Here is a 115,343-nt window from a genome sequence, read left to right as displayed (position 1 = left end):
ATTAATTTAGAAGGAACTTCTTTTTGTACTTTATTGAAAATATGAACTACATCTGGAATTCTTTTTACCTTTCTAAAATTACTAATATGCGTAATAATTTTCTCTCCTTCTTCTGCCATAGCAGTACGTTGGCAATCTGTAAAGGATGGTTTGTATTTTGTTTTGTCTATAAAATTAGGAACTACTTCTATTTCTCCTTTAATATTAAAAAGTTCTAAAGTGCTCTTTTTAAGGTTTTCTGATACAGATGTTACAACATCCGATTTATTAATACTAAAAGTAACAGCTGGCTTGTAAAAAGGGTGTTTACCAACCAAAGTAATATCTGTACCATGTAAGGTTGTAATCATTGGTAAACAAAGTCCTTCTTCTTCTAACATTTTCTTTGCCATATACCCAGCATATGCATGCGGAATAGCATAATGCACATGTAACAACTCTATACCAAAAAGTTTTACAGTATCTACTAATTTACTAGATAATGCTAATTCATAAGGTTGGTATTGGAATAAAGGATATTCTGGAACATTTACCTCATGAAAATGGATATTATTACTTAAAAGCTCTAACCTAACTGGCTGTCTATAGGTTACAAAATGTATTTCATGCCCTCTATTGGCTAATGCTATACCTAATTCTGTTGCTACAACACCACTACCTCCAAAGGTTGGGTAACATACTATTGCTATCTTCATTTTACAAAGCTAGCTATTAATTTATTATAGCATCATAAATTGCCTTCTGAATTCTTGTTCTTAACCCAGATTTAACTAAAAGTGTATTAGATGCTGTTGGATATGTTCTATTGGAAAGAAAAACGTAAACTATTTCTTCTTCGGGGTCTGCCCAAGTATAAGTACCTGTAAAACCACTATGTCCAAAGCTTTTACGAGATACACAACCACAAGTTGGCCCACTCTTTTCCAATTGCGGTTTATCAAACCCTACTCCCCTTCTAACATTTTTGTCACAAAAATAACAAGTGTTAAATTTTTTTACTGTTCTAGAGTCTAAATACCTATCTCCTCCATAATACCCGTTTTGCAAATACATTTGCATAATCTTAGCTACATCATTTGCGTTACTAAAAAGACCAGCATGTCCTCCTACACCTCCTTGCATAGCTGCTCCCATATCATGAACATAACCTTGTACTGTTTGGTATCTGTAATACGTATCTTCCTCTGATGGTACTATTTCTTTCTTAGAATGATTTTTCAATGGATTATAACCAGTTTGAAAAGCTCCAATGGGTTTATATATAAAATCTGATGCCAACTCATCTAAACCTTTACCGTAGGTGTCTTCCACATATTTTTTCATCACATAATAAGAAACATCGCTATAACGGTATCTATTAGACTTTAAATCTTGTCTTCCTATTCTATTATATATTGAATCTTTATATGCATCTGTCAAGTATAAATTATCGGCTACTTTTATAGAAAAACCCGGTAATTTTTGCTCTCTATAAAACTCTTTCGATGGTTTTCTTTTTTTATCTAATGTACTAACATAAAATGCTATCCAAGCTGGCAATCTTCCATAATGAGAAAGTGCTTTTAAAACCGTTACATTTTTAATCTCTGTATCTGCGTAAGCTGGTATTAATTCTTGAAACGTATTATTCAATTTAATTTTACCCTCTTGCTCCATTTTCATTACCATAGGTAATGTAGCTAGTATTTTAGTTACTGAAGCTAAATCATAAATATGATTAGGAGTTATTTTTTCGTTAGATTTATAAGTAGGTTTCCCATACCCTTTATTAAATATAACTTTCCCTTTTCTAGCTATTAAAACTTGAGCACCTGGAAACATTAAAGAATCTAAACCGTTTTGCACTAATTTATCTACTTCTGCTAATTTAGAAGAACTTAGCCCAACTCTTTCTGGAATACTATACCCTAATCTTTTTAAAGACTTTAACTCCACCCCACTATTAACTGGCAATGTAGTGTTTGCAGAAACTGGCAATTTCCCCTTTGCTGCTATAGCTCCAAATAGTACTTGTGCTGTTTTTTCTTGGGCCACTTTACTATTTTGATACCCAACTATAACACCATCTATAAAACTCAAATCTAAATTAAGTAGTGCATATGGTTTTGTAAATACACTTAATATTACATTAGAGCCTCTTTCTTTACTTATCTCTTGAAGAATATTCTTCTCTTTCGTAGTTAGCGAATAAGCTTTCCACGGGGTATCATTACTCCTATGGTGCCCTATAATTACTAAGTTATAAGGTTTTAATTTCTTTTTTAACGTTGCAACATCGTTTCCTTGTATAGGAATAACTTTCGCAAATTTATTAAGCTCGTTTAAAAAAGGTTTATGGTCTGCATCTCCAAACTTTATATAGGCAATTTTCTTGTTTTCGAGTTTTTTTATACCCATTAAATAAAACTTATTCTTTACAACTGTAATGGCATTCTCAATAGCCTCTTCATAAATTAAATCGTCTTCTAATGTATTTAAGTCTTTATATAAATTTTTGGTAACTATTGGTTTGTACTTATGTAAACCAACTTTATATTTTGCTAATAATATTTTCTTTACAGAATATGCCAATCTATTTTCTGAAAATTTCCCTTTATTATATGCTTTAATTAACTTCTCTTTTGCCGCTTGTACTTCTGTAGGCATTAAAAGAATATCATTCCCTGCCATAAATGCCGCTAATTCTACATCTCCTTTTTTTCCTTGCGTAGATACTCCTTTCATATTTAAAGCATCGGTAAAAACCAACCCTTTAAATTTTAATTTCTCTTTTAATATTCCTGTTATAATTTGTTCTGATAAAGAAGAAGGTAAGTTCTTTTTAATTTCTAAACTAGGCACATTTAAGTGCGCAACCATAACACTACTTAATCCTGCTTTTATAAGTTGTTTGTAGGGATATAGTTCTACACTATCTAATCTTTCTTTCGTAAAATTTATGGTAGGTAATGTTAAATGAGAATCTACAGAAGTATCTCCGTGTCCTGGAAAATGTTTGCCGCTTGATAAAACACCTGCACTTTCCATTCCTTGCATAAATGCAACACCTTTTTCCGCTACATTATATTTATCTTCTCCAAAAGAACGATTTCCTATTATAGGGTTTTGAGGATTTGTATTAATGTCTATATCTGGTGCAAAATTAATATGAACACCCATACGCTTTGCGTGCTTCCCAATTTGCTTGCCAACTTTTTCTACTATAGCATTATCTTTAATTGCTCCTAGCGTCATATTCCAAGGGAATGCGTACGTAGAATCTAAACGCATTGCTAAGCCCCATTCTGCATCCATACCAACTAATAATGGTAAATCTGAGTAGGACTGAAATTTATTGGTAAGTTTTGCTTGTTGTACTGGCCCTCCTTTTGAAAAAATAAGGCCTCCAATTTTTTCAGTTTTAATTAAGGATTTTATTTTTTCTATACTTGCTTTATCTTGGTTAGAAGCTACACTAACCATAAAAAGTTGGCCAAGCTTTTCTTCTAATGTCATCTTCTCATAGGTAAGATTTACCCACCTTTGCTGTGCCATACTATCTCTAGACACTAAAGGGTTAGATTGCCCTTGTGCATTTAAGAAATAAAGAAATAAAAGAAAAATGGTTAGATTAAAACGCATATAAAAATCGTGTATGAAAATAACTAAAAAGAATTTACATTATTGCATTTTATTCTTTTTATAAAGTAATTTTAAATAATAAAGCAAGTACTATACCAAAAGAATATTACATAAATCTACTATGCCAACTCTCGGAAGCTGGAACCTCCCAATGTTCTAGGTACTCTCCTTTATTTGCAACTAAATTATTAAACACTATAGTTTTTAAAGAAACAGCTTTATTTTTTGCCATTTTCTTAAAATCTATAAGAGGTTTATATGCTACATATTCTCCTTGTTTATAAGATACATTCATTTTATCTAGTAAAAGCACATCGTACTTTTTCTCTAGTTGCATAATAAAATGTACAGAGGCATCTATAGAGCAACCTGTAGCGGCGTTTAAAGATTGGTCTAATGCTAGAACTATAAATCTATTATACTTAATTTCAAAGCCTGCTTTTAAATCGCTTCCATGTGCTGTCCAATCCGTAATAAAAGTTTTAAAATCTTTATTTATAGCTTCTAATTCTTGTTCCGAAAAAGACCTACTACATTGGTAAATCCATACTCTAGAGGAATTAGGTAATTCTTTAAAATCTACTAGCATTTTTTATTTTAATATTATAGTTCTTCTGCAGTTGCAATTATTTCAGCAATATCCATTACTTTAACTGCATCTTCTTTTTCTTTGTTTTTTACTCCATCTGTCATCATAGTAATACAATAAGGACAGCCTGTTGCTATAATGTTTGGTTTTGTACTAAGTGCATCTTCTGTTCTTAGTACGTTAATATCTTTATCTCCTTTTTCTGGCTCTTTAAACATTTGCGCGCCTCCAGCGCCACAACATAATGCTGTTTGTTTATGCCTTTTCATTTCAATAATATCTGCGTTTGTATTTTTAAGAACTTCTCTTGGCGCAGTATACTCATTATTTGCTCTCCCTAAATAACATGGGTCGTGAAATGTAATGCGTTTTCCTTTATAAAGACTCCCTGTTACATTTAATTTTCCAGAATTGATTAAATCTTGGATAAACTGGGTATGATGTACAACTTCATAATTACCTCCTAAACCTGGATATTCATTCTTTAAACAATTATAAGAATGGGGGTCACAGGTTACTATTTTTTTTATTCCATATCCATTTAAAACTTCAATATTCATTAAAGCTTGCATTTGAAAAAGAAACTCATTTCCTGCTCGTTTAGCGACATCACCAGTGCAACTTTCTTCTGTTCCTAAAACAGCAAAATCTACATTGGCTTTATTTAAAATCTTAACAAAAGCTCTTGTTATCTTCTTTGCTCTATCATCAAAACTACCAGCAGAACCTACCCAAAACAACACTTCTGGTTGTTTGCCTTCTGCCATACATTGCCCCATTGTAGGAACCCTTAGTTTATCATTACTCATAAAATGAATGTTTTATATAAATACTCCAGTTTTCTTTAACACATAATTAAATATACTTAAAGAAAATATTTTTTAATATTTGAACCTTACCTCTTATTATTCATCTACCCAATTTAACCTATCCATTTGGTTATATGGCCAAGGTGCTCCATTATTTTCTATATTAGACATCATATTATTTAATTCTACTGGAGCTGCACTTTGTTCCATTACTAAATAACGACGCATGTCTTGAATAATTGACAATGGACTAATACTTACTGGACATTCTTCTACACATGCATTGCAAGTAGTACATGCCCATAGTTCTTCTTTAGTTATATAATCTCCTAAAAGTTGTTTACCATCCTCTACAAACACTCCTTTATTTGCATCTATATTTTTACCCACTTCTTCTAGACGATCACGAGTATCCATCATAATTTTACGAGGAGATAACTTTTTACCAGTTAAATTTGCAGGACAGGAAGAGGTACACCTACCACACTCTGTACAGGTATAAGCATTTAATAATTGTACCCAATTTAAATCTTTAACATCAGATGCTCCAAATTTCTCTGGAACTGGCGCGTCTTCTGCAGGAGCAGCAAAAGGATCAGCACTTGGATCCATCATTAATTTTACCTCTTTAGTTATAGCTTCCAAATTATTTAATTTTCCTTTTGGCTCTATACTACCATAATACGTATTAGGAAATGCTAGCAATATATGTAAATGCTTAGAGTAGTATAAATAATTTAAAAAGCATAAAATTCCAATTATATGTAACCACCACGTAGTTCTCTCTAATACTATTAGAGATGCAATAGACATATCTGAAAATAAAGATGCTATAAACTGACTTGCAGGAAAATCACCTGCTTTTGTATAATGTGGTGCATCTAATAGTTGAAGTTGGTAGTCTGCAGCATTCATAGTCAAGAACAAAGTCATTAAAACCAATTCTATATATAGTATTATATTTCCATCATTTTTAGGCCAACCCTTCATTTCAGGCTTTATAAAACGTTTTATTCTAATAATATTTCTTCTAATCCAAAAGATAACAACAGCTACAATTACTAATACTGCTAAAATCTCAAAAGAACCTATTAATAGATTGTATATACTTCCTAAGGATGCAAACACTCTATGCGTACCAAAAAGACCATCTATAATTATTTCTAAAACTTCAAGATTAATTATTATAAAACCTACATAAACAATAATATGAAGAAAACCAGCAATAGGCCTTACCACCATTTTGGTTTGACCAAGTGCTATTTTGGCCATATTTTTCCACCGTTGGGGTTTATTATCACTTACGTCTACATCTCTTCCTAGTTTTATATTTCTAGAAAGACGCAATACGTTTTTAGTAAAAAATCCAATTCCCGCAACTAAAACGATTGCGAATAAAATATTTGAAAGATATTCCATAAAAAATGTTAGTTATTCAATATTTTCCGCAGGGTCTTCCTCCGGAACGGTGTATTCTTTTTGTTTTTTTCCAAATACAGATACATTTACATATCGTTTTGGATTTAATCTAAAGTCTTGCAGTAATAAGTCTAATTCTTTAGAAGCACTATTGAGGTTCGTGTACAATTCCTCATTATTCATTAATTTCCCTAAAGTACCATCTCCTCTATCTATTTTTGCCATTAACTTATCTAAATTAGCAACTGTAGATTCTAGATTAGAAAGGGTTCTTCCTAAACCAGCATTATTTATAGAGTCTGTAATACTTGATAGATTAGAGGTGAGAGATTCAAAGTTAGTTAAAGATTCATTTAACTTACCTTCATTATTTTTTAAAATATTATTTAAGACAGATGCACTTCCATTTAAACTAACCATAAGATCACTTAAACCAGCGATAGCAGTTTGTAAATCTTTTTTTGTTTTTTTATCTAAAACTTTATTTACGTTTAACAAAACAGAATCTGCATCTGTTACAGCAGATTCAAACTTTTTAAATAATGGCGTTAATTTTTGCTGTGCAAGTTCTGTTAAACCTGGTCTTGTTTCTGTTGTTAAAGTATCTCCTGTTTTAGCTATAGGGGCATCATCAAAAACTGGAATTATTTGTAACCCTTTACCTCCTATTATTCCTGTATCATAAAGTTCTGCCCTACTATTCCTAGAAAAACTAAAGTCTTTATTAACCGTAAATGTTACTAATAAATTACCCATCCCATCTTTAAATTGAATGTCATTTACTGTTCCTACCGAAAAACCATTAATAGAGACCGGTGTTCCTGGCTGTAAACCCCCTACATGAGGATAAATCGCATACATTTTATTACTATTATCAAAAAGCGGTGTAGATTTTAAATAACTAAATCCCATTATAAATAATAGAATACCTCCAATAACAATTATTCCTGTTTTAATTTCTCTAGATAGTTTCAAGCAAATGTGTTTTGGGTTCCTAACAAAATTAAAAATATTTTTTGATGTTAGCTATTTTTATTCAGATATGTATGCAAGTGCTTTTTCTACAGGAATACGAACTCCGTCTTTATAGGCTACAATATAAGAGCTGGTGTACCCCTTTAAATCTGCATTTTTCTTTAATAATTTTACTTTTTGATAGGATTCTGTATTCCCATACATATATCTAAATAAACTTTTAACAGGTTCTTTAGATAAATCATTTAATCCATTAAAATTTTCTGCTTCTAAAGCTATATTCTTTCCACTGGCTAGTAGTTGCACTTTAAAAATAATATCATAATTCTTTTTAACTACTACTGGTTTAGGAGTTTCTATTTCTTTTTTTACCTCTGGAATTTCTTTTTCTTCTACTTTTGTTCTTACTCCAGATGATGACCTAATAACTTCTTTTGTTGGCTTAACAATCTCTTTTTCTTTTACCTCTGCAACTTCCTCTTTGTTAACAACAATAGGTTCTTTTTTATTTTCTACTTTAGGCACTACCTTTTCTACAACTTTTTTAGGCTCCTCTATTACTTTTTCTTTTTCAATAGGAACAGGAGGATTTTTTATTGGTGTAGAACCAATTGCATTATTTTTTGAAGTTTTAGATGGCACTTGTTCTTTATACTTAATAATTGCAGAAGCTATTGCCGAACCTATTTTAGACTGCCCTTGTTTAGAATTTAAGTAAGCCCCTTCCTCTTTATTAGTTAAAAAACCTGTTTCTACTAAAACACTTGGCATAAAAGTTTGGTGCAACACTATAAAGCCAGCCTGTTTAACTTTACGGTCGTTCCTTTTTAATTTAACAGAGAAATTTTCTTGCATAATTTTTGCTAATGCAATACTCTGGTCTAAAAATTCTTCCTGCATTATAGTTAACCCTATTACAGATTCTGGAGAGTTAATATCGTAATTAGCATATCTAGTCTCGTAATTATCTTCTAAATATATTACGGAGTTTTCCTTTTTAGCTATTTCAAAGTTTTGTTTGTTAGCATGTAGCCCTAAAACAAAAGTTCCTGCACCATGTGCATCAGAAGTATGAGAATCACAGTGTACGGATACAAAGAGGTCCGCATTCGCTTTATTAGCTATCTCTCCACGAACAAATAAATCTATAAAAGTATCATCTTTTCTAGTGTATATTACTTTAATATCTTTATTCTGCTCTAAAATAGCTCCTACCTTTAAAACAATATTTAATGCAATATTTTTCTCTAAATATCCATTTCCTAAATTCCCAGGATCATGCCCACCATGCCCCGCATCTAAAACTATTACAAATGGGTCTTCCTCTTGTAAAACCTCAGTAAATAAGGCATAAGAAGAAAAAGAAAAGCACAGAAAAGCTATTGGTAAAAGAAAAAATAATTTAAATTTCATATTTGTATTCTAATTAATAGTTCCTAATAAGGTTAAATTTATTGTAATACCATACAAAAGGAACAAAAAATATATGTATGTTTGAACTCCAAAAGTCGAGCCAAACCTTTTACAAAAATAGGATATATAGCCTTGCAATCAAATAAACATTATTTACTTTTCTTTTTCTTGCTAGTTGCAAGCCTAGTTTCTTTGCATGCGCAAGAGGACAAAATCATCACTTTACCTATTAAAGCTGAAGCAGATTCTATTATTGCACCACTCTTTCCAATACCAGTTGAAAGAGATAGTATTGAACGAGACTCTATTTTACAAGACAGCCTAAATAAAAAGCCTGCTCTTTTGTTAGATAAGATAACTTACAAAGCAAAGGACTATGTAAAACTTAGCCAAAAAGACCAAAAAATATATTTATATAACGAAGCGGAAATTTATTACCAAGACACAGAACTTAAAGCTGGTGTAATAATAATGGATTATATAAAAAATGAAGTATACGCTGGCCGCTTAAAAGATTCTTTAGGAAACTACACCCAAACTCCATTTTTTAAACAAGGGACTAATGAAGTGGTTCCGGACTCTATTCGGTTTAATTTTGACACTCAAAAAGCACTAATTTGGAATTCTAGAACAGAACAACAAGCCGCTGCTGGTTCATTAGGCAGTGATGCCATGAAAGTTTATGCTAACATTACAAAAAAAGAAAACGATTCGGTTTATTTTCTAAGCGAAGGAAAACTAACCACTTCTGCAGATACCATAAATCCTGATTACTATATTCGCATAAGAAAAGCCAAATTTGTACCAAAGAAAAAAGTAATAGCAGGTTTTAGTAATTTATATATTGCTGATGTTCCTACCCCTATTGCGCTGCCTTTTGCCTACTTTCCATTAACAGTAGGACGATCCGCAGGTATTATGATGCCTACTTTTGGTAGCGACCCAAACACTGGTTATTTTTTACAAGATTTAGGGTATTATGTTCCAATAGGAGAAGTAGCAGACATTACTTTTAACGGTAGTTTTTACACCAATGGAAGTTATGGTATAAGAACCCAATCTGTTTACGCTAAAAGGTACAAATACCGTGGTAATGTAAATATTAGGTATGAAAACCAAGTAACTAGTCAAAAAGGGTTTGATGATTACAGAGTAAATCGGAATTATAACATCCAAATTTCACATTCTCAAGACACAAAATCTAGCCCAAATTCTAGGTTTTCTGCCTCTGTAAACCTCGGTAGTAGTCGTTATTATAGAGAATCTTTACAACAACAAAACTTACCAAATACACAAAATAATAACTTATCGTCCTCTATATCCTATTCTAAAACTTTCCCAGCATACCCTTCTGTAAACATGAGTTTATCGGCCACACATAGTCAAAACACAAACACAGATGTTATTAATATGACATTGCCAACCTTACAAGCAAGTATGGAACGTATATTCCCTTTTGCAAAAAGAGATGGTATAAAAAAAGGGATTATTCAAAATATAAACTTTCAGTACAACCTTAACGCAAGAAATACAATTGTTACAGATGATGAAGGTTTTTTTAAAAGTGAAATGTTTGACAATGCTAAGGTTGGAGCACAACATTCTATCCCAATTAGCACAAACTTTAAAGTTGCAAAATTTTTTAGTGTAAGTCTTGGCGGTAGATATGAAGATGTTTGGGCTCTTAAAACATTAGATAAGAGTTACGATTTTGAAAATGAAGTGGTAGTAACAGACACTATTAGTGGTTTTGACCGCTTTAACAAATACAGTTTAAGTGCCAGTATAGGAACCACGCTTTATGGAACTTTTAATTTTGGAGAAGATAAAAAAATACAAGCTATACGCCATGTTATGCGACCATCTTTAAGTTATGGCTACGCCCCTTCTTTTGAGCAATTTTATGATGAATATATTGGCCCAGATGGTGCAGTACAGTTTACAAGATTTGAAAATTCTCAATTTGGTCGTCCTAGCTTAGGGCAATCTAATAACTTAAGTTTTTCTTTAGCAAATACCTTAGAAGCAAAAGTAACCGATAAAGATTCTACTGCAACCGAAGCTAAGAAAGTACCAATTCTAAGTAATTTTAATATATCAACAGGATATAATTTTGAATCAGATTCCTTAAGATTAAACCCTCTAAGTGTTAATGGAGGAACTAATATACTAGACAACAAAATGTCTATTAACTTTTCTGCAGGTCTTGACCCTTATGCTATTGATAACACCGGAAAACGTTTTAACACCTTTAATATAGATAATGGCGGTAGCTTATTACGTTTAACAAGGGCTAATGTAAATGTATCTTACTCTATTGATAGTAAAACATTTGGAAAGAAAGAAGATGAAGAGGAAGAAGATGAACCAGACCCTTTTGATTATGTAGCATCTAGTGGTGGTAGAACAGATGACCTTTTTGGAAAAGGGGATGATTTTAATGATGATAGATACCGTGAAGATGAGGATGACAAAAGAGATGGCGATGATGTTGACAACCCTATTTTTGGAACAAAAATACCATGGAACTTTCGTTTGGCTTACTCTGCCAATTACGCCAATACAGCAAGACAAAATGAATTTAGCAGTCATTCGTTAATGTTCTCTGGAGATATAGAATTATCCCCAAGATGGAAAGTTGGAGGGTCTTCTGGTTACGATTTTAAAAATAATGGATTTACACTTACACAATTACGATTCGAAAGAGATTTAAAAAGTTTTACTTTACGTTTTAACTGGACTCCATTTGGCCAGTATAAGAGATGGTATTTCTTTATTGGTATAAAAAGTTCTATTCTTAAAGACCTTAAATGGGAAAACAGAAGTCAACGAGTTAGGTAATTACTTAATAACATTTATTATGAAAAAAATAATAACAACTACTAAAGCCCCTGCCCCTATAGGACCATATAACCAAGCAATATTAAGCGGAAACACCTTATATATATCTGGGCAGATACCAATAAATGCTTCTACAGGAAAACTAGTAGAGGGTAATATAAAAGAAGAAACTAAGCAATCTATGGAAAACTTAAAAGCAATTCTGGAAGAAGCAGATATGACTTTTGAGCACGTAGTAAAGTCTTCAATTTTTCTTAGTGATATGAATCAATTTACAGATGTAAATGAAGTATATGGCACTTATTTTAATCCAGAAACAGCACCAGCTAGAGAAACCGTAGAGGTTGCTAACTTACCTAAATTTGTAAACGTAGAAATATCTATGATTGCTGTAAAATAAACTACTTTATAAAGTTTGTCTGTGAAACTCTACCAAACCATCAATAGGTTTTTGACGTATAACACCTACAATTAAATCGTTTCTTTCTAAAACAGTTTTTAATTCTTCTCTTAAAAAGTATGCAACACTACCAACAAAGTTAATTGGTACTTTTGTAGCTAACTCAAATTGCATTATATAGTTATTTATAAATTGCTGAAAGCCTTTATCTATAACTCCTTTACAATATGGATGTTCTTTATTCTCAATTAAAAAACGAGCAAATTTTGCTAAATAAGTATTTGGGTTAGGCTGTTTGTATAAATTATCCTTAATAACATCGGCCTCTAAATCGTATTCTTTACTAAACTTAATTCCTAAATCTGCTGGCATTTTATGAAAATAATAATCTCTTATTAATTTTCTTCCGAAAAAGTTTCCGCTACCATCATCCATAGGAATATACCCAAGCGATGTAACTTTTTGAAACAATTGATGCCCATCAAAATAACTACAATTAGAACCCGTACCCAGAATACAAACTATTCCTTGATCTCCAATTTTTGTTGTAGCATAAATAGCTGCATAGGTATCTTCTTTAACATCAGCTTTTGCATTAGGAAAATAATCTGCAAAAATTTCTTTTAAAAATTTACGCATACGATCTGTACCACACCCTGCTCCATAAAAGAATAGATGAGTTACAACTTCTTTGTTTTTTGAAAGTTCAAAGTTATTTGCTAACCTATCCTCTATAACATCTCTTGTTAAAACTTCCGGACTTAATCCTAAGGTTTGGGTAAAAAAAAGTTTTTCTCCTTTTTCATCTAAAGCTATCCAATCCGATTTTGTAGCTCCACTATCAACAATTAATATCATATTACGAACTTTTAAAACAATCCTAAAAACAAGATATAAACCTTGTTTTTAGGAAAAAATTGTACAAATAATTTATATGCTTATAAACTAGCTACGTGTTGTGCTAAATCTACTAATTTATTAGAATAACCAGCTTCATTATCATACCAAGAAATAATTTTAAAGAAAGTTGAGCTTAACTCAATTCCTGCTCCTGCATCAAAAACACTAGTTTGCGCTTCTCCTACAAAATCTTGAGAAACTACATCTTCTTCAGTATATCCTAAAACACCATTTAAAGCACCTTCAGAAGCAGCCTTAAATACTTTTTTAATTTCTTCGTAAGAAGTTTCTTTTTTAACTCTTACCGTTAAATCTACTACAGAAACATCTGGCGTAGGAACTCTAAAAGCCATACCTGTTAATTTTCCATTTAATTCTGGAATAACTTTACCTACTGCTTTTGCTGCACCTGTAGATGAAGGAATAATGTTTGCCATTGCAGACCTACCTAATCTATAGTTTTTTCTAGAAGGAGAATCTACAACATATTGCGTAGAAGTACTTGCGTGAATAGTAGTCATTAACGCTTCTTCTATACCAAAATTATCATTTAACACTTTAGCTACTGGAGCTAAACAGTTGGTTGTACATGATGCGTTAGACACAATTAAATCTGACGCCTTAGCTTCTGTATGGTTAACTCCCATTACAAACATTGGAGCATCTGCAGAAGGTGCAGAAATAACTACTTTTTTAGCACCACCATCAATATGTAATTGTGCTTTTTCTAAAGTTGTAAAAATACCTGTACACTCAGCAACAACTTCTGCACCAGCGGCATCCCATCCAATACTTTTTGGATCTCTCTCTGCTGTAATTTTTACAGTTTTTCCATTTACAACTAAGTTACCATCTTTTACTTCAACAGTACCATCAAACTTTCCGTGAACAGAATCATACTTTAACAAGTATGCTAAGTGTTCTACATCTAATAAATCGTTTATAGCAACTACATCTACATCTCCTCTTTTTACAGTGGTTCTGAAAACTAATCTACCTATTCTACCGAATCCGTTAATTCCTATTTTTAAATTTGACATGTTTCTACTTTATATTAATTAATTTATGTTGTCATTATATCTGATACTCTAATAAGCTCTTTATCAATTTTAGTATGGCCTTTAATTGCCATTTCTAATGGAGTAAGTATTAGTTGATTGTCTTGAATACCAACCATTAAACTAGTTTTCCCTTCTAACAAAGCCTCTACTGCCTTTACCCCCATTCTACTAGCCAATACTCTATCATAGCAAGAAGGAGAGCCCCCTCTTTGCATGTGTCCTAATACAGAAACACGTACATCATATATTGGTAAATGCTTTTCTACATATTCCTTAAGTTCAAAAACATTTTTACCTGTTTTATCCCCTTCTGCAACTATTACAATACTTGAAGATTTCCCAGACTCTTTACTTCGTTTTAAAGATTCTACTAAACGTTCTAAACCTAAATCTTCTTCTGGAATTAAAATTTCTTCAGCACCTGCACCAACCCCTGCATTTAATGCGATATGACCAACATCTCTTCCCATTACTTCTACAAAGAATAATCGGTTATGAGAACTTGCTGTATCTCTAATTTTATCAATAACCTCTACCACAGTATTTAAAGCGGTATCAAAACCTAACGTAAATGTGGTTCCAAAAATATCATTATCAATAGTACCAGGAATTCCTATTACTGGAAAATCATATTCTTGGTTAAAAACCATAGCTCCTGTAAAACTACCATCACCACCTATAACAACAAAAGCATCAATTCCTTCTGCTTTTAATTGTTTATGTGCTGCACTTCTTCCTTCTTTAGTTCTAAAATCCATGCATCTAGCACTTTTAAGAACTGTACCTCCCTTATTAATAATATTATTTACACTACGAGCATCCATAGGTTTAAAGTCTCCTTCAATCATACCTTGATATCCTCTGTATATTCCTACGCAATTAATTTTATGGTAAGCGCAAGTACGAACAACTGATCGTATTGCTGCGTTCATCCCTGGAGAATCTCCACCAGATGTAAGAACGCCTATTTTTTGAATTTTCGTGCTCATTCTAAACTTATATATACACGAAATTAACAAACTTAATTTAATAAATTAAGGCTTGTAAGCATTAATTTTCAAGAGGATACGGGCTATAACGTTTTCGTATTGAAAATAATTTCTATTCTTAAAAAATATAACTAAAAACGGAAGTTAAATTAACGCAATATTGGATTTTCGGGCGTCTTTTTATAGAATCTTATTAGACTATCATTACCCATAATTGAAGTTGGAGGCACTTCTTTTTCTTCTTTAATATTATCTTTACCTAGAATTTTTCTAATAAGTTCTTTAAAATTGTTAAAGTCTACCTCATAAGATAAACCCACTCCTTGCGTATAGCCTTGGCGATCTGCTAAAAATTCTTGAATTTCATTCTCTCTATTAAAAAACTTAGCACTTAAAGTTCCTTCTTCATTAAGTAATAATTGTATTTCTACATCACCCGCAACTACTGTTTCACTAGAACCACCTACAGGAACTCCAAACTTACCATTAATTAGCACTCGGTCACTAATTTTCGTGGATACTGTTAAGCCTATTCTATCATCTGTTTCTATATCTGCGCTTTTGTCTATAATACCTTGCTCATAGGATAAACCAAGATTAAACTTATCACTATCACCACTTAGAACCTGATTTAATAATCCAGATGCCGATTGTAATAAATTCCCAGTAACTGCTTGTTGGTTAATTCCAGATTGATCATTAACAAAAGAACCTTGCGCTAATAAAAACAAGGCATTTTTTTCTTCTACGGTTGGATCTTGAAGTCTATACTCCAATTCAGATTGAATAATAGAATTTGTACTTGGGAACTCTATTTCAAAATCTATTTTAGGGCTTTCTAATTCTTCAGATAATTTTATAACTACATCTGTAGGTATTCTTCTAGTTGCTGTACCTGCATTATCTAATAAAGGTGCAGGGTTGGCCGTTAAAGAATAAACAGCTTCCATATTTAATTGCGCAGCTAAAGGGTCTCTCTCCCAATTAATTGTTCCTCCTGGTTTTACAATAAATGTTTTGTCTATTATACCCCCAAACTTATAATGGTATTGTCCTGTAACAACAACAAAGTCTCCAAACATTTCAAACTTACCTCTTGTATTAATTTGCATTAATATAGTACCTGCTCCTGTACCTTTTAAAGAACTTTTAGTTTTTTGATCGGTTACAATTTCTACTTCTGCATCTGGAGTTATATCTAAATCAAATTTTAGTTCTAATCCTTGATAATCCTTTAACACCCTTTCATCTGTTGCGTCTCCTGTTTTATTTTTACTAACAAAATTTATAAATGAATAATCTCCTAAGCTAGCAACATCACTTAAAGGAATTTTCAACGAAGTACCTTCCGCTGTAGAACCCAAAACATCAATATTTAATGCTGTAGTTGGCCCATAAATTCGTCCTGTTCCATTTAAATACCCTGTCCCATAAAAGAGCTGATCTTCATCAAATTCTGTATCTAAAATTAAAAAACGATTATTGTTTGTATCCACATCTAAATCTAAAACCCAATTATCAAAATATCTATGTGATATAGTACCGTCTATTGTTGCTTGGGTTTCGGCTTTTATATCGGTTAAATTTATATTTTCAAAATTAAAGGTTTGCTCATACAAACGTACTTTAGAATTTGGTGCAAAGGAATAATCTACATTTAAATAAGAAATACTTATACCAGCATCATCTAAAGACAGTAAGCCATTAATTTCTGGATTATTTGCAGGACCAGTAATACGTGCACTACCATTTAAATTTCCACGTATATTCCCTATAACCCCTTCTCCTAAGGGACTAAAGGGTTGTAATTTAAAATTACCAAAATTAACTAAAAGGTTTGCCTCTGGCATTTTTCCTGTATTTAGGACATTACCAACCACACCTAATTTTTCTATACCATTTTCTGTAAGTTGAGAATTGACTGAAAAATCTGTTAAATCTCTATTGCCAACAATACCTATAGACAGGTCTCCCAGTGGGATTTTATTGATACTAAAATCTGAAATAGTTAAATTAGAAGATGGCAAGTAAATATCATCCTTTTGTAGGATATTTAATATACCATTTACCTGTCCGTTTAATTTAAGACTATCAATAGCTGGTGTTATTTTATCTAAGGAAACTATTTTAAATTGCAATTCTAAGTCTTTGTAAGTTGAATCTGCTAATTGCCCTTTTAAACGTATTTGTTCTTCTTTACTGTTATTCATTACAATTTCTTGAATTGTAATACTATCTAATGTTCTATTAAGAATTACTTTATTTTTAGCATCACCAGCTTTGTTCAAAACCCAAGTATTTCCCTTAAAACTAATGTCTGAAGTTTTTAAACCTATTACAGATTTATTTTCTTTATTAAAAGTATGGTAGAAATTTAAATTATACGTATCGTTGTACTCACTCCCTCCTTTAAATTCTGTTCTAAAGAATAAAGTGTCTTTTAATGTGGTGTTTATTAAATTAAAATCTTTAACATCATAATATGGAGTAGACAAATCGCCAACTGAAACATAGGTATTATATAAAGGGTTTTTATTATCAATTTTTAATTCTATACCATCTGCTTCATTACCAAAGGCCACTATACTTGGTGATTTGAAATTTAATTTTAAATCGCCATCATCTGCATTTATTCTTCCTCTAATAAAAGTATTAGGATCAAACTTTACTTCTGGAAAAAACACATCGACAATCTTGTTATATATTTTAAAGTTAAATGTTAATTTTTGCCCCTTAGAAACCTTAAAAGGCTTATAATTGGTATAAATACTACCCAATGAATTTTGCACTACCCTCCCTAACTCTTTTACTCTAAAATTACCTTTTAAATACCCCGTAATTATATCTGGGGAATTTATAGCAATAGTACGGATGGTATCATTCTCAAAACTGGAAGATATTTTAAAGTCTTCAAAATAATAGGTGTCATTTTTATTTTGAAAATTTGTTTTAGAAAACTTTATATCACCAACTAAATTATCTAAAGTATTTCCCGTAATATCCATATTTACATTTCCTTTAAAAATAGAAATGCTATCGTTAATAAAATTTAGTTTTTTTAGATTAGCATACCCCACAGATGCAATAAAGTTGAAATTATTACGCCCCTCTTCAAAATCTGCTAGCCCTTTAAAGTTAAATTTTAAGTTTTCATCATTGCTAACCAAAGAACCATCAAAAAGTTGCTCTTTTAAAAGCCCTGATACCTTTATATCTTTATACGTATACTTATTAAATTCTATGGAGTAAAGATCCCCTATTACTTCTGTATTTAAATGTTCTTTTACAAACCCTTTCCCCTCTATATTAAAATCCAAATTAGCCTTCCCAACAGTTTCATTTTCTATAAAACCACCTAAATCAAAATCTATTAAAGAAACAAAACCTTTGTAAGTTGCATTATCAATATTATTAATATCTGTTAGCACTACATCTGCATAAGAGCTTCCTATGTTAGTATTTAAATTTATTTTTGCCTCTATTGCAGATTTTTCTACGGTGGTGTTTCCTCTAATAGTAAACTGACCCAATTTTTGGAATGAAGTTGGCAATGTTTTTCCTAAAACATTAGGCATTAAAGCTCTCATTTCATAGTAGCTAGAGGTAATATTTTTAATCTTTGCGACCATTTTAAAAGGGTCTTTTCTTGAAAAAAGATTCTTAAAATTAAAATTACCCCTAATTCCTGTATTATTAGTAGCTAAAAAAAGTTCTTCCGTATTTAAATCGTTTAAAACACCATTAACTGTAGTAGAAAACGTAGCAACTTTACCAGCCCCAAATTCATTGTAAAGTTTATTTATTTCATCTAAAGAAAGCTTAGAATCTATAAAGTCTGCCTCTACTTTTACTTTGTTTAAAAAGTCTGCAAAATCTTCCCGTTCATAATTAAAAACTAATTCCCCTACTAAATTAGAAGCTTCTGTTTTTAAGTTTAAAGAGTCAAAACGCATTTGTTGTTTTGTGTACTTAAAGTCTGTCTCGAGCTTATACACGTCTATCCCTCTACCACTATGCAAAGAAAGATCATGTATTGCCGTACCAACATTAGGCCCTTCAATGCTAAAATCTGACGAAGCAATATTTATTTTTTTAAAATCTAAAAGCTTCTCTTTCTCAAAATTTTCATTAATTAATTTAAAGTCGCTATTTAAAATTTCTACTTCCGATGCAGATAAATAAAATGGCGGAGTGTTGGGATCTTTTTCTTTAGTATCTAGTTTTTTCACAAATACATCTAGATTAGTATCTGTTTGGTCTTTATACGTTTTTAATTTAAAATTAAGGCTATCAATTTTTACAGTACCAAATTCAAACTTCCCGTTTACAAGGTTTTGCACACTTAAAATAGAAGTATTTAAATCTGCAACATAAAAAAGAGTATCTCTTTTATAATCTTCTACATACACTCCTTTTAGTGAGGCTTTCCAAGATATTAAAGAAATTCCTAAACGATCAATATTTATATTAGTTCCATATTTTTTGTTGATAGTTTTTGTTGCATACTCTGCAAAGCGAGTTTGTACAGACGGTAAAGCCAAGATAATGGTACCCAAAACACATGTAACTAAAAGCACAATTAGTATTCGTAACAGTATTTTTCTTAGTTTTTTGATAGTTCTTTATGTTTTACCTTTGTCTTTTCAATTTTTATTCCAAACCCTGTGCAAACTAAAACTATTTACATTCTTGCCATAGAATCTTCTTGTGACGATACTTCTGCTGCTGTTTTATGCAACGATGAAGTATTAAGTAATGTCGTGGCAACCCAAAAAATTCATAAAGAATACGGGGGTGTTGTTCCAGAACTTGCATCTCGCGCACACCAACAAAATATTGTTCCAGTAGTACACCAAGCTTTAGCTAAAGCAAATATCGATAAAAAACAGTTATCCGCCATAGCTTTTACACGCGGACCAGGATTAATGGGCTCTTTATTGGTTGGCACTTCTTTTGCTAAGTCGCTAGCATTAGGTTTAAACATTCCTTTAATTGAAGTTAACCATATGCAAGCCCATTTACTTGCTCATTTTATTGCTGACAAAGACAACACAAAACCAACATTCCCTTTTATTGGATTAACTATTAGTGGTGGGCATACTCAAATTGTATTAGTCAAAGATTACTTTAAAATGGAAGTATTAGGGCAAACACTTGATGATGCTGTTGGTGAAGCTTTTGATAAAAGTGCAAAAATACTAGGTCTACCCTACCCTGGAGGCCCTTTAATTGACAAATATGCTTCGGATGGAAATGCAAAAAAATATGAATTCCCTATTCCAAAAGTAGGCGAATTAGATTTTAGTTTTAGCGGATTAAAAACTAATATTTTATATTTTATACAAAAAGAAGTCAAAAAAGACTCCGAATTTATAACTGATAACTTAGAAGATATCTGTGCTTCTATTCAATATACAATCGTGAAAATATTACTATTAAAACTTAAAAACGCGATTAAGCAAACCGGAATTAAGCAAATTGCTATTGGTGGTGGCGTTTCTGCAAATTCTGGTATACGAAAAGCACTTAAAGACAAGGAAAAAACAAATCAATGGCAAACATACATTCCTAAATTTGAGTATTGCACAGACAATGCTGCGATGATTGGCATTGTTGGCTATCTTAAATACCAAGAAGAGTTGTTTTCTAAACAAGATATTACAGCAAATGCTAGGTATCGTATTTAAAATAAAAAAAATGTCTTTCCAAAAAGAATTAGAAAATAGAATAGATACCGCATTTTCTATTTTTCCAAAAAACATTACAGAAAACTTTTCAAAAAAAAGGATGTTTGGCGGTATTGCCTATTTATTTCATGGAAAAATGACTGTGGGTATTATCAAAGGCAATTTAATGGTTAGGATCCTCTCAGACAAAATAGACCATTACTTAAAACTAGAATACGTTAAACCAATGGATTTCACGAACAAACCAATGAAAGAATTTGTTTATGTTTCTGAAGATGGTTTTACAACAGAAGAAGAATTGCAAAATTGGATAGAATTAGGTTTGGAACATGCCCAATACAAACTTAAAAGTTCATAAATTAGTTTAAAATGTAATAATGCAATTATTTTACAATCCAAATATTGACCGCAGCACAGAAAACTTCACCTTTAGCGAAGAAGAGAGTAAACATATTATAAGAGTTCTTAGAAAAAAAGAGGGGAATATACTTACTATAACTAATGGAAAAGGTCTTTTAGTAACCTCAAAAATTACTATAGCTAACCCCAAAAAATGTACTGCTGTAATACTAACCTCTATAGAAAAAGAACCTAGTACCTCATGGATACATTTAGCTGTAGCACCAACCAAAAACAATGACCGTTTTGAGTGGTTTCTAGAAAAAGCCACAGAGATTGGAATAAATGAGATTACCCCTATTCTATGCGAAAACTCTGAAAGAAAAATTATAAAGCAAGAAAGGATGGAAAAAGTGATACAGTCCGCTATGAAACAATCCTTACAAACTTTTCTACCAAAATTTAATCCAATAATTAGTTATAAAGATTTCTTAAAAAAAGAACACAAGGGTCAATTATTTATTGCACATTGTGAAGAAACCGAAAAAATAGATTTATCAAAAAAGGCTGTTCCGAATAAAAACACAACGGTACTTATTGGACCCGAAGGAGATTTTTCTAGTACCGAAATTAAAACTGCTTTTGAAAATAAATTTTCACCAGTTTCGCTAGGAGAAAACAGACTTAGAACAGAGACTGCAGCAATTGTTGCTTGCACTACTCTATCTATCCTTAATCATGGTTAAAATATTATTTTGCCAAGTAAAAATAATGAGATTTAGATTAATTTCTCCCTAATATTTTTTTAAACATCTTAATTATTACATTTGAGACATCTAATTGTAAGAGACTTATGAAACAACTTACTGTAACGCTATTAATTTTAACTTTTATTTTTTCTACTATTTCTTTTGCTCAAGAAATAGCTATTTTAAAATATAATGGCGGCGGAGATTGGTATAGTAACCCCACAGCCTTACCAAATTTAATTAGTTATTGCAACATCAACTTAAACACAACAATTAAAGACAAACCGCAAGTAGTAGAAGCAGGAAACTCTTCTATATTTCAATATCCATTTATTCATATGACAGGGCATGGAAATGTTTTTTTCTCTCCAAGTGATGCGCAAAATTTACATGATTACTTATTATCTGGTGGTTTTTTACACATTGATGACAATTATGGTATGGAACCTTATTTACGAAAAGAATTAGTGAAAATTTTCCCAGATAAAGAGCTAGAAGAGATTGGAAAAAATCATGAAATATTTAAAGATAAATTTGTTTTTAAAGAAGGGTTACCCAAAATACACGAACACAACAGTAAAAGACCACAAGCATTTGGTTTTTTCCACGAAGCAAGACTTGTATTACTATTTACCTATGAATCAGACTTAGGGGATGGTTGGGAAGACCCATCCGTACACAATGACCCAAAAGAAATAAGGGAAAAGGCATTAAAAATGGGAGCTAACATTATTAATTACGCATTTAAACATTAGTAATATGACATCTAAAACAATAGCCAACGGAATTTTAAGAGCACTAGGCATTAGTATAGGTTTAATACTTCTTGTGTATTTTTTATATAAAATACAATCTGTAATAGCCTATTTAGCCTTTGCTGCAGTAATTGCCCTTATAGGAAGGCCTATAGTTCTCTTTTTAAGACGTAAACTTAAATTCCCTAACACACTAGCAGTAGTACTTTCTATGCTCTTAATGGTAGGAATTTTAGTAGGAATAGTTGCTTTATTTGTCCCACTACTCTCGGAGCAAGGGAAAAATTTATCTTTACTAGACATTGATAAACTTCAAGAGAATGTTAATATTCTTTATAAAGAAATAACAAACTATTTAGGTTTTTCAACCTCTGAAGTAAATGAAGCATTAGAAGATGCTGAAATTGAAAAAAACATTTTAGATGGTTTAAACATTGGTTTTATTCCAGATTTTTTAAACTCTTTTTTAAATATCCTAAGTTCTTTAAGTATTGGTTTATTTTCCGTTTTATTTATATCCTTTTTCTTTTTAAAAGATAGCAAACTTTTCCAAAATGGATTATTAATGTTTGTACCAAACAACAATGAAAAACGAACAGTAAATTCTATAGAAAAAATAAACAATTTATTATCCAGGTACTTTCTTGGCTTATTATTACAAATATTTATTTTGTTTGTTATTTATACCATTGTACTATTGATTGTTGGAATAGAAAATGCGATAGTAATAGCTTTTCTTTGTTCTCTTTTTAACATAATACCATACGTAGGCCCATTAATTGGAGGAGTACTAATGATAGGCTTAACAATGACCAGTAATTTGGGTGCCGATTTTAGTGAGGTAATACTACCAAAATCTGGCTATGTTTTAATAGGTTTAGCTATTGGTCAATTAGTTGATAACTTCTTTTCCCAACCATTTATTTTCTCTAACAGTGTAAAGTCTCATCCGCTAGAAATCTTCTTAGTAATCATTATTGCAGGGCTTCTTTTTGGCGTAGTAGGAATGATTGTAGCAGTACCCGGATATACTGCAATAAAGGTTATTTTAAAAGAATTTTTGTCTGAGAACAAACTCGTAAAGTCATTAACTCAAAATTTATAGCAAAACTTTGAATAAAGACACATTAAAAACTGGAGTTCAGGAATTTATAACTAAAAATATTAATACTGACACCATGTCAGTTCTATTAAAAAAGACACCTTTTACTACCGTTTCTTCTAAAGAGCTTGTAGAACAGATTGAAGCCAAGAAAAAATGCCAAAAAAAACTCCCAAAGTGGTATAATACTCCTAATATATATTACCCAAATAAGCTAAACATTGAACAAACCTCATCCCAAAAAACAGCACAGTACAAAGCCTCTCTTTTAGACAAAAATTCAGTACTAGATATAACTGGAGGTTTTGGCGTGGATAGTTATTATTTTAGTGAGAAAATGAAGGAGGTTTCTCATTGCGAAATCAATGAAAAACTAGCCCAAATTGCTGCGCATAATTTCAATGAATTAGGCGCAAAAAACATTAAAACTTTCCCTTTTGATGGAATAAAATATTTACAAAAAAGCAACCAATTTTATGATTGGATATATATAGACCCTTCTCGAAGAAATGATGCAAAAGGGAAAGTATTTTTACTTTCAGACTGCCTTCCTAATGTTCCTAAAAACATAGAACTTCTTTTTAGTAAAACCAATAATATTGCCATAAAAACATCTCCTCTTTTAGATTTTTCTGTTGGAATATCAGAATTAAAATATGTAAAAGAAATACATGTGGTTGCATTAGAAAATGAGGTAAAAGAGCTTATTTGGATTCTTGAAAAAAATTACTCAGATACTATAAAGGTGCAAACTGTAAATATTGGAAAAAAACATTCAGATTATTTTACTTTTACCCTTAATGAAGAAAAAGACGTATCTACTAATTACGAACTACCTCAGCAATATCTATTTGAGCCCAATTCTGCTATTTTAAAATCTGGTGCTTTTAAAACTTTAGGGGCAAAGCTTAATTTAAATAAACTACATGTAAACTCTCATTTATATACTAGTAAACATATGGAACCTACTTTTCCAGGGCGTATTTTTAAAATTGAAAATTCTATTATTTACAATAAGAAAAACATAAAAGACTTAAAAATTTCTAAAGCCAATATAACTACTAGAAATTTTCCAGAGAAAGTTGCCAATCTTCGTAAAAAGCATAAGATATCTGATGGTGGAACAATTTATTTATTTTTTACTACAGATATAAATAACAACTTAACAGTGCTAATTTGTAGTAAAAACAATTAAAGAGCATTTTACTCGATAATCGAGTTTTAAATACGCCGGTTTGCCACGAGATAAAATTAGTTTCCTAATAAATACCTCGTTAGCTTGCCCTAAGGTAGTTTACTTATCTATACAAAGTAAAATGCCCAACAAATTGTATTTTACTCTTATCATTGGCATTTACTACATACCAATAATCTCCTGTAGGAACTGGAGAACCTTCGTAATTTCCGTCCCACTGTGTTACATTATTTAGTATTGCTACAACACGGCCATATCTATCATAAATCTTAACTTCTATGTTAGGGAAAAATTCTCTATTATTAGGAGACCAAAAATCATTTAAGCCATCACCATCTGGAGTAAACGCATTTGGTATATCTAACATTCCTGTAAACTCAAAAGGTACGGTTACTATTGCAGAGCAACCATTACTATCTACTACCCTAACTTCTACCACAGCACTTTCATTAGTAGTGTACACAGTTTCACTACCATAAGATTCTCCTTGGAAGAAAAACTCATAACCTCCATAACCCCCTTCTGCACTAGCTGTTAACTCATTAGGACCAGTCTTTATAGCCGTAAGTGTTAAAGGGTCATAAGCATCTATAGTAAACTCTACCATATTGGTACAGCCATTTTCATGATAAATATAAACCGTATGGTTCCCTGGTGCTAAATTTCCAAAAACATAATCCGTACCTGCTAAAGCTGTTACAGGATCCGTTGGGTCTACTGGATCTAATGCAAATAATAAATCTGGTATTAAACTTCTTTCTTGCATTTCTATAGTTGTAGTACTATTTGGGAATATACCTTCACAACCATATTCAACAATTGGTTCTGCAGTTAAATCTACACCAATTGTAATGGATATAACTTCTGTAGCTTCACAATCGTTAGCATCTCTAATATACAATGCATAAGAAGCTCCGCCTTCTAAATTTTCAATTATTTGTCCATCATAAGGTGCAAAAACTCCAGTACCTGTTTCATCTACCGGGCTTATTTTTTCTAAATTATATTCATAATATGGTGTTGGGTGCACTAAAACATCATTAAACTGCGTACCTCCTATAATATCAAAAGACAATGTACCATCATTAGCGCCAATACATAACTCAGGTGTTGTAACTATATTGGTAACTTCTAATACATTTGGCTCTTGAACTGTAATAATATCTTTCTCAAAACAACCATTATCATCTTTAATAAGAATTTCATAATCCCCAGCAGCTAACTCATCAAAAACATAAGCATTAGGAGTTACTGGATCACTAAAAAATTCATCGAAATTAGGGCCAATTGCAAATTGCAATAACCCTACTCCACCTGATTGCACTTCTATTCTAATTTCGCCATCTTCCTCTCCAAAACAACTTACAGAAACCGGGTCTGCAGTAAATACTATTGGAGCTGGTCTAACAATTTCAAAAGGACCATCTATAGCCTCACAAGTTAAACCACTTGTAACTCCAACCCAATAATCTGTACCTTCAGGAAGCCCTTCAAAAGTACCATCCGTTTGCGGGCCTCTATATATAGTTGCTGTGCCAAGATTAAAACCATCTGTAGGCTCTCCAATATATAATGTAAACATATTATTACCTACACCTCCGTTTGCAAAAGATTCTATCCTACCATCTAATTCAGATGCACAAGAAATTGGATCCACTGGAGAATTTGGCAAAAGAGTAAGCACAGATGCATCTGTCATAGTTATACCATTAGACCTAACAGCACTACAAGTATTTAGTGCATTCTTTTTTCTAACATCAAATTGATACGATATACCTGCATTACCTGTCACAGTAACCGATGAGCCAACCATATCGGTATACACCCCTACAGCTGTTCCATCTTCTATTTGTAAATACTCATAGACAAAACTAGCATCATAATTTTCTATATCTAATCGCATTTCCCCTGCTCCTCCACAGCCAGGTACCCGTGTTTGTACTAATCTTGGTTCTACTGGTGGTGGTGGATCCACATAATAAGGAACCGTTATAAACAAACAGTTAAAACTAGAGGAAACCTCTATAGCATACCAACCAGCACTAATATAACCGCCACTTGTACCAATAAATGTAGGTGAATTTTGTAATCCACTTGTAGATACAATATTGGTATTATCATTACTACCTAAAAATAATAGCCTATAGTTATACCCTGCTCCAGGGAAACCTCCAGACGCTCCAGCAGTTGCTGAAGTTGCATCACCACTTGTTGGGTCATAAGCTTCTAAGACCGCATTATTTCCTGCAGGACATTGTAGCGCTTGTGGCTCTCTAATACCTGCATCTATCTGAGGTACCGCAGCTAAAGTAATATCAAAATCATTTACACAACCTTCTACATCTCTTATTTCTACCCTATAATCACCGCTAGCTAAGTTTTCAAACTCATTTGTATTAGAATACGCTGCAATTTCGTTAGGATAAGTTGTCCCACCATCCGTACTTTGTAGCAATCTATATTCATAAGCAGAGGTATCCCATCCTCCACTACCAATAGCTTCTATTTTACCTGTATCATCACTACAACTAGTATTTCCTATTTCGTTTGCTGTTACTTGTAAATCTCCATTTGGTGTACGTATGGTTGCTATATTACTATCGCCATCGCAAAAAGGCATTGCAGTAGAAGTAACCTCAACAAAGTAGTTTCCACCAACTAAACCTGAAATTGTTTCTGGATTATTAGCCGTATCCAAACCAGTACCACTTGCTATTACAGTTGTTTTTCCTGGATCATCCCCTCTAAACACTTCATAATCATAAAGACCTATATAATCCGTTACGGTTATAGATAACTCCCCATCATTACCAGGAGTAAAACAACTTATAGGTTTAGCCTCCGCAAGAACAACTGTAGGGCTTATTGGCTCTGCTACTGTATGTACTGGCATTGGATAAAAACAACCGCCATTATTATCTTCAACTTCAAAAATATAGTCGCCTGCCGCTGGTAAAAACACATCTACATAATCATTTCCAGAACTATTAGTTACAGGAGCAACTGCTACGACAGAAGTTGTCCTAACAGTAAAATCTACGGGCCCTGCAGGGTTAGATACTACTTGTATTCTTACTCTTTCTGGATTTGCGCAATTTAATAAATCTCTCTCTATGACAGAAGGAACCACATCTGTTGGTGGGTTAATCGTAATTGTTTGCGAAGTTGCTTGGCAACCGTTACCATCTATAGCATAAATTGTAAAAGTTTGCGGACTACCATTATCTACTACTTCAAAACTAGGAGAAGATTGGTAGTTAGAAAAACCGGTAATACTATATCTATATCCACTACCAATTGTACCAGGATCTATAATTGTAGCTGTTATTATCGCAGAACTAAATCTATTTCCTCCGGATTCACAAACAAAATTTGTTGGAGGTGTATTTATAGTAATAGAAAAATCATCTGGATTGTCAATTACATGCTCCAAAGATGTTATAGAACAACCTCTTGCAGTTACTATTTCTGCTTGATATCTTCCTGCTGATAAATTCCCAAAAGACCCCGTATTATTCCTGTCTTCTTCACTTGCTGTATCTAAATTTGTTAAAATATATTCTATAGGTAAATCTTCTGATGTAAAAGGGAATGCCGCATCATCTGGACCAACTAAAATTTCTATAGTACCATCATTTGCATCATGACAAGTTATATCTGTATGCGTATCTGATGTTATGGCTGGCAATGCTGCTCTATTAAGATTAATATCTGTTACTGTAAACTCACAGAACCCTGTACCGTCATTTACAATTCTATCTGTAACTACAACTTGGTAATTTCCAGGTAAAAGACCTGTAAATACTCTATTATTTATTTGTTGTGGAGCAGAATATGGATTGCCTAAATAATCTATACCAGAAATATCATAACTAAAGTCCCCACTACCACCATTAGTTTGTATTGTTATTACACCATCTGCAGCATTACAAGTAGATTCTGTACTAAAATCTCCAGTAGCTGCTAAAAAATCATAAACTGTAGCTGTGCCTTGCCCTGTACAACCATTAGCATCAATTATATCTACAACATAATCCCCTGGACTACTAACATTATAAGTATACTCCCAAAAACCACCAACAATTGTTGGCAGTCTCTCTACACCTCCTAATGTATACCTTGGAGTATCTATACTACTTGGCATACGTACTAGTATATCAAAAGAAGTAGAAGCTGGATTACATTGATTTTGTACCACAAATGTAGGTGTTGGTAAATTTGGTTCTAATAATATTACTGTAGCAATATCAAAAGACGTACAGCCACCGGCATCTTTTACATATATATCATAATTACCAGCAACTGCGGTAAAAGTAGTTGTCGAAGAGTAATCTCCTGCTAAAGGTTCTGGGTTACCCTGATTAGTAAAAGCATAAGTATATGGACCACCATTACCGCCCCTACCTTGCACTGTAATTTGCCCTAGAGCATTACAATTTGCCGGTTCTTGGGTTAAAATATCTATAGAAGGTAAGTTCTGATCTATTATTACTCCAGCTGCATCGGTACAATTATCAGATAAATTAGTAACTATAACTTGATAATCCCCAGGTAATTCTGGATATGTATCGTTAAAAGGAATAGCTAAAGGAGTAACAGGAGTATGTAATGGAATAGTAGTATTGTCGTCATTATTTAATAACTCTATTAATAAATCATCCCCCAAAGTAAATCCAGTAATACTATATGTTATTTCTCCATTCCTATTTACGTCACACGCTCCAGGAGTAGAACCAGCAGTTATTTCCAATAAGGACCCACCGTCTACAGGTGGTATTTCTTGCTCATAAATACAATTCGTACCAGTGTCTCTTACTTGTACTGTATATGCAACACCATACGTAATACCATCTGTAGCATTATCAAAAGTATGGTCATTTGTAGCAGGAGTATCACTTAAAGTATAAAAAGTAGGTTGGTGTTCTAGTTTTATTAAATAAGAACCTGTACCACCACTAACACTTACTGAGTATGTAAAACTAGTATCATCACAATCTGCTGGAATTGGTGGTGGTATAGGAGTTATTACCACCTCATTACTTGTAATAGTAACTGTATCAATATCTGTACAACCATTTGCATCAATAGTAATTACAGTATAATCTCCTGGAACTAAATCTACATCGAAAATGTCTAATGAATTTGCAGCAAGTCTTGTAACATTATCTTGCCTTGCTACTTCTGTTCCTGTATTATCTTCTACTATAAAACTGAAATTTTCTTGACCATCTGTTACCCCAGAAATTCGTATACCACCGCTTAATACACTAGCCGCACAAGTTGCTGGTATTTCTGTTACTGTAGCATCTGGTGTTGGCGTGGTATCTAAAATTATATCTACAGTTTGATTTACTATACAACCTCTTGCATCTCTAACCGTAAACGGATAGGTTCCTACTGCCAAATTAGAATATACAGTCTGAGCTGTAAAAGGACTACCATTAAAACTAATTACATATGGTGGTACACCACTAGTTGCATCTGGAGTAATAGTTACTGCCCCATTTGCTGTTTGCCCACAGGTAACATCTCTTGTATCTATTGCAGCTGCAGCAATAGGATCAGGAGGATTAACAACTAAAGGTGCAGACTCTACAACACAAGCTGCACTTGTCGTATTCGTATCTGTTATTCTAAATCTATAGGTGCCATCTACTCTCGTATCATAATTAAAAGAATTAGATGTAAATGCTATAGGAGACCCCCAAGTAACACCATCATCTGTACTTACTTCATATTGTGAACCTGGAGTATAACCCCCACTTACATTCACTCGTATTCTACCATCACTTGTTCCACAAGGTATTTCTGTAATTAAACTTGTATTTACTCGTAATTGCTCCTCTATTGTTATATTAATGGCAGCAGTACAATTATTACCATCTACAACCTCTATAGTATAATTACCTGGTGTTAAACCTGTAAATGTATTCCCCTGTAATGTTCCTCCATTTACTCTATATTGGTGTGTTCCTGCACCTGCTGACCCAGCTGTAGAATTAACTACTGCCGTTGCTCCTGTACCTGCAACATAACAAAAATCTGAAGCCGCTGTATCTAGTGTTAAGGTTGGAGCATCAATTTCTGTTAATGCAAAATTAAACGTTACTGTGCAGCCTTCTGCATCTTCTACTTCTAACACATAATTTCCTTCTGCAGTAAGGTTATTAAAAGTTCTTCCAGATTTTGGTCCTTGTACAGCCCCGACTGGAGGGGTTAACGTATATCTAAATGCACCCCAACCACCAGTTGCAGTAGCAGTAACTCTTCCTCGGTTTCCGTTTGCACAGCTCATATCCACAACTGCTCCAGTTAAAGATAAAGGAGCTGCTTCTATAATATCAAAAGAAGCTGTATCTGTACATCCTGTATCTACATCAGTTACAGTAATCGTGTATGTTCCTGGTCCAGACAAAGGTAAATCTACCTCATCATCATTTTGAGGGCCACCTGTATATAGACCACCATTTATATCGTATGTATAATTAGCTCCAAAACCATCTATTAAAAATGTCCCAGTACCATCCGTTGCTCCGTTACAAACACGTAAATCTCCTCCAGATTTTACTCTTGCTCTAATAGAACTAGTTAAAAAAGGACTATACCCTTCTGTATAGGTACACCCATTACTATCTCTTATTTGAAAAATATACGATTGTGTCGCATCTAAACTCACAAATGTATCACTAGCTCCATTATCATCTACTATAGGGCTAATAATTGAATAATTTGCGATTGTTGCTCCGCCTGTACCTAAAGTAGGAATTAATTGTAGGTCTACTGTATTAAGCGTACAGTTACTATTTGTAGCAATAAAATCTATATCTGTTGGTGGATCTACATCTAAAATTGTTATTGGCGTACCTTCTAGCCTACAACCACCACCATCTTCAATCATCGGTGTATAGGTTCCTGCTACTAAATTTGTGTAAGATGTAGTTGTTGTAAAGTTTGTGCCATCAATACTAAAAGTATATCCACTTCCTGAACCACCACTAACTGGGCCAAAATCTATTTGTCCACCAATTGTACCTCCAGAACCATCACAAGTTCTATCTGATATTTTTGTTGCAGAACCTGTTATAACCCCTACACTACTTACTGTAACATCATTTACAGTCCTTGTACATTCAAATCCCCCTTGTTGGTAACGTACTTCTAATTGATCATACAAAGTTCCTCCAGGAGTTGCTGTTACAGAAATTTGATCTGCGGTTACCCAAGTAACACCAGCATCTACACTATAGGTTAAATTATATCCGCGAGCATCCGTTACATTAAAATTAATTTTTGCTCCTCCATTGGTACAAGTACCATCTACACCTGTAGCATTTACATCTGGCGGCAATAAAGATTCTACATTAGAAGACGCCGTAATAGTACAACCATTACTATCTGTAATTAAAAAATCATAACTACCAGGAGAAGTTACTGTATATGTTGTTAATCCCGAATAAGAAGGGCTAGATGGCCCTGCACCATTGACAATAAAAGTATATGGTGGCGCACCTCCAGAAGTATTTACTGTTATATCTACACTTGTTATTGTAGCACAACCAAAACTACTATTTACCTCTGTAGAGGCATCTAATGCTACTAAACCGTTACCTATAACTATTGGGTTTCCAGAAGTATCTACCGTTTGTCTTGGAGGATCTATCCCATTTAAAGGATCTCCGGTACATTGTTGTGTTTCTACTTGTACTGTATAGGTTCCAAAACCAACTGCCGAAAATGTATATGGATTATCCGGTATAAATGCAGTAAATTCTTGAGCCACACCACTATCATTTAATAAAGTGTATTTATATGGGCCAGGCACATTATTTGCTGTAACTGTAATACTACCTGTTTCTCCACTACATTGCGCATCTACAAATGTAGCTTCAATCTCCATATCTAACTGATCTATAGTAATAGGTTCATACGGATATTCACAAGTATTTGGTGTATTCTGTAAACGTGCTTTAACAATATATGTTCCTGGTACTAAGTTATTAAATATTGGACCTTGCCATGGGCCAAAACCACTACCACTATCTATACTAAACTCATATGCACTAGATAAATTTGTGATTTGTATTCTACCATCTACCCCACATATATAATCTTGTTTTACATGAGTTTGGGTAATATTACTTTTCTTAACTTTTATAAAGTATTGTTGCCCATCTGCAATAACCCTATACTCTGCTCCTGTTGTAGAAGAAATTGAGCTAGCATCTAATGTATAGGTTTGGTTTGTTGACACACCGTTATAACAAGAAACTGTTGTATTTGGACAGTCTTCATTTACATCTGGAGCACAAGTTAACTCTTGCCACTGAACAGAAGTATATGGCCCTCCTGACAAACTTATAATTCTATCATCAAAATCTCCACAAAGATTAAAACGCGCAACTGTAAAACCATTATCAGCACAACCAACTTCTGCATCTGCCCCTTGAACAATTGTCATAAACATAGGAGCAATACTAACTTTAGCATCACTTTTAGCTGTACTATTAAAAGATGTTATGGTATTTTTTGTGTTAACAGACTCCGATTTGGGCGCAGTCTCTTTCTTTGAAAAACTTACTTCTTTAAGTAATTCAAAAACTGTTGTATTTGCTACTGCAGTTGAATATATTGCAGAAACAAAAACCAACAGAACAGCATACAAGGTATACTTGGTTTTTTTTGGTAGCATAGGTTAAGTCGTATTTTAAAAAAACAGTTTATGATTTGGGGAACCTAAATGTTTTTTTAGTGTAATTCTTTAAACTTATAATTTCTCTTTAATTTTAAACAAAAAATTTATTGACCATTTTAATATTATTCTAACGTAAGTCCATGAAGAAAAGTATCTACTATTTTTATTTATTCGTTGTAATGCACAATTTATCGATTTCACAAACTCTAGAAAATAAGGTTTCAGAACCAAAAAATGATGTGTTTTCTGCTGTGCTATTGGTCGATGAACTCGAAATTCCATGGGGTTTTACCTTCTTACCAAATGGCGCTATTTTAATTACCGAAAAAAAGGGAGAGTTACTTCTTTTTAAAGACAATAAAAAACAAAAAATAGGCAATATTCCAAAGGTTTACAAAAGAGGACAAGGAGGTCTACTAGATGTTGCTTTACACCCTAAATTTAAAGAAAATGGTTGGATTTATCTATCCTATGCGTCTCCTGAAGGAGAGCAAAAAGGAGGACATACAGCTATACTAAGAGCTAAACTAAAAGACACAATACTTGCAGAAAAAAAAGTGCTTTACAAAGCAACTCCTAACACTACAAAAGGGCAACATTTTGGTTCTAGAATAGTGTTTGACAAGAATAATTATTTATATTTTTCTATTGGAGAACGTGGTGCTAGAGATATAAATCCGCAGGACATAAAACGAGATGGAGGTAAAATCTACAAACTACATGATGATGGACGCATTCCTGAAGATAATCCTTTTGTTGGTGTTGATAGTGCAAAAACCGCAATTTACAGTTATGGACATAGAAATCCCCAAGGGTTAATTCTACATCCAATTACGGGAGAGATATGGAATAATGAACATGGTCCAAGAGGAGGAGACGAAATTAATATAATTAAAAAAGGTGCTAATTATGGTTGGCCATTAACTACCTATGGCATTAATTATAGTGGCACTTCTATAACTGATAAAACTGAGATGAAAGGAATGGAGCAACCTTTATATTATTGGATTCCGTCTATTGCCCCAAGTGGAATGGCATTTATTACATCAGACAAGTATCCAGAATGGAATGGTAATCTTTTAGTAGGTTCTTTAAAATATCAATATTTGGAAAGACTTATTTTAGAAAACAACAAAGTAATCCGTAGAGAAAAGCTTTTACCAGATTTAGGAAAAGTAAGAGCTGTTAAACAAGGACCAGATGGTTATATTTATGTTGCCGTAGAAGGCAAAGGTATTTACAAACTAATTCCAAATTCTAAATAATTTTAAGAATGAAATTTATAATCATCGTTTTTTTATTTTTTATAGCTTCTAATATCTCTTTTTCACAACAAGAATCTACCTTACAAGAAAGCATGTTAAGAGGCGAGGAAATTTATGCCGACTTTTGTGTATCCTGTCATCTAAAAAAAGGAAAAGGTTTTGCTAAAATTTATCCTCCCTTAGCAAAATCGGATTACTTATTAAATAATAGAACTGGAAGCATAAAGGCTATACTATATGGTCTTCAGGGAGAAATTGTAGTGAATGGAAAAACGTACAATAACTCTATGCCTAGTCAAGGTTTAGAACCAGAAGAAGTAGCAGATGTTATGAACTACATATTAAATACATGGGAAAACTCTAGCGATAAAATTGTTACTCCAGAAGAAGTATCTTTAGTTACAGAATAATTTTATTTTTGAGATTCTATTGCTAGTTTAACAGAACCATGTTCTTTTAATAATTTTTCGGCCTTTTCATAACTAATACCTAAACCTTCCATAATATAGCGCGTACCTCTATCTACCAACTTATCATTGGTTAGCTGCATATTCACCATTTTATTTCCTTTTACACGTCCTATACGTATCATTAAGGCTGTGGAAATCATATTTAAAGCCAATTTCTGTGAAGTTCCGCTTTTCATACGAGTACTCCCCGTTACAAATTCTGGCCCTACATTTATTTCAATAGGAATTTCTGAAAGTTGTGCTAAAGGTGAGCCAGGATTATTCGTAATGCCTGCAGTTAACAGCCCCTTTTCATTTGCAGCTTTTATACCTCCTAAAACATAAGGGGTTGTACCAGATGCTGCAATACCAACTACTACATCAATATTAGTAATATTATGCGCCTCTAAGTCTTTCCAAGCTTGGGTAGTAGCATCTTCGGCATTTTCTACCGCTTTACGTATGGCTTTATCTCCTCCTGCTATTAAACCAAGAACTCTTTCATGTGGCATTCCAAAAGTTGGTGGAATTTCTGATGCATCTAAAATTCCCAATCTTCCACTTGTTCCTGCTCCTATATAAAATAGTCTTCCTCCTTTATGAAACCTTTCTTCTAAACCATCTACCAACTTTGTTATTTGAGGTATTACTGCTGCAACTGCATCAGCAATTTTCCTATCCTCTTCATTCATTGCTTTAAGAATTGTAGTAGTGTCCATCAATTCTAAATTATTGTGATTAGACGGCGATTCTGTGATTTTTTTATAGCTCATATTTTTTTATAAGTAACGAATATCGTTATTTCTAGAAGGATATGGAAAATTTTCTTGAGACCATTCTATAAAAATAAAATTTAACCTTAAAAAGGGTTATTTTAGTAAAAAAATTGCCTTTTTCATTTTTCCTATGTCAAAATACTTTTTAGTTTTTCTCCTTACTACTACCCTTTTTTCTTGTAGTTCTTTACAGTCGTATAATAAACATCCAAAAACAGAATTTAGAGGCGTTTGGATTGCCACAGTAGTAAATATAGATTGGCCAAAAAATGGATTAGACACCATAGAAAAACAAAAAAAAGATTACTTAGAAATCTTAGATTTTTACCAAAACCTTAATTTCAATGCTGTGATTGTTCAAATTAGAGCTGCAGGCGATTCTTTCTATGCATCAGACAAAGCACCATGGTCTCGGTATTTAACCGGAAAAGAAGGTAAAGCTCCAGAACAAAATTTTGAAGTATTAGAATGGATGATTTCCGAGGCGCATTCTCGCGGTATGGAATTTCATGCATGGTTAAACCCTTATAGAGCAACATTTGATCTAAAAACAGAAGTTCTTAGTCCTACGCACGATTTTAATACCCATCCAGAATGGATGCTTAAATATGGCAAAAAATATTACTATAATCCCGGATTACCAGAGGTAAGAGAAAAACTAGCTTCTATTATAAAAGAAGTGGTTCATAAGTACGATATTGATGCTATACATTTTGATGATTACTTTTATCCATATAAAATTAAAGATGCTATTTTTGAAGACCAATCTTGTTTTGAATTTTACAAACACCCCAACCAAAGCCTAGAAGATTGGCGTAGAAGCAATATAGATTCTTTAATTAAAAATACGCATCAAACTATAAAAAAAGAAAAACCTTGGGTGCAGTTTGGTGTTAGCCCGTTTGGTGTTTGGAAAAACAATTCTACAGACCCAAAAGGCTCAGATACCAAAGCAGGAGTTACTACCTATGAAGATTTGTATGCAGACCCACTGTTATGGATGCAAAAAGGATGGCTAGATTATGTTATTCCGCAAGTATATTGGAGTATGGATTTGCCTGTAGCATCGCACAATAAAATAGTTAACTGGTGGGCAAAAAATAAAAGCAATAGTAATATTTACATTGGTAATGGTGCCTATAAAATTCGTAACAATAGTGATAAAGCTTGGGAGAATAAAAAAGAACTTCCTAACCAGTTAAAACTAACCAGAAACACAAAAGAAATGGGAGGAAACGCTTTTTTTAGCGCCAAATCCTTAATCCAAAAAAATCCTGATGTTGTAGATTACATTCAAAAAAAATATTATAAAAAGTCTGCATTAAACCCTATTTCTCCTTTAAAGAAAGAAACTATCAAGGAGGTTAAAATTAAGGGCTTAAAAATTACATCAGATACTATTCAATTTTCTATAAATACTACAGCTAAAATTAGATATGCACTTTTTTATAGTTCTGGTAAAAAGCTAAAAGACACCTACCCTATAACTAAATTACTTACAAAAACCAACATTAATAACAAGCATCAATTTATAATTCCTTTAAAAAAATTGAAGAGCAAAAAACAAGTAGCGGTTAGTTTTATTGACTATTACGGGCAAGAAAGTGAACCAATAGTATTAAATTTAAGACCATGATTAAAAAAGATAAAGGAGCTTGGGCATGGGTTCCTGTTTTATATTTTACGCAAGGTCTCCCATATGTAATGGTAGTTACCGTATCTGTAATTATGTATAAAAAACTAGGGGTTAGTAATGCTGATATAGGACTATACACCAGTTGGCTTTATTTACCTTGGGTTCTAAAACCGTTATGGAGTCCTTTTGTTGATTTAAAAAGTACTAAACGAAAATGGTTTTTAGGAATGCAATTCCTAATTGCTTTGGCTCTTTTAGGAGTGGGACTTACATTACCTACCAACATCTTTTTTACAACTACTTTAGCATGTTTTTGGATGGCTGCTTTTGCCTCTGCCACGAACGATATAGCGTCGGACGGATATTATATGTTAGGATTATCCGAGAAAAAACAATCCTTTTTTGTTGGTATGCGAAGTACTTTCTACAGACTAGCAATGGTGACTGGAGAAGGTTTAATTGTTATACTTGCTGGTTATTTAGAAACTAAATACGGTGATAGTACTAAGGCCTGGAGCATTACCATGATTGCTGCTGCTATACTAATGCTAGTTTTAACAATAGCCAACTTTTTCACAGCTCCTAAATACGAGAATGAAGAAAAAAATAGTGCAGACAAACCTCAAAGTTTTGGAGCTATTTTGGGTTCTTTTTTTAAGAAACCAAAAATTGGCATTGCATTAGCTTTTATTTTAACGTACCGCTTAGGAGAATCGCAATTAGTAAAAATGGCTGCTCCTTTTATGTTAGATGAAGTTTCTGAAGGCGGATTAGCTTTCTCTACCGAAAAACTTGGCACTTTGTTTGGCACCGTAGGTGTAATAATGCTTTCTATTGGAGGAATTCTAGGAGGAATTTTAATCTCTAGAGACGGACTAAAAAAATGGATGTTACCCATGTTATTATCTTTAAACATCCCTAATATTTTATATGCAATTTTGGCCGTAACTAAAACCACTAATATTATTGCTGTTACTGCAACAGTAGCTTTTGAGAAATTTGGTTATGGCTTTGGTTTTGCCGCCTTTCTAATGTATCTAATATATATCGCAGAAGGAAAATCTAAAACATCGCATTACGCAATTGCTACAGGTTTTATGGCTTTAGGAATGATGCTTCCTGGAATGATAAGTGGTTTTATGCAAGAATGGTTAGGCTATGGAGGCTTTTTTATCTGGGTAGTTGTTGCAGCCCTCCCTGCTTTAATACTTTTAAAATACATTGAATACCCAGCAGAATATGGTAAAAAATCAAACCAAGAAAATGCATAATATAACTTCCTATACTACAGCATCAGAATCTCTTAGTAAAAGAGAAAAGATTGGTCAGCTTTTTATGCCTGCAGCCTTTATTAATGATACAGAAGAAGAAATTTGTGCTTTAGAAAAACTAATAAAAGAACAAGGAATTGGAGGTTTATGCTTTTTTCACAGTAGAGCCAGCGCAGCGACAAATTTTGAAGGGAAGAAAAAAATAATAGTTAATACTGAAAGTCTTAGTACGCTTAAAAATTTAATACAACGATACCAAAAAGCAGCAAAACAACCTCTTTTAATAAGTATTGATGCCGAATGGGGATTAGCAATGCGTATTGAAAATACGCCACAATACCCCTATGCTATTTGTTTAGGTGCAATGCAAAATGGTTTAGATTTAATAGAACAAGTAGGAAAAAATATTGCGCTAGATTGCAAAAACGCAGGGATTCATTGGAATCTAGCCCCTGTAGTAGATATTAATAATAATCCTAATAATCCCGTTATTGGTTACCGCTCTTTTGGAGAGGATAAGAATAACGTTACCGAAAATGCTATTGCTTTTATTAAGGGAACCAAAGAGGCAGGAATCCTAACAAGCATTAAACATTTTCCTGGACACGGCGATACCGCGACAGACTCACACTTAGATTTACCTTTAATAGATAAAAACATAGATGAATTATGGGATAATGAGTTATATCCTTTTAGAAAAATAGTAGCTTCTGGTGTAGACTCGGTAATGATTGGGCATTTATCTATTCCTGCATTAGCTAATGGAAGTAAAATATCATCTAGCATATCAAAAGATATTATTAAAGGGGTTTTACGAACAGAATTAAGTTTTAAAGGAGTAGTGATTTCTGATGCTTTAAACATGCATGCCGTTTCTAAAAACTATCCTATAAAAGGAGAGTTAGAATGGTTGGCTTTTGATGCTGGAAATGATATTTTATGTTTTGCTGAAAATACAGTTGAAGGAATTGAAACTATTCTAAAAAATGCAAATAATAAAGCTATAGAAGAAAGTTTTAAAAGAATCTGGCTTTTAAAAGAAAAAGCTATAAACCAAATAGATAACCACAAATTACAAGCTGTAGATTACACTACATTACTTACTAAAATTGCAAAAAAAAGTATTACACAAATAGTTGGTAATACCAATAATTTTATGAATGCCCCTTTTGTTGGAATTGATATAAACTTCAAGGAAGAAAACACTTTTTTTACCACCATCAAGAAAGAAAAAGACTTTGATTTTTATAATTTAAGTGATACATCAATCCCAGAAATTAAAGCTAAAATAAAAGACAAAGAGAACATTCTATTATCTATTGAAGCCCCTAAAGTAAAACCGCAAAATAAATTTAATATCCCAAAAGAATACTGGGCTCTTATTGGAGAACTCTTAGAAACTAAAAACGTAATACTCTATATATTTGGCAGCCCTTTTATACTTAATCACCTTAATTATAAAAACACCAAATCTGCTGTGGTTGCTTATCAAGATTTTGAAGAATTTAAAACTGTTGCTGCCAATCATTTTCTAGGTAAAATAAATGCAGAAGGAAAATTACCGGTAACTATTTCTTAATTATTATGAAAAACATGTATAATGTAATAGGATTAATGTCTGGCACCTCTTTAGATGGGCTAGATTTGGCATATTGTCAAATACAAGAAACAGAAGGCTCCTACACATATAATATAAAGCAAACAAAAAGCGTAGACTACACCCCAGAGATGAAGAATAGCTTAAAAAATGCTATTCATTTACCTACCTTAGGATTGCTAGAATTAAATAATACATACGGAACGTGGTTGGGAGAACAAACGAAAATTTTTATTAAAGAAGAAAATTTAGAAGTTGATTTTATTGCCAGCCATGGGCACACCACCCACCACCAACCCAAAAAAGGAGTTACTTTCCAAATAGGTTGCGGACAGCACTTAGCCAATGCTTGCAACCACGTTGTAATTAATGATTTTAGAACGAATGATGTTTCTCTAGGAGGACAAGGAGCGCCTTTGGTTCCTATTGGTGATATGTTTTTTTTTAAAGAGTATGATTTTTGCTTAAATCTTGGCGGCATAAGTAATATATCTTTCCAAAAGGAAGAAAAAAGAATTGCTTACGATATTGGTTTGGCTAACATGATTCTAAATTACATTACACAAAAGATAGATTTAGCCTATGATAAAAATGGAGAATTAGCCCGTTCTGGAGTTATAAATATCCATTTATTAAATGAATTAAACGACTTAGAATTTTACAAGCTTCCTTTCCCTAAATCCATAGGTTATGAATGGTTTTTAAACAAAGTAATTCCTTTAGTAGACCAAACAGAAGATAGCATTCCCAACTTATTACACACGGCTGTTCATCATATATGCCAACAAATAGCCATTCAGATTAAAAATAACATAAAACCAAAAAACAGTAAGCTTCTAGTTACTGGTGGTGGCGCTTTAAATTCTTTTTTAGTAGATACCTTAAAACACAAATTAAACAATATAGCAACAGTAGTTATCCCTTCTAAAACGGTGATAGAATTCAAAGAAGCATTAATTTTTGCATTAATGGGCGTTCTTAGACATGAAAACAAAACAAACGTTCTTAGTTCGGTAACTGGGGCTAAAAAAGATTCTTGTAGTGGTGTAATATACTATCCACAATAAGAAAACCACACTACTCTATTAAATATTCACATATTTATTGATAAAAAACTACCATTAAAATAAATCTATCCTTAAATTGTTACATATTACGTAACAACTTAAATCATGGCTTCTAAAAAAGAAAAAGCTTCTGCTTATTGGAAAGAAAATATAAAATATTTAACAATCTTATTAATTATTTGGTTTTTAGTTTCTTTTGGAGCTGGCATTCTATTTAGAGAAAATCTAAACGAATTTCGCTTAGGCGGTTTTAAATTAGGCTTTTGGTTTGCACAACAAGGGTCTATTTATGTATTTGTAATCTTAATATTCATTTACGTACGATTAATGAATAGGTTAGATAAAAAATACGGCTACGACGAATAAAAACATCTCACTTATAAATAAGAATACTATGAGCGTTCAAGTATGGACATGGATTTTAGTTGGGATAACATTTTCCCTTTATTTTGGAATAGCAATTTGGGCACGAGCTGGCTCTACAAAAGAGTTTTATGTTGCTGGTGGTGGGGTTTCTCCCTTAGCAAATGGTATGGCCACAGCTGCCGATTGGATGAGCGCAGCATCTTTTATTTCCATGGCAGGAATTATATCTTTTGCGGGTTATGATGGTTCTGTTTATCTTATGGGGTGGACCGGAGGTTATGTTCTACTTGCCTTACTCCTTGCCCCTTATCTTAGAAAATTTGGGAAATTTACAGTGCCCGATTTTATTGGAGACCGCTACTATTCTAACACCGCAAGGACCGTTGCTATACTATGTGCACTTATTGTTTCTTTTACCTACGTTGCAGGACAAATGCGAGGTGTTGGCATTGTTTTTTCTCAATTCCTACAGGTAGATATTACACTAGGAGTATTTATTGGTATGGCAGTCGTATTAGTTTTTGCCTTTTTAGGAGGTATGAAAGGAATTACCTATACACAAGTAGCACAATACTGTGTATTAATTTTTGCTTTTATGGTTCCAGCTTTCTTTATTTCTATGCAAATGACAGGAAACCCTATTCCACAATTAGGAATGGGCGGTAAAGTCGAAGGAGGAACATTTTTACTCGATAAATTAGACGCACTACATACACAATTAGGATTTAATGAATATACAGGCGGAACAAAATCTACCTGGGATGTTTTTGCTATTACTTTAGCTTTAATGGCTGGTACAGCAGGATTACCACACGTAATTGTACGTTTCTTTACGGTTCCAAAAGTAAAAGATGCTAGAAAATCTGCAGGGTATGCTTTATTATTAATTGCTATTCTATATACTACAGCTCCAGCAATAGCCGTATTCTCAAGAACCAACTTAATAGAAACTGTTAGTAACAAAGAATACAATACCATTCCCGAATGGTTTAAAAATTGGGAAAACACTGGTTTAATTGCCTGGACGGATAAAAATAAAGATGGAAAAATTCAATATGTAGCAGGTAGTGCTTTATCTAGTAAAAAACCTGAATTCACAAATAAAAGAGGCTCTAATGGGGAACGCTTAATATCTAATGCTAACAACGCTGCAAATGAACTTTATGTGGATCGCGATATTATGGTACTTGCCAACCCCGAAATAGCAAATTTACCTAACTGGGTAATTGCCTTAGTAGCCGCAGGTGGTTTAGCCGCCGCTCTATCTACAGCTGCAGGTTTATTGCTTGTAATATCTACATCAATTTCTCATGATTTAATTAAGAAACAATTAAAACCAGATATTTCTGAAAAAGGAGAATTACTAGCTGCACGTATTGCCATATTAGTAGCAATAATAATTGCTGGAATTTTTGGAATATACCCACCAGGATTTGTCGCCGCCGTTGTTGCCCTTGCATTTGGTTTAGCTGCTGCATCTTTTTTTCCTGCCATTGTATTAGGGATTTTTGATAAACGTATGAATAAAGAAGGTGCTATTGCTGGCATGATTGTAGGAATATCTCTTATGTTATTTTATATGATTAAATACAAAACAGGATTAATTGGTGTTATGGACCCAAGACCTGCCAACGAATGGTGGTTTGGAACCTCTCCTGAAGGTTTCGGAACTGTTGCAATGCTAGTTAATGTTGTTGTTTCTATAATTGTATCTAGAGCTACCCCAGCTCCTCCAGAAAAGGTACAAGAAATTGTAGAAAGCATAAGAATACCAAGCGGTGCAGGAGAAGCTACATCACACTAAAAAATCTAATAGAAATAGAAACAACACTATTATAAGTTGAATTTTCTTGTAGAAATTTCTACTTTAGATACGTTTTGCCTAAATAAATAAAGAATAATGAGTAATTACCATATAAAACATTTAGAAGAGTATTATCAAGTCTATAGAAAATCTGTTAGAAATCCTGAAGCATTTTGGGAAGAAATAGCAGAAGAACATTTTGTTTGGAGAAAAAAATGGGATTCTGTTTTAAATTGGGATTTTAAAAAGCCAGAAGTTAAATGGTTTGAAGGCGCCCAATTAAATATTACAGAAAACTGTATAGATAGGCATTTAACCACTCGTGGAGATAAGACAGCTATTCTTTTTGAGCCAAATAACCCTAAAGAAGAAGCTTTACATATTACATATTCTCAATTACATGAACGAGTGTCCAAAATGGCTAATGTTCTTAAAGAACAAGGAGTAAAAAAAGGAGATCGCGTTTGTATTTATTTACCAATGATTCCAGAATTAGCAGTTGCTGTTTTAGCATGCGCAAGAATAGGTGCAATACATTCGGTTGTATTTGCAGGGTTTTCTTCTAATGCACTTTCTACAAGAATTAACGATTCGGATTGTAAAATTGTACTAACATCTGATGGTTCTTATAGAGGGGCTAAAACTATAGATTTAAAAGGTATTGTAGATAAAGCTTTAGAAGATTCTCCTGGAGTTACTAGCGTTTTAGTAGTTAATCGTATTAATTCTGACATTAATATGAAAGAAGGAAGAGACCAATGGCTGCAACCTTTATTAGATGATGCTTATGGAGATTGTGTTCCTGAAATTATGAATGCAGAAGACCCCTTATTTATATTATATACCTCTGGTTCTACAGGAAAACCAAAAGGTATGGTGCACACTACAGCTGGTTATATGGTATATACAGCGTATACGTTTAAAAACATTTTTCAATATAAAGAAGATGATATTTATTGGTGTACTGCAGACATTGGGTGGATTACTGGTCATTCCTATATCCTTTACGGGCCATTGGCAAATGGTGCTACTACGGTTATGTTTGAAGGTGTACCCTCCTATCCTGATTATGGAAGATTTTGGGAAGTTGTAGAAAAACATAAAGTAAATCAATTCTACACAGCTCCAACTGCTATTAGAGCTTTAGCAAAGGAAAATTTAGAATATGTAGAAAAATATGACTTATCCTCTTTAAAAGTTTTAGGCTCTGTAGGAGAACCTATAAATGAAGAAGCTTGGCATTGGTACAATAACAATGTTGGAAAAAAACAAAGTCCAATCGTAGATACTTGGTGGCAAACAGAGACTGGTGGAATAATGATTTCTCCAATACCTTATGTAACCCCTACTACTCCAACCTTTGCCACACTCCCATTTATTGGTATTCAACCTGCATTAATGGATGAAAACGGCAAAGAAATAAAAGACAACCAAATAGATGGTAGATTGTGTATTAAATTTCCATGGCCTTCTATTGCGAGAACTATATGGGGCAATCATGAGCGGTATAGAGACACTTACTTTTCTGCTTATGAGAATAAATATTTTACTGGCGATGGTGCACATAGAGATGCTGTTGGATATTATAGAATTACCGGCAGAGTAGATGATGTAATCATAGTTTCTGGTCACAACTTAGGTACAGCACCAATTGAAGATGCAATTAATGAACATCCTGCCATTGCAGAGTCTGCTATTGTAGGTTTCCCACATGACGTAAAAGGAAATGCGCTTTACGGTTATGTAATTTTAAAAGAAACCGGAGAAGGTAGAGATAGAGATAACCTTAAAAAAGAAATAAACCAGCAAATCACGGAACATATAGGACCTATTGCAAAATTAGATAAAATACAATTTGTCTCTGGTTTACCTAAAACACGTAGTGGTAAAATTATGCGTCGTATTCTTAGAAAAATTGCTAGTAAAGAAACTAGCAACTTGGGAGATACTAGTACACTATTAAATCCTGAAGTAATAAAAGAAATTATGGAAAATGCATTCTAATACTATCTTGTAATAAAGTATCAAAAGTCAAACATATTCTGTTTGGCTTTTTTTACACAAGTGCAATTCTTTGTTTTCTTCTAATAAGAAGAAAAATAAATAAAGATACAAAACCACAAACAGCTAAGCCTGCAAATAAAGGCCAAACCGTATTCTCTACAAAACTACCAACATATGTTGCTATTGGTATAGATATTATTGTAGAAGTAAAGCCTGTAATTGCAGCTCCTATTCCAGCTATATGCCCAATAGGCTCCATTGCAATAGAGCGTAAATTACCAAACAAAAATCCTAAACTAAAAAATTGAGTAGCCAAAAAAACTATTAAAACAATAACATTAGGATTTGGAGAGTTCCAAAACAAAACTACATATAACAAAGACACTCCAAAGAATAAATAAAGTGCCATAAATGCTAATTTTTGCATTCCAAATTTTAGAACTAAATTTCCATTTAAAAACGTTGCAACACCAATAGAAATAGCTAATCCCGCAAAAATATATGGAAATTCATCTACCAAATCATATTGCGTTTCAAAAACTTGTTGTGCTGCACTTAAATACACTAAAAAAGAACCTGTAATTAAACCAGATATTATAGTAAAAGCAATCGTCTTTTTATACCGAATAAGTTCTTTTAATCCATCAAAAAAAACATTCTTTGTAAAAGGAATTTTATAAACTGGCTTTAAGGTTTCTGGTTGTCTTTTCCAAAACCAAATACATACTATTAAAGAAAAAAATAATTGCACTAAAAAAATTGCTTGCCAACCTAAACTATCTAAAATTGCTTTTCCCATTGCGGGTGCTATTACCGGTATTAGGATAAAAAAAGCGGTTACAAAAGACATGACCTTAGCCATATAATCCCCTTTATATGTATCTCTGATTATAGATATACTTATAGACCTAGCTGCAGACAAACCTACTCCTTGCAAAATTCTCCCAAAAACCATCCAAGACATAGAAGGAGCAAAAACACAAATAAGACTTGCAATAAAAAACACCCCAAAACCAATGTAAATCATAGGTTTTCTACCATAACTATCAGATAAAGGTCCAAAAAATAATTGCCCAACTCCCAAGCCTAAAAAAATCATGGTAATGAGTTTTTGGTTTTCCGTGTCTCCTAAGCTATTAACTGCTAATCCTATATTTGAAAGAGCTGGTAAAATTGCATCTATTGCCAATGCTGTAATAGACATTAACGATGCCATTAAGGCAACAAACTCAAAATTTGGTTTTACATTCTCATTCTCCATGATACAAAGGTACCTATATGTTATATGGCAATTAGATTATTTATCATTAAAAAAACGTATCTGTTAATAGATTTTATCAATACAAAAAGTAAAAAAGAGTTGTTTTTTATTGGTTGTTCATAATTTAAATAATCCCACACATATTTTTTAGTTGCATTAAATAGCAAATACTTATTTTTGTATAAATTGTTATACATGTTAATTATAGGTATTGCTGGAGGAACAGGTTGTGGAAAAACTACCGTTGTTAATCAAATTATGAATGAATTCCCCAAAGAAGAAGTTGGTGTAATTTCTCAGGATTCATACTACAATGATTTATCACATCTAACAATTGAAGAAAGAAAAAAAACAAATTTTGATCATCCATCCGCTATAGATTTTGACTTATTAGTAGAACATTTAGAATTATTAAAATCTGGTCAATCTATAGAACAGCCAGTATATTCTTTTATTGAATGCAATAGAACAAAGGAAACTGTTGCAACGCAACCAAGAAAAGTAGTATTAGTAGAAGGAATTCTAATTTTAACCAACCCTAAAATTAGAGAAATGTTTGATATTAAAATTTATGTACATGCAGATTCTGATGAAAGATTAATTCGTAGATTAAAAAGAGATACCGCAGAAAGAGGTTGGAGCTTAGATGAAACCCTTGATTGCTATCAAAACACTTTAAAACCTATGCATGACCAATTTATAGAACCTACTAAAGAATATGCAGATATTATTATTCCAAATAATAAATATAATACGGTAGCTATAGATATTGTGCGCACTATAATAAATGATAAATTATCCTAAATGGGATTGGCAGATTTAAGAAAAAAGTCTTGGTTTAAAATAATTACTAACGCCTATGTGTTAGTGTTGACTGTTTTTGTTATTTGGATGCTATTTATTGATACCAATTCTCTATTAATTCATTTAGAATTAAAAAATGAAATTAACAAACTAGAAAAACAACAAGAGTTTCTAAAAGAAGAAATTGCAAAAGACAAAGTAATTATTGACAAGCTTTCTGATGCTAAAGAATTGGAAAAATTTGCAAGAGAAGAGTATTATTTAAAAAAGAAAAACGAGGAAATTTACTTAATAGAATATGAGGATAGTCTAAAAACGACAAATAAACTTCCTTAAATATTTTTTCTTTAAAAAAAGACCTAAATCAGAGCTTCATAAACTATTATTTTACAACACTTTAACGCTATTTAACATAATCTCTTACACTTATTCACTTTGTGTTAACAAAATCGTTTCTAGAACACCACAAATAATTGTATTTTTACGCCCTAACTTACTTTACAATGGGCAAGATAATTGCGATAGCAAATCAAAAAGGTGGTGTTGGTAAAACTACAACCACAGTAAACCTTGCAGCTTCGCTAGGAGTACTAGAAAAGAAAGTATTATTAATTGATGCTGACCCCCAAGCAAATGCTACATCTGGACTAGGTATAGATGTAGAAAGTATTGAGCTGGGAACATATCAATTATTAGAACATACAAAAACCGCAGAAGAAACTATTATAGAAACTACATCCCCAAATGTAGATTTAATTCCTTCTCATATAGATTTAGTAGCTATTGAAATTGAGCTAGTAGACAAAGAAGAGAGAGAATACATGATGAAAAAAGCGATTACTAGTCTTAAAGAAAAGTATGATTATATTTTGATAGATTGTGCTCCTTCTTTAGGCTTATTAACACTTAATGCTTTAACATCTGCAGATTCTGTTATAATACCAATTCAATGTGAATATTTTGCATTAGAAGGACTAGGAAAATTACTAAACACCATAAAAAGTGTTCAAAAAATTCATAATCCTGATTTAGACATAGAAGGCATGCTTTTAACTATGTATGATTCTAGGTTACGATTATCTAACCAAGTTGTAGAGGAAGTTCGCAAACATTTTGGCGATATGGTTTTTGAAACTATAATTCAAAGAAATGTACGTCTTAGTGAAGCTCCTAGTTATGGAGAAAGTATTATAAAATATGATGCTAGCAGTAAAGGTGCTGCCAATTATTTAAATATGGCTAACGAAGTAGTAAACAAAAATAAGGAAATTGCGTAATGGCAAAAGCAACAAAAAAACAGGCTCTAGGTAGAGGTTTATCTGCATTATTAAAAGATCCAGAAAACGACATACAATCTGCAACAGATAAAAATGCAGATAAAGTTGTTGGAAATATTGTAGAGCTAGAGTTAGAAAGTATAGAAGTTAACCCTTTTCAGCCTAGGTCTTATTTTAATGATGAAGCTTTAAATGAATTAGCAACTTCCATAAAGGAATTAGGAGTTATACAACCTATAACTGTTCGTAAGTTAGATTTTAATAAATATCAATTAGTCTCTGGAGAAAGAAGGTTTAGAGCTTCTAAACTTATAAATCTCCCAACTATACCTGCATATATTCGTATTGCTAACGATCAAGAATCGTTAGAAATGGCTTTGGTAGAAAATATACAAAGACAAGATTTAGACCCAATAGAAATTGCCTTGTCTTACCAACGTCTTATTGATGAAATAGAACTTACTCAGGAAAAATTAAGTGATCGCGTAGGTAAAAAACGTTCTACAATTGCAAATTACTTAAGACTTTTAAAGTTAGATCCTATTATACAAACTGGTATGAGAGATGGTTTTTTAAGCATGGGTCATGGTAGAACTCTAGTGAACATAGAAAAAACCAAAGATCAAATAGCGCTTTATGAAAAAATTGTTTCTGAAAATTTGTCGGTAAGAGAGACAGAAAAAGCAGTTAAAGAATACCATGAAGCAAAAAAACCAAAAACTACAACAAAACCAAGTACAGAAACCTTAAAAACACCTGAATATATAGCAAAGGGAGTTACAAATTTATCGAACTACTTAGATGTTAAAGTAGACATTAAATCAACCACAGGAAATAAAGGAAAAATTACGATTCCGTATACATCCAAAGAAGATTTTAAACGAATAAAAAAAATAATCCTAGGTGAATAAATACCTAATTACAGCAATTATTCTAATCTTATTTTCTTGTTACACTTTTGCTCAAGAGGACAACAAAAAAATAGATAGCACAAATACACAAACTAATATAGATAGTGTAAAAACTAATCTTAAAGATAAAGGTGTTGTTATTGATTCAAAAAAGATTAAGAAAAAAAGAAACATTAATCCTTTAGCTCCTAGCAAGGCTGCATTTTACTCTGCTGTACTTCCTGGACTAGGACAAATATATAACAAGCGCTATTGGAAAGTTCCTATTGTATATGCTGCTATAGGAACGGGTATATATTCGTATAAATACAACAACGATCTTTATGATCGCTTTAGAGTTGCATTCAAAAGAAGAAAAGCTGGCTTTTTAGATGATGAATTTTATAACCCTAATGGAGAAAACGGAAATACAAATGCAAATTTTTCTGATACTGTATTACAAAATAAACAAGAAGATTTTCAAGAAGCAAGAGACTTGTCCTTAGTAATTACAATTGCTCTTTATATATTAAACATTGTAGATGCTAATGTAGATGCACATTTACAACAATTTAATGTCAGTGATGATCTTAGCGTAGATTTTAAACCTTTTTTAAATGTAGACCCTATTAATAACAATCCTAATTATGGAATGGGACTAACAATTAATTTTTAACTTATGAGAATAGCATTATTTGGATACGGAAGAATGGGTAAAATGATTGAGCAAGCTGCTCTAAATAGAAATCATACCATTGTAGCCAAAATAGATATAGATACTAAAGAAATAGATTTTTCTTCTTTTGATGTTGCCATTGATTTTAGTATGCCTACCGCCGCATATGGTAATATTACAAAATGTCTAGAAAACAATATTCCAATTATTAGTGGAACAACTGGCTGGTTAGAAAATTATGAGAATGCCGTAGCTCTTTGTAAAGAAAAAGAAGGGGCTTTTATTTATGCTTCTAATTTTAGTTTAGGAGTTAATGTTTTTTTTGAGTTAAATGAATATTTAGCCAAAATGATGAAAAGCCTTAAACAATATAATGTGTCTATGGAAGAAATTCATCATACACAAAAGTTAGATGCTCCAAGTGGTACTGCAATTACTTTAGCAGAAGGAGTAATAAACAACTCTGATTACACAAAATGGAAACTAGACGAGTCTGGCACTAACCAAATTCCCATTACTGCTAAAAGAATAGAAGCTGTTCCAGGAACCCATACCGTTTTTTACGATAGTGAAATTGACAGTATAGAAATTAAACACACTGCACATAATAGAGAAGGCTTTGCCTTAGGAGCCGTTATTGCCGCAGAATGGATTATTGGTAAAAAAGGAATTTTTACCATGAAAGATGTGTTAAACCTAGGTTAATGTTTGTAACAGAAATTTCTTTTAGATACTAATACAAAACAAATAAAAATTAGAATGCTTCGCATTACTATTAAAAAATAGCATTATTTATGGATACTACACAGTGGATTATTTTTATACTTATAGTACAAGTTATTCATTTTTTAGGTACTTGGAAACTATATGTTAAAGCTGGAAGAAAAGCATGGGAAGCAGCTATACCTGTTTATAATGCTATTGTATTAATGCAAATAATTAATAGACCAAAATGGTGGACTATACTATTATTTATTCCAATTATTAACTTATTAATGTTTCCTGTTATTTGGATAGAAACCATACGAAGTTTTGGAAGAAATAGTCTTATGGAGTCTTGGTTAGTTGTTCTAACTCTTGGTTTTTACATATACTATGTAAATTATATGCTAGATGTAAAGTATATAGAAGACCGTAGTTTACAGCCAACAACCGCTTTAGGGGAATGGGTTAGTTCTATTGTTTTTGCAATAGTAGCAGCCACTTTAGTACATACTTATTTTATTCAACCCTATGTAATTCCTACAGGTTCTCTAGAAAGAACATTACGTGTAGGCGATTTTCTTTTTGTAAGCAAGTTTCATTATGGAGCAAGAACACCTATGACTACTGTCGCAGCACCAATGGTTCATGACACACTTCCAATAGTTGGCACACGTTCCTATTTAAACAAACCACAGCTCCCATACTTTAGACTTCCTGGTTTCACAAAAGTCAAAAAAAATAATATTGTTGTTTTTAGCTGGCCTGCAGATACGGTTCGTGTTTTCTTTAAAAGAGAAAAAGGGGTTAAAAAACCAATTGATAAAAAATCTAACTATGTAAAGCGCTGTGTTGGTACTCCAGGAGATTCCTTAGAAATTATAGATGGTTATGTTTTTATTAATGGTAAACAACTAAAACTGTCTGATAGAGCTAAACCCCAGTACGACTATATGGTTTATAGTAAAAAGGGAGTTTCATCACGCCTACTAAAAGATATTGGAGTGGTAGATTTAACTAGAAAATATCTTTCAAATCCAATTAACCAAGAACAAGCGCAAATTATTCAGGAATACCTTTTAGGATATAACCAAGCCGAAGATGGCAAACTAGAGTTATACACAAAACATTTAGGCATCCCAACTAAAGTTATTCAAAAAGCAAGGCTCTCTTTAAAAGAAATTACAGAAAGACAACGTTTAGTTTCCTTAACCGATGAAATGGTTTCTAAATTAAAAGCAGACACTTCTATAGATTCTGTTGTAAGGCAAATTGAGCCTAAAAATACTAGGGGTGCTAATATATTTCCTCAAAACCCTAACTACGCCTGGAATAATGATAATTTTGGCCCAATTTACCTTCCTAAAAAAGGAGTTACTGTTCCGTTAAATTTAAACGTACTACCTGTTTACAAAAAAATAATTAAAGATTACGAAGGAAATAAAATAAGTGTTTCAGGAAATCAAATTAGTTTAAATGGCAAAGTAGCTACGACCTATACTTTTAAACAAGATTATTATTGGATGATGGGAGATAATAGAGATCACTCTGAAGACAGCAGAACATGGGGATATGTTCCAGAAAATCACATTGTTGGAACCCCTATTTTCATCTGGATGAGTTTTGACAATTTTACTGATGGTTTTAAAAATTGGAAAATTAGATGGGATCGTGTATTTACAACTGTTAATGGAGATGGTGAGCCAAGGTCTTATTTTAAATTCTTTTTAATTGCTTTAGTAGGGTGGTTTGTATTTGACTTTTTCCGTAAGAAAAGAAAAAACAAATCTTAAAAACCTTGAAACATTTAATACACCCAACATATATTCCCAACATAGTAACTTTTGCTGTTATAGCACAAAAAGAAGTTTATTGGGAATATATGGATAACTACCAGAAACAAACCTATAGAAACAGAGCCTATGTTTCTGCGGATCGTGGTAAACATATTTTAAATATCCCTATAATACATTCCAATAAAGAAAAGGGGAAGCAAAAATATAAAGACATAAAGATTGATAATTCTTATCCTTGGCAAAGGCAACATTGGCGCACCTTAGAAACGGCTTATAGATCCTCTCCTTTTTTTGAATTTTATGAGGATGAAATACAACCATTATATTCCACTAAATTTGAGAGTCTTTTAGTCTATAATCTTAAAACAATTGAAGTTATATGTGAGTGCCTTCAAATTGATATACCTAAAGAAAAAACTACAGAGTATACTTCTAAATTAGAACAAGATATAGACCTTAGGTTTTTGGTAAATGCAAAGAAAGAACCAGATTATACTGCTAAAAAATATATTCAAGTATTTAGTGACCGTAATAATTTTATTCCAAACATTAGCATCCTAGACCTTTTATTTAATGAAGGAACTAATTCTCTTACTTATTTAAAAGACATACAATTAGACTTCTTAAATGTTTAGATTTGTAATACATTATGGCATACATTTTTTAGTGCCTATTATCATAGGCTTACTATTTTACAAAAAAAATAAAACCTTTGCTATTGTTGTTCTTTTATCAGGAATAGTCATTGATGTAGACCATCTTTTTGCAACCCCATTATTTGATTCTATGCGTTGCAGTATTAACTTTCATCCTTTACACACCTATTGGGCCATAACCATATATATAGTAATATTTCTATATAAAAAAACAAGAATATTTGGATTAGCACTTCTTATTCATATACTAGCAGATATAGCAGACTGTTATATGATTACTCTAAACTAAATGAAGCCATTACAGGAAAATGGTCTGAGTATTTTAAATTAAATTTCTTATGAGATCTCACCTTCAACTCTTTATCCGAAAGAATAAAATCTATTCTTAAAGGAAAATGATAAAAATTATACGATCTATCATATCCAGATCCTTTTTCTATAAATGTATCATTCTTATCTCCTTTTAATAACTTATAAATATTAGAATATTGGGTATTATTAAAATCACCACAAATAACTTTTAAATGAGTATTATTTTTTTGGTCTTCAAGAATAAGTTTAGCTTGCTCTTCTTGTTTTGAAAAAGAAGATGCTAATCTAGAATATAATTTATTAGAATTTTCATCTTTAATCATTCTTGGCCTAATATTTAAAGACTGTAAATGTACATTGTATAACCGCATAGTGTCTTCTTTATATAAAATATCAACAAAAATTGCATTATTAGCAGTATTAGGAAAATTGAAATTTCCTTTATTAATTATTTTATATTTAGAATAAATTGCCTGAATAGATTTCCCCTTGCTACCAAACTCAAAATCTACATAACTATATGGGTAAGAGTCCAACTCTCCACTTTTTATTCTTTTATAATCAAACTCTTGAAAACATATAATATCAGGATTTTGTTTATTAATAAAATTAATAATATTTTCCCCGTTATTTTTAATGTTTTTTTTTCCAGATTTTAAGCCTTTAAAACCAAATGTATTATAGGTAAGAATACTCAAATCCTTTTCTAATATTTTTTCTGATGGTTTTCTAAACTGTAGAAAAGACCCTAGAGAAAAATAACCAACTATCAGTACCAAAAAAGAAACAAAAAAAACTCTTTTCCACTGTAATATCCAATATACAAAAAAAGAAAAATTAATTACTACAAGTATTGGTACAGCTATGCTTAAAAAAGAAAAAAAAGAAAAAATACTTACAGAAACATATGGAACAATACACGATAAAAGTAAAAAAACACTAAATATCAAGTTAATAAAATAAATAAGTTTTTGGGATACAGTCAGCTTTTTCACTCTTTAATTTTCTTTACCAGCTTTAAACAAAAAATCTTTTTCTTCTTTAGATAAACTTTCATAACCAGACTTACTAATCTTATCCAAAATACTATCAATTTTACGTTGTTTACTTTCCTTATTATAATCTGTATTTAAAGGAGATTTTTTTGCATTTTTATTTTTATATACTGTCTTTAAAGGAGATTTTTTTTCTCTTTTCTTAAATAGATTTGCAATACCATCTACAATTTTTTCGAAACCTGAACCAATATCATTTCCATTAAGAAGTTGCCTTGCATAAAAATATCCTAAAGCAGCTCCTCCCAAATGTGCTAAATGTCCGCCAATATTACCACTAGTAGGTATTTGAATTAAATCTGTCAAAACAACAAAAGCACCTATATACCAAAGCTTAACATTAATAATAAAAAGTCTAACTTCTTGATTAGGAATATATGCACATATAAAAATCAATATAGCTGTAACCCCCGCCGAGGCTCCAATGAGAGAAGTATTTGCATATATTAAAGTAGGAAAAACATTATAACTTAATAAAAAAATTAATCCACCAGCTATAACTCCTAATAAATAGACATTAAGAAAACGCTTATTCCCAAAAAGGTTAAGAAAAATTCTTCCAGAAAAATATAATAGCATCATATTCCAAAATATGTGCCCTAAACTACCATGAAAAAAAGAATAACTTACAATAGACCATGGCTGTCTTATAAACATGGAAACATCTTTTGGAAGTTCAAACCATGCCATAATACTAAATCCTAAAAGAGCTTTTAAAAGTCCATCTACAATAAAAAAGATAACATTTATTGCAATAAGCTTTTCAGCTATAGAGAGATTAGCGAATTGGTATTTTAAATTTCCTTGTGCCATACACTTAATTCCAACGGTTACCGTTAAACTGGTTTTTTTTCCAATACCACATCATAATAAAACCAAAAAGAGCGCCACCAACGTGTGCAAAATGCGCTATACCTCCTCCTAGTAAAGAAAAACCAGTTACACCAGAGAATAAATCTAAACCAATTAAAACTGGAATAAAATACTTTGCTTTTACAGGGACTGGTATAAACATTAAAAACAATTCACTATTAGGATAAGACATCCCAAAAGCAACTAACACTCCATAAATAGCACCTGAGGCTCCTACTGCAGGGGTATTATATGATCCTAAAAAATTATCTATAGTATTTTTTGATGCTATACTATACCAATCTGTATTGTATTGACCGTTTGCAAGAACTTTTAAAATTTCTGTTTCTGAAATTCCCGAACTTACTAAAGCGTCCATTCCTTGTGTAAAATAAAAATAATTTACACCTGTATGTATAAGTGCTGCTCCTAACCCTGCAGAAAAGTAGAAAAAGAAAAATTTATTTCTGCCCCACATTCTTTCTAAAGGTGTTCCAAAAGCCCATAAAGCATACATATTAAAACCAACATGCATTAAACCTCCATGCATAAACATATGAGACACTAATTGCCATAATTCAAAATTTTCATTTTTAGGAAACCATAAAGAGAACCATTGGTACATTTGATCTCCATATAACTCTGTTGCCACAAAAAACAATATGTTTACTATAAGTAAGTGCTTAATAGCATCTGTTAATCTAGCCATTTATATAAATTTTTTATCAATATCGTTTTCTGTAATAGTAACATACGTTGGTTTATTAAACGGACTTAAGCCAGGTACCTTACAAGCAAATAAATCGTTTACTAAAGCTTGTTGTGAAGTTGCACCTAATACTGTTCCAGTTTTTACACTTAAAGTTTTAGATAGTGTTTTTGCCAAAATATCGGTTTGCGAAAAACTATCGCCAGTAATTTCCATCTGGTAATCTAAAATTAATTGTTCTAAAACCATTTCTACTTCACTTTCTGCTACTTGTAATGGTACACCTGTTATTTCTACAACTTCTTTATCTACTATTTTAAAAGCAAATCCTATACTTATTAACTGCCCTTGTATTTCTTTTAATATAATAACATCTGTAGTAGAAAAGTGTAAGGAAATAGGAAATAACAATTGTTGACTTACCGCTTCCTGAATAGTAATATTTTTTAAGAATTTTTCATAGAGTACTCTTTGGTGCGCTCTACTTTGATCTATAACTACCATACCAGACTTAATAGTGGTTACAATATATTTTCTCCTAAGCTGAAATGTAGTTGAAACAGATTCATCTTCAACCTTTTCTTCTTTAAATATAGACCCAGTAATAACCTCAGACTCAAACTCCATACTTGTAAAAGGAGCACTATCATCTTTTTTTGTTCCTAAACCTTCATATAAATTTTCCCAACCTTTGTTACTTGGCTTAGTATAATTTGCAAATGAAGTTCCTGCTGCATTAGAAGTGCTTTTTGGCTTTTCAACCTCGTTAGCAAAAGGATTAAAAGAAGCATCTACTGTAACTTGCGGTATTTCTGCTTGTTTATTTTTATAAGAATAAGGGGTATCTAAATTAGGGTCTTGTTCAAAATCTATGGCTGGCACAACACTAAATTGCCCTAAGCTATGTTTTATTGTAGAACGTAACAAAGCATATAAAGTATGCTCATCATCAAACTTAACTTCTGTTTTTGTTGGATGAATATTAATGTCTATTGTACCTGGATCCACTTCTAAACATAAAAAATATCCGGGATAGGTATTTGGTTTTATTAGCCCTTCAAAAGCAGCAACTACTGCATGGTGCAGATAAGGGCTTTTTATAAATCTATCATTCACAAAAAAGAACTGTTCTCCTCTACTCTTTTTAGCAAATTCTGGCTTGTTTACAAATCCAGAAATTTTTAAAACTTGGGTTTCTTCATTAACAGGTACTAATTTAGAATTAGCTTTTCCTCCAAATATTTGCACTATTCTTTTTCTAAAATTTACAATAGGCAAATTAAATAACTCACTACCATTATTATAAAAATGAAATGCAATAGTTGGATGTGCTAAAGCTACCCTATGAAACTCATCTGTAATATGTCTAAGTTCTACTTGGTTAGATTTTAAGAAATTTCTACGTGCTGGTATATTAAAAAAAAGGTTCTTAACCAGCATTGAAGTTCCTTTAGGAGTAACCGTAACTTCTTGTGCAATTACTTTACTACCTTCAATTTTTAACTGGGTACCTACTTCATCTAACTCTGTTTTGGTCAAAAGCTCTACATGTGCAATTGCAGCTATAGATGCCAAAGCTTCTCCTCTAAACCCTTTTGTATTTAAGTTAAATAAATCCTCGGCTTTTTGTATTTTAGAAGTTGCATGCCTTTCAAAGCTTAAACGAGCATCTGTGACACTCATTCCTTTACCATTATCTACAACTTGAATAAGATTTTTACCACCGTCTTTTACAATAAGTTTTATTGTTGTAGCTCCCGCATCAATTGCATTTTCTAGTAGTTCTTTTACAACAGAAGCAGGACGTTGTACAACCTCACCTGCAGCAATTTGATTGGCCACATGGTCTGGCAAAAGTTTTATAATATCTGCCATGTTAACTTATAAATATGGATAAATCAAAATCGATAATAAATAGAAATATTAAGATTAAAACAGCAAGGATAATTACCATTCTCTTTTTAAGATTACGATCACCTTCTCTTTTTACATCGTCTAAAACGTTATTAAACTTTCTTTTAAGCCCTCTATTTCTTCCTACAGTAGATCTATACTTATCAAACTTATGTTCAATTTCATAAGGATTACCTTCACCTTTATCGTCATAAAAACGAGGAGAATATCCAAATTTCTTGTTCTTACCTAATTTCGTGATTTTACTAAGCATACCCATTGTATCAAAGTTACTTAAAATCAAAAAAAATGCCGTAATAGGAACCTTAAAATTTGTTAACAGTTTTAAAGTTTTCTACATATAGAAGTTAAAAAAGTATAAAAACTAGGAATACTAGCCTAAAGCAGCCATTTTTATTGCAGCAATTGCAGCCTCTGTACCTTTATTACCATGTTTTCCTCCACTACGATCCATAGCTTGCTGTAAAGTATTGTCTGTTAAAACACAAAAAATAACAGGAGTATCTGTCAAAACATTTAAATCTTTAATGCCTTGAGCGGTTCCGCTACATACAAAATCAAAATGTTTGGTTTCTCCCTGAATTACACTTCCAATTGCAATAACAGCATCTACCTCTTGTGTAGCTATCATTTTTTTGGAACCGTAAATAAGCTCAAAACTACCAGGAACATCCCATTTAACAATATTTTCTTCTATAGCACCACAATCTTTAAGAGCTTCTACTGCTCCTAGATAAAGTCCGCTAGTTATTTCTGTATTCCATTCAGAAACAACAATCCCAAATCGAAAATCTTTCGCATTTGGGATTGTTGTTTTATCGTAAACCGATAAATTTTTATTTGCTGTAGCCATTTTTATTCACTTTTAGCCATTCCAAGAAAGGCATCAATACTACGAGCTTCATCAGAACCAGAAAATTCATCTTTAATTCTTTGAAAGAATTTTGATGCCTTTTCATTTTGGTTTAATTCCAGAGCAGTTACTCCTGCTTTATATAAAAATTTTGGAGCTGTGTATTCATTACCACTATGTGCAACTGCACTTTCATAATATCCTAAAGCATCACTTGCTTGTCCTAATTGCATAAAGGCATCTCCTAAACCTCCTTTTGCTAAGGCTCCTAGAATAGCATCATCAGAAGAAAAATCTTCTAAATACGTAATTGCTTCTTGGTATTTTTGCATATTCATGTAAGACATACCAGCAGAATAATTTGCCAAATTAGCAGCTTTAGTACCGTGATATTCTTCTATTATATTTAAAAAACCATATTTACCATCAGCACCATTTAATGCTAAAGTAAACAATGAATCTTTTGCTGTAGTACTTACTAAAGCTTGATCAAAATGTTGCTGTGGATAATACATTTCATTTGCAGCATCTGCCTCTTTAGGGTTTTGTACAAACTGCATATATCCTAAGTACCCTAAAACAGCTACTGCTACTACACCAATAATACCTAATATGTAATTTTGATTATTAGAAACCCATTCCTCACTTTTAGAAGCACTCTCATCTAAGGTGTTAAATACTTCGGCAGTTGTACTTTCTTGCTCCTCTACCTGTTGTTCTTCTACTTGATTTTTAGGTTTAAATCCTCGTTTTTTATATGTTGCCATCTTAAATTTTATTGATCGCGCAAAAATAAAGTTTTTATTGAAATTCAAGTGGGTATTTATTCGTTATTTTTCGATATTTTGCAGGTTTCTATGAGAATTTAGAATAAAACACCCGAAAATTAAGCATGCATCTACATAAATTATCCTTAATAAATTATAAAAACTTTAGTTCAGAAAATTTTGAATTTGACACTAAAACCAACTGTTTTGTAGGGCATAACGGTGTTGGAAAAACAAATGTTCTAGATGCTATTTACCATTTATCTTTTGGTAAAAGTTACTTTAATCCAATAACTTCTCAGAATATAAAACACAATGAAGACTTTTTTGTTATTGATGGTGTTTTTAAAAAAAATAAAAAAGAAGAACATATTGTTAGCAGTCTAAAAAAAGGAGCAAAAAAAATAATTAAACGCAACGGAAAAGCATATGAACGCTTCTCTGACCATATTGGATTGCTGCCGCTGGTTATTATTTCTCCCTACGATAGAGACTTAATTGCAGAAGGTAGTGTTACTAGAAGAAAATTTATAGATGGTGTTATTTCCCAATCTGACAAAGAATATTTAATTACGTTAATTAAATACAACAAAGTACTTTCGCAACGGAATTCTCTATTAAAATACTTTGCTATTAACCACACTTTTGATGCCACAAACCTAGCTGTATATAATGAACAACTTAATGAATATGGTACATTGCTATTTAAAAAAAGACAAGAATTTCTAGATACTTTTATTCCAATTTTTAAAGAACAGTATAAAGCTATAACTAATAATACGGAAGACGTAACCATATCTTTTGAAAGTAAACTAAAAGACCAAACGCTTTTGCAGTTATTAGAAACTACCGTAGATAAAGACAGAGCGTTACAATATACTAGTAGCGGAATTCACAAAGACGATTTAAGTTTTAAAATTAATGACTACCCTGTAAAAAAATTTGGTAGTCAAGGACAGCAAAAGTCGTTCTTAATTGCTTTAAAATTTGCACAATTCCACTTTATTAAAGAACAATCTAAAACAACTCCTATTTTAGTTTTAGATGATATTTTTGACAAATTAGATGAAAATAGAGTTTCTCATATTATAAGTTTAGTAGATAATGAAAGTTTTGGACAAATTTTTATTAGCGACACCCATGCAGAAAGAACTGAAAATCTGGTAAAAAACATACATCAATCTTATAAAATTTTTAAATTATAAGTATGCTTAAAACTTTAGTTATCCTTTCTAGTCTATGCTTTATAAGCTGCTCCTCAAAAATAGAGAAAGAAGATTTAAAAAACCTAAATGGATATTGGGAAATACAAAAGGTAACTTTTAAGGACGGTACTTCTAAAGAATACAAAATGAGTACTACCTTAGATTATATTCACGTTTTAGATAGCACAGGATATAGAAAAAAAGTACAACCAAAATTTAATGGCACTTACCAAACCTCTAATGATGCCGAAACTTTTAGTATTACAGAGGAGAATGCAAATTTCTTTTTAAATTACTCATCGAATACCGTTAGTAAAAGAAAAGAAAAAGTAGTTACTTTAAATAAGAAAACACTCTCTGTTGTTAACGAAAAAGAAATTATGTATACTTATAAAAAATTCACCCCTATAAATATTACTAAATAATGGCAAAACGCAAGTTTGGTAATTTACCTTTAAATGAAGCTTTACAAGAATTTATTAAAGAAAATAAATTGCAAAGCGGCATGGACAAAGTTAATGTTAAGGAGGCATGGATTAATTTAATGGGAAATGGTGTAAATAATTATACTACCGCAGTAGAATTACGAAACGAAACTTTATTTGTTTCTCTTTCTTCCTCTGTATTAAGGAATGAGTTAAGCCAAGGAAAATCTAAAATTATTACTATGCTAAATGAAGAGTTAGGCAAAGAAGTAGTAAAAAAACTGGTTTTAAGATAAAGAAAAAGCTGCTTATAAAAATAAGCAGCTTTTAAAATAATAAATTTTTATATTTAGTAAATTTCTCTTCCTGAAAAATGGAAACTTCCTTCTATAGCTGCATTTTCATCACTATCAGAACCATGAACAGCATTTTCTCCAATACTAGTTGCAAACATTTTACGAATAGTACCTTCTGCAGCTTCTGCTGGGTTAGTAGCTCCAATTAATGCTCTAAAATCTTCAACCGCATTTTCTTTTTCTAAAATAGCAGATACTATTGGACCTCTAGTCATAAAAGTAACTAAATCTGCAAAAAATGGACGCTCCTTATGTACTGCATAAAAAGCTTCTGCATCTCTTTTGCTTAACTGCGTATATTTCATTGCTACAATTTTAAAACCAGCAGCTGTAATTTTATCTAAAATACCACCAATATGCCCATTTTCAACAGCATCTGGCTTAATCATTGTAAAAGTTCTATTTGTTGTCATGTCTTTAAATTTTGCGCAAAAATACGTTTTTCCTTACAATGCACAAGCATTAGAACAATTGTTATGTATATTAAGTTAGTTATTTCTTATTCTTTACAATAGTATAAGGCAGCGCTAATAACTTTGCAAGCAAGAAAAGTATAATATTATCTTAAAACTTCCTCAAAATTAGCATTTTCTAATTTACCACTATAGTATAAAATTGTATATTCGTCGTCATGAATTTAAAGGACATAAATACACTTAAAACATTACTTTCTACACCCCAAAAAATTGTAATTGTTCCTCATAAAAACCCAGACGGAGACGCTATTGGCTCCACTCTAGGCCTTTGTCATTACTTACAGAATGAAGGGCATAAAGCAACCATTGTTTCGCCTAATGATTACCCAAAGTTTTTAAAATGGATTCCTGGAAATGATAGTATTTTAAATTTTGAAAAAGAGAACTACCAATCTAAAGACCGTATTAATGAAGCTTCTGTAATTTTCACCTTAGACTTTAATCATCTAGGAAGAATAGGACAAATGCAACCATTTTTAGAAGAAGCAAATGCAACTTTTGTTATGGTAGACCACCATCAAGAACCTGCAGACTATGCTAGTATTATGTATTCTGATGTTAGTATGAGCTCTACTTGTGAGATGGTGTACAACTTAATTGAATTTCTGGGAGATGTTAGTAAGATTGATACCAAAATTGCTAATTGTCTTTATACTGGAATAATGACGGATACTGGCTCTTTTAGATTTGCATCTACTACCAGTAGAACACATGAAGTTGTTGCCGACTTAATTAAAAAAGGTGCTAAAAATGCCGAGATTCATCATAAAATCTATAACGCTAACACACCCAGCAGACTGCACCTATTAGGCTGTGCTCTTAAAAACATGGTTATTTTAAGAGAATTTAATACCGTTTATATTACCTTAAGTCAAGAAGAGTTAGACACTTACAACTATCAAAAAGGAGACACTGAAGGATTTGTAAACTACGGTTTAACTTTAGAAGGAATAAAATTTGCTGTCATATTTATTGAAAATAAAGAAGAAGGTATTTTAAAAATATCATTACGTTCTATTGGAGATTTTTCTGTGAATGAATTTTCTAGAAAGCATTTTAGTGGTGGTGGCCATACTAATGCTGCTGGAGGCAAAAGTGATGACTCTATTGAAGCTACCACGCGGTATTTTGTAAGTTTATTAGAGAATTATAAAGAAGAACTAACCGCATGAAAAACATCTCACTAATTATATTCCTATTAGCTATTGTAAGTTGCAAAGGACCAGAACCAAGAAGAGCAGTTAAAAAAAGTTCAGGAAATATTATCAAAGAATCCGTTGCTAGAAACAAAAGACTTTTAAAAGAAGAAGAAGAACTCTTTAAAGATATTATTGAAAAAGATACTATTAACAAATACATACATAGCGATGTAGGTTCTTGGTATTTTTATACATCCAAAAATAATGAAAGTAACTATACTGCTAAACCAAAAGACTTAGTTACCATGACCTATACCATTTTAAATGTAAACAATGACACTATTTACTCTTACAAAGAAATAGATACTATTAATTACAAAGTAGATTTACAAGAACTATTTCCAGGACTTAGACATAGTGTTAAATTATTAAAAGAAAATGAAACTGCAACATTCTTATATCCTTCATCTTTAGCGTATGGCTATCACGGAGACAATAAAAAAATTGGAATTAACCTTCCTATAAAAGCAACTATTTCCATTTTAAAAATTAAAAAAGAAAACCAATAGATTTAAAATTAATATTATGATTAAAAAAGTATATGCATTTATAGTTATAACTCTTGCAATAGCAAGTTGTAAATCTGGAAAACATGCAGAATTAGGAGATGGATTATTTGCAAATATAGAAACCACTAAAGGAGATATAATTGTAAAATTAGAACAAGAAAAAACTCCAGTTACTGTTGCTAACTTTATATCTTTAGCAGAAGGAACAAGTCCATTTGTTAGCGAAGAATTTAAAGGAAAAAAATATTATGACGGTATTATTTTCCATAGAGTTATAAAAGACTTTATGATTCAAGGTGGCGATCCTACTGGAACTGGCTCTGGTAGCCCAGGATATAAATTTAAAGATGAATTTAATGACTCTTTAACGCACAGTAAAAAAGGTATCTTATCTATGGCTAACTCTGGACCAACAACCAACGGTAGTCAATTTTTTATAACACATAAAGAAACCCCTTTTTTAAATGGAAGACATACTGTTTTTGGCGAAGTAGTAGAAGGTTTAGATATAGTAGACTCTATTGCTGTAGTAAAAACACAATCTGACAGACCTTTAGATAGTATTGTCATGAATAAAGTTAGTATTATAAGAAATGGGAAACTTGCTAAAAAGTTTGATGCCGTTGAAGTTATGAGTTCTTATTTTAAAGGTGAAGAAGAAAAAATTGCTGCTTTTGAAAAAATGAAAAGTGAATTTGCTGCTGAGCTTAATGAAATGAAAACAAAAGCAACAGAATTACCAAGTGGATTAAAAGTATATACAATTAAAGAAGGTACAGGAGACAAACCAAAAGTTGGACAAAAAGTAAAAGTTTTTTATGCTGGCTACTTATCTAATGGGAATTTATTTGATAGTAATTATGAGGAAGTTGCTAGAAAATTTAATAAATATGATGATAGGAGAAAACAGGGTCGCGGATATGAAGCAATTCCTATGGACTATAGTCCAGATGCAACTCTAATCCCTGGATTTAAAGAAGGATTATTAAGTATGAAAGTTGGTGACAAAATACGTGTATTTATACCGCCACACTTAGGATATGGAGAAGCTGGTGCAGGAGCTGTTATTCCTCCTAACGCAGATTTAGTTTTTGATTTAGAAATCACTGATATTGCAGAATAAAATTTAATTAAACCAAAAAAAAGGCTTGCAATGTGCAAGCCTTTTTTTATGATTATTTTTCTGGGCTATCTTTTAAAATTTCCAAAACAAATTTCCAGTATTTTTGAACAGATGAAATACTTACTCGTTCATCTGGAGAATGCGCTCCTTTAATTGTTGGACCAAAACTTATCATATCTATTTTTGGATAATTTTGCCCAAGAATACCACATTCTAAACCTGCATGACAGGCGGCTACATTTGGTTTTTCTTTAAAAATTGTTTCATATTTATTTACCAAAACTTTTAATATAGCAGAATCCGGGTTAGGATTCCAACCAGGGTAATCTCCAGACAAAGAAACATCCATACCAGCCATTTCAAAAGTAGCTGTTAACACGTTTGTTAAATCATCTTTAGCCGAATTAACAGAAGAACGTGTTAAACAAGCTATGACAACCTCTCCTTTTTTAACAGTTACTCTAGCAATATTATTAGAGGTTTCTACTAAATTTGGCATTGAAGCACTCATACTATAAACACCATTATGCGCTGCATAAATAGCATTGAATAGTTTTTCTTGAGGACGTAATCCCATAACTTTTTTAGGTTTTTTAACTACAGTAAACGTAACATTAAGATTAGGCTCTGTTATTTTAAACTCCTTTTTTATTATAACTGCTAAGTTTTCTATTTCTTTTTCAAATGCACTTGCATGGGCTTTATCTACAATTAAAACAGTAGAACTTTCGCGTGGTATTGCATTACGTAAACCACCACCATTTATTTCAGAAATTCTTATATTATAATTCTTATTACAAGTATATAAAACCCTATTCATTATTTTATTAGCATTCCCTAAACCTTTATGAATATCCATACCACTATGCCCACCTTGCAAACCGTTAACAACAATTTTATAAGGAACCACTCCCCTTGGAAGAGACTTTTCAGAATAGGAACGTTTTGCAGTTATATCTACTCCTCCAGCACAACCTATACCTATTTCATCATCTTCTTCGGTATCTAAATTTAGTAAAATCTCACCTTTTAAAATACCTCCTTTAAGACCCATTGCACCAGTCATTCCCGTTTCCTCATCAATCGTGAATAAAGCCTCTAAAGCAGGATGTTCTATATTTGTACTCTCTAGTAATGCCATTATGGTAGCAACTCCTAACCCATTATCTGCCCCCAAAGTAGTTCCATTAGCTTTTACCCAATCTTCCTCAACAAACATTTCTATCCCTTGTTCATCAAAATTAAAAATAGTGTCATTGTTTTTTTGATGCACCATATCTAAATGGGACTGTAATGTTATCATTTTTTTATTTTCAAAACCTTTAGAAGCAGGTTTTCTAATTATAACATTACCAATCTCATCTTTAAGAGTTTCTAAATTTAAAGATTCTCCAAAAGCAAGCATAAAATTTATAACACGTTCTTCTTTTTTAGAAGGCCTTGGAACTGCATTTAAATCTGCAAACTTGTTCCAAACAGCTATAGGTTCTAATTCTCTTATTTCTTTACTCATTTTTTTTATTTTAATCACTCAAAAATACGGATTGATAAACAACCTTACGAGGAATTTAGCTAATTTTGAAAAGGACACTACGTATTCATAATTTTATAACATCAATATAATTTGAAATTAACTCTAAATAGAAGCATTGCCTTATTATTAATACCACAAATTATTGCTGTGAAGTGGCTTGGAAGCCACCCTGAGATTATAGAAAAATATTATAGCAATTGGCTATACCCAATACTATCCTCTTTCTTTAGAACACTTTTTGGATGGGTTCCTTTTTCTATAGGAGATATTATATATTTTTCTTTACTAGCTATAGGTTTAGGATATATTTATACCAATAGAAAGTATTTACGAAAAAACTTAAAAGTGTTTTTTATAAACTGTATAATGATACTCTCTATAGTTTATTTTACTTTTCATTTACTATGGGGATTAAATTATTATAGAGAACCTATTGCTAAAAAGTTCCATTTAAAGGAAGATTACACGCAGGAAGAACTTATTGTTTTAACTAAAAAACTAATTGCCAAAACTAACGCCACACAATTACAAATAACAAAAGACGCTACAACTCCCGTAACTTCCCCTTACACTAAAGAAGAAATATTTTCTAAAACTTTAGAGGGTTACGATCAATTAAATAAAAAATATCCTTTTTTATCTTACCAAAAACCAAGCATAAAAAAATCGCTCTTTAGCACAGGACTAACCTATATGGGGTATGGTGGCTATCTTAACCCATTTACTAATGAAGCGCAAGTAAATGCATTATTACCTAAATTTAGATTTCCTGTAGTTGCAGGTCATGAAATTGGGCATCAAATTGGGTATTCTGCAGAAAATGAAACTAATTTTATTGGTTATTTAGTTACTGTTCGCAATTCTGATATATATTTTAAATATTCTGCATATGCTTATGCTTTAGGTTATTGCTTAAATGATATAAACAAAAAAGACCCTGAACTTGTTAAGCAGTTATTAGATGAATTAAACCCTGGAGTCAGAAAAAATTATAAACAAATGGCAGACTTTTGGGATACTTACGAAAATCCGCTAGAGCCAATATTTAAAACTATATACAACAGTTTTTTAAAAGCAAACAATCAAACAAAAGGAATACAAAGCTATAATGCTGTTGTATCCCTTATGATTAGCTATCATAAAAAAAACAATTTGTAACGTTATAAAATATTATTCAACAGAACCCCAGTTCTCACCAGATTTAATTCTGTACAACTGCATTTCAGAAATACCAAATTGCTTCGCTAACATTTTTAGCCTAGTACGCCTATTAGGATCATTTATTTTTTTCTTGAGTAACCTTACTTTAGCTTCGGATAGTTTTGAATACCTACGCCTTTTAGAAGCCTCTTTGTATTCTGGATTACTAAATTGGTGTTTTTCTTTCTCCTCTTTAGTAGCCCATTTTAAGTTTTCGAGTCTATTATCCTTTTTATCGTAGTTTAAATGAATAACATATTGACCGTCATTTTTTTCAAGAAAATGCTCTGCAATTAACTTATGTACATATCTACTAGTTAATTTTTTATTCACTTCTTGTTTTAAAGGCAAATTCTGGTAGCCATTAATATAAGTTACTTTAACCAATTTCTCGGTAGTACCTTTACAATTAATGATTCTTCCAAAATTTGAAATCTTGTACTTCTCATTTTTAGAAATCTTGTCGTCAAACTTAATTTCTTTCCAATTTTCTTTTCTGTAGCTTTTTATCATCTTTAGGGGGTTCAATGATAGTTAATGGTTTCTTTATATATTTTAACAAGATATAAAATTCTTTGCAATACCAATATTATTTGAGGTATTCCTTACAAAGAACAAAAATAAATCAGCTTATTTGCGTAAAAAAACATACGTAATCCTACAAAAGATATGTTCATAATTTATTTTACCTTTATGAAAGGTACTAACTCCCCTATTTTATAAATATCTTCTCTAGGGGACAAACAAACAAAGCCATTAGCTCTGGATAATGTTGTTAAATCTCCAGAACCATTACCATTTATGAGTTTTCCACAAAACAAACCTTTCTCTAAAAAAGTAGTTACTTGAACAAATTTTGTTAAGGGAGGTTTTGCTTCTATTTCCTCCTGTAATTGCACTTGTAAATTATCTTGTGGTAATCCCAAACTCTTTTTTAGCCACGGTAAAAAATACACATGGTAGTTAGCAAATGTGGAAACAGGATTTCCAGGGAAAGAAAATATAATAGTTTCTGTTTCTTTATGAATACCAAACCAAAAAGGCTTTCCTGGTTTTTGTGCCACTCTATGAAAAACTTTTTCTACTCCTAATTCTTCCATAACTTCTGGAATAAAATCGTATTTTCCTTTAGAAACACCACCGCTTAACAATAGAGCGTCATTATTCTTAAGCGCTACGGAAAGACTTTTTTTTATTTCTTCTTTTTTATCCGCTAAATGCAACTGTTCCGGAATAATATACTCTTTGTACAAAGCTGCCTCTATAGAAAGAGTATTAGATTTTCTAATTTGATGTGGTAATGGTTTTTCTTCTACTGGAACAAGCTCATTTCCTGTAGAAATAACTGTTATTTTTGGTGTTTTTTTAACGTTCACTTCTGATTTACCAACTGTTGCTAAAACTCCAACCTCAGCCGCATCTATTAGTATTCCTGGAGATAATAAAACAGCTCCTTCTTTTTCATCTGTTCCTTGAGCATGAATATTTATTCCTTGTTTTGGAATTTGATTTATGGTAACCACACCATCAGTAATGCTAACATGTTCGTACATTACAATGGTATCTGCGTTTTTAGGTAACACAGCTCCTGTCATAATCTCTAAACAATTATAATCTTCTTTCAATTCTTGCTGCGGAATTCCTGCACTACAAATACCCTCTATTTTTAACTCCGTTTTCCCTTCTAAAATAGATTTATAATTTAGTGCAATACCATCTTTAGTTGAACGATTAAAAGGCGGGAAATCACGGTCTGCATAAATTGTTTCGGCTAATACCCTACCAACACTGTTTTTTAATGTAACAGTCTCTTCTCCAAAATCTTTAGTATTTTCTAATACCTTAGTAAAGGCATCCTCAAAATTTATCATTAGTAATAATATATTTAGGCATAGTTAGCAAAGGAATTTAATTTATTCATTCCTCCGTTTACATTAATACAAATAGCTTCTGGAAATTGTTTCTTTACTTCTAGCAAAGCTTTTTTACTGCGTATACCAGATTGACAAATAAAATAAACTGGTGACGCTATATCTAGTTCTTTTAATCGGTCATCTATTTCATCTAACGGAATATTTACAGCCCCAATAAGATGCTCATCTTCATATTCATTATTTGTCCTAACATCAATAAGTTGTATATTTTTATCGGCTAACAAATCTTGTAAACCAATAGCTTCAATAGATTCTAGAATTGTTTCACAACTAAAACTATAACTAGTCTGTAATTCTTTAATTAATAGATTCTCTTCTACAACTGGAAATTTTATTTTTTGAGTTCGCTGAGCTAAAGCATCAAAAATTAATAAAGTCCCTGAGAGTAAATCTCCAATACCGGTAATTAACTTAACTGTTTCTAAAGCTTGAAGGTTACCTATAATTCCTGGCAGTATTCCTAAAACGCCATTATCATTACAATTTGGAACCTCATCTTCTTTTGGCATGGTTGGGAACAAACACCTATACGTTGGACTACCATCTGCATTAAAAACACTTACCTGCCCTTCAAAATCGTGCAAAGCACCATAAACAAAAGGTTTATTTAGGATAACACAAGCATCGTTTACAAGGTATCTTGTTGGGAAATTGTCCGAAGCATCTACAACGCAGTCATAATTTCTAATAATTTTTAGAGCATTTTCAACATTAAGAAAAGTCGCAAAAGTTTTAATTTGTGTGGCGGAATTCTGTTCATTTAATTTCCTAGCTGCTACAGTTACTTTTAGCGTCCCTACATCTGACTCATCATATAAAACCTGCCTATGCAAATTGGTTATAGAAACCGTATCATTATCTACAATTCCAATTTCACCAACTCCCATGGCGTTTAAATATGTTAAAACAGGTACACCTAAACCACCAGCGCCAATTACCAAAACTTTAGCATTTGCTAATTTATCTTGCGCTAATTTTCCAAAACTTTTTAATTGAATTTGCCTACTGTATCTATTCTCACTCATGAGACAGCTATTTTCTCCAGCGCTTTTTCATAATCTTCTACTGAATTTGCATTTAACAAGACATGTTCATTAGTAGGAAAAACTAATTCCACATCACTGTTAATTAAATATTTACGTGGACAACTACCATTGCCTGCTTCCAAGTAAGTAACAGATTGTTTTAGTGCTTCTGGCTCCCAAATAGCGCATAATGGTTCTGGCAAAGGATTCTCCTTTAATGCAAAAGCCGTAGATAAAGGATTCCTTTTTGTATTTCTAGAAGCTATTAGTTCTTTTAGAGAAGTAACATTCATTAAAGGTAAATCACAAGCCAATACTAACCAAGCAACATCTGGATGTTCTTTATAAGCAGATAAAAGCCCATTATAAGGCCCTTTATATTCATCTTTATCTATAATAACATTAAAACCTGTACTAATTTCCGATGTTTGTTCCTTACGAATACTCATAAAAGTCTTATCGCAAACAGAACTTAACATTTCATATAAATATTCCCTTTGAGGGATTCCATGATAAGACAGCAATCCTTTATCTTGTCCCATTCGGGTACTTTTACCTCCAGATAGAACTAAACCGTATATTTTATCTTTCAAAATCATTTTTTCCTCCTGTTTTTTTCTCTAATTTAATTTCAGAAATAACAATATCCTGAGATAAGGCTTTACACATATCATAAATAGTTAATGCTGCTACAGAAACACCTGTTAAAGCTTCCATTTCTACTCCTGTTTTTTCTGTACATTTTACGGTACAACTAACCAACAACTCATTAGTTCCTGGCTCTATATCTATATGTACTTTAGTTAAATTTATTTGATGGCAAAGAGGAATTAACTCAGATGTTTTTTTTACTGCCTGTATTCCTGCTATTATTGCAGTTTGTAAAATGCTTCCTTTTTTACCCGAAAATTGATTTTCTGATAAGGTTTTAAAAACTACTTCTGGAAAAATCACTTTCCCTGATGCAATAGCTAAACGTGGTGATTCTACTTTATCAGAAACATCTACCATTACGGCATTACCAGCTTCATCTATATGTGTAAGTTTAGTACTCATTACCCTCCTATTGATGTCATTGAATTAGAAAAAACATTTTTATATTTTTCTTGTGCTTCAAAACCTGTTTTAGCTCTGCTCCCAACAGCTTTTAGAATTTCGGCTTTAATTCCCTCTTCAGAGTTCTCGCCTCTCATAATATCTCTTAAGTTAGAGCTAGCTTTTGCATATAAACAAGTAATTACATCTCCGGTGGCAGAAATACGTAATCTATTACAACTCCCACAAAAAGTTCTACTAAAAGAAGGAATTACGCCAAAAGTGCCTTTATAACCAGGTATTTTATAATTAATAGAAGTCGATGTTTTCTCGGATTCTAATTTAAAATAATCCGGAAAACCTTCTTTAATATGTTCTAAAATGTGCTTATAATCCCACTTTAATTTAGAGAATGATTTTGTTCCACCATTAAATGGCATTTCTTCCAAAAAACGCACACAAACATCAAAATCTTTAGTTAACTCTAAAATAGGAAGTATATCCTGTGTATTTTGCCCTTCTAGTGCTATAAAGTTAATACGAACATTAAATCCTTCTGTAATTAACTTAAGAATATTTGCATGTACTGTTTCGTACTCTTTTCTTCTAGTAATACGCTCAAAAGTATCTCTATTAATAGCATCTAAGCTTACATTAATATTTTTTATTCCTAATTCTTTAAGCTCATTTATGTATGGCCCAATGACTGTTGCATTAGTAGTTATAGAAATATCTTTTAAACCCTCTAAGTTTGAAAGATGCCGCAGCAAGACCATCAAATCCTTACGAACAAATGGTTCTCCTCCTGTAATTCTAATTTTATCTATACCTTGACTAACCAAAATAGAACTTAACTTAGATAATTCTTCTATTGTAAATAAGGCATTGTTAGGTGCAAAATTTATACCCTCAGAAGGCATACAATAATTGCATCTTAAATTACAACGGTCTGTTACCGCTAAACGCAAATAATTAATGGTTCTATTATGATTATCTATTAACATAACTATGGATGGGCAGATACCCAAACTTCTTTATTTTTAAACATTTCTTTTTTCCAGATAGGAACTCGTTCCTTTAAGGTATCAATTAAATAACGGCAAGCCTCAAAACATTCTGGTCTATGTGCTGCAGAAGCACCAACAATAACCACTGGCTCTTCTACTTTTTTTGCACCAACAGCATGTTCCATAACTACACTGTTTAGATTCCATTTTTTAACAGCCTCATCTGCAATTTTTTGCATTTCTTTTAAAGCCATTGCTTTGTAGGTTTCAAATTCTAGCGCAATAACCTCTTCGTTATTTGTAAACTCCCTAACTGTACCTATAAAAACACAAATACCTCCACTATGTGCATGCGATAATTTTGCATATATATTGGAAGTATCTATTGTATCTACTATTTGTATATTTAATTTCTTCATTATCCTCCGCTTACTGGTGGAATAATTGCAATTTCATCATTCCGTTCTAAAGGTACATTATCTTTAGCATATTCGTTATTAACAGCTACAGCAAAGGATGTTAATTTAGAAAATTCGGAATATCTAGTCTTTAAATATTCTTTTAAATCATTTACCGTAGGTTTATTTACTAAATCCGAAATTAACAATTCGGAAGTTCCCACAATATCTCTGGTAATTCCAAAAAACAAAACATTCATCTTAACACCTCTTAATTACCCAATTATTTCTTTTGCCACCATATTTTTAGTAAATGGTTGCTTATATATTCTATTACCTGTTGCTTTAGTAATTGCTATAGAAACAGCAGCTCCTGCAGGAGGCAAAGTTGGTTCTCCTAAACCAGTAGGTGATAAATTATTTTCTACAAAGTACGTTGCCACTTTAGGAGATTCACTATTACGAATAAGACGATAAGTTCCAAAATTACTACTATCTGGCATACCATCTTTAAATTTAAAATCGCCATACATAGCATGTCCAACACCATCTACTACACCACCTTCTATTTGATTTATTGCTCCTAGCGGATTAACCACTATACCACAATCTACCGCTACAGTAACATTTTTTACTACAGGTTTATTATTCTCCATAACCACATCGGCAACCTCAGCTACGTGAGTATTATGACAATAGTAAGCGCAAAAACCTTGATAAACGCCTTCTTTTGGTGTTCTATATCCAGATTTTTCAACTACTAAATTTATTACTCCTTCTAAACGCTCTGGTGAATATTGAATTTTATCATCTTTAGTACCTTTTACTTTTTGTAGTAAATCTAATCGCATTTGAACAGGGTCTTTCTCTATCACTTCTGCTAATTCATCAAAAAAACTTTGCTCAGCATAGGATAAAAAATTAGTGTATGGAGCTCGCCATGCACCAGTAGTTATATTACTTTTTAAGCTAGCTACATCTACTTGATAATTTTCTATGGCACCAGCTGGAAAAAAATTAGGAATTAAACCATACATATTCCCATTTACCGCGGCCTCTTTAAGCTGGTATCCTGTTATTTCTCCATTTTTTACACTAGCCTTAATTCTATATTTTATTGCAGGCCTATATACTCCTGTTGTCATATCATCTTCTCTAGAAGAAACCATTTTAACAGGCTTACGAATTACATCTGCTATCTCTGCAACCTCCATAGCAAAGTCCCCATATAGTCTTCTTCCAAAACCACCTCCCATACGTGTCATTTTTACACTAATGTCTTCCAAGCTTCTATCTAACATAGTAGAAACTGCTGTTGCTAAATCTTCAGGTGTTTGTATTGGCCCCACTAATCTTACTTTAGCGTCATCTACACTTGCAAAGAAATTCATAGGTTCCAAACAATTATGTGGCAAAAATGGCGATTCGTAAGTTCTTTCTAATACTTTATCTGCCTGCGCAAAAGCTTTTTTTACATCGCCATCGGAACGCATAGTTCTAAACTTTTTACCATCTAGTAACTTTACCAATTCTTTATCATGAGCCTCTGTACTTTCTAGTGGCGTTCCTTCTTTCCAAACTGCTTTTATTGCTTTTTTTCCTTTCATAGCAGCCCATGTAGAGTTAGCTATAACTACTACTTTATCACTACTACTAAGCTTTACAGACCAACCCGGTTTTTCACTATTTAAAAGATTTCTTGCTTTTTCTCCAATAGTAATAACATCTACCACTCCACTAATATTCTTAGCAGCAGTAGCATCAAAAGATTCTAATTCTTGTCCAAAAGCTGGAGGTCTTAAAACAGATGCATATACCATTCCCTCTTCCTTATAATCCAATCCAAAAAGGGGTTTGCCACTAACAATTTCATCTATATCAACATTTATAGCCTTTGTACCAATTATAGTATAATCTTTTGGTTCTTTAAGCGCTACATTTTCTGGAATTTCTAATAAAGCAGCCTCTTTTACAACATCTCCGTACCCAAGAGTTTCTCCTTTTGCATTTGTAATTACACCTTCCTTTGCAGAGCATTCTGAAGCACTTACTCCCCACTTTGCTGCAGCAGCATTAATTAACATTTGTCTAGCTGTAGCTCCTGTCTGGCGTAAAGCATCCCAACCAAAACGAATAGATTGACTACCACCAGCAACTTGTCTTGTATAATTTTCGGTATCTAAAACACCTTGCTCTACAACTACATTTTTCCATGCTACATTTAATTCTTCTGCAATAATCATAGGCATAGATGTTTTTACTCCTTGCCCAATTTCTGGATTTGGAGAAAAAATAGTTACCATACCATTTTCCGCAATTTTAATAAATGCATTAAAATCTGCGAAATTTAATTTACTTATATCTATTGGCATTTCTGCCTTTTGTTTACATGCTGTAAAAAGGTTAAAACCAATTAACAAACCACCACTTGCTAAAGAGGAAGCTTTTAAAAACCCTCTTCTACTAAAATTAGAATTATTTTCTGTTGCCATTTTTTTTTAGTTTTTTAAGGTTATCCTATTTTTTCTGAAGCAATTGCAACAGCTCTTTGTATACGATTATATGCAGAGCAACGGCATATATTACCATTCATTGCAATTTTAATTTCTTCCTCTGTAGGTTTAGGGTTAGTTTCTAAAAAAGCCGAGGCTGTCATTATTTGCCCCGCCTGGCAGTAACCACATTGCGGCACATCTACTTCTTTCCAAGCTTGTTGCACTGGATGCGAACCGTTTTCTGAAAGTCCTTCTATAGTTGTTATTTCTTTATCTTCTAAAGCGGAAACGGGTAATAAACAACTCCTTGTTGCTGTACCATCTATATGTACCGTACATGCTCCACATTGTCCTATTCCACAACCAAATTTAGTTCCTACTAAATCTAAATTGTCTCTAAGCGCCCATAGTAATGGGGTATCAGACTCTGCTTCAACTACTTGTTTTTCTCCGTTAACTTTTAAATTGTATGTTGGCATAATTAGTAAAGATTGGATTATTAAAAAATCTCACATAAGATACTCTAAAAATAATTATAAAAAATACTACCAATATAGAATAAATGTATTTTTAACTTTTAATTATGTTAACACGTAAACTTATTTTTTATTTACTACCTGAGCATTATTAGGCATTTTAAAATAGTCTTCCTTTATTTTATTTGAGCTTAAAGTAGCATTCGTAAATTCTAAAACATGGTCTGGTTCTATTAAAGTCCTTCCTTCGTATTTATACCATGAAATAGATTTTGGAAGCACTATGTTATTAATAGTTTGCCAGTTATTATAACGAATCCACTTTACGTTTTCAGAAACCTCTCCACTTCGATACGTTACCGTATACCCTAACCATTCCATCTTATTAGTTTCTGGGTGATAATGCAAAAAATAGTTATCCTTAGAAGAAGTACCCACTCCGGTATTAAAACTAATTTTTATTCCAGGATAAGAGACCCCATTAAAATCTAAATTTTCTGTTTCACTATACACAATTCCCTTATCCGCTATAACAAATGGCATTGCAAAAAAATAAAAGTATAAATTATGAAAAAAGACAGGGTCGCCTTTAAAAAGATTCTTCTCATTTAACATCCAAATATTTTCTCCATCAAATCCTAAAGAATAATCTGGAGCATCTACCCTCTCCCTCCTTAGCTTTAAATCTATAGAATGTTTTTCAACATATTCTTCTTTAGCAATTTCAAAAATTAACAAACTATTTTCTTTCCAGGCATCTAATCCCCCATGAGCATTAAGAACTTTCTTAAAAACATCTGGATAATCATTTAAATTAGAGGTTTCTATTTTTACTTCCTCTTGTTTCACTTTTTCTACTTTTTTAGTATTCTCTTTACAAGAAAAAAGAAAAAAAGATAAACACACTCCAATAATTGATTTTCTAATCATATTTTGATTTTTAATATAGTAGTTCTATTAAAGTTTGAATTACACTATTTTTGTAATAATGAGCAAAATTAAACATTTAAGTAGTCTTCAAAATTCTTTAATTAAAAAAGTATTGCTACTCAAAGATAAATCTAGAGAACGCAAAAAAGCAGCACTTTTTGTAGTGGAAGGTCAAAGAGAATTAGAATTAGCCCTAAAAGGAGGCTATATTATTTCCACTTTATTTTTTGAACCCTCTTTATCTCTAGAAGCATCATTAGATAAATACAATACTGTCAAAGAGGTAATTTCTGTAAGTAAAGAAGTATATCAAAAAATAGCTTATAGAGGTACTACTGAAGGTATAGTTGCTCTTGTTGAAAGTAAAAATAATACTTTAGAAAATTTAAAACTAAAAAACAAAACCCCTTTAATTCTTATAGCAGAAGCCCCTGAAAAACCAGGAAACATTGGCGCTTTATTACGCACTGCAGATGCTGCAAATTTAGATGCTGTTTTAATTGCTAACCCTAAAACAGATTTGTACAACCCCAATATTATACGTTCTAGCGTAGGCTGTGTTTTTACTGTGCCTATTGCCATGGCTAATACTAGTGAAATTATTTCTTTTTTAAATACCAAAAAAATAGACATTTATTGTGCGGCATTAACCGCATCTGTTAATTATACAAATGTGGATTATACAAAAGCTACTGCAATTGCTGTAGGTACAGAAGCTACAGGATTAACTGACACTTGGTTAAATGCTTCTAAAAAAAATATAATTATACCTATGGAGGGCGAAATAGACTCTATGAACGTATCCGTATCTGCTTCTATACTAATTTTTGAAGCAAAAAGACAACGTCTAACATCTTAAGAACAGAACTTATTACAATGGATAGCACTATTTTACATTATATAATATTAGGAATCTTATTTTTTCAGTTTATCCTAGAAACAATTTTAGATTATTTAAATGCAAAAAAATATAACGATGCTATTCCAGAAGAACTGCAAGATGTTTATGACGACGAGGCTTACAAAAAGTCGCAAGAGTATAAAAAAACCAACTATCGTTTTGGGCTACTAACCGCTACATTTTCTTTATTTCTAACCATAGGGTTTTTACTATTTGGAGGATTTAACTTTGTAGACCAATTAGTAAGTTCCATTACCAGTAATGTAATTATACAAGCACTACTGTTTTTTGGAATTATTTTAATTGGAAGTGATATTATTACTACTCCTTTTTCCTATTACCAAACCTTTACCATTGAAGAAAAATTTGGCTTTAACAAATCTACACGCGCTCTGTTTTTTCTAGACAAAATAAAAAGTTGGGTAATGATGGCTATTGTTGGCGGGGGAGTTTTATCACTAATAATATGGTTTTTTCAATGGGCAAATACCAATTTTTGGATTTATGCATGGGTATTAATAACACTATTTACAATATTCATGAATCTCTTTTACAGTAAATTAATAGTTCCTTTATTTAATAAACAACACCCAATAGAAGAAGGAACATTAAAGAACAAGATAGAAGCTTATGCTCATAAAGTAGGGTTTGCTTTAAACAATATTTATATAATAGATGGATCCAAAAGATCCACAAAAGCAAATGCTTATTTTTCTGGATTTGGAAAAGAAAAAAGAGTAACATTATATGATACTTTAGTGAACGATTTAGAAGAAGAGGAGATTGTAGCTGTTTTAGCACATGAAGTTGGTCACTACAAAAGAAAGCATATAATTTTTAATTTAGTTTCCTCTATAGCACTTACTGGTTTTATGCTTTTTATTCTTTCTTTATTTGTTAATAATCCAGAAATATCTTTAGCTATTGGCGTTTTAAAACCAAGTTTCCATGCAGCACTAATAAGTTTTGGCATATTATATAGTCCTATTTCAGAAGTAACAGGATTAGTAATTAATAGTATATCTAGAAAATTTGAATACCAAGCAGATAATTATGCTAAAAACACTTATGCAGCAACTCCACTAATTAGTAGTTTAAAAAAACTTTCAGAAAATAGCTTAAGTAATCTTACCCCACATCCAGCATATGTTTTTATGCACTACTCTCACCCTCCATTAATTAAAAGAATACGCAATTTAAAGGAATAGTTTTTGTTGTATACCAATAAAGAATGTATTAAATTTAATGTAGTATGACGGATGTAGAAATAGAAAAAGAGAATAAACAAATTGCAAAGCAGTATAAAGAGTTGCTTCGTATTAGCTACCAAACATTATCTGATGATGATAAGAAGCTAATACGTTCTGCTTTTGAAATTGCTGTAGATGCTCATAAGGACCAACGCAGAAAATCTGGCGAAGCTTATATTTTTCATCCTATAGCAGTTGCAAAAATTGTTGCATCAGAAATTGGTTTAGATGCTGTTTCTATAGCATCTGCCTTATTGCACGATGTGGTTGAAGATACGGAATATACGCTAGATGATATAGACCGCATGTTTGGAGAAACCGTTGCACGTATTGTAGATGGGTTAACAAAAATTGCACATCTAAAAAAGGACATGAATATCTCCCAACAAGCGGAGAACTTTAGAAAAATGCTATTAACTCTCAATGATGATGTAAGAGTTATTATTATTAAAATTGCAGACCGTTACCACAACATGCTTACTATGGATTCCATGCCAGAGCATAAGCAAGTTAAAATAGCTTCAGAAACCCTTTATATTTATGCGCCATTAGCACATAGAATTGGCCTCTACAATATTAAAACAGAACTAGAAGATTTAAGTCTTAAATACACAGAGCCTAATGTGTATAGAGATATTAAAAGTGAAATAGAAGATTCAAAAGAAGATAATCTAGCATATATTGATGCTTTCTCTGAAGTAATTGACACTTCATTAAAGAAAGAAGGACTAAACTACATCATAAAAGGACGAATGAAATCTATCTTTTCTATTCGTAAGAAAATGAAGGTTCAGAATGTTGTTTTTGATGAAATATATGACAAGTTTGCAATCCGAATAATTTATAAATCGGATCGAGCAAATGAAAAGTTTTTAGCATGGAAAATATACTCCATAGTAACAGACCACTTTACTCCTAACCCAGTACGTTTACGAGACTGGATTTCTTCCCCAAAATCTACAGGTTACGAAGCGCTACATATAACGGTAATGGGGCCAAAAAGACGTTGGGTAGAGGTGCAAATTAGAAGTGAGCGAATGCATGAAATTGCAGAAAAAGGATATGCTGCACACTTTAAATATAAACATGGAGACCAAAAAGAACAAGGGATAGAAGTTTGGTTAAATCGTTTACAGGAAGCTTTAGAAAATGCAAATACTAATGCTGTAGATTTTGTTGAAGAATTTAAACTAAACTTATACTCTAAAGAAATATTTGTTTTTACCCCAAAAGGAGAATTAAAGTCTTTACCTAAAGGAGCCACTCCTTTAGATTTTGCTTTTAGTATACACACCCAAGTTGGTATGCGAACTCGTGGGGCAAAAGTAAATGGAAAACTTATACCTTTAAATACTACTCTAAATAGTGGAGATCAAGTAGAAATTATAACTTCAGAACAAGCAAAACCTAATCAAAACTGGTTAGATTATGCCACAACGGCAAGAGCAAGAGCCAAAATTAAATCTTCCTTAAGAGAAGAGAAAAAAACCATGGCACTGGAGGGTAAAGAAATTTTACGCAGAAAATTAAAATCGCAAAAAATTACTCTTAATGAAGACACTATAAACAAAATGGTTACCTTTTTTAAGCTAAAAACAAGTTTAGATTTGTTTTATAGAATAGGAATAGGCTCTATAGACAACCAAATGATTAAAGATTTTGCTTCTTCCTATAGCAATGCCTTTATAAGTTTCTTTAAAAATAAAATTAGAAGAAATCCTGCTCCAGAAAATGTAGATAAAGAGGAAATAACAAGTAAATATGATGTATTAGTTTTTGGGAAAGAAGAAGAAAAACTAGATTACACCTTATCACAATGTTGTAACCCAATTCCTGGAGACCCCGTATTTGGTTTCGTTAGCGTATCTGACGGTATAAAAGTGCATAAAAAAAACTGTCCAAATGCTATTTCACTACAATCTAACTATGCCTATAGAATAATAAGTGCAAAGTGGATAGACTCTTCTCAAGAAGAATTTAAATCGGACATTATGCTTACAGGTATAGACAACTTAGGCCTTGTAAGTCAAATTACAGAGATGATATCTAAAAATATGCATGTTAATATTAAACATTTAAGTTTTAGTACAGATGGCGGCACTTTTAAAGGAAAAATTACTGTAGTTGTAAAAAATATAGCTATCCTTAAAAAATTAATAGGAAACCTAAAACAAATTAATGGCATTCATAAAGTAACAAGACTATAGAAGAATGTATCAAAATTTAGCTGTACATTTGTAAATTAATGCTGTAAAAGAGTATGGCTCAGAACAAGAATCAAGACATTGTAAAAAACGTTTTCACCACTTTCTTAGAAGAAAATGGTCATAGAAAAACACCCGAACGTTACGCTATTCTTCAAGAAATATACGATAGTGAAGACCATTTTGATATAGAATCTCTCTACATTAACATGAAAAACAAAAACTATCGTGTAAGTAGAGCTACATTATACAATACCATAGAACTTCTTATGGATTGTAAATTGGTACGTAAGCATCAATTTGGGAAAAACCAGGCACAATACGAAAAATCTTATTTTGACAGACAGCACGACCATGTGATTTTAACAGATACTGGCGAGGTTATGGAGTTTTGCGACCCTCGTATTCAATCTATAAAAAAAACAATAGAAGAGGTTTTTGATATTAAAATTAACAACCACTCCTTATATTTTTACGGAACAAAAAATAAAACAAATAATAAAACCAATTAACTAATTACTTAAATGGCAGTAGATTTATTGTTAGGGCTTCAATGGGGAGACGAAGGAAAAGGAAAAATCGTTGATGTACTAACCAAGGACTATGATATCATAGCAAGATTCCAAGGAGGTCCAAACGCAGGACACACTTTAGAATTTGACGGAATTAAACACGTTTTACACACAATTCCTTCTGGTATTTTTCATAAAACAGCTATGAATGTTGTTGGTAATGGTGTTGTTATAGACCCTGTTATATTTAAAAAAGAATTAGATGCTCTAGGGAAATTTAATATAGATTTTAAATCTAAATTATTAATTTCTAGAAAAGCACACTTAATTTTACCTACGCATAGACTATTAGATGCTGCTTCGGAAGCTTCTAAAGGAAAAGCAAAAATTGGTTCTACATTAAAAGGTATTGGTCCAACATACATGGACAAAACCGGTAGAAACGGAATGCGTATTGGTGATTTAGAATTATCGGATTGGAAAGAAAAATATCGTACCCTAGCCGATAAGCATGAAGCCATGATTGGTTTTTACAATGTAGATATTCAGTACGATTTACCTGAATTAGAAACTGCATTTTTTGAAGCTGTAGAAGAATTAAAACAATTAACTTTCATAGATAGCGAAGAGTACTTATACCAAGCGCAAAAAGGAGGTAAAAAAATACTTGCAGAAGGTGCGCAAGGTTCTTTATTAGATATTGATTTTGGAACCTACCCATTTGTAACATCTTCTAATACTACTGCAGCAGGTGCCTGTACTGGTTTAGGTGTTGCTCCAAACCAAATTGGTGGTGTATTTGGAATTTTCAAAGCATATACTACACGTGTAGGTAGCGGCCCTTTCCCAACGGAATTATTTGATGCCGATGGAGAAACTATGGGAAGAGTTGGTAATGAATTTGGCGCTACAACAGGAAGACCAAGACGTTGCGGATGGTTAGATCTAGTAGCTCTAAAATATGCAGTACGAGTGAATGGCGTTACTGAACTAATGATGATGAAAGGAGATGTTCTTAGTGGTTTTCCTAAATTAAAAGTTTGTACAGCATACAAGTACAAAGGAGAAACTATTACACATTTACCTTATAATATAGAACCAGAAAACGTTACCCCTATTTACACAGAAATGGATGGTTGGGATAAAGATTTAACAAAAATGAGAAGCCCAGAAGAGTTTCCGGAAGCGTTAAATAACTATATAAACTATTTAGAAAAAGAATTGGAAGTGCCAATTAAAATAGTTTCTGTAGGTCCAGACAGAACACAAACAATACACAGATAAAAAAAGAGCCATTTAAAAAATGGCTCTTTTTTTTACATACTGTATTAAATGTATCCTAAAGGTGGTAACACTCTTTTAAAAAATCCTATTTTTGAAAAAAAATTGCATTGCAAAAAAAATACTACACTATACTGTTTCTACTAATTTCTACTGTAATATGGTCACAAGACACTAACACAGAAGAAAGCAATCAAATTAATATTGTTTATGGCGCCAATTTTACAAAAAATGAAGTAAAATATCCTGGAGCTTCTATTTTTAGTAAAGATGAAAAGCAAGTACAATTTGAGCATCAAGGAGCAGATTTATGGTGCGATATTGCTATTTTTTATCAGCATGAAAACAGATTAAAAGCTATAGGAAATATACGTTTACAGCAAGGAGACTCTGTAAAAATGACTAGTGGAAAAATTGAATATGATGGCAATATAAAACTTGCAAAAGCCTATGAAAGTGTTGTATTAGAAAATACAGACATGACCCTAAAAACAGATACGCTACGTTTAGACCGTGAAAAGCAAGAAGCTTTTTACCAAGACTTTGGTACTGTTGTAGATTCTGCCAATACACTAACAAGTGAAATTGGAAAGTACTTTATGGAAACTAAAAAATATCAATTTTTAGATAGTGTTCATGTACAAAACCCAGAATACACCTTAGATTCTGAACAATTAGATTATTATACTTCTTCTAAAAATGCGTACATGTATGGTCCATCTACCATCATAGGAAAGTCCTATAAAATATATTGCGAGCGTGGTTTTTATGACACAAAAATAGAAAGCGGTTATGGCATAAAAAATACAAGGATAGACTATAATGATCGTATTATTCAAGGAGATAGCGTTTACTTTAACAAAGCTAAAGAATTTGCATCTGCCACTAATAATATAGTAGTAACAGATACTATAAATAATGGTTTAATAAGAGCTCATTATGCAGAGGTTTACAAAGCAAAAGATTCTCTTTTTGCTACAAAAAGAGCCGTTTCTATAAGTGTTATGGAAAAAGACTCCTTATACATGCATGGAGACACCCTAATGATAACTGGAAAACCGGAAGAACGTATTTTAAGAGCATTTAGAAATGCTAAATTTTACAAGAAAGATTTAAGTGGTAAGTGCGATTCTATACATTCTGAACAAAAAACAGGAATTACGCAACTTATAAGAAATCCAATACTCTGGAATGGTGAAAACCAGATGACAGGAGATAGTATTCATTTAATATCTAATCTAAAAACAGAAAAACTAGACTCCTTAAAGGTTTTAAATAATGCTTTTATTATTTCGCAAGATACTATAGGAAAAACAGGTTTTAACCAAGCAAAAGGGAAAGATTTATTTGGTAAGTTTGAAGAAAATGAGCTTAAAATAATTGATTTAATTAAAAATACTGAAGTCATATACTACATGTACAATGACGATGACGAGCTTATTGGAATTAACAAAACTATTTGTAGCGAAATACGCATTACAATGGCCAATAATGACGTAGAAGATTTAGTTTTTAAAACAAATCCTGATGGAACCATATTTCCGGAAACAGAATTACCAGAAAACAGTAGAAAACTAAAAGGTTTTATCTGGAGAGGAGATGAAAGGATACTAACCAAAGAAGATATCTTTGATGAAGATGATAACAACATAGAACTAGTAGTTATAAGAGGTATAAGCAACCCTATAGACATTGATGCCGAAGAAGAAGAACGAAGTAAAAACGAAGGAGACCCAGTTAACAAAAGCACTTCAAATAATACTAATAACAAAGCTACCAAGCCTAAAAAAGCTAAAGTGCAAATAGAGTAAAAAGTTGTTGATTTTAAAAAAAGCCAAAGGCTAAGAGCTAAAAGCTAAAAGCCAACTTTATTATCGTATTATACTATGAAAGATGATTTTTTAAAATACCAAGCACAAACCTCTCCTCACCCACTAGCTCTAGAAATATCTCATGCAAAAGGCTCATTTATTTATGATTCCGAAAACAACGCACATTTAGATTTTGTTGCGGGTGTTTCTGCTTGTACTTTAGGGCATTGCCACCCCACTGTTGTAGATGCTATCCAAAAACAAATAGCAAAGTATATGCATGTTATGGTATATGGAGAATATATCCAAGAACCAGCAGTTAAATATGCAAAAGAACTAGCTTCAATTCTACCTAAAACCTTAAATTCCACATATCTGGTAAATTCTGGTACCGAAGCAGTAGAAGGCGCTCTTAAATTAGCACGAAAATTTACTGGTCGCTCCCAAATAATTGCTGCAAAAAATGCATATCATGGCAATACTATGGGAAGCTTAAGCTTAATGGGATTAGAAGAACGCAAAGCTCCTTTTAGACCTCTTATACCAGATATTGATTATATTTCTTTTAATTCTTTTCCAGATATAACAAAAATTACTACCAAAACCGCCGCGGTAATACTAGAAACCATTCAAGGTGGTGCAGGTTTTATTGTCCCCATAAAAGAGTATTTAAGAAAAGTAAAAGAACGTTGTATAGAAGTTGGTGCTCTTTTAATTTTAGATGAAATTCAGCCAGGATTTGGCAGAACAGGAAAATGGTTTTCTTTTGAACATTACAATTGCACTCCAGATATCTTAGTAATAGGAAAAGGAATGGCATCTGGAATGCCAGTTGGTGCTTTTGTAGCATCTAAAAAAATAATGGATGCTTTAAAAGACAAGCCCAAATTAGGGCATATTACCACTTTTGGCGGAAACCCAGTTATTGCTGCTGCTAGTTTGGCTACCTTATCAGAACTAAAAAAAACAAACCTAATACAACAAGCTGTAGAAAAAGAAATTTTATTAAAAAAATTACTAATTCACCCACTTATAAAAGAAGTAAGAGGAAAAGGCTTAATGCTCGCTATACTTGTAGAAAATGAAGAATTAGCCACCAAAATAATAATAGAAGCTGCCAAACAAAAGCTAATACTTTTTTGGTTGTTGTTTGAACCTAAAGCAATTAGAATTTCTCCTCCCCTAACCATTTCAACAACTGAAATAGAGCTTGGATGCGCTATAATTCTTTCTATTCTGGATACACATCTGCAATAATTTGTTAACTAATTTGTTAATAATATAGCTGTAATAAGGAAGATAAAGTACTAGCAATAGCGTACTTTTAATTCTATACACAAACAAAAATGTTCCTATGGCATTAGAATCTAACGAAAGGCCTAACAAGCCTATAGCGAAGTTTGAATCCATGTTAAAGACAGATGATGTTTATTTCTTTGACTCAGAAGATTTTGAAGATATCATTCATCATTACCTAAACAACGGAAAAATTTCTTTAGCTAAAAAAGCCATTAAAATAAGTTTAAAACAACATCCAGATTCTATAGAACTAAAACTATTAGATGTGGAAGTTATGGTGTTTGAAAATAATTTTGAAGAAGCAGAACAGCATTTAGATAAACTGCAGCTATTAGATAATAGTAACGAAGAAATCTATATTCAAAGAGCAAATATTTTTTCTAAAAAAGATAATCATCAAGGTGCAATACAGCTTTTAAAAAAGGCATTAGAATTATCCGACAACACTTTTGATATTCACTCCCTTTTAGGAATGGAATACCTTTTCATGGACGACTTTAAAAAAGCTAAAGAAAATTTCATGAAATGTGTCTCCTTTGATGAGCAAGATTATTCTTCTCTCTACAATGTAATATATTGTTTTGAATTTCTAGAAGATTATGAAGGAGCTATTCTTTACTTAAATGATTATTTAGATAGAAACCCGTATTGCGAAGTTGCATGGCATCAATTAGGAAAACAATACTATGCAGAAAAAATGTATAAAGAAGCTCTTGCTGCTTTTGATTTTGCAATAATATCTGATGATAGTTTTATTGGCGCTTATTTTGAAAAAGGAAAAGTTTTAGAAAAACTTGGAAAATACAAAGAAGCAATAGAAAATTATGAAACTACTATAAAAATAGAAGACCCAACATCTCATGCTTTTTTGCGCATTGGAAAATGTTACGAAAAACTAGAAGATTATGACATGGCTAAGTATTATTATTACCAAACCGTTCATGAAGACCCTCTTTTAGATAAAGGCTGGTTAGCAATAACCCGTTTTTATATGAACAGAAAAAACTACAATAAAGCGCTATACTATATTAACAAAGCCCTAAACATAGATGGCGAAAGCCCAATTTACTGGAAAAAATGCGCTAAAATAAATACGGAGCTAGAAAATTATGACCAAGCAGATTTTGCCTATAAACAAGCGGTAGACTTAGGAAATTACGAACTAGAGACGTGGTTAAACTGGTCTACTATTGCAACGTATAATGAAGATATTCCTGCTGCATTACAAATATTAGCACAAGGAAAACAATTTTATCCAGATAGTCCTGAAATAAATTATAAAATTCCGGGTTTATATTTACTAGCAAATGATTTAATAAATGCAAGAATTACGCTTATTGACGCTCTAAAGCAAAACTTTAAGTCTTTTTCCGTTTTTAAAGAACAGTTTCCAGAATATAGCGAAACACAATGGACGCAAGAAATAGTAAATTCTATTAAGAAAAAAATGTAACTATCATATACGAATGACAGAAAAAAGAACCCCAATCCAATACCTATTTATCACGCTTAAAGGAATAGCAATGGGAGCTGCAGATGTAGTCCCTGGAGTATCTGGCGGAACAATTGCTTTTATTTCTGGTATTTATGAAGAACTAATAAACTCAATAAATAATATAAGACCATCTCTTTTTACAACTTTAAAAAATGATGGGCTAAAACCCTTTTGGGAGAAAGCAAATGGCAATTTTCTTGCTGCACTATTTTTAGGCATATTTATTAGCCTATTCTCATTAGCAACAATTGTAAGTTGGCTATTAGAAAACGAACCTATTTTATTATGGTCTTTCTTTTTTGGGTTAGTATCTGCAAGTATTTTCTTTGTAGGCAAGGAAATAGAAAAGTGGAATGCTATCGCAATTATTGCGCTTATATTTGGTGCCGTTATTGCTTATTACATTACAACACTCCCTCCTAATGAAAATGTAGAAAGTTTACCATTTCTATTTTTATCTGGAGCTCTTGCAGTTTGCGCTATGATTTTACCAGGAATATCTGGAGCTTTTATACTCGTATTGCTAGGATCTTATAAGACTATACTTGAAGCAGTACATGAACGAAACATAAAAATTGTAATCACAGTAGGTCTAGGTGCTATATTTGGCTTACTAAGCTTTGCAAAATTATTAAAATGGATGTTTGCTAATTACAAAAATACTACTCTAGCATTACTAACAGGATTTATTGTTGGTTCGTTAAATAAAATATGGCCTTGGAAAAAAGTTTTAGAAACCAAAGTTTTTGACGATAAAGTAATACCTATAAATGAACAAAGTATATCTCCTTTTTCTTTTGATGGAGATCCAAAAATAATATTTGCTATACTACTTGCTATCCTAGGTTTTTCTCTTATTTTTATCATGGAAAAAGTAGCAAATAAAAAATAAACGCTGCTTTAGCAAACTACCTCAAGGCAAACCCAATAGACATTTATGAGGAAACAAATTTTGATTTAGGGGCAAGCCTCGAAGCATTTAAATCTCGATTATCGAGTAAAAGCATGAGCAGCGCAAGAACTACAAAAGACCAATTTTTCTTAATCCTAAAAGGATTATTTATGGGTGCTGCAAATAAAGTACCTGGAGTTTCTGGCGGTATTGTTGCCTTTGTAGGGGGCTTTTATGAAGAATTTATTTATTCATTACAAAAAATAAATCTAAAAGCTTTTAAATTATTGGTTAGTGGTAGGGTAAGAAGCTTTCTTCAATACATTAACGGAAGATTTTTAGCCCTTTTAATATTTGGTATGCTAATTAGTTATTTTAGTATTTCTAAAGTGTTAGATTACTTTTTAGCACAAAAAGAATTGTACGTTTGGTCCGCTTTTTTTGGGATGATTCTTGGGTCTATATACTATATAGCCAAAGACTTTAGTCATTGGAATAAAAAAACAATTGGTATTGGTTTCATAGGTTTACTAATTGGCATTTCAATAAGTTTTTTAAGCCCTGCCAAAGAAAACGACAACTTATTATTTATTTTTATTTGTGGAATGATAAGTGTTTCTGGAATGACACTTCCGGGCCTATCTGGTTCCTTTATCTTAATTCTCCTTGGTAATTACGTGTTACTTTTAGTAGATTCTGTAAATGCCTTATATGATACTTTTTCAGAAATTATTATCGGAGATTTAAGTTTTGTAAAAAATCCTAAAAGAATAAATACTCTAAAGATATTAGCTGTTTTTACAACTGGTTCCGCAACAGGTTTAGTTACTTTATCGCATTTACTAAGTTATGTTTTAAAAAATTACAAAAACAACACTACAGTATTAATCATTGGTTTTATTACAGGCTCTTTAGGGGTTGTCTGGCCATGGAAAAAAACTATTTACAAAACTAGTAGTAGCGGAAATATTCTTCTAGACAGTAATGATAAAAAAATAATTAGTAACTATGAACGGTATTTTCCCAATTTTGAAATTAGCGAAACATGGTGGGCTATACTTTTTATAGCAGTAGGAATATTTATTTTATTAGGAATTGATTGGTATGGAAAAAAAAGAAGAGAAGCAATATAAGTTTGGGTTAGTAGGCAAAGACATATCCTATTCTTTTTCAAGAGGATATTTTTCTGATAAATTCAAGAACATGGGATTACATAATTACTCCTATGTTAATTTTGATCTAGAAAACATAGAAGAATTTCCCGAAATAATCCAAAAATCGGAAGTCATAAATGGTTTTAATGTAACTATCCCATACAAAGAAGCTGTGATGCCTTTTTTACAATCTTTAGATACCGATGCCAAAAAAATTGGGGCAGTAAATACTATAAAAATTACAGAGCAAGGCCTAAAAGGATACAACACAGACACCTACGGATTTAAACATACCATACTTCCACATTTAAAAGAACACCACAAAAAAGCCTTAATTTTAGGAACCGGAGGTGCATCTAAAGCTGTAGCTTTTGTTTTTAAAGAATTAGGAATAGAATTCACTTTTGTTTCAAGAAACTCAGGAGCAAACAAATTATCCTATCAAGAACTAACCAAAACTGTTTTAGAGGATTATACCGTGATTGTTAATTGCACTCCACTTGGAACACATCCAAATATTTTAGAAAAACCAGCAATACCCTACAACCATATAACAAAGAAACACTTACTTTTTGATTTAATTTACAATCCAGAAAAAACCGCTTTTTTACGTGCAGGGGAAGCACAAGGAGCAGCCATATGTAATGGTCAAAAAATGTTAGAGTTACAAGCTGAAAAGTCTTGGGAAATATGGAATTCTTAATAAAAGGTATACACATAATTTTCTATGCCTTTTGGAGACACACTACTTTGAAGCAAACCAACAAAGCAATGCAATAAATTTATACTTATAGTATTCCGTAGATACAAATGTAACAGTAAATACCTTCAACGGATTATAGTTTTGTCTTTCAAAAAGAAGACCAGACAGTTCGAGCGGAGTCGAGAACTATTCGTTAGTTCTAAATCGACTTCGACTCCGCTCAGCCTTTCATTTTCACAAATAGAGTAGTGCTTATCCTTTGTATCTAAAAAAGAAAGTCTTTTATCTTTTGCTATATGTTTTGTTGTCACTATCTTACAATGTACTTTTTTTAGAACAAAAAAACATAGTATAATGCAGGAAGAAAAAGACCATAATCTACAAGAAAACGTAGAAGAACAAAATAGCTCAGAAACTACCAACACTACTAATGAGTTGGAGAAAAGCACTGAAAACTCTACTCCAGAAATAGCTAAAGAGACTAGTAGCGAAGAATCTATACATAAAGAAATAGATAAGGAAAACGCTGAAGATGCCGAGGATACAAACAACCAACAAAGGCATGAAATTCCTATTCTAGATTACCACTCCATGTCTATGGAAAATTTAGTTGGCGAACTACAACGTCTTGTTCGTAATGAAAAAGTACAAGCTATAAAAAAACATGTAGACGGAATAAAAACAGAATTTGATTTAAAATTTCAAGAATTTTTAGATCAAAAAAAAGAAGAATTTATTGCTGGAGGTGGTAATGAAATTGACTTTAGATATAACTCTGTAACTAAAAGACAATTTAATGAAGTTTATGGAGATTATAGAGAAAAGAAAAATACCTACTATAAAAGCCTAGAAAAAAGTTTAAAGGAAAATCTTAAAGACAGGCTTAACCTCATAGCAAACCTTAAAGGCTTAGTTAATGTAGAAGAGGATATTAACACTACCTACAAAAACTTTAAAGATATACAAGAACAATGGCGTAATGCAGGACCAATTCCTAGGACAAATTATAATGATGTATGGAAAACATACCAGCATCATATTGAAATTTTTTATGACTTTTTAAATATAAATAGAGAACTTAGAGATTTAGATTTTAAACATAATTTAGAGGAAAAACAAAAAATTGTAGAAAAAGCAGAAGAGTTAGGTAGTGAACCAGATTTAAACAAAGCTTTTAGAGAATTACAAACCTTACACAAAATCTGGAAAGAAGATATTGGACCGGTTGGCAAAGACCACAGAGAAGAAATATGGGATCGTTTTAGTGCTGCAACAAAAGTTTTACATAATAGAAGGCAAGAATATTATGCAGAACAAGATAAAGTTTATGAGAAAAACTTAGATGAGAAAAAAGGGATTATTGAAAAAATAACCGTTTTATCTAAAAACGTATCTCATAACCATAAACAGCTACAACAACAAATAAAAAACTTAGAAGCTTTAAGAGAATCCTTTTTTAAAGCGGGTAAAGTTCCGCAAAAAGAAAATGAGAAAACATGGGCTCTTTTTAAAGAAGCAGTAAGAGAATTTAATCGTAATAAAAACAGTTTTTATAAAAACTTAAAGAAAGAGCAGCAAGTAAATCTTGATAAAAAAAGGGAATTACTAAACCTTGCCGTTACGCTTAAAGATAGTGAAGACTTTGATGCTACCACCCCTAAAATGAAACGCATACAGAGCGATTGGAAAAAAATTGGTCATGTACCAAGAAAATATTCTGATAAAATCTGGAACGAGTTTAAAACCGCATGCAATCATTATTTTGATAGAGTTCATGCCGTTAAAAACAAATCTAATAAAGAAGAAGAAGCTAATTACGAATTAAAAAATGCATTTTTAGAAAAATTAAAAGCATTTACGCTTACCGGAGAAAGAACCTCTGATTTAAATGCTATAAAGTCTTTTATTGCCGAATGGAAAAGTTTTGGCAGAGTCCCATTTAACAAAAAACACATAAATCAAAAATTCAACAAAATCCTAGATGCATTGTTTAATAAATTAGACATTAGCAGACAAGAATCGGAGCTTTTAAAATACGGGAATAAAATACAACAACTTGCTAATTCACAAGATAACGAAAGGGCAATTTACAACGAACGTACTTTTATTCGTAAAAAAATTAATGAGAGTAAAGATGAAATTAGACAGCTCGAAAATAATTTACAATTTTTCTCAAATGCATCAGAAGACAATCCATTAGTAAAAGAGGTTATTAAGAATGTTCAAAAACATAAAGATGCTCTTGCAACGTGGACTCAAAAATTAAAAAAAATAAACATTCTAGAAAACAATTTAAACAAAGAAGAGACTGCTAAAGACAATGAATCTTCTCCTGAAGAAGAATAAAAAAAATTATAATAACTAAAAAATCTCTATAAAATACAGTGTATTTTATAGAGATTTTTTAGTTATTATTGCTTCTACTTCGCCACATTCACAGCTCTAGTTTCACGTATTACAGTAACTTTTACTTGCCCAGGATACGTCATATCGGTTTGTATTTTTTGAGAAATTTCAAAAGATAATTCTGCCGCTTTATCATCATTTACTTTTTCGCTCTCTACAATTACACGTAACTCTCTACCTGCTTGTATTGCATATGCTTTTTGCACACCGCTAAAGCCAAAAGCAATTTCTTCTAAATCCTTTAAACGCTGTATATAAGAATCTAACACTTGTCTTCTTGCTCCTGGTCTTGCGCCACTAATAGCATCACAAACCTGTACTATTGGAGATATTAAAGTTTTCATCTCTATCTCATCATGGTGCGCGCCAATAGCATTACACACATCTGGCTTTTCTCCAAATTTTTCTGCCCATTGCATTCCTAAAATAGCGTGTGGTGTTTCTACCTCAGCTTCCGTATTTGGCACTTTACCAATATCGTGTAATAAACCAGCTCTTTTAGCTAGTTTAGGATTTAACCCTAATTCTGCAGCCATTACGCCACAAAGTTTAGCAACTTCTCTAGAGTGCTGTAATAAATTTTGTCCATAAGAAGAACGATACTTCATTCTACCTACAGCTTTAATTAACTCAGGATGCAGTCCATGAATTCCTAAATCTATAACCGTACGCTTTCCTATTTCTACAATTTCTTGCTCAATTTGCTTCTCGGTCTTTCTTACTACTTCTTCAATACGTGCTGGGTGTATTCTTCCATCTGTAACTAACTTGTGTAAAGATAAACGAGCAACTTCTCTACGAACAGAATCAAAACAAGAAAGGATAATTGCTTCTGGAGTATCATCCACAATAATTTCTACGCCAGTAGCAGCTTCAATAGCTCTAATGTTACGACCTTCTCTACCAATTATACGCCCTTTAACATCATCAGACTCTAAATTAAATACAGAAACACAATTTTCTACTGCTTCTTCAGTACCAATACGTTGTATGCTATTAATTACAATTTTCTTAGCTTCTTGTTGTGCAGTAAGCTTAGCCTCTTCAATTGTAGATTGTATGTAAGACATAGCGTCTGACTTTGCCGTTTCTTTTAAAGATGCTAATAGTTGACTTTTTGCTTCCTCAGCAGATAAACCAGAAATAACTTCTAATTGTTGAACTTGATTTTTATGCAATTTCTCTAATTCAGATTGCTTCTTTTCTAAAAAGTCTGATTTATGTTCTACGTCTTTTAGTTTATTTTCTAACTGACTGTTTATTTTTTTATTCTTAGCGAGCTCTCCACTTACTTGAGATTCTTTATCTCTTGTGCGTTTTTCTGCTTCACCAATTTTCTTATTCTTGTTAATTATAACTTTTTCATGCTCCGCTTTTAATTCTAAAAACTTTTCTTTAGCCTGAAAAATTTTATCTTTCTTAAGGCTTTCTCCTTCAATTTTAGCTTCTTTTAAGATACTATCTGCATCTTTTTTTGCTGCAGCAATAGTTTTAGAAGCCTTACCCTTCTCCATAAATTTTGCAATTACAAAACCTACCGCAAGACCTACTATTCCTGCTATAATCAATATACTGTTATCCATAGTGTTAAATATTTAATATAAAAAAAGCCCACATTAGCGAAGTTTTGTACAAACTCCAAAATACAGGTTTAGGGCTAACAAATAGATCAAGGATCCTTATACGAGTAAGGCTTGCTTTTACCATTTAAACTCACCCTTTTTAAACAATTTAATGTTGAGTTTGTCAAAAGATAATACCAATGTGGGCAGTAACTTTAGTTTATTTATAAGAACTTATTTTATTCCAAGCTTGGAACTCACTAAAAAATCTAACGCTTTTAAACGTTCGGTAGCTTCATCAGTTCCTTCTGCTTTTTCAATGCCTTTTTGCTCTATTTTCGAAGCAAACTGTAAGGCACACATTGCCAATACATCTTGCTTGTCTCTTACTGCATAATTTTGCTCAAACTTTTTTGCAAGCTGCTCTATATTTTTAGCTGCTTTACGCAAACCTTCTTCTTGGCTAGGGTCTATGGTTAAAGGATATACCCTATCTGCAATAGAAAGTTTTATTTTGAGCTTTTCTGACATATTATTTGTAAAACACTATTCAGCAAGTTGGGCTATGCAATAATCCAACTCTCTAATTAATGTATTTATTTTAAGCTTCGCTTCGGTTTTATTTGTATCACTGCCCAGCATTGAATTTGCTAATTTAAGCGAATTGTATTTCTCCTGCCACTCTGTAATACTCCTGCGAGTAACATCATGATCCATTTTAATGGTCACTAATTCTTTTTCCAACTTCTCATTAGCTTGCTGTTGCACTTCTAATTTATGCAATAACTTACTAATTTTGTTTTCTAAGGAATCAACAATTTTAACCAATTCACTCATACACAAAAATCAATGCGTTTTACACAAAGTTAACATACATCTTAAGACTTAGCAATATTTTTTTAATTATTATTTATAGAATACTTTAATTCGTTTGAAAACGTTGCTTACTTGTAGGGTTTAAATTAAATTAATAAGAGTTTGTTTAAGGTTTAAATCCTATTAATTACTTTCGTAGTAACTTATCTATTTTTATGAAACGTGTTTTTTTATTTTTTACCCTTATTTTATTTTTTTCTTTACAAACAAACGCTCAGACCGAATACCCTCAAGATACTTTTAGATCTCCAATGGACATTCCTCTAATTTTAGCGGGTACGTTTGGAGAGCTACGATCCAACCACTTTCATTCTGGAATAGATATAAAAACACAACAAAGAGAAGGTCTTCCTATTTATGGTATAGGAGATGGTACAATTACTAGAATAAAAGTTTCTTTATGGGGATATGGAAAAGTAATTTATATTGCACACCCTAATGGTTATACATCTGTATATGGGCATCTTCAAAAATTTTCTCCAAAAATTGAAAGCTATATAAAGAAATTACAATACCAGAAAAAGTCTTACGAAGTAGAAGTTTTTCCCGATTATGGGGCTTTAAAAATAGAAAAAGGAGAACTTATTGCATATAGCGGTAATACAGGCAGTTCTGGAGGACCGCACTTGCATTTTGAAATACGCAGCAGTGCTACAGAAAAACCAACCAACCCATTACTTTATGGGTATAAGGTTGCTGATGCTACTAACCCTACTCTATTAAAGTTATTTGGATATCCTCTAGGTAAAAATGCTCTGATTAATAAAAGTAACGAAAGAATACAATTAAATTTTAAGAAACAAAAAGATGGTTCTTTTTTGGCTGATAAAGTAACAGCTATAGGCACTATAGGTTTTGGTTTTGTTGGTTTTGACCGACAAGATATGGCTGCTAATAAAAACGGCATTTTTTCATTAGAACAGATTGTAAATGGAAAAACATACTCTTTTTATAATTTTGAAAAATTTTCCTTTTCAGAATCTAGATATATTAATACACTTATAGATTACGAGTACTATAGTAAATATAGGCAACGTATTCAAAAATGTTTTAAAACACCTAGCAATAGACTAAGTATTTACAATCAAATTAAAAATGACGGCAAAATTTCTGTTGTCGAGGGGCTTTCATATAATGTAAAACTAAAAATAAAAGATTTAGAAGGTAATACTACAACACTAATAATACCAGTAACAGGAAAAAAAGAGGTGCTACAAAAAGAGAAAAAGACACTTAAAACGGACCATTATGTTGTTGCTAAAAAACCAAATAATTTTAGCGCGGGCCCTGCCAAAATTTATTTTCCTTCGAATACTTTTTACGAGGATTTTTATATGAATTTGCAACACACAAATGACACTATAACATTTCATAATAGTAGTGTTCCTGCGCATAGAAATTTTACCATTACTTTTGATGCTTCTACATATACTAAAGAAGAACAAAAAAAATTATTCATTGCCCGCTTAGATAGCAAACTAAGACCTAGTCATGTAACCACCTACAAGAGAGGTAACACCTTTACAACAAGAACCAAATATTTAGGTACTTACACCATTGCAAAAGATACTGTTGCTCCAAAAATTAGCCCTAAAAATTTTAAAGCCAAACAATGGTTAAATAACTATAAGTATTTAAGTCTTAAAATAACTGATGATTTTAGTGGTATAAACACCTATTCTGCTACCATAAATGGAGAATGGATTTTAATGGAATATGAAAGCAAAAAAAATACCTTAACCTATAACTTTGAGGATAATATTATTAAAGAACAAAAGTGCAACCTTAAAGTTGTAGTAACAGATAATGTTGGTAATACTAAAGAATACACCACTACTTTTTATAGAAAATAATTTTGTTTGAAAAACTTTACGTATATACTCTTAATAATTTTCTTGTGTTCCTCTTTTATGGGGTATGCACAAACAGCTACTATTACAGGTATTATCTTAGATGAACAAAACCAACCTATACCTAATGCTAATATAAACACAAAAAAATACGGTACTTATACCGATTCTACCGGCTATTATATACTTCAAATAACGGCCGATCAAAAAACAACTATTACATTCTCCCACATAGGTCATAAAAATGTAATCCTAAATTCATTAGTTCTAAATACTAATGAAACTTATGAATTTAACCCTGTTTTAAAAACAAATACAATACAAGTAGATGAAGTTACTGTTACAGCAACTGGAGAAAAGAAAGTGGATGGTGTTATAAATTTATCTACCAAACAAATAACTAAAATTCCTGGAGCAAATGCTGGTGTAGAGACTATTTTAAAATTGTTACCAGGAGTAAATTCTAATAATGAACTTAGCACCCAATATGCTGTTCGGGGTGGTAATTATGATGAAAACCTTATTTATATTAATGAAATAGAAGTATATAAACCTTTTCTTATACGCTCTGCACAACAAGAAGGCTTAAGTAGTATAAATACGAACATGGTACAAAGTATTAAATTTTCCTCCGGAGGTTTTCAGGCAAAATATGGCGACAAACTTTCTTCTTCTTTAAATATAACCTACAAGACTCCCGTAAAATTACAAACACAAATAGACCTAAGTCTTTTAGGTGCAAGTGCTACCCTAGAAACGGCATCAAAAAACAAAAAACTAACTAGTATTACAGGAGTAAGATATAGAAATAATAACTTATTCCTAAATAGCACGAACACCAATGCAAACTTTAACCCCACCTTTGCAGATATACAAAGTTATTTTACATATAAATTTTCAGAAAAATTTAGACTAAACCTTTTAGGAAACATATCTATTAACGATTACAAAAATGAGCCTCTAAATAGAGAAACCAATTTTGGAACTATTAATAATCCGCAAACCTTAGTAGTGCACTATCAAGGACAAGAAAACAATAGATACAATACTGCATTGGGCGCCATAAAAGGCAAATATTATGTTAATGACAACCTTACATTTAAAGCTATTTCTTCTATTTATCATACTACGGAAGAAGAATATTCTGATGTTATTGCCGCGTATAGACTAGGAGCAGCTGACACAGATTTAAATGATACTAATATTTCTAAAGGAATTGGCTCACAATACAATAGAGCAAGAAATGATTTAGATGCACTACTTTTTAATTTTGAAGTAAAAGGAATGCATCGCAAAAATAATAAGGTTTTAGAAATGGGTATAAAATATACCCATGAAGATATAAGAGACCAATTAAGAGAATCTGAGTTCATAGATTCTGTTGGCTTTTCTATAAGACCACCTCTATTGCAATTTATAAATGACCAGCCCAATACACCATTTACAGCTCCGCTAGTGCCGTTTACAGGTATAAATGCTACAAATTTTGTTAAAACAAATAGATTTTCTGGGTATCTTCAATATAGCAACACAATAAATTGGAACCAACATAGCATATATTATAATGTAGGAATAAGAAGCCAATATTGGACAGTTAGCGGCACAGGTATTCAAAAAAAATCGCATGCCATACTTAGCCCTAGGTTTCAATTTGCATGGAAACCAAACTGGGAAAAAGATATGCTTTTTAGAGTAGCAACTGGCGTATACCACCAACCTCCTTTTTATCGAGAACTTAGAAATCAAAATGGTATCATAAACCCCAATGTTAAAGCGCAAAAAGCAATACATATTGTAGCTGGTAATGAGTATAGCTTTCTTTTATGGGAAAGACCATTTACACTAATAAGTGAAATATATTATAAAAAAATCTCAAATGTAAACCCATATACTTTAGAAGATGTTCGTATTAGATATGCTGCATTAAATAATGCAAAAGCCTATGCTTATGGTACAGAAGTTAGGTTAAATGGTGCTTTTGTACCTGGTACAGAGTCTTGGATATCTATTGGCTACTTAAAAACAGAAGAAAACATTGACAATAGAGGCTATATTTTTAGACCTACAGACCAGCGTTTAAAGTTTGGAATACTTTTCCAAGATTACGTCCCCAATATGCCGCAATTAAAAATGTATTTAAACTTAGTTTATAATACTGGAGTACCGGGTGGTTCTCCTAGTTATGCAGATTCCTATATTTTTCAGAAAAGATTAAGAGATTATAAAAGGGCAGATTTAGGAATTTCTCATATTTTTGTTGACGCTGACAAGAAGTATCCAAAAAATCATTGGTTGCATGGTTTTAAAGATCTTAGTGTAGGGATTGAAATTTTTAACCTTTTTAATAATCAAAACTCCATAACTAACACATGGGTAAGAGATGTAGACAGCAAACAACAATATGCAATTCCAAATTTTATGACCAGTCGCGTTCTTAATTTAAAATTAAGTATGCGCTTATAAACTAAAAAATGTCTAGATTAATTTTTACCGCCATAGTATTAGTAACATTCTCTTTGAGTGCACAGAAAAATATTTATGAGAGTTCTAAATTTAACTCTTTAAGTAAAACGCATAAAACACTTGCTATTTTACCTTTCTTAACCAATTTAGATTTAAAAGAAAAAGTAAATAAACAAGATTTAAAAAATTTAGAGAAAAAAGAGGGATATGCTGTTCAAAATGCATTGGAAACCTATTTTTCTAAACGCAAAAAAAAGAAGAAGCTTTCTATAGAATTTCAAAACACGAAAGACACAAAAGCAATCTTAGCTAAAAACAATATTGATTATCAAAATATTGATATTTATACTGTAAAAGAACTAAGTTCTATACTTAATGTAGATGGCATAATTAGCGGAAACCTAGATCTTACCATCTTACTATCTAAAGGAATACCTTCAGAATTTAATTTTGCAGATTACTTTTTAGGAGATTCTAATTATGGTAGAATTGGAATGAAAATAAGTGATGGCCCCACAGGAAAACTCCTATGGAAATATGAAAAAAGAATCACAAAAAAAACTGGTAAAAACACCAACGATCTTATTGATCGTATGATGAAGCTAGCAATTAGAAAATTCCCTTATGATAAAGAGCGAAAGAAAAATAAAAAATAATTATTTATTTTTCTATAAACTCTTTTAAAACACTAATTGTATAATCTATTTCCTCTTTAGTATTATATTTTGAAAAAGAAAATCTGACCGAAGGTTTCGCTAAATCTTCTTTAGACAAAACCTGAGTTAATACATGGGAACCCATATCACTACCAGATTGGCAAGCACTACCCTTAGAACAAGCAATACCTTTAATATCTAAATGAAATAACAGCATTAATGCTTTATCTTGCGAAACAGGCAAACAAGTATTTACTAAAGTATAAGTGCTCTTTTCTAAATCTCCTGAGAGGCCATTAAACTTTACCCCAGGAATTTCTTTAGAAATAGTATCTATAAAATATTTTTTTAAACCTTTTACATAAAAAGCCTCCTCTTCCAAATTATTATAAGCGTTTACAAAAGCTTCTTCTAGCCCCACAATATTATGAAAAGACTCTGTCCCTGCTCTAAAACCTCTTTCTTGTGAACCGCCAGAAATAAAAGGTTTTAGCCCAGAATTTTTTCTAATAAACACAAAACCAATTCCTTTTGGCCCATGAAATTTATGTGCAGCAGCAGTTAAGAAATCTATTTGCGTTTTTTGAACATCCCAAGAATAATGCCCTATAGATTGCACAGTATCCGAATGCATAAGTGCATCATTTTCTTTACATACAGCACAAAAAGCATCTATATCAATTTTATTTCCTATTTCATTATTAACATGCATTAAACTAACAAGCTTTTTAGAGTCATTTTCTTTTAAAAGAAATTCTAAATGCGATAATACCGGGCTTCCATTTTCGTCTAAATCTACATACTTAACAATAATGTTACTTTCTTTTTCTAAATCCTCAACTGTATGTAATACAGCATGATGTTCTATTCTTGAAGTAATAATCGTTTTTACCCCTAAGTCCCTAACAGCACATCTTAAAACCATATTATCAGCTTCTGTACCTCCCGATGTAAATATTATCTCTGAGGCCTGGGCATTTAAAGATTTAGCAATGATTTTTCTAGCACTTTCTACTGCTGTTTTTGCAGAACGCCCAAAACTATGTGTAGAGGAAGGATTACCATAAAAATTTAATAAAGCATCTTGCATTTTCTCAATAACACTTTGTCTTACTTGTGTAGTTGCTGCATTGTCTAAATATACCTTTTCCATAAAAAATTATAACATTATAGCTCTTATTTTAATAAGAGATAAGACAAAAGTAGGCATTTAAAATCGAAATTAGTTAATATAGTTAACTAATTTTTTCAATAGTTAATTTAGACTTAAATATGTTAGCCCATTTGCTATAGTTTTACTTTTTTAAATTAAATTTGAAACATGAAAAACTTGTTACTTTCTATTAGCGCTGTCCTTTTTTTTTCTTGTGATGATGGTGATTTACAAATTGAAACTATAGATTTTGATAGTATAACTACTATAAACACCTGTAATACCGTAGAAGTATCTACTGCTAGTTTATTATTTAAAATTAATACTGTTGAAGCTTTAATTTTAGAATTACCAGCAAACGCTTTAAAAAATGAAGTCATAACAGAAGCAACTGTAAATGCAATTACAGAAAGTGGGCCATATAAACTTACTTACAGAACATTTTCTGACAATGTTTCTAAAGATTATTTTTGTTCCTCTGTACCTTTAACATCCCCAACAGTTGTTGAAGAAATTATTGCAAAAAGTGGAAATATACTTATAACTACAAGTGAGGAAAATAGTACTACGTACAATCATAATATTACATTAGAGAATATTACTTTTGAAACCTCTGAAAATAATCGTATTACAAACTTGAGTATAAATGATTATGGAAAAGTAGTAACAACAAAAGCTAACTAAGAGTTCTGATAAATATATACTTCTGTAGCTCCCATTCCATATTTTTGATAATCGGCGTCATAATATTTTAAATTCTCATAGCGCCTAAAAAGGTAACCCAATTCTTCTTTCAATACTCCCTCTCCTACTCCATGGATAAATACTACCTTCTGTATTCTTTTGCGCATAGCAAATTCTAATTGCCGTTTTGCAGTTTCTAATTGTAAATTTAACTTTTCATAACTACTCATATTACCAGAATTACGAACTAGCTTATCTACATGCAAATCTACCTCCAATTTAGGGGCATTACGTTCTTTGGTTTTTAAAACAACATTTTTCTTTTTCTTAGGGATTTCTTTTTCTGACTTAATTTTAGCAATCTCATAATTAGTAACACTAATATCCCCACCAACTTTCATTAACTCTTTATCAAAATAGGATAGTACAAATCCATTTGAGTCCTCTATTGTAATTTTAGAACCATCTATACTAAGGATAGTTCCAGAAATAACATCGTCTATAGTTTCTACTTTATCTCCAATATTAAAAACACGCATTTTTTTATTTTAAATACCCAAAAATAATAGTAATTTTCAGCATCTTTCTTTAAAAATGCCATGAAATTAGCAATTATCCTATTTTTATTAACCATTGAAGAGTTTATGCTCCCTTGCTTAACTAAAAAATTTATAGGAATAGATTGCCCTGGCTGTGGCTTACAACGTTCTTTTATATTAGTAATACATGGTAATTTTGAAGCTGCTTATACGATGTACCCTGCTATTTATAGTATTTTTTTACTCGTAAGTTTTTATATTCTTCAAAGTTTTATCATTATTAAACATGCAAATAAAATTATACTAACTTTGACATTAATCACAGTTATTTTTATTACAACCAATTATATTTCAAAATTTATATAACTCATAAAATATTATGGAACAAAAATTACCAAACACAGGAGCAATTATTGGATTAAGTATAGCCTCTATACTATTATGTTGGTGTTATGGCGTTTTAGGCTTAATTCTTTCCGTTGTTGCTTTAATTTTAGCAAGCAAAGCAACCAAAGTGTATAATGCTGAACCAGAATCTTATTCTGATTTTGGGTCCGTTAAAACTGGTAAAATTCTAGCTATTATTGGAATTATCTTAAACCTGCTTTTCTTATTTTTTATTATTTGGCTTATTGTTTCTGTCATAGGAATGGATGCCTTAGAAGATGAAGAGCTTATGAGGGAAAGGGTGGAAGAATTTTTTCAATAACAAATAAATGACCTCGAGGCAAGCCAGCATGACATTAAAAGGGTTAATTTTAAGATTTTCGATAAAAGTATCGGGGTATTAGCCTACTGGCAAAATAAAAGTATTTAACATAAAAAAATCCCTGAATTAGAAATTCAGGGATTTTATATTTTACTCACTTTCGAAAAAAATTACTTCTCAAATTGCTTTACTGTATTTGTTATAATAGAAATACAATCTAATAATTGCTCTTTAGTAATTACTAAAGGTGGCGCAAAACGAATAATATTACCGTGTGTAGGTTTTGCTAATAAACCATTTTCCTTCATAGCCATACAAATATCCCAAGCAGTAGAACTATCTTCAGTATCATTTATAAGAATAGCATTTAAAAGTCCTTTTCCACGAACTGCATTAACAATGTTACATGTTGGGATAAACTCATTTAATTTTTCTCTAAAAAATTGCCCTAAAATTTCGGCATTTTCAGCTAAATTCTCCTCTTCTACAACTTCTAAAGCTGCTATGCCTACCGCTGCAGCAACAGGATTACCACCATAAGTACTACCATGATTACCAGGACGTATAACCCCCATAATAGGGTTATTAGCTAAAATCCCAGAAACTGGATACGCACCTCCAGATAATGCTTTTCCAAGAACTAAAATATCTGGTTTTACATTTTCATGATCTACTGCTAACATTTTACCAGTTCTAGCAACACCTGTTTGTACTTCATCAGCAATAAATAACACATTATGTTTCTCACATAACTCTTTTGCCTTTGCTAAATAATTTTCTGATGGCACATACACACCGGCTTCTCCTTGTATAGGTTCAACTAAAAATCCTGCAATATTCTTTGTGCTAGATAAAGTTGCTTCTAAAGCCTCTAAATTATTATATTCAATTTTTATAAAACCATTAGTGTATGGCCCAAAATTTGTCCTTGCCACTGGATCATTAGAAAAAGAAATAATTGTAGTAGTTCTTCCATGAAAATTATTCTCACAAACTATTATTTGTGCTTCATTTTCAGGAATTCCTTTTACTTCATAAGCCCATTTTCTACACACTTTTAATGCCGTTTCTACAGCCTCTGCTCCTGTGTTCATTGGCAAAAACTTGTCAAAACCAAAGACACTAGTTACCTTTTTTTCAAACGTACCAAGCATATCATTATAAAATGCTCTAGAAGTTAATGTTAAAGTTTGTGCTTGCTTTGTCATTGCTTCCACAATTTTTGGATGGCAATGCCCTTGATTTACTGCCGAGTAAGCAGATAAAAAATCATAATACTTTTTTCCTTCTACGTCCCAAACATAAACTCCTTCTCCCTTACTAAGTACTACTGGTAAAGGATGGTAATTGTGTGCTCCGTACTTGTTTTCTAAATCTATCGCTTGTTGCGATGTTAATTGGTCTAAAACAGCCATTTTAATTTTGTTTAAATTAATAAAATAACCATTCCTTATCTACCTTTATCCTTTCGAAGAACTCGAAAATTCAGCGTGGGAAAGAAATCATCCCTAAGAGGCTGCAAATTACTAAATATTAATTATTCTAAAAAAGTAATTTATGCAAGAATAAAAGGTGTTTTCGCATGCAAATTCTTAAATAAAAATTAAGTTCACTTTTATTTAACTAAATTTAATTAGATTCCTTCTTAAAGATACTGTTATAAATGAAGTGCTATTCTTATTTTTGCGCTATGCGAAAAAAGAATAAAAGAATAATTCTTGAAAATATTGAGATTATTGATGCTGGAGCAAAAGGAAAAACTATTGGTAAAGCTCCTGATGGTAGAGTAGTTTTTACTACAAATGCAGTTCCTGGAGATGTTGTAGATATACAAACAACAAAAAAGAGAAAAGCTTATTTTGAAGGTAATGCAATTAATTTTCATAAATTTTCTGACAAACGTTCTGAACCAGTTTGTGAACATTTTGGTGTTTGTGGTGGCTGTAAATGGCAAAATATGAGTTATGAAAACCAACTTTTTTATAAAGAAAAAGAAGTCTACAATAATCTTCTACGTATTGGCCATTTAGATTTACCTGAAATTACTCCAATCTTAGGTTCTAAAGAACAGTATTTTTATCGCAATAAAATGGAGTTTTCTTTCTCTGATAGTAAATGGCTTACATTAGAACAAATACAATCTGGAATTCAAATTGAAGACAAAAATGCTCTTGGCTTTCATATTCCTGGTATGTGGGATAAAATTTTGGATTTAAAAAAATGCCATTTACAAGAAGACCCTTCTAATGCTATTCGTATGGCAACCAAAGAATATGCTCAAAAAACCGAGATGTCTTTTTTTAATCCAAGAAACCATACCGGAATGTTGCGTACACTTATGCTTAGAACAACATCCACAGGTGAAATAATGGTTTTAATACAATTTTTTGAAGACCATAAAGAAAAAAGAGAAAACTTATTAAAACACTTAAAGGAAACATTCCCTACAATTACTTCTTTACAATATGTTATTAACCAAAAACAAAACGATACTATTTATGATCAAGAAATAGTATGTTTTGCTGGCCGTGACCACATTATAGAAGAAATGGAAGGTTTACAGTTTAAAATAAATGCAAAATCCTTTTACCAAACCAATTCTGAACAAGCATATGAATTATATAAAGTAACTCGTGATTTTGCAGGATTAACAGGAGAAGAGTTAGTGTACGATTTATACACAGGAACTGGAACTATTGCACAATTTGTAGCTAAAAAAGCAAAAAAAGTTATAGGAATAGAATCTGTACCAGAAGCAATACTAGATGCAAAAGAAAATGCAAAAAATAACAATTTAACTAACGCAGAGTTTTATGTAGGGGATATGAAAAATGTGTTTAATGAAGCATTTATTGCCGAACACGGAAAACCAGATACCATTATTACAGACCCTCCAAGAGTAGGTATGCATAAAGATGTAGTAGAGCAAATTTTAAATATTGCTCCTAATAAAATTGTATATGTAAGTTGCAATAGCGCTACACAAGCAAGAGACCTTGCCTTAATGAAAGATTTTTATAAAGTGACTAAAGTGCAACCTGTAGATATGTTTCCGCAAACACATCATGTAGAAAATGTTGTACTTTTAGAAAAGATATAATAGTATGGTTAAATTAAAAGTTTTAGGAATATTACTTGTAGGGATTATTTTGTTTTTAGCATGTGAAAAAGATGATATTTGTGTAGATGGAGACACTCCTTTATTAGTTATAAGGTTTTATGATATTAATGACACTACCGCTTTAAAAAAAGCTCCAAAACTTAGAGTATATGGTGTAGGCAAAGACGTTACTGTAAATACCTTTACAGATAGGACAGATTTAGACTCTATATCTATTCCTTTAAGAATTACAGAAAACAGCACATCTTTTAATTTTGTGTTAAATTCTGCAGATACTTCTAGTACAGATACCACTGACACAGGTAATTTAGATGAAATAACTTTTAATTATGAGCTATCAGATGAATATGTATCTAGAGCTTGTGGTTTTGTAGCTACATATAATGGAGTTTCAGAAACCTTAGTACCAGACACCGATAACTGGATTAAAAGAATAGAATTTATTACTACAGATATAAATCTTGAAACTATAAATACTGCGCATGTTAAAATTTATCATTAGTCTATTATTCCTAATTAGCAGTATTGGTTTTTATGGGCAAAGCAAGCCTATAGACACTAAACCAAAAGATACTGTAGTATACAAACAAGCGTATGGCTTAAGAGTTGGTGTAGATTTAAGCAAGCCATTATTAAATTTCACTAATAACAATTATGAAGGTTTTGAAATTGTTGGAGATTACAGATTAACACAAAAACTATTTTTAGCAGCAGAAATAGGAAATGAAACTAAAACAAGGCAAGAAGAAATAGGATCAAATTTTACCGAAACAACTACTAACCCATTATATAATTTTACAACTAAAGGAAGCTATATTAAATTTGGGATAGACTATAACACATATGCAAATTGGTATGGAGAACAAAATTCTATTTATATTGGAGCAAGATATGCATATGCAACTTTTTCTCAAACACTAAACAACTATCAAATATATAACAGTAATAATTACTGGAGAGAAGGTAGCGCATTTGTTGCTGGATCTACAACACCACAAGAATTTGGGAGTCTTTCTGCGCATTGGTTAGAGGCCGTTCTTGGCGTCAAAGTAGAAATTTTTTCAAATCTATATCTTGGTGCTAGTGTTAGAATAGGCATCTTAGTTGCAGATAAAGACCCGGACCCATCTAGATTTAATAATCTTTGGATACCAGGATTCAATAATGTGACAGACAATAGTGCCTTTGGAGTAGGATATAATTACAGTATCTCCTATTTTATTCCTTTATACAAAAAAGAGAAAAAGAAAAAAACAGAAGTAGAAAAAGAAGTAACAGAGTAAACTAGCTCGGGGCAAGTCCAAGAGGCATTTCTTAGAGAACTAATTTTGATTTCGAGACAAGCCTCGGAGTATTTAAATCTCGATTATCGAGTAAATTAAAATTCTTTTATTTCTTTTCTAAAAATCCATTTCATAACCATTTTTTCTTCCCCTTTAATTCTTGCTAGAGCAAATTTAGGGGCAAAAACTGTTGCTGTAATAGCTGAAATTCCTGCCAATAAAAAACGATGCATTGGAACAAAATGACCTAACAAAAGTCTAACAATTATAAATATAAGAGTAAAACCTATAAAGTTATATAAAAGAGCTTTATGTTTAAGTTTCATATTTTATTCTTCTTTATTTTGATATTTGGCTTTTTTACTACCAGAATACATTACATATTTTACCAACTTAGATTCTAAATGGCTATTAAATACTTTTATTTTTCTGGAAGGTCTAAGACCTACAAACTTTAACGCCTGCAAGTTTGATGTTATAAACCAAGCATCAGTACCAGGGTATTTTTGTTTTAAAGTATCACCGATAGAGGCATAAAAATCTTGCATATCTATATCTAAACGCTCTCCATATGGAGGGTTAAAAACCATATGTAATTGATTTTCGGTAAACTTCTCGGTATCAAAGAAGTTTTTTCTCTCAATAGTTATATATTCAGAAAGGTTTGCGTTTTCCACATTATCCTGAGCTTTACGAACAGCAGATGGAGCTTTATCATAGCCAACAATTTTATAATTAAAATCTCTAGTTTTATTTAAAGATACATCCACAATTTTATCAAAAAGTTCTTCATCAAAATCTTCCCATTTTTCAAAAGCAAATTCTTTTCTATTAATATTAGCAGGTATATTACAAGCGATCATTGCTGCCTCAGTACACATAGTACCACTACCACACATTGGATCTAAAAAATCTGATTGTCCCTTCCACCCACTTAATAATAATAAACCAGCTGCTAAAACTTCATTTATTGGAGCTATATTCGTTGCTGTTCTATACCCTCTGTGGTGCAAAGACCTCCCTGAACTATCTAAAGAAACATTACATTGTTCATCATGTATATGAATATTAATTCGTATATCAGGAAATTTAACATCTACATCTGGTCTTTCCCCATCGGTATCCCTAAACTTATCTACAATAGCATCTTTAACCTTTTGCGAAACATATAAAGAATGCGTAAAATTATCAGATTTTATTGTAGTATCAATTGCAAAACTAGTGTCCACAGTTAAAAACTGCTCCCAATCCATTGCATAAATTTTTCTATATAGCTCGTTTTCATTTCTAACAGAAAAAGAATGTATTGGTTTTATAATTTTTATTGCAGTACGCAAACAAAGGTTTGCTTTGTACATAAATCCAGTATCTCCTTCAAAAGAAACACTACGAGTTCCTTCCACAACATTTAATGCACCTAAATCTTTAAGTTCCTTAGCTAATATTTCTTCAAAACCAAATAAGGTTTTCGCTAACATTTTAAAATTATTGTTCATGGTATCTGTAAAAATTCACACAAAAATACACTAATTTTACCCTTTGTATATATTTTAACTACTTTATAAAAACTTGCAACCAATTTCATGACCTATATATTACCAATCTTAGGTGTCTTATTAAGTTTTCTTTTTGTATATTTTGTTAAACCACAAAAAAAAGAAAACTTTAAATTACTTCTTGCTTTTAGTGGCGCCTTCTTATTAGCGCTAACTCTTTTTGAGTTATTTCCTGAAGTATACGAACACACCAATTCTAAAACTGTAGGTCTTTTTGTAATGCTTGGAATATTATTCCAAATATTTTTAGAATTCTTTTCTAAAGGCGCAGAGCATGGTCATGTACACGTAAAGAATGATACCAAAAAATTTCCTTGGTTACTATTTATAAGCTTATCCATTCACTCTATATTAGAAGGTGTACCTATAGAACATAACCATACAATGTTATATGGAATATTAATTCATAAAATTCCTATCGCAATTATTCTTAGTATATTTTTATTAGGATCCAAATTAAAACTAACAAGCTCCATATTCTTCATCTCTCTTTTTGCGATAATGACACCAATAGGTAGTTATATTTCTGCTAATTTTGAGTTAGCACCTAAATACTTTGCCATGTTAAATGCTTTAGTAATAGGTATATTTCTTCATATTTCCACTGTTATTCTCTTTGAAAGTTCAGAAGGTCATAAATTTAATTTAAGAAAACTAGCTGTCATAATAGTTGGAATAATAATTGCTTATATGTTATAAATGTTTAGTAAAGAAGAATCAAAACGTTTAAAACAAGACTTTTGGATAGCATTTGGAAAATCTTTTCCAAGAAAATGGACCTTATACAACACTAAAATCAAAGGTTTAACATTTAAGTTTCAGTTTAACTTAAAAACTGCAGAAGTAGCAATAATAGTTGACCACAACAACCTAGAAGTTAGAATGGAGCTTTGGGAAAAACTAATTTCTTTAAAGAGTATTATTAAAGAAGAATACTTACCTAATGCTACATTTAATGATTCTTACCCTATAAATAATAAAGAAATCTCAAAAATTTATGTAGAAATAAAAAATGTTTCTATACATAATAAAGACACCTGGCAAGAAACCATGATTTTTTTATCCAATAATATGAAAAAAGTGGAAGCTTTTTTCCAAGAATATAAAGATATTCTTGGAGTATAATTATAAAAAAAGCATTAGAATCTATTAAATGCTAATGCTTTTTAATAATAATAAAAACAATACTATTTAACTATAAATTTAGCTCGCATAATTTTAGAATGCCCGGGAAAAGTACACACCATCCAATACTCACCAGGAGTACTAGGTGCCTCAAAATATATTTTTTCTTCTGTCTCTGGCGCAACAATACCAGTATGATATAATACTAAATCTGTATTAGGAACATAATTTAAATCGGCACCATCTAATCCTAGTTTTAATGCCATATCCCCTACTTCATCTACAGACGCAACACCTGGTTTAGTAATTACTAGGTTATGCAACATATCATCGTTATTATTAAAGGTTAATTCTATTTTTGTTCCTTTAGTTACTATAACTTCAGAAACATCGTATTTAAGACCTGGCTTTGTACTAATTACAAGTTTTTTCTTTGCTCCATTACTCCAACTATCAGGCATCTTATTAGTACGTTTTACTTGTATAACTTTCTCCTTAGAACTACTTTCTTGTTTTAGTGCAGGAGACATTAAAATACCTCCTGGAACCTCATTTAGAGTATAATACCCAGTGTTATGCAACAATTTTTCACCCGTCGTAGATTTTAATTCAGGTATTTCTATTTGGTGAATAAAACCGCGACGCATTCCATGAACTGTTAGCTTTGCAGATAACCCATCTTCAGAAACTTCAACTTTATGTACCATAGCTTTTTGTTGATCTACAATTGGGCTACCATAGGTCTTATGATATAGATAGTTAAAACTTGTAAGTTTATATATTGCAGTATTAGAAGCTACTCTCTTATTTACAGGTTTTGTAAATTCTAATGAAAATCCATCTGCTAGAGCTTTCATAGTTTTTATTTCAAAAGGAGTTTTTCCTGTCCACACTAGACGTTGAAGACCAAATTCCTTTTTTCCTGTTGAAGCCCAACCTCTACTAGTCATTCCTACAAACATACTATTATCACTACCCCAAATCATACGGAGCACACCAGATGAAAAACCTTCTACAAAAGGAAAAGCAGCTCCTTGGTAAACTCCATTTACTTTTTCTATAAAAACCCTCATTATTTTACTATGTCCTTGGTCTCCTACAAATTGCTGACCATCAAAAGGTCCAAACTTGCCTCCATTAGTATCATAAATAATATCTGAAGTAGAAATCCCCAAAATAGTATGAGGAAACCATATTGCAGGTGCCTTAAGCTTCGATATTTTTTTAGAATATTCATATAAAGTTAAACCTGAGCTATCCTTAATATCACTTGGCTTTAATTTAAGTGGAGACAATTCATCATCTGACCATTTTAACCCTTCAGGATGTCCTGCAAAATCACCAACCTCTAGGTGTGTCATACGACCTGACCCCACCCAATCGCCTTGATTTTCTGTATAGAAAAAATCTCCTTCCGGATTAATCTCAAATCCTGCAGGAGATCGTAAACCTGTAGCTATTGGAGTCATTTTTCCTTCTGGAGAAATTCTTAACATCCAACCACGCCATCTTACAGTACTTTTACCTCCTCCTATCCAAGATAAATTAAGGGTAACAATCATATCCCCATTATCCATAAATTTTGGACCATAAGAATAATCATGGTAATTACCTGATAATGGCCATGAAATAATTGTTTTATATATATCTGCCTCATTATCTCCATCCTGATCTTCTAACCTAGTTAATTCTCCTCTCTGAGATAAATAAAAACCTTTATTCCTATACCCAAGGCCTAGTGCTTCATGTAAACCCTGTGCAAAAAGTTTATAATTTGGATTTTTACTATAAGGCTTATCTATAAGCCATACTTCTCCACGTCTAGTAGACACACCAAGTTTATCTTCATCAGTCAGAGCTAAACCACCTACTTCTAGTTTAATGCCTTGCGGTATTGGAACATCTACAATTTTATAAAATTCAGATTCTTTTTTGGTTTGGACAGAATTAAAAACTTTATTCTTTTGCCCATAATTTATTTGACAAATCCCTAGTATAAATAACAGTAAAATTGATTTATTAATGATCTTCATTCTTTTCTTTTTTTAGTTACCAAACAATGTTATAAGTAACAGTATTATTCCCCTTCGGAACTTTAATTAGTAACTCATATTTACTACCATTATTTCTAATTATTGGCTTCAAATTTTGGTTTCCAATAAAATCTACATAATAACTTTCATCATTAATTATATATCTATTATTAGGAAGAGATTTTATACTTTCTCCATCTGCAACTTTATGCCAAAGAGTTTTATTACTAGAAATTTGAATTAATTTATTCAATTGTCGGTTACCTTTAGATACAGTTAACTTATTTTTAATAGTTGCACCTTCTATCTGGTATGAAAATTCAGGGATTTTTGAAGAATCAAAAACGTATCCTAACTGTTTAACTCCTTTATTTTCAGCTAAAGGTGTAGGCCAAGAAGAATCTTTATCTGTTAAAGATGCGAATTCCAAATCGCCATGCATTGCAATAGAAAAACCAATAGGTTCTCCTAATTGATCTTTTCCTCTAGATAACCACATATGTGTGGTATTTAAAAAAGAACCACTCCAAACTTTTAATAAAGAACCTCTTGCCAAATCATAAGAATAGTGAATACCTTGCGGCGTACCAACAGAAATACAATGTGTGCGTTTAATATTTTTATGATTTACAAAACTACGTTGCGTAATCACTCTGTCTACAGGTTCAACAGTAATTCCCTTTAAAGGATTAAAATCTCCTGCCCCTTTCTCTACTCCTTCTTGTAAAGAATATCGTTGCATTTCAGGACCCTCAACATGCAAGCCAAATCCACGAGCCCATGGTGCACTTTGGTTGTATACCAATATAAAAGATGCATCTCCTTCTTTTAAGTTTATAATCACTTTATGTATTTTATCCATACCCCCTCGCATCTCTAAAGCAGTTTTTCCATTAATTATTAATTCTGCAATACCATTTGTGCGTCCCTCGAAAAGATAGTTACCAGATTTAGGAATTATAAAGTTCCCCGAATATGAAACAATCTTTTTTTCCTTTACACTTGTTATATCAACAAGAGAAAACACGTTTGTATCTTCTTTTTTTATAATAGGGATTGTATCTAGATTTCCAATAGTTGGAGATGTACTTTCATATTCTAATCTTTTAAGATTACTTAAGAACACTTTATTTCCTTCGTAAAGTTTATATTTAATGTTTTTAAATGCAACGGGGCCGTGATCACCCTGAATCATAATAGGACCTCTAGGGTTTTCATTATTAAAAGCAGAACCCCTTGTAGGACCCGTAACTTCAACATTCTCATGTATCAAAACACCATTTAACCAAACTTCTTCAAACCAAGCGTTTTTTATTTTTTCTCCTGTTTTGTTAAACTTTGGTGCATGAAAAACAATCTTAAAATGTTGCCATAACCCGGGCGCTTTAGCTGCATTAATTCTGGGAGCACGACCTTCATAACCTCTCTCTTTTTTATCTTTAGAATTATCCCAACGTTCATAAATTCCACCTAAATCTTTATGAGAAACATCAATGGTTTTCCAACTATCAAACAATTGTATTTCATACCTTCCTTGAAAATAAATACCTGAATTAGAGTTTAAAGGCATCATTATATCACATTCAAATTCAATATCACCATGTTCAAAACTTGTAAATAAATTACGCTTATCAACTTCATTAGGAACATTTACTAAAATCCCTTTTCCTTTTGTAAAGTCAATAGTTTTTTGCTTAGAAACATCACTATAAACATTATTTGCTAATTTCCAATTAGATGAAACATCTTTAAAACCTTCTAAATCTTCTAATTTTAAGTTTATAAAAGGAATTTCTACTAATGGTACTACGTCAACATTAATTTTCTTCTTCTTTTCTTTTTTTAAACAAGAAGTAAAAAGAAGCAGAAGAAATAAAAAAATACAATAGTTTATTTTTTTCATTATTTTAATTTAATTCTTTCAAGTTAATTAAAATATAAAATAAAAATCACACATCGTTAATTCTAAAAAAATTATTTTAAAAAGCGTTATTAAAAAAACCAATTAACCACTTAACAATCAGCAATTTAAACAAGAAAAAAGTCTACGAAAAGGGTTTCGCGAAAAGAAGAAAAACATTAATTATCAAGGCTATTGTTTGGGTATAAAAATAGGGCATAAAAAAAGTCCGATACGTAATGTATCGGACTTTGAAGAAGGCGGCTTCCTACTCTCCCACTTGGTGTAGCAGTACCATCGGCG

General features: G+C 31.8%; 100 protein-coding genes and 1 other RNA gene (1 of these 101 running past the window's edge). 56 read left to right on the top strand and 45 right to left on the bottom strand.

What is annotated here, in order from left to right; genetic code table 11:
* From bshA to CLV91_RS15460, 7 genes are all read right to left on the bottom strand, one after another.
* Nucleotides 1–695, bottom strand: partial view of an N-acetyl-alpha-D-glucosaminyl L-malate synthase BshA gene (bshA, locus tag CLV91_RS15490; protein ID WP_121069140.1) — the 5' portion only. The gene continues 445 nt to the left of window position 1, outside the view; only the first 695 of its 1,140 coding nucleotides appear in the window; the start codon lies at nt 693–695; the stop codon falls past the left edge of the window.
* Nucleotides 696–711: 16 nt separating this feature from the next.
* Nucleotides 712–3,621, bottom strand: a complete 2,910-nt coding sequence (locus CLV91_RS15485) for a glycoside hydrolase family 3 N-terminal domain-containing protein (protein ID WP_121069139.1) — start codon at nt 3,619–3,621, stop codon at nt 712–714.
* 106 nt (nt 3,622–3,727) lie between these two features.
* Nucleotides 3,728–4,210, bottom strand: a complete 483-nt coding sequence (locus CLV91_RS15480) for an ABC transporter ATPase (RefSeq protein ID WP_121069138.1) — start codon at nt 4,208–4,210, stop codon at nt 3,728–3,730.
* Nucleotides 4,211–4,224: 14 nt separating this feature from the next.
* Nucleotides 4,225–5,019, bottom strand: coding sequence for a (Fe-S)-binding protein (locus tag CLV91_RS15475; RefSeq protein ID WP_121069137.1), 795 nt, complete (start codon nt 5,017–5,019; stop codon nt 4,225–4,227).
* A gap of 96 nt (nt 5,020–5,115) precedes the next feature.
* Nucleotides 5,116–6,438: a (Fe-S)-binding protein gene (locus CLV91_RS15470; RefSeq protein WP_121069136.1), complete on the bottom strand. Its 1,323-nt coding sequence runs from the start codon at nt 6,436–6,438 to the stop codon at nt 5,116–5,118.
* 12 nt (nt 6,439–6,450) lie between these two features.
* Nucleotides 6,451–7,413 carry an MlaD family protein gene (locus tag CLV91_RS15465; RefSeq protein WP_121069135.1) on the bottom strand — a complete coding sequence of 321 codons (963 nt, stop codon included), beginning with the start codon at nt 7,411–7,413 and terminating at the stop codon, nt 6,451–6,453.
* Nucleotides 7,414–7,470: 57 nt separating this feature from the next.
* A complete protein-coding gene (locus CLV91_RS15460; protein ID WP_121069134.1) occupies nt 7,471–8,826 on the bottom strand; it encodes an N-acetylmuramoyl-L-alanine amidase family protein in 1,356 nt (451 codons plus the stop codon).
* 81 nt (nt 8,827–8,907) lie between these two features.
* On the opposite strand from CLV91_RS15460, the gene CLV91_RS15455 reads away from it, so the two are divergent.
* A complete protein-coding gene (locus CLV91_RS15455) occupies nt 8,908–11,667 on the top strand; it encodes a putative LPS assembly protein LptD (RefSeq protein WP_245987198.1) in 2,760 nt (919 codons plus the stop codon).
* 19 nt (nt 11,668–11,686) lie between these two features.
* A complete protein-coding gene (locus CLV91_RS15450) occupies nt 11,687–12,067 on the top strand; it encodes a RidA family protein (RefSeq protein WP_121069132.1) in 381 nt (126 codons plus the stop codon).
* 6 nt (nt 12,068–12,073) lie between these two features.
* Here the strand turns inward: CLV91_RS15450 and CLV91_RS15445 are convergent, their stop codons facing one another.
* The 4 genes from CLV91_RS15445 to CLV91_RS15430 form a co-directional block, all read right to left on the bottom strand.
* Nucleotides 12,074–12,925 carry an N-acetylglucosamine kinase gene (locus tag CLV91_RS15445; protein ID WP_121069131.1) on the bottom strand — a complete coding sequence of 284 codons (852 nt, stop codon included), beginning with the start codon at nt 12,923–12,925 and terminating at the stop codon, nt 12,074–12,076.
* An 80-nt stretch (nt 12,926–13,005) separates the two neighbouring features.
* Nucleotides 13,006–14,007: a type I glyceraldehyde-3-phosphate dehydrogenase gene (gene gap, locus CLV91_RS15440; RefSeq protein ID WP_121069130.1), complete on the bottom strand. Its 1,002-nt coding sequence runs from the start codon at nt 14,005–14,007 to the stop codon at nt 13,006–13,008.
* A 23-nt stretch (nt 14,008–14,030) separates the two neighbouring features.
* Nucleotides 14,031–15,017, bottom strand: coding sequence for a 6-phosphofructokinase (gene pfkA / locus CLV91_RS15435; protein ID WP_121069129.1), 987 nt, complete (start codon nt 15,015–15,017; stop codon nt 14,031–14,033).
* Nucleotides 15,018–15,166: 149 nt separating this feature from the next.
* Nucleotides 15,167–19,573 (bottom strand): translocation/assembly module TamB domain-containing protein, encoded by a 4,407-nt coding sequence (locus CLV91_RS15430; protein ID WP_121069128.1) that lies wholly within the window; start codon nt 19,571–19,573, stop codon nt 15,167–15,169.
* A gap of 108 nt (nt 19,574–19,681) precedes the next feature.
* On the opposite strand from CLV91_RS15430, the gene tsaD reads away from it, so the two are divergent.
* The 6 genes from tsaD (at nt 19,682) to CLV91_RS15400 (ending at nt 24,844) form a co-directional block, all read left to right on the top strand.
* Nucleotides 19,682–20,704 (top strand): tRNA (adenosine(37)-N6)-threonylcarbamoyltransferase complex transferase subunit TsaD, encoded by a 1,023-nt coding sequence (gene tsaD, locus CLV91_RS15425; RefSeq protein ID WP_121069127.1) that lies wholly within the window; start codon nt 19,682–19,684, stop codon nt 20,702–20,704.
* 10 nt (nt 20,705–20,714) lie between these two features.
* A complete protein-coding gene (locus CLV91_RS15420; RefSeq protein ID WP_121069175.1) occupies nt 20,715–21,062 on the top strand; it encodes a TfoX/Sxy family protein in 348 nt (115 codons plus the stop codon).
* 19 nt (nt 21,063–21,081) lie between these two features.
* Nucleotides 21,082–21,789 (top strand): 16S rRNA (uracil(1498)-N(3))-methyltransferase, encoded by a 708-nt coding sequence (locus CLV91_RS15415; RefSeq protein ID WP_121069126.1) that lies wholly within the window; start codon nt 21,082–21,084, stop codon nt 21,787–21,789.
* Between the two features lie 107 nt (nt 21,790–21,896).
* Entirely contained in the window at nt 21,897–22,547 is a 651-nt protein-coding gene (locus tag CLV91_RS15410) for a DUF4159 domain-containing protein (protein WP_121069125.1), read from the top strand.
* 4 nt (nt 22,548–22,551) lie between these two features.
* A complete protein-coding gene (locus tag CLV91_RS15405) occupies nt 22,552–23,652 on the top strand; it encodes an AI-2E family transporter (protein ID WP_121069124.1) in 1,101 nt (366 codons plus the stop codon).
* 7 nt (nt 23,653–23,659) lie between these two features.
* Nucleotides 23,660–24,844, top strand: a complete 1,185-nt coding sequence (locus CLV91_RS15400; protein ID WP_121069123.1) for a THUMP-like domain-containing protein — start codon at nt 23,660–23,662, stop codon at nt 24,842–24,844.
* A 103-nt stretch (nt 24,845–24,947) separates the two neighbouring features.
* On the opposite strand, the gene CLV91_RS15395 is transcribed toward CLV91_RS15400, so the two are convergent.
* The gene (locus CLV91_RS15395; RefSeq protein ID WP_121069122.1) at nt 24,948–33,533 is read right to left on the bottom strand and encodes a T9SS type B sorting domain-containing protein; all 8,586 of its coding nucleotides are present in this window, start codon (nt 33,531–33,533) and stop codon (nt 24,948–24,950) included.
* Between the two features lie 143 nt (nt 33,534–33,676).
* Between CLV91_RS15395 and CLV91_RS15390 the strand changes: the two genes are divergently transcribed.
* Both CLV91_RS15390 and CLV91_RS15385 read left to right on the top strand, forming a co-directional pair.
* Entirely contained in the window at nt 33,677–34,801 is a 1,125-nt protein-coding gene (locus CLV91_RS15390) for a PQQ-dependent sugar dehydrogenase (RefSeq protein ID WP_121069121.1), read from the top strand.
* Nucleotides 34,802–34,809: 8 nt separating this feature from the next.
* Nucleotides 34,810–35,211, top strand: a complete 402-nt coding sequence (locus CLV91_RS15385; RefSeq protein ID WP_211333230.1) for a c-type cytochrome — start codon at nt 34,810–34,812, stop codon at nt 35,209–35,211.
* 2 nt (nt 35,212–35,213) lie between these two features.
* Here the strand turns inward: CLV91_RS15385 and murQ are convergent, their stop codons facing one another.
* Nucleotides 35,214–36,023 (bottom strand): N-acetylmuramic acid 6-phosphate etherase, encoded by an 810-nt coding sequence (gene murQ, locus CLV91_RS15380; protein ID WP_121069120.1) that lies wholly within the window; start codon nt 36,021–36,023, stop codon nt 35,214–35,216.
* A gap of 133 nt (nt 36,024–36,156) precedes the next feature.
* Here murQ and CLV91_RS15375 point away from each other — a divergent pair, with 133 nt between their 5' ends.
* The 7 genes from CLV91_RS15375 to acs all read left to right on the top strand — a co-directional run bounded on the left by CLV91_RS15375 (nt 36,157) and on the right by acs (nt 45,771).
* Complete coding sequence (locus CLV91_RS15375; protein ID WP_121069119.1) at nt 36,157–37,662, top strand: glycoside hydrolase family 10 protein; 1,506 nt, start codon at nt 36,157–36,159, stop codon at nt 37,660–37,662.
* Nucleotides 37,659–38,933 (top strand): MFS transporter, encoded by a 1,275-nt coding sequence (locus CLV91_RS15370; protein WP_121069118.1) that lies wholly within the window; start codon nt 37,659–37,661, stop codon nt 38,931–38,933. The genes CLV91_RS15375 and CLV91_RS15370 overlap by 4 nt, the downstream gene beginning before the upstream one ends.
* Nucleotides 38,926–40,512 carry a glycoside hydrolase family 3 protein gene (locus tag CLV91_RS15365; protein ID WP_121069173.1) on the top strand — a complete coding sequence of 529 codons (1,587 nt, stop codon included), beginning with the start codon at nt 38,926–38,928 and terminating at the stop codon, nt 40,510–40,512. Before CLV91_RS15370 ends, CLV91_RS15365 begins: the two co-directional genes overlap by 8 nt.
* A 5-nt stretch (nt 40,513–40,517) precedes the next feature.
* Nucleotides 40,518–41,597 carry an anhydro-N-acetylmuramic acid kinase gene (locus CLV91_RS15360; RefSeq protein WP_121069117.1) on the top strand — a complete coding sequence of 360 codons (1,080 nt, stop codon included), beginning with the start codon at nt 40,518–40,520 and terminating at the stop codon, nt 41,595–41,597.
* 105 nt (nt 41,598–41,702) lie between these two features.
* Entirely contained in the window at nt 41,703–41,963 is a 261-nt protein-coding gene (locus CLV91_RS15355; RefSeq protein ID WP_121069116.1) for a DUF4212 domain-containing protein, read from the top strand.
* Between the two features lie 28 nt (nt 41,964–41,991).
* Nucleotides 41,992–43,767, top strand: a complete 1,776-nt coding sequence (locus CLV91_RS15350; RefSeq protein ID WP_121069115.1) for a sodium:solute symporter family protein — start codon at nt 41,992–41,994, stop codon at nt 43,765–43,767.
* Nucleotides 43,768–43,863: 96 nt separating this feature from the next.
* Nucleotides 43,864–45,771 carry an acetate--CoA ligase gene (gene acs, locus CLV91_RS15345; protein ID WP_121069114.1) on the top strand — a complete coding sequence of 636 codons (1,908 nt, stop codon included), beginning with the start codon at nt 43,864–43,866 and terminating at the stop codon, nt 45,769–45,771.
* Nucleotides 45,772–45,823: 52 nt separating this feature from the next.
* Here acs and CLV91_RS15340 read toward each other — a convergent pair whose 3' ends face one another.
* Nucleotides 45,824–47,032: a multidrug effflux MFS transporter gene (locus CLV91_RS15340; RefSeq protein ID WP_121069113.1), complete on the bottom strand. Its 1,209-nt coding sequence runs from the start codon at nt 47,030–47,032 to the stop codon at nt 45,824–45,826.
* 195 nt (nt 47,033–47,227) lie between these two features.
* Between CLV91_RS15340 and udk the strand changes: the two genes are divergently transcribed.
* The 9 genes from udk to CLV91_RS15295 all read left to right on the top strand — a co-directional run bounded on the left by udk (nt 47,228) and on the right by CLV91_RS15295 (nt 54,122).
* A complete protein-coding gene (udk, locus tag CLV91_RS15335; RefSeq protein ID WP_121069112.1) occupies nt 47,228–47,836 on the top strand; it encodes a uridine kinase in 609 nt (202 codons plus the stop codon).
* A complete protein-coding gene (locus CLV91_RS15330) occupies nt 47,837–48,172 on the top strand; it encodes an FtsB family cell division protein (protein WP_121069111.1) in 336 nt (111 codons plus the stop codon).
* Between the two features lie 167 nt (nt 48,173–48,339).
* The gene (locus tag CLV91_RS15325; protein ID WP_121069110.1) at nt 48,340–49,113 is read left to right on the top strand and encodes a ParA family protein; all 774 of its coding nucleotides are present in this window, start codon (nt 48,340–48,342) and stop codon (nt 49,111–49,113) included.
* Nucleotides 49,113–50,024, top strand: coding sequence for a ParB/RepB/Spo0J family partition protein (locus CLV91_RS15320; protein ID WP_121069109.1), 912 nt, complete (start codon nt 49,113–49,115; stop codon nt 50,022–50,024). The genes CLV91_RS15325 and CLV91_RS15320 overlap by 1 nt, the downstream gene beginning before the upstream one ends.
* Entirely contained in the window at nt 50,017–50,679 is a 663-nt protein-coding gene (locus CLV91_RS15315; protein WP_170146770.1) for a DUF5683 domain-containing protein, read from the top strand. Before CLV91_RS15320 ends, CLV91_RS15315 begins: the two co-directional genes overlap by 8 nt.
* Nucleotides 50,680–50,682: 3 nt before the next feature.
* Nucleotides 50,683–51,384, top strand: coding sequence for a 4-hydroxy-tetrahydrodipicolinate reductase (gene dapB, locus CLV91_RS15310; RefSeq protein WP_121069108.1), 702 nt, complete (start codon nt 50,683–50,685; stop codon nt 51,382–51,384).
* Between the two features lie 89 nt (nt 51,385–51,473).
* Nucleotides 51,474–53,174 (top strand): signal peptidase I, encoded by a 1,701-nt coding sequence (lepB, locus tag CLV91_RS15305; protein WP_121069107.1) that lies wholly within the window; start codon nt 51,474–51,476, stop codon nt 53,172–53,174.
* Nucleotides 53,175–53,179: 5 nt separating this feature from the next.
* Entirely contained in the window at nt 53,180–53,812 is a 633-nt protein-coding gene (locus CLV91_RS15300) for a WbqC family protein (protein ID WP_121069106.1), read from the top strand.
* Entirely contained in the window at nt 53,805–54,122 is a 318-nt protein-coding gene (locus tag CLV91_RS15295) for a DUF6122 family protein (protein WP_121069105.1), read from the top strand. The genes CLV91_RS15300 and CLV91_RS15295 overlap by 8 nt, the downstream gene beginning before the upstream one ends.
* On the opposite strand, the gene CLV91_RS15290 is transcribed toward CLV91_RS15295, so the two are convergent.
* The 7 genes from CLV91_RS15290 to CLV91_RS15260 all read right to left on the bottom strand — a co-directional run bounded on the left by CLV91_RS15290 (nt 54,109) and on the right by CLV91_RS15260 (nt 60,295).
* A complete protein-coding gene (locus CLV91_RS15290) occupies nt 54,109–54,924 on the bottom strand; it encodes an endonuclease/exonuclease/phosphatase family protein (RefSeq protein ID WP_170146769.1) in 816 nt (271 codons plus the stop codon). The genes CLV91_RS15295 and CLV91_RS15290 overlap by 14 nt on opposite strands.
* 219 nt (nt 54,925–55,143) lie before the next feature.
* Complete coding sequence (locus CLV91_RS15285; protein WP_121069103.1) at nt 55,144–56,013, bottom strand: rhomboid family protein; 870 nt, start codon at nt 56,011–56,013, stop codon at nt 55,144–55,146.
* 4 nt (nt 56,014–56,017) lie between these two features.
* The gene (locus CLV91_RS15280) at nt 56,018–56,761 is read right to left on the bottom strand and encodes a rhomboid family intramembrane serine protease (RefSeq protein ID WP_121069102.1); all 744 of its coding nucleotides are present in this window, start codon (nt 56,759–56,761) and stop codon (nt 56,018–56,020) included.
* Nucleotides 56,762–58,636: a DNA mismatch repair endonuclease MutL gene (gene mutL / locus CLV91_RS15275; protein WP_121069101.1), complete on the bottom strand. Its 1,875-nt coding sequence runs from the start codon at nt 58,634–58,636 to the stop codon at nt 56,762–56,764.
* A gap of 1 nt (nt 58,637) precedes the next feature.
* Nucleotides 58,638–58,934 (bottom strand): riboflavin synthase subunit beta, encoded by a 297-nt coding sequence (locus tag CLV91_RS15270; RefSeq protein ID WP_121069100.1) that lies wholly within the window; start codon nt 58,932–58,934, stop codon nt 58,638–58,640.
* A gap of 114 nt (nt 58,935–59,048) precedes the next feature.
* The gene (ribH, locus tag CLV91_RS15265; protein ID WP_121069099.1) at nt 59,049–59,528 is read right to left on the bottom strand and encodes a 6,7-dimethyl-8-ribityllumazine synthase; all 480 of its coding nucleotides are present in this window, start codon (nt 59,526–59,528) and stop codon (nt 59,049–59,051) included.
* Nucleotides 59,529–59,530: 2 nt separating this feature from the next.
* A complete protein-coding gene (locus CLV91_RS15260) occupies nt 59,531–60,295 on the bottom strand; it encodes a tetratricopeptide repeat protein (RefSeq protein ID WP_121069098.1) in 765 nt (254 codons plus the stop codon).
* A 125-nt stretch (nt 60,296–60,420) separates the two neighbouring features.
* On the opposite strand from CLV91_RS15260, the gene recF reads away from it, so the two are divergent.
* The 3 genes from recF to CLV91_RS15245 are packed head-to-tail and all read left to right on the top strand — an operon-like array spanning nt 60,421 to nt 62,221.
* Nucleotides 60,421–61,500 (top strand): DNA replication/repair protein RecF, encoded by a 1,080-nt coding sequence (gene recF, locus CLV91_RS15255; RefSeq protein WP_121069097.1) that lies wholly within the window; start codon nt 60,421–60,423, stop codon nt 61,498–61,500.
* A 2-nt stretch (nt 61,501–61,502) separates the two neighbouring features.
* Nucleotides 61,503–61,925: a hypothetical protein gene (locus tag CLV91_RS15250; protein WP_121069096.1), complete on the top strand. Its 423-nt coding sequence runs from the start codon at nt 61,503–61,505 to the stop codon at nt 61,923–61,925.
* A complete protein-coding gene (locus CLV91_RS15245; protein ID WP_121069095.1) occupies nt 61,925–62,221 on the top strand; it encodes a DUF721 domain-containing protein in 297 nt (98 codons plus the stop codon). Before CLV91_RS15250 ends, CLV91_RS15245 begins: the two co-directional genes overlap by 1 nt.
* A 53-nt stretch (nt 62,222–62,274) precedes the next feature.
* Here CLV91_RS15245 and CLV91_RS15240 read toward each other — a convergent pair whose 3' ends face one another.
* The gene (locus tag CLV91_RS15240; protein ID WP_121069094.1) at nt 62,275–62,694 is read right to left on the bottom strand and encodes a nucleoside-diphosphate kinase; all 420 of its coding nucleotides are present in this window, start codon (nt 62,692–62,694) and stop codon (nt 62,275–62,277) included.
* A 218-nt stretch (nt 62,695–62,912) separates the two neighbouring features.
* Between CLV91_RS15240 and CLV91_RS15235 the strand changes: the two genes are divergently transcribed.
* Genes CLV91_RS15235 through CLV91_RS15225 form a run of 3 tightly spaced genes read left to right on the top strand, consistent with a single transcriptional unit; the run spans nt 62,913 to nt 65,588 of the window.
* A complete protein-coding gene (locus CLV91_RS15235) occupies nt 62,913–63,929 on the top strand; it encodes a DHH family phosphoesterase (RefSeq protein ID WP_121069093.1) in 1,017 nt (338 codons plus the stop codon).
* Nucleotides 63,926–64,465 (top strand): gliding motility-associated peptidyl-prolyl isomerase GldI, encoded by a 540-nt coding sequence (gldI, locus tag CLV91_RS15230; RefSeq protein ID WP_121069092.1) that lies wholly within the window; start codon nt 63,926–63,928, stop codon nt 64,463–64,465. The genes CLV91_RS15235 and gldI overlap by 4 nt, the downstream gene beginning before the upstream one ends.
* Before the next feature lie 16 nt (nt 64,466–64,481).
* Nucleotides 64,482–65,588, top strand: a complete 1,107-nt coding sequence (locus CLV91_RS15225) for a peptidylprolyl isomerase (protein WP_170146768.1) — start codon at nt 64,482–64,484, stop codon at nt 65,586–65,588.
* Nucleotides 65,589–65,640: 52 nt separating this feature from the next.
* On the opposite strand, the gene CLV91_RS15220 is transcribed toward CLV91_RS15225, so the two are convergent.
* A complete protein-coding gene (locus CLV91_RS15220; RefSeq protein ID WP_121069091.1) occupies nt 65,641–67,101 on the bottom strand; it encodes an aminoacyl-histidine dipeptidase in 1,461 nt (486 codons plus the stop codon).
* Nucleotides 67,102–67,212: 111 nt separating this feature from the next.
* Between CLV91_RS15220 and CLV91_RS15215 the strand changes: the two genes are divergently transcribed.
* Nucleotides 67,213–68,280: a DUF3810 domain-containing protein gene (locus CLV91_RS15215; RefSeq protein WP_121069090.1), complete on the top strand. Its 1,068-nt coding sequence runs from the start codon at nt 67,213–67,215 to the stop codon at nt 68,278–68,280.
* Nucleotides 68,281–68,292: 12 nt separating this feature from the next.
* On the opposite strand, the gene CLV91_RS15210 is transcribed toward CLV91_RS15215, so the two are convergent.
* From CLV91_RS15210 to CLV91_RS15160, 11 genes are all read right to left on the bottom strand, one after another.
* Complete coding sequence (locus CLV91_RS15210; RefSeq protein ID WP_121069089.1) at nt 68,293–68,835, bottom strand: NUMOD4 domain-containing protein; 543 nt, start codon at nt 68,833–68,835, stop codon at nt 68,293–68,295.
* Between the two features lie 167 nt (nt 68,836–69,002).
* Complete coding sequence (locus CLV91_RS15205) at nt 69,003–70,193, bottom strand: molybdopterin molybdotransferase MoeA (RefSeq protein WP_121069088.1); 1,191 nt, start codon at nt 70,191–70,193, stop codon at nt 69,003–69,005.
* 14 nt (nt 70,194–70,207) lie between these two features.
* Nucleotides 70,208–71,281 carry a HesA/MoeB/ThiF family protein gene (locus CLV91_RS15200; protein WP_121069087.1) on the bottom strand — a complete coding sequence of 358 codons (1,074 nt, stop codon included), beginning with the start codon at nt 71,279–71,281 and terminating at the stop codon, nt 70,208–70,210.
* Entirely contained in the window at nt 71,278–71,880 is a 603-nt protein-coding gene (locus CLV91_RS15195) for an NTP transferase domain-containing protein (protein WP_121069086.1), read from the bottom strand. The genes CLV91_RS15200 and CLV91_RS15195 overlap by 4 nt, the downstream gene beginning before the upstream one ends.
* A complete protein-coding gene (gene moaC / locus CLV91_RS15190; RefSeq protein WP_121069085.1) occupies nt 71,864–72,337 on the bottom strand; it encodes a cyclic pyranopterin monophosphate synthase MoaC in 474 nt (157 codons plus the stop codon). The genes CLV91_RS15195 and moaC overlap by 17 nt, the downstream gene beginning before the upstream one ends.
* Nucleotides 72,337–73,320 carry a GTP 3',8-cyclase MoaA gene (gene moaA / locus CLV91_RS15185; RefSeq protein WP_121069084.1) on the bottom strand — a complete coding sequence of 328 codons (984 nt, stop codon included), beginning with the start codon at nt 73,318–73,320 and terminating at the stop codon, nt 72,337–72,339. The genes moaC and moaA overlap by 1 nt, the downstream gene beginning before the upstream one ends.
* A gap of 2 nt (nt 73,321–73,322) precedes the next feature.
* Nucleotides 73,323–73,742, bottom strand: a complete 420-nt coding sequence (locus CLV91_RS15180) for a molybdenum cofactor biosynthesis protein MoaE (protein ID WP_121069083.1) — start codon at nt 73,740–73,742, stop codon at nt 73,323–73,325.
* Entirely contained in the window at nt 73,742–73,981 is a 240-nt protein-coding gene (gene moaD, locus CLV91_RS15175; RefSeq protein WP_121069082.1) for a molybdopterin converting factor subunit 1, read from the bottom strand. Before moaD ends, CLV91_RS15180 begins: the two co-directional genes overlap by 1 nt.
* A gap of 15 nt (nt 73,982–73,996) precedes the next feature.
* Nucleotides 73,997–76,213 (bottom strand): xanthine dehydrogenase family protein molybdopterin-binding subunit, encoded by a 2,217-nt coding sequence (locus CLV91_RS15170; protein WP_121069081.1) that lies wholly within the window; start codon nt 76,211–76,213, stop codon nt 73,997–73,999.
* 20 nt (nt 76,214–76,233) lie between these two features.
* Nucleotides 76,234–76,695 carry a (2Fe-2S)-binding protein gene (locus CLV91_RS15165; protein ID WP_121069080.1) on the bottom strand — a complete coding sequence of 154 codons (462 nt, stop codon included), beginning with the start codon at nt 76,693–76,695 and terminating at the stop codon, nt 76,234–76,236.
* A 120-nt stretch (nt 76,696–76,815) separates the two neighbouring features.
* Complete coding sequence (locus CLV91_RS15160; protein ID WP_121069079.1) at nt 76,816–77,622, bottom strand: DUF6503 family protein; 807 nt, start codon at nt 77,620–77,622, stop codon at nt 76,816–76,818.
* A 58-nt stretch (nt 77,623–77,680) separates the two neighbouring features.
* Between CLV91_RS15160 and CLV91_RS15155 the strand changes: the two genes are divergently transcribed.
* From CLV91_RS15155 to CLV91_RS15095, 12 genes are all read left to right on the top strand, one after another.
* On the top strand, nt 77,681–78,481 hold the full coding sequence (locus tag CLV91_RS15155) for a TrmH family RNA methyltransferase (RefSeq protein WP_121069078.1): 801 nt from the start codon (nt 77,681–77,683) through the stop codon (nt 78,479–78,481).
* Nucleotides 78,482–78,498: 17 nt separating this feature from the next.
* Nucleotides 78,499–79,731 (top strand): M48 family metallopeptidase, encoded by a 1,233-nt coding sequence (locus tag CLV91_RS15150; RefSeq protein WP_121069077.1) that lies wholly within the window; start codon nt 78,499–78,501, stop codon nt 79,729–79,731.
* Between the two features lie 44 nt (nt 79,732–79,775).
* The gene (locus tag CLV91_RS15145; protein ID WP_121069076.1) at nt 79,776–81,980 is read left to right on the top strand and encodes a RelA/SpoT family protein; all 2,205 of its coding nucleotides are present in this window, start codon (nt 79,776–79,778) and stop codon (nt 81,978–81,980) included.
* Nucleotides 81,981–82,033: 53 nt separating this feature from the next.
* Nucleotides 82,034–82,489: a Fur family transcriptional regulator gene (locus CLV91_RS15140; protein ID WP_121069075.1), complete on the top strand. Its 456-nt coding sequence runs from the start codon at nt 82,034–82,036 to the stop codon at nt 82,487–82,489.
* A gap of 12 nt (nt 82,490–82,501) precedes the next feature.
* Nucleotides 82,502–83,773, top strand: a complete 1,272-nt coding sequence (locus CLV91_RS15135) for an adenylosuccinate synthase (RefSeq protein ID WP_121069074.1) — start codon at nt 82,502–82,504, stop codon at nt 83,771–83,773.
* 131 nt (nt 83,774–83,904) lie between these two features.
* Nucleotides 83,905–85,581, top strand: coding sequence for an OstA-like protein (locus CLV91_RS15125; protein WP_245987201.1), 1,677 nt, complete (start codon nt 83,905–83,907; stop codon nt 85,579–85,581).
* 75 nt (nt 85,582–85,656) lie between these two features.
* Nucleotides 85,657–86,838, top strand: coding sequence for an aspartate aminotransferase family protein (locus CLV91_RS15120; RefSeq protein ID WP_121069072.1), 1,182 nt, complete (start codon nt 85,657–85,659; stop codon nt 86,836–86,838).
* Nucleotides 86,839–86,935: 97 nt separating this feature from the next.
* The gene (locus CLV91_RS15115; protein ID WP_121069071.1) at nt 86,936–88,333 is read left to right on the top strand and encodes a tetratricopeptide repeat protein; all 1,398 of its coding nucleotides are present in this window, start codon (nt 86,936–86,938) and stop codon (nt 88,331–88,333) included.
* 13 nt (nt 88,334–88,346) lie between these two features.
* Nucleotides 88,347–89,267, top strand: a complete 921-nt coding sequence (locus tag CLV91_RS15110; protein ID WP_121069070.1) for a DUF368 domain-containing protein — start codon at nt 88,347–88,349, stop codon at nt 89,265–89,267.
* Between the two features lie 113 nt (nt 89,268–89,380).
* Nucleotides 89,381–90,400, top strand: a complete 1,020-nt coding sequence (locus CLV91_RS15105) for a DUF368 domain-containing protein (protein ID WP_121069069.1) — start codon at nt 89,381–89,383, stop codon at nt 90,398–90,400.
* Nucleotides 90,372–91,124 (top strand): shikimate dehydrogenase family protein, encoded by a 753-nt coding sequence (locus CLV91_RS15100; RefSeq protein WP_121069068.1) that lies wholly within the window; start codon nt 90,372–90,374, stop codon nt 91,122–91,124. The genes CLV91_RS15105 and CLV91_RS15100 overlap by 29 nt, the downstream gene beginning before the upstream one ends.
* 354 nt (nt 91,125–91,478) lie before the next feature.
* Complete coding sequence (locus tag CLV91_RS15095; RefSeq protein WP_121069067.1) at nt 91,479–93,470, top strand: DUF349 domain-containing protein; 1,992 nt, start codon at nt 91,479–91,481, stop codon at nt 93,468–93,470.
* Nucleotides 93,471–93,544: 74 nt separating this feature from the next.
* Here CLV91_RS15095 and rny read toward each other — a convergent pair whose 3' ends face one another.
* From rny to CLV91_RS15075, 4 genes are all read right to left on the bottom strand, one after another.
* Nucleotides 93,545–95,113, bottom strand: coding sequence for a ribonuclease Y (gene rny / locus CLV91_RS15090; RefSeq protein WP_121069066.1), 1,569 nt, complete (start codon nt 95,111–95,113; stop codon nt 93,545–93,547).
* A 50-nt stretch (nt 95,114–95,163) separates the two neighbouring features.
* A non-coding RNA gene (ssrS, locus tag CLV91_RS15085) (6S RNA) lies at nt 95,164–95,273 on the bottom strand.
* Nucleotides 95,274–95,326: 53 nt separating this feature from the next.
* The gene (locus CLV91_RS15080) at nt 95,327–95,623 is read right to left on the bottom strand and encodes a cell division protein ZapA (RefSeq protein WP_121069065.1); all 297 of its coding nucleotides are present in this window, start codon (nt 95,621–95,623) and stop codon (nt 95,327–95,329) included.
* A gap of 15 nt (nt 95,624–95,638) precedes the next feature.
* Nucleotides 95,639–95,929, bottom strand: a complete 291-nt coding sequence (locus CLV91_RS15075) for a hypothetical protein (RefSeq protein ID WP_121069064.1) — start codon at nt 95,927–95,929, stop codon at nt 95,639–95,641.
* Between the two features lie 194 nt (nt 95,930–96,123).
* Between CLV91_RS15075 and CLV91_RS15070 the strand changes: the two genes are divergently transcribed.
* The 3 genes from CLV91_RS15070 to CLV91_RS15060 are packed head-to-tail and all read left to right on the top strand — an operon-like array spanning nt 96,124 to nt 100,937.
* A complete protein-coding gene (locus tag CLV91_RS15070; RefSeq protein WP_121069063.1) occupies nt 96,124–97,821 on the top strand; it encodes a M23 family metallopeptidase in 1,698 nt (565 codons plus the stop codon).
* Between the two features lie 57 nt (nt 97,822–97,878).
* Nucleotides 97,879–100,281 carry a TonB-dependent receptor gene (locus CLV91_RS15065; RefSeq protein ID WP_121069062.1) on the top strand — a complete coding sequence of 801 codons (2,403 nt, stop codon included), beginning with the start codon at nt 97,879–97,881 and terminating at the stop codon, nt 100,279–100,281.
* Between the two features lie 8 nt (nt 100,282–100,289).
* On the top strand, nt 100,290–100,937 hold the full coding sequence (locus CLV91_RS15060; protein WP_121069061.1) for a hypothetical protein: 648 nt from the start codon (nt 100,290–100,292) through the stop codon (nt 100,935–100,937).
* Nucleotides 100,938–100,941: 4 nt separating this feature from the next.
* Here CLV91_RS15060 and CLV91_RS15055 read toward each other — a convergent pair whose 3' ends face one another.
* Nucleotides 100,942–102,090 (bottom strand): cysteine desulfurase family protein, encoded by a 1,149-nt coding sequence (locus tag CLV91_RS15055; RefSeq protein WP_121069060.1) that lies wholly within the window; start codon nt 102,088–102,090, stop codon nt 100,942–100,944.
* Between the two features lie 168 nt (nt 102,091–102,258).
* Between CLV91_RS15055 and CLV91_RS15050 the strand changes: the two genes are divergently transcribed.
* Nucleotides 102,259–102,774 (top strand): hypothetical protein, encoded by a 516-nt coding sequence (locus CLV91_RS15050; protein ID WP_121069059.1) that lies wholly within the window; start codon nt 102,259–102,261, stop codon nt 102,772–102,774.
* Here CLV91_RS15050 and CLV91_RS15045 read toward each other — a convergent pair.
* Nucleotides 102,771–103,313, bottom strand: a complete 543-nt coding sequence (locus CLV91_RS15045) for a Smr/MutS family protein (protein WP_121069058.1) — start codon at nt 103,311–103,313, stop codon at nt 102,771–102,773. The genes CLV91_RS15050 and CLV91_RS15045 overlap by 4 nt on opposite strands.
* A gap of 60 nt (nt 103,314–103,373) precedes the next feature.
* On the opposite strand from CLV91_RS15045, the gene CLV91_RS15040 reads away from it, so the two are divergent.
* Both CLV91_RS15040 and CLV91_RS15035 read left to right on the top strand, forming a co-directional pair.
* A complete protein-coding gene (locus tag CLV91_RS15040; RefSeq protein WP_121069057.1) occupies nt 103,374–103,679 on the top strand; it encodes a DUF2752 domain-containing protein in 306 nt (101 codons plus the stop codon).
* A 13-nt stretch (nt 103,680–103,692) separates the two neighbouring features.
* The gene (locus tag CLV91_RS15035) at nt 103,693–104,022 is read left to right on the top strand and encodes a CCC motif membrane protein (protein ID WP_121069056.1); all 330 of its coding nucleotides are present in this window, start codon (nt 103,693–103,695) and stop codon (nt 104,020–104,022) included.
* A 170-nt stretch (nt 104,023–104,192) separates the two neighbouring features.
* Here CLV91_RS15035 and rocD read toward each other — a convergent pair whose 3' ends face one another.
* Nucleotides 104,193–105,437, bottom strand: coding sequence for an ornithine--oxo-acid transaminase (gene rocD / locus CLV91_RS15030; protein ID WP_121069055.1), 1,245 nt, complete (start codon nt 105,435–105,437; stop codon nt 104,193–104,195).
* A gap of 275 nt (nt 105,438–105,712) precedes the next feature.
* Between rocD and rlmD the strand changes: the two genes are divergently transcribed.
* The 3 genes from rlmD to CLV91_RS15015 are packed head-to-tail and all read left to right on the top strand — an operon-like array spanning nt 105,713 to nt 108,426.
* Nucleotides 105,713–107,122, top strand: coding sequence for a 23S rRNA (uracil(1939)-C(5))-methyltransferase RlmD (gene rlmD / locus CLV91_RS15025; protein ID WP_121069054.1), 1,410 nt, complete (start codon nt 105,713–105,715; stop codon nt 107,120–107,122).
* Nucleotides 107,123–107,126: 4 nt separating this feature from the next.
* A complete protein-coding gene (locus CLV91_RS15020) occupies nt 107,127–107,645 on the top strand; it encodes a DUF6452 family protein (RefSeq protein ID WP_121069053.1) in 519 nt (172 codons plus the stop codon).
* On the top strand, nt 107,626–108,426 hold the full coding sequence (locus CLV91_RS15015) for a DUF6048 family protein (RefSeq protein WP_121069052.1): 801 nt from the start codon (nt 107,626–107,628) through the stop codon (nt 108,424–108,426). Before CLV91_RS15020 ends, CLV91_RS15015 begins: the two co-directional genes overlap by 20 nt.
* Nucleotides 108,427–108,521: 95 nt before the next feature.
* Here the strand turns inward: CLV91_RS15015 and CLV91_RS15010 are convergent, their stop codons facing one another.
* Both CLV91_RS15010 and CLV91_RS15005 read right to left on the bottom strand, forming a co-directional pair.
* A complete protein-coding gene (locus CLV91_RS15010; RefSeq protein ID WP_121069051.1) occupies nt 108,522–108,752 on the bottom strand; it encodes a hypothetical protein in 231 nt (76 codons plus the stop codon).
* A gap of 3 nt (nt 108,753–108,755) precedes the next feature.
* Complete coding sequence (locus tag CLV91_RS15005; protein ID WP_121069050.1) at nt 108,756–109,922, bottom strand: THUMP domain-containing class I SAM-dependent RNA methyltransferase; 1,167 nt, start codon at nt 109,920–109,922, stop codon at nt 108,756–108,758.
* Between the two features lie 87 nt (nt 109,923–110,009).
* Here CLV91_RS15005 and CLV91_RS15000 point away from each other — a divergent pair, with 87 nt between their 5' ends.
* Both CLV91_RS15000 and CLV91_RS14995 read left to right on the top strand, forming a co-directional pair.
* Nucleotides 110,010–110,681, top strand: a complete 672-nt coding sequence (locus CLV91_RS15000) for a ZIP family metal transporter (RefSeq protein WP_121069049.1) — start codon at nt 110,010–110,012, stop codon at nt 110,679–110,681.
* Entirely contained in the window at nt 110,682–111,107 is a 426-nt protein-coding gene (locus CLV91_RS14995) for a DUF4268 domain-containing protein (protein WP_121069048.1), read from the top strand.
* 62 nt (nt 111,108–111,169) lie between these two features.
* On the opposite strand, the gene CLV91_RS14990 is transcribed toward CLV91_RS14995, so the two are convergent.
* Both CLV91_RS14990 and CLV91_RS14985 read right to left on the bottom strand, forming a co-directional pair.
* Nucleotides 111,170–113,140, bottom strand: a complete 1,971-nt coding sequence (locus CLV91_RS14990) for a plastocyanin/azurin family copper-binding protein (protein ID WP_121069047.1) — start codon at nt 113,138–113,140, stop codon at nt 111,170–111,172.
* Between the two features lie 16 nt (nt 113,141–113,156).
* Nucleotides 113,157–115,043, bottom strand: a complete 1,887-nt coding sequence (locus tag CLV91_RS14985; protein WP_121069046.1) for a 3-keto-disaccharide hydrolase — start codon at nt 115,041–115,043, stop codon at nt 113,157–113,159.
* Between the last annotated feature and the right edge of the window lie 300 nt (nt 115,044–115,343).

The sequence above is a fragment of the Maribacter vaceletii genome, assembly GCF_003634105.1.
GTDB lineage: Bacteria > Bacteroidota > Bacteroidia > Flavobacteriales > Flavobacteriaceae > Maribacter_B > Maribacter_B vaceletii.
This window is presented reverse-complemented; position numbering and strand designations above follow the sequence as displayed.

Coding starts and splice junctions, on each gene's coding strand:
- CLV91_RS15170 (WP_121069081.1), bottom strand. CDS start 76,213: ATGGCAACAGAAAATAATTCTAATTTTAGTAGAAGAGGGTTTTTAAAA.
- CLV91_RS15115 (WP_121069071.1), top strand. CDS start 86,936: ATGGCATTAGAATCTAACGAAAGGCCTAACAAGCCTATAGCGAAGTTT.
- CLV91_RS15280 (WP_121069102.1), bottom strand. CDS start 56,761: ATGGCTAGATTAACAGATGCTATTAAGCACTTACTTATAGTAAACATA.
- CLV91_RS15120 (WP_121069072.1), top strand. CDS start 85,657: ATGAAAGATGATTTTTTAAAATACCAAGCACAAACCTCTCCTCACCCA.
- CLV91_RS15105 (WP_121069069.1), top strand. CDS start 89,381: ATGAGCAGCGCAAGAACTACAAAAGACCAATTTTTCTTAATCCTAAAA.
- CLV91_RS15445 (WP_121069131.1), bottom strand. CDS start 12,925: ATGATATTAATTGTTGATAGTGGAGCTACAAAATCGGATTGGATAGCT.
- CLV91_RS14985 (WP_121069046.1), bottom strand. CDS start 115,043: ATGAAAAAAATAAACTATTGTATTTTTTTATTTCTTCTGCTTCTTTTT.
- CLV91_RS15390 (WP_121069121.1), top strand. CDS start 33,677: ATGAAGAAAAGTATCTACTATTTTTATTTATTCGTTGTAATGCACAAT.
- CLV91_RS15055 (WP_121069060.1), bottom strand. CDS start 102,090: ATGGAAAAGGTATATTTAGACAATGCAGCAACTACACAAGTAAGACAA.
- CLV91_RS15160 (WP_121069079.1), bottom strand. CDS start 77,622: ATGATTAGAAAATCAATTATTGGAGTGTGTTTATCTTTTTTTCTTTTT.
- CLV91_RS15180 (WP_121069083.1), bottom strand. CDS start 73,742: ATGAAGAAATTAAATATACAAATAGTAGATACAATAGATACTTCCAAT.
- CLV91_RS15005 (WP_121069050.1), bottom strand. CDS start 109,922: ATGAACAATAATTTTAAAATGTTAGCGAAAACCTTATTTGGTTTTGAA.
- CLV91_RS15220 (WP_121069091.1), bottom strand. CDS start 67,101: ATGAGTAAAGAAATAAGAGAATTAGAACCTATAGCTGTTTGGAACAAG.
- moaD (WP_121069082.1), bottom strand. CDS start 73,981: ATGAATGTTTTGTTTTTTGGAATTACCAGAGATATTGTGGGAACTTCC.
- CLV91_RS15320 (WP_121069109.1), top strand. CDS start 49,113: ATGGCAAAAGCAACAAAAAAACAGGCTCTAGGTAGAGGTTTATCTGCA.
- CLV91_RS15485 (WP_121069139.1), bottom strand. CDS start 3,621: ATGCGTTTTAATCTAACCATTTTTCTTTTATTTCTTTATTTCTTAAAT.
- CLV91_RS15235 (WP_121069093.1), top strand. CDS start 62,913: ATGAATTTAAAGGACATAAATACACTTAAAACATTACTTTCTACACCC.
- CLV91_RS15270 (WP_121069100.1), bottom strand. CDS start 58,934: ATGGGTATGCTTAGTAAAATCACGAAATTAGGTAAGAACAAGAAATTT.
- acs (WP_121069114.1), top strand. CDS start 43,864: ATGAGTAATTACCATATAAAACATTTAGAAGAGTATTATCAAGTCTAT.
- CLV91_RS15000 (WP_121069049.1), top strand. CDS start 110,010: ATGACCTATATATTACCAATCTTAGGTGTCTTATTAAGTTTTCTTTTT.
- CLV91_RS15325 (WP_121069110.1), top strand. CDS start 48,340: ATGGGCAAGATAATTGCGATAGCAAATCAAAAAGGTGGTGTTGGTAAA.
- recF (WP_121069097.1), top strand. CDS start 60,421: ATGCATCTACATAAATTATCCTTAATAAATTATAAAAACTTTAGTTCA.
- ribH (WP_121069099.1), bottom strand. CDS start 59,528: ATGGCTACAGCAAATAAAAATTTATCGGTTTACGATAAAACAACAATC.
- CLV91_RS15080 (WP_121069065.1), bottom strand. CDS start 95,623: ATGTCAGAAAAGCTCAAAATAAAACTTTCTATTGCAGATAGGGTATAT.
- CLV91_RS15245 (WP_121069095.1), top strand. CDS start 61,925: ATGGCAAAACGCAAGTTTGGTAATTTACCTTTAAATGAAGCTTTACAA.
- CLV91_RS15450 (WP_121069132.1), top strand. CDS start 11,687: ATGAAAAAAATAATAACAACTACTAAAGCCCCTGCCCCTATAGGACCA.
- udk (WP_121069112.1), top strand. CDS start 47,228: ATGTTAATTATAGGTATTGCTGGAGGAACAGGTTGTGGAAAAACTACC.
- CLV91_RS15110 (WP_121069070.1), top strand. CDS start 88,347: ATGACAGAAAAAAGAACCCCAATCCAATACCTATTTATCACGCTTAAA.
- CLV91_RS15350 (WP_121069115.1), top strand. CDS start 41,992: ATGAGCGTTCAAGTATGGACATGGATTTTAGTTGGGATAACATTTTCC.
- CLV91_RS15420 (WP_121069175.1), top strand. CDS start 20,715: ATGTCTTTCCAAAAAGAATTAGAAAATAGAATAGATACCGCATTTTCT.
- CLV91_RS15365 (WP_121069173.1), top strand. CDS start 38,926: ATGCATAATATAACTTCCTATACTACAGCATCAGAATCTCTTAGTAAA.
- CLV91_RS15195 (WP_121069086.1), bottom strand. CDS start 71,880: ATGATTTTGAAAGATAAAATATACGGTTTAGTTCTATCTGGAGGTAAA.
- CLV91_RS14990 (WP_121069047.1), bottom strand. CDS start 113,140: ATGAAGATCATTAATAAATCAATTTTACTGTTATTTATACTAGGGATT.
- CLV91_RS15045 (WP_121069058.1), bottom strand. CDS start 103,313: ATGCGTGTTTTTAATATTGGAGATAAAGTAGAAACTATAGACGATGTT.
- CLV91_RS15370 (WP_121069118.1), top strand. CDS start 37,659: ATGATTAAAAAAGATAAAGGAGCTTGGGCATGGGTTCCTGTTTTATAT.
- CLV91_RS15355 (WP_121069116.1), top strand. CDS start 41,703: ATGGCTTCTAAAAAAGAAAAAGCTTCTGCTTATTGGAAAGAAAATATA.
- CLV91_RS15200 (WP_121069087.1), bottom strand. CDS start 71,281: ATGAGTGAGAATAGATACAGTAGGCAAATTCAATTAAAAAGTTTTGGA.
- CLV91_RS15040 (WP_121069057.1), top strand. CDS start 103,374: ATGAAATTAGCAATTATCCTATTTTTATTAACCATTGAAGAGTTTATG.
- rocD (WP_121069055.1), bottom strand. CDS start 105,437: ATGGCTGTTTTAGACCAATTAACATCGCAACAAGCGATAGATTTAGAA.
- CLV91_RS15155 (WP_121069078.1), top strand. CDS start 77,681: ATGAGCAAAATTAAACATTTAAGTAGTCTTCAAAATTCTTTAATTAAA.
- mutL (WP_121069101.1), bottom strand. CDS start 58,636: ATGGCAGATATTATAAAACTTTTGCCAGACCATGTGGCCAATCAAATT.
- CLV91_RS15015 (WP_121069052.1), top strand. CDS start 107,626: ATGTTAAAATTTATCATTAGTCTATTATTCCTAATTAGCAGTATTGGT.
- CLV91_RS15075 (WP_121069064.1), bottom strand. CDS start 95,929: ATGAGTGAATTGGTTAAAATTGTTGATTCCTTAGAAAACAAAATTAGT.
- CLV91_RS15475 (WP_121069137.1), bottom strand. CDS start 5,019: ATGAGTAATGATAAACTAAGGGTTCCTACAATGGGGCAATGTATGGCA.
- pfkA (WP_121069129.1), bottom strand. CDS start 15,017: ATGAGCACGAAAATTCAAAAAATAGGCGTTCTTACATCTGGTGGAGAT.
- CLV91_RS15480 (WP_121069138.1), bottom strand. CDS start 4,210: ATGCTAGTAGATTTTAAAGAATTACCTAATTCCTCTAGAGTATGGATT.
- gap (WP_121069130.1), bottom strand. CDS start 14,007: ATGTCAAATTTAAAAATAGGAATTAACGGATTCGGTAGAATAGGTAGA.
- CLV91_RS15100 (WP_121069068.1), top strand. CDS start 90,372: ATGGAAAAAAAAGAAGAGAAGCAATATAAGTTTGGGTTAGTAGGCAAA.
- CLV91_RS15010 (WP_121069051.1), bottom strand. CDS start 108,752: ATGAAACTTAAACATAAAGCTCTTTTATATAACTTTATAGGTTTTACT.
- CLV91_RS15165 (WP_121069080.1), bottom strand. CDS start 76,695: ATGCCAACATACAATTTAAAAGTTAACGGAGAAAAACAAGTAGTTGAA.
- CLV91_RS15285 (WP_121069103.1), bottom strand. CDS start 56,013: ATGGCACAAGGAAATTTAAAATACCAATTCGCTAATCTCTCTATAGCT.
- CLV91_RS15360 (WP_121069117.1), top strand. CDS start 40,518: ATGAAAAACATGTATAATGTAATAGGATTAATGTCTGGCACCTCTTTA.
- CLV91_RS15250 (WP_121069096.1), top strand. CDS start 61,503: ATGCTTAAAACTTTAGTTATCCTTTCTAGTCTATGCTTTATAAGCTGC.
- CLV91_RS15145 (WP_121069076.1), top strand. CDS start 79,776: ATGACGGATGTAGAAATAGAAAAAGAGAATAAACAAATTGCAAAGCAG.
- CLV91_RS15225 (WP_170146768.1), top strand. CDS start 64,482: ATGATTAAAAAAGTATATGCATTTATAGTTATAACTCTTGCAATAGCA.
- CLV91_RS15060 (WP_121069061.1), top strand. CDS start 100,290: ATGTCTAGATTAATTTTTACCGCCATAGTATTAGTAACATTCTCTTTG.
- CLV91_RS15330 (WP_121069111.1), top strand. CDS start 47,837: ATGGGATTGGCAGATTTAAGAAAAAAGTCTTGGTTTAAAATAATTACT.
- CLV91_RS15260 (WP_121069098.1), bottom strand. CDS start 60,295: ATGGCAACATATAAAAAACGAGGATTTAAACCTAAAAATCAAGTAGAA.
- CLV91_RS15050 (WP_121069059.1), top strand. CDS start 102,259: ATGAAAAACTTGTTACTTTCTATTAGCGCTGTCCTTTTTTTTTCTTGT.
- CLV91_RS15405 (WP_121069124.1), top strand. CDS start 22,552: ATGACATCTAAAACAATAGCCAACGGAATTTTAAGAGCACTAGGCATT.
- CLV91_RS15395 (WP_121069122.1), bottom strand. CDS start 33,533: ATGCTACCAAAAAAAACCAAGTATACCTTGTATGCTGTTCTGTTGGTT.
- gldI (WP_121069092.1), top strand. CDS start 63,926: ATGAAAAACATCTCACTAATTATATTCCTATTAGCTATTGTAAGTTGC.
- CLV91_RS15340 (WP_121069113.1), bottom strand. CDS start 47,032: ATGGAGAATGAGAATGTAAAACCAAATTTTGAGTTTGTTGCCTTAATG.
- murQ (WP_121069120.1), bottom strand. CDS start 36,023: ATGAGCTATAAAAAAATCACAGAATCGCCGTCTAATCACAATAATTTA.
- moaC (WP_121069085.1), bottom strand. CDS start 72,337: ATGAGTACTAAACTTACACATATAGATGAAGCTGGTAATGCCGTAATG.
- CLV91_RS15375 (WP_121069119.1), top strand. CDS start 36,157: ATGTCAAAATACTTTTTAGTTTTTCTCCTTACTACTACCCTTTTTTCT.
- CLV91_RS15410 (WP_121069125.1), top strand. CDS start 21,897: ATGAAACAACTTACTGTAACGCTATTAATTTTAACTTTTATTTTTTCT.
- CLV91_RS15140 (WP_121069075.1), top strand. CDS start 82,034: ATGGCTCAGAACAAGAATCAAGACATTGTAAAAAACGTTTTCACCACT.
- rlmD (WP_121069054.1), top strand. CDS start 105,713: ATGCGAAAAAAGAATAAAAGAATAATTCTTGAAAATATTGAGATTATT.
- CLV91_RS15150 (WP_121069077.1), top strand. CDS start 78,499: ATGGATAGCACTATTTTACATTATATAATATTAGGAATCTTATTTTTT.
- CLV91_RS15240 (WP_121069094.1), bottom strand. CDS start 62,694: ATGACAACAAATAGAACTTTTACAATGATTAAGCCAGATGCTGTTGAA.
- CLV91_RS15070 (WP_121069063.1), top strand. CDS start 96,124: ATGAAACGTGTTTTTTTATTTTTTACCCTTATTTTATTTTTTTCTTTA.
- moaA (WP_121069084.1), bottom strand. CDS start 73,320: ATGTTAATAGATAATCATAATAGAACCATTAATTATTTGCGTTTAGCG.
- CLV91_RS15385 (WP_211333230.1), top strand. CDS start 34,810: ATGAAATTTATAATCATCGTTTTTTTATTTTTTATAGCTTCTAATATC.
- CLV91_RS14995 (WP_121069048.1), top strand. CDS start 110,682: ATGTTTAGTAAAGAAGAATCAAAACGTTTAAAACAAGACTTTTGGATA.
- CLV91_RS15415 (WP_121069126.1), top strand. CDS start 21,082: ATGCAATTATTTTACAATCCAAATATTGACCGCAGCACAGAAAACTTC.
- CLV91_RS15135 (WP_121069074.1), top strand. CDS start 82,502: ATGGCAGTAGATTTATTGTTAGGGCTTCAATGGGGAGACGAAGGAAAA.
- CLV91_RS15035 (WP_121069056.1), top strand. CDS start 103,693: ATGGAACAAAAATTACCAAACACAGGAGCAATTATTGGATTAAGTATA.
- CLV91_RS15205 (WP_121069088.1), bottom strand. CDS start 70,193: ATGATAAATTTTGAGGATGCCTTTACTAAGGTATTAGAAAATACTAAA.
- CLV91_RS15095 (WP_121069067.1), top strand. CDS start 91,479: ATGCAGGAAGAAAAAGACCATAATCTACAAGAAAACGTAGAAGAACAA.
- CLV91_RS15020 (WP_121069053.1), top strand. CDS start 107,127: ATGGTTAAATTAAAAGTTTTAGGAATATTACTTGTAGGGATTATTTTG.
- CLV91_RS15295 (WP_121069105.1), top strand. CDS start 53,805: ATGTTTAGATTTGTAATACATTATGGCATACATTTTTTAGTGCCTATT.
- CLV91_RS15210 (WP_121069089.1), bottom strand. CDS start 68,835: ATGATAAAAAGCTACAGAAAAGAAAATTGGAAAGAAATTAAGTTTGAC.
- CLV91_RS15470 (WP_121069136.1), bottom strand. CDS start 6,438: ATGGAATATCTTTCAAATATTTTATTCGCAATCGTTTTAGTTGCGGGA.
- rny (WP_121069066.1), bottom strand. CDS start 95,113: ATGGATAACAGTATATTGATTATAGCAGGAATAGTAGGTCTTGCGGTA.
- dapB (WP_121069108.1), top strand. CDS start 50,683: ATGAGAATAGCATTATTTGGATACGGAAGAATGGGTAAAATGATTGAG.
- CLV91_RS15460 (WP_121069134.1), bottom strand. CDS start 8,826: ATGAAATTTAAATTATTTTTTCTTTTACCAATAGCTTTTCTGTGCTTT.
- CLV91_RS15065 (WP_121069062.1), top strand. CDS start 97,879: ATGGGGTATGCACAAACAGCTACTATTACAGGTATTATCTTAGATGAA.
- lepB (WP_121069107.1), top strand. CDS start 51,474: ATGGATACTACACAGTGGATTATTTTTATACTTATAGTACAAGTTATT.